Here is a 111,989-nt window from a genome sequence, read left to right as displayed (position 1 = left end):
GACGCGGGCTTCGTCTCCGGCCAGGTGCTGTACGTCGCCGGCGGCCCGCTCAACTGACCCGAAGGACGAGGGACACCATGACTGTGCAGGACAGCGGAAAGGTCGCGCTCATCACCGGCGCGAGCCGGGGCATCGGGTACGGCGTCGCCGAGGCGCTCGTCGCCCGCGGCGACCGGGTCTGCATCACGGGCCGCGGCGAGGAGGCGCTCAAGGCCGCCGTCGAACGGCTCGGCTCCGACCGGGTGATCGGCGTCGCCGGCAAGGCGCACGACGAGGCGCACCAGGCGCAGGCCGTCGAGCGCACCATGGAGGCTTTCGGCCGGGTCGACTACCTCGTCAACAACGCCGGAACGAACCCGGTGTTCGGGCCCATGGCCGAGCTCGACCTCAACGTCGCGCGCAAGGTCTTCGAGACCAACGTGATCTCGGCACTCGGGTTCGCCCAGCGGACCTGGAAGGCGTGGCAGGCGAAGAACGGCGGGGCGATCGTCAACATCGCCTCGGTGGCCGGGATTTCGGCGTCGCCCTTCATCGGCGCGTACGGCATGAGCAAGGCCGCCATGGTCAACCTGACGCTCCAGCTGGCCCACGAGTTCGCGCCGGTCGTCCGGGTCAACGCGATCGCCCCGGCCGTAGTCAAGACCAAGTTCGCCGAGGCGCTGTACGAGGGCCGCGAGGCCGAGGTGGTCGCCGCGTATCCCATGGCCCGACTGGGAGTTCCGGAGGACATCGGCGGGGCCGCCGCCTTCCTCACCTCGGAGCAGGCGGGCTGGATCACGGGGCAGACGCTCGTGATCGACGGGGGAATCTTCCTGAATGCCGGAGTGGGCTGAACAGGCTGCCACGGTTCGCCCCGATTGAAGCAAGTGCCCTGCCGGGCCTGGTGATTGGCTCGGTGGGGCACTGCGGTATGGTCTGCCGACCCATGGCTGATCGAGGAGCGTGCACGTGTTCTACCGGGCCAGTCTGCAGGCTGCTGCAGCCCTAGCATCCCTGTCACTCGTCGCCGGCTGCAGCGCCTTCTCCAGCGGCGGCTCGGACGTGGACCAGCACATCTCGGTCGGGACGACCAGCTCGCCCTCGACCCTGGACCCGGCCGGAGCCTGGGACAACTCCTGGGAGCTGATGCGCAACGTCTTCCAGACCCTGGTGTCCTTCCCCACCGGAAGCACCAAGCCCCAGCCCGACGCGGCGGAATGCGTCTTCACCGACTCCACGAGCATGGCGTACCGCTGCCAGCTCAAGAGCGGCCTGAAGTTCTCGGACGGCGAGACGCTCGACGCCGAGGCGGTCAAGTACTCCATCGACCGGATCGTGGCGATCAAGGCCAAGGGCGGCCCGCTCGGCCTGCTGGGCTCGCTCGACCGGGTGGAGACCAAGGGCGACGACCTCGTCATCTTCCACCTGAAGAAGTCCGACGCCACCTTCCCCTTCGTCCTGGCCACCCCGGCCATGTCGATCGTCGCTCCGAAGCAGTACCCCAAGGACAAGCTCCGTACCGGCAACGCGATCACCGGCTCGGGGCCGTACGTCCTCGACCACTACGAGCCCCACACGGTCGCGGAGCTGAAGAGGAACGACAGCTACAAGGGCTTCGCGGACCGCAAGAACGACTCCGTCACCATCCGGTACTACGCGAAGTCCGACGAGATGGTCGCGGCCCTGAGGGACGACAAGATCGACGCCACCTACCGCGGCCTCACCGCCGACGAGGTGATCGGCCTCCAGAGCGGCAAGGAGGAGAAGGACAAGGGCCTCCAGCTCGTCGAGTCCGTGGGCGCCGACATCCGCTTCCTCGTCTTCAACCCGAAGGACCCGGTCGCCGGCAAGCCGGCCGTGCGCGAGGCCATCGCCCGACTCGTGGACCGGGACGCCCTCGTCGCCAAGGTCTACCAGGGCACCGCCGAGCCCCTCTACTCCATCGTGCCGAAGGGCATCGCCGCCCACACCACCAGCTTCTTCGACGCCTTCGGGGACCCCGACGTGAAGAAGGCGCGGAAGGTGCTCACCGACGCCGGGATCACGGAGCCCGTCGAGATGACGTTCTGGTACACCACGGACCGCTACGGTTCCTCGACCGGACCCGAGTTCGAGGAGATCAAGCGGCAGCTGGAGAAGTCCGGCCTCTTCAGGATCACCCTGCGCAGCGCGCCGTGGACCGCCTTCCAGGAGGGCTTCAACAAGGGCGAGTACCCGGTCTTCGGACGCGGCTGGTTCCCCGACTTCCCGGACCCCGACAACTTCATCGCGCCCTTCGTCGGCAAGGAGAGCGCCACCGGCGGCATGTACGTCAACAAGAAGATCACCGACCAGATCCTGCCCTCCTCGCGCAAGGAGAGCGACCGCGGCGCGGTCAGCAAGCAGTTCGCCGAGGCCCAGCAGATCATGGTCGAGGACATCCCGCTGCTGCCGCTCTGGCAGGGCAAGCTCTACATCGCGGCCGGCGAGGACATAGGCGGCGGCGAGCGCGCACTCGACCCGCAGACCGTCATGCAGATGTGGGAGCTGTACCGCAAGGCCAGCTGGTAATCAGGCGAACGGGGCACCCCGGCCCGCTGTCAGAGGGGCCGGGTAGGTTCTTTTCCAAGAACCGATTGCTTTCCGGAGGTTGTGGACGTGACCGACACCGACCTGCTGCTGCCCGAATCCTGGCGCGGCGTCCTCGGCGACGAGATGCAGAAGCCGTACGTGAAGGAGCTTGCGGACTTCGTCGAGGAGGAGCGCGCCAAGGGACCGGTGTACCCGCCGCGCGACCAGGTCTTCGCCGCCCTGGAGGCCACGCCCTACGACCGGGTGAAGGTGCTCGTCCTCGGCCAGGACCCGTACCACGGCGAGGGCCAGGGCCACGGGCTCTGCTTCTCCGTGCGGCCCGGCGTCAGGACGCCGCCCTCACTGCGCAACATCTACAAGGAGATGCAGCAGGAGCTGGGCCTCCCCGTCCCGGACAACGGCTATCTGATGCCCTGGGCCGAACAGGGCGTCCTGCTGCTCAACGCCGTCCTGACCGTGCGGGCCGGCGAGGCCAACTCGCACAAGGGCAAGGGCTGGGAGAAGATCACCGACGCGGTGATCCGCGCGGTCGCCGAGCGCCCCGAGCCCGCCGTGTTCGTCCTCTGGGGCAACTACGCGCAGAAGAAGCTCCCGCTCATCGACGAGTCCCGCCACGTGGTCGTGAAGGGCGCGCACCCCTCGCCGCTCTCCGCGAAGAGGTTCTTCGGGTCCCGGCCCTTCAGCCAGATCAACGAGGCCGTCGCCGCCCAGGGCCACGACCCCATCGACTGGCGCATCCCCGACCTCGGCTGATCCCGCACCCGGGTCCGTCCCCCGTGTCCGTACCGGTGCGGGGACGCGGCAGACCCGGCGGACCGTACTGCCGCGCCTGAGCGTGATCGCGCACCGGTGCCGCTAGGGTGTGTCCGCCGGACACACCCCAGGGTCTGTCCCGTCACCGGAGCCCGGTCCGGCACGCCCCACCGGAAGGGTCCGCGCCCGCCCCGTCCCGTCCCGCACCCGCGCAGGGCCCGCTCCCGCACCGCGGCCCCCGTCGCCGCACACCCGCACCAGGGAGGCCGCCGTGGCCGAGCAGCAGCAGTCGTCGACGGACGCCGTCGGCACCCGGATCGGCCAGGCGGTCATGCTCCTGCACGGCGGGGACCGCGAAGAGGCCCGCAACCGCTTCGCCGCTCTCTGGTCCGAGCTGGGCGAGGACGGTGACGCGCTGCACCGCTGCACCCTCGCGCACTACATGGCCGACACCCAGGACGACCCCGCAGAGGAGCTCGCCTGGGACCTGCGCGCCATGAACGCGGCGGCCGAAGGGCTGACCGGCGAGCGGACCGCTCAGCGCCGGGACCTCCTCGCGCTGCACGCGTTCTCCCCGGCGCTGCACCTCGGCCTTGCCGCGGACTACCTCAAGCTGCGCCGCCCCGGGGTCGCCCGCCACCACCTGGACCGCGCCAGGAAGGCAGCGGACGCGCTCCCCGACGGGGGCCGGGGCAACGGCGTGCGGACCGCCATCGACCGGCTGGAGACACGGCTCGGCCGGGAACGCTGAGCCGGCCGGACCGGCCTCGGAGCGGGTGGGCGCGAGGGAGAGAGGCGGACCGGCCGCCTCAGTGCCCGTACGCCTGGTCACAGATACGGGACTGCGGGCTCCCGGCGGGCCATCCCCCGTAACCGCGCCCGAGCGCGCAGACGCCCTTGCCCGAGGCCGGTACGGGCAGGCCGGACACCGGCAGAGTGGGCAGCGTGACGGGCGGGCGCGGCGGGGGGTGGGCCGCCGGAGGGACTCCGCCCGGTGGTGGCACATGCGGCCGGGACACGGGAGCCGGCGCCGCGTCCGCCGGGGCGGGCGCGGACGGGGAGGCGTCGGGCACGGCGTCCAGCGCCTCGCGGGCGGGCGGCTGGCCGATCTGGGGCTCCACCCCCCGCGCGGAGCCGCTCGACGCGGGGGCCGGCGGCGGTGTCCCCGGACCGCCGGGGTTGACCGTCACACAGCCGGACACGGTGGCGACAGCCACGCCCACGAGAGCGGCCACGGTCATTCTGGTTCGTTGCACCCGGTAACTCTGCGGGTGGGCGGCGCGAAGCGGGAGTCCGTACGCGCCAAATGCCCCGCACGAGTGACCCGGTCAGCGCGGTGCGGACCGGCGCCCGTTCGCACGGCGGAACGATCACCGCCCCTCGGGGGTGGCGGCCGTGCGTTCCGCCCGCCCTCGCCGGAACGGCCGCCCCGGCCGCGCCCGTATGCTGCCGGGATCAAGGACGGGCGCACCGCACAGTGAGGGAGTTTTCGTGAAGGTCGGCTGCATCGGACTCGGCGACATCGCGCAGAAGGCGTATCTGCCCGTGCTCACCGCTCTGCCGGGGATCGAACTGCACCTCCAGACCCGGACTCCCGCCACGCTGGAGGACGTCGCCGCCGCGTACCGGATTCCCGCCGCGCGGTGCCACGCCACGCTGGACTCGCTGCTGGCGCAGGATCTCGACGCCGCGTTCGTCCACGCCCCGACGTCCGTCCACCCGGAGATCACCACCCGGCTGCTGGAGGCGGGCGTACCCACCTACGTCGACAAGCCCCTCGCGTACGAACTCGCCGACTCCACCCGGCTGGTGGAGCTCGCCGAGGAACGCGGTACCAGTCTCGCGGTGGGTTTCAACCGCCGCCTCGCCCCCGGGTACGCGCAGTGCGCCGACCACCCGCGTGAGCTGATCCTGCTGCAGAAGAACCGGGTGGGGCTGCCGGAGGACCCCCGGACGATGGTGCTCGACGACTTCATCCACGTCGTGGACACCCTGCGCTTTCTGGTGCCCGGCCCCGTCGACCGGGTCTCGGTACGGGCCAGGATCGCCGACGGGCTGATGCACCACGTCGTCCTCGAACTCTCCGGCGACGGCTTCACCGCCCTCGGCATGATGAACCGCCGGGGCGGCTCCACCGAGGAGATCCTCGAAGTCTCCGGCCAGGACAGCAAACGCCAGGTCCTCAACCTCGCGGACATCATCGACCACAAGGGCCAGCCCAGCCTCCGCCGGCGGGGCGACTGGGTGTCCGTCGCCCGCCAGCGCGGCATCGAGAGCTGCGTCACCTCGTTCCTCGACGCCGTGCGCGACGGCGTGACGCTCAGCGCGCGCGACGCGCTGGCCACCCACGAACTCTGCGAGCGCGTGGTGCTGGAGGCGCTGGAGCAGGCCTGAGGGCGGCCGCCGGCCGGGGCGCGGCCCGAAGGCTGCCGCACCCCGGCCGGACGGGACGTCAGCCCGTGGTGCGCAGCGGCGGGACGGCCGGGACCTCGATGGCGTTCTCGATGTCCGCGAGGGTCATCCGGAACTTCTCGGGGTAGGCGTCGCGCTGGGTTCGGCGGGCCGGTTCGATGGTGCGCCAGGTGTAGAGGCACTGACCGCACTGGAGCACGTCCCAGACGCCGGGCACGGGCGAGGTGGCGAGCTTGCCGACCTTCTCGAAGGCACAACGGGGGCAGATGACGGGGGAGTTCACGACAGGTCCTTCCGGGGGAGGGGAACGGTGGTCGGCGGGGACGCGCGGGTCAGCCGCGGGACGCGATCAGCTTCTGGAGCTTCGCCGCCCACTCCTTGGTCTCCGGCAGGTCCTTGGCCGGGGTGGAGAAGTTGCCGCGCACGTCGGGGGAGACCGGTGTCGTCGCGTCGATGATCATCTTGCTGGTGATGCCGGCCGGCTGGGCGGCGGGCGCCAGCTCCAGGACGGACAGGTTGGGGATGATGACCACGTCGTCCTTGGGATTGACCTTGGCCGACATCGACCACAGGACCTGCGGCAGGTTGAACGGGTCGACGTCCTCGTCCACCAGGATCACCTGGGCCACGTACCCCAGGCCGTGCGGTGTCGTCATCGCCCGCATGCCGACGGCCTTGGCGAAGCCGCCGTACCGCTTGGCCGTGGAGATGATGACCATCAGGCCGTGCGTGTACATGGCGTTGACGGCCTGCACCTCGGGGAACTCGGCGCGCAGCTGCTTCAGCAGCGGGACGCAGGTGTTGGGACCCACGAGGTAGTCGACCTCGGTCCACGGCATGCCCAGGTAGAGGGACTCGAAAATGGGGTCGGTGCGGTACGAGACCCGGTCCACGCGGATGACCGGCATGCGGCGCCCGCCCGAGTAGTGACCGGTGAACTCGCCGAACGGGCCCTCGATCTGGCGCGTGCGGGACTCGATGACGCCCTCGATGACGACCTCGCTGCCCCACGGCACGTCGAAACCGGTCAGCGGCGCGGTGGCGATGGGGGCCGGCGCGCCGCGCAGAGCGCCCGCCATCTCGTACTCGCTCTGGTCGTACGCCATCGGCATACCGGCCACCACGGTGATCACCGGGTCGTTGCCCAGGGTGATCGCGATCGGCAGGTCCTCGCCCTTCTCCTCCGCCTTGCGCAGGTGCTGGGCGATGTCGTGCATCGGGACCGGCTGGAAGGCCAGCCGGTTGGCGCCGATGACCTGGATGCGGTACGTACCGACGTTCTGCTTGCCGAAGTTGTCCGGGTCCTCCGGGTCACGGGAGACCACGGCGGCCTTGTCGAGGTAGAACCCGCCGTCGCCGTCGTTGAGGCGGAACAGCGGAAGCATGGAGAAGAGGTCGACGTCCGCGCCCTCCTGCGTGTTCTCGCGCCACGGCGCGTCCTCGCGGCGTTCCGGGGCGACCGGGAAGGCGTCCCAGCGGGCGGCGAACGTCTCCACCTGCTCCTTGACCGGGGTGTTCTTCGGCAGGCCCAGCGCGAGGGCGTGGTTGGCCCAGGAGCCGTGCACGTTCATCGCGATCCGGGCGTCGGTGAAGCCGGTGACGTTGTCGAAGTACAGGGCCGGGGCGTTCTCGCCGATGCGCCCCGTGGCGTTCGCCGCCGCCGCCAGGTCCGGCTCCGGCAGCACCTCCTCGGTGATGCGCAGGAGTTGTCCCTCCTTCTCCAGCGTGGCGAGGAAGCTGCGCAGATCGTCGTAGGCCATGGGGGCTCCAAAAAAAGGGGGGTGGGTGTCTTGATGCGTCGTGAGGGACCGGTGCGGGGGCCTCAGGGCGCGGTCTGCGTGGCGGCGGAGCGCGCGGCGCGCATGCCCTCCCAGCGGCGGGCGGCCGGGGCCGGCAGGTCGAACTGGTCGAGGACCCGGGCGGTGATGTGGTCGACGATGTCGTCCACCGACCGCGGGTGGTTGTAGAAGGCGGGCATCGGCGGCACGATCCGCGCGCCCATCCGGGCCAGCGCGAGCATGTTCTCCAGGTGGATCTCGCTCAGCGGAGTCTCGCGCGGCACCAGGACCAGCCTGCGCCGCTCCTTGAGGACCACATCGGCGGCGCGGGCCACCAGCCCTTCCGCGTAACCGGCCCGGATACCCGCCAGGGTCTTCATGGAGCAGGGCACGATCACCATGCCGTCGGTACGGAACGAGCCGGAGGAGATGGTCGCCCCCTGGTCGTCGGGGCTGTGCACCACGTCCGCGAGCGCGTTCACCTCGGCCACCGGCCGGCCGGTCTCCAGCTCGATCGTGGCACGCGCCCAACGGGACAGGACGAGATGGGTCTCCACGTCCGGCAGCTCCGCCAGATTCTCCAGCAGACGCACGCCGATCGCGGCCCCCGTCGCTCCGGTCATGCCCACGATCAGCCGCACCGCTCACTCCTCGCACCTCGGTGACCTGCACGAACGTCCGCGCGGTCGGTGACAACCACGCTAGGAGGCACTTCACGGAGGGCGGCGGTACCCTCGGGACTCACGATGGGAAAAAACGGACAACCTGAAGTCCGGGACCTCGACTACACGGCCGGGGTGGGTGCGCCGACCGGCGTCGAGGTGGTCGAGCTCGGCGGTCTGTACGACCGGTCCCGACGGCACGGCAACGACCCCTACGCCCCCCTGCGCCCGGCCTTCCACCAGCTGATCGCGGTCCGCGCCCGCCCCCTGCGGATGGCGGTGGACTTCGTGGAACACGACCTGCCGCCCGGCTCCTGGATCTGGATCCGCCCCGGCCAGGTGCAGCGGTTCGGCCCGGACCTGGTGACGGCGGACGGCGTGGTCGTCCTGTTCCAGCGAGGCTTCCTGCCCCCGGCGACCGTCGCCGCCGCACACATGGACCCCCCGTACCAGCAGGAACCCCTGCTGCCCACCGGTACGGACGCGGAGGCACTGGGCCGGGGGCTGGACCACCTCGCGTACGAGTACGGCGCGATGGCCACCCTGCCGCTCGACTCGCACGTCGAGGTGCTGCGCCACCTGGTGTCGGTGCTGGTCCTGCGGCTCGCGACGGTACGCGGCACGGCACCCCGCCCCGGCCCGGTGAGCGAGGTGTTCCGGCGGTTCTACGACGCGGTGGAGCGCGACCACGCGACGACCCGGCGGGTCGAGGACTACGCCGCCGCGCTCGGCTACAGCCCCCGCACCCTGACCCGGGCGACGCGCGCGGTGACGGGAGCCGGGGCGAAGCAGTTCGTGGACGACCGGGTCCTGCTGGAGGCCAAGCGCCTCCTCCAGCACAGCCGCCTCCCGGCGAAGGAGGTCGCCGGGAGGCTGGGCTTCGTGGACGCGAGCGACTTCACCAAGTTCTTCCGGCTGCGGACGGGGGCCACCCCGGCGGCCTTCCGCGCCCAGGCCCTCGGGCGCGCGGGCGTGCCCCCGGCCCCGGCTTGATCCACGCGGAGGGCGAACGCCTGGGCGGCCGCGCGAGGATGTCCGGGCACGCGCCGCACCGATGGGTCTTCCACGCCCTACGCGCGGCCCGGTTCCATCGACAGGCCCGCCGTGATGAGCCGCTCGTCCCCACCCGGGACGGTCAGCAGACAGAGTCCCACCGGCAGTCCCCGGACACGGGGCCCGGGGACGGCGAGGGCGGGCAGCCCGCCGAGCCCCGCCAGGCACGTCAGCGCGAGGAGGGCGTCCCGGTCCGCCGTGGACGAGGCGGCGTGGGCGGGGGCCGGGGTCGGGGTGGCGGGGATCGCGAGCACGGCACCGTCCAGGCGGCGGCCGAGCCACCGCGCGACGGCCAGGACACGCGCCCGTGCGGCCTTCTCCCGCGCGGCGTCCACACCGGCGGCGATGCGCAGCCGCTCGGTGACGTGGGGGCCGAAGTCCGGGCGGGCCCGCTCCACCCACGGGCCGTGGGCCCGCCACACCTCGGCGGCCTGCACCGTCTTGAAGGCGTCCCGGGCGTCGGCGTGCGGGACCGGGGCCAGGTCGTCGAAGAGAGCGGCGCGGTCGACCCGCAGGCCGAGCCCCCCGGCCAGCCGGCCGAGGGCGGGCGCCAGGGCCGCGCGGACCTCAGCGGTCGCCAGGGACCAGAGGTCGGCCGGTGCCAGTACCCGCAGCGGCGGGCTGTCGTCCGCCTCCGTGCCCGCCAGCAGGACCGCCGCGGCGTCGCGCAGCAGGGGCAGCGAGCGGGTGAGGATCCCCGGGGTGTCGAACGAGGGCGCCAACGGGCTGATGCCCGTGCGGTCGGCGCGGGCATGAGTGGGACGGAGTCCGTACAGGCCGCAGTAGGAGGCGGGTACCCGGATGGAACCGGCGGTGTCGGTGCCCAGTCCGATCTCGGCGAGTCCACCGGCGACGGCCGCGGCCGTCCCGCTGGAGGAGCCGCCGCACAGGTGCCCCGGCGCCGCGGGGTTGGCGGGCGCGCCGTAGTGGGCGTTGGTGCCGCCCAGACTGTAGGCCAGCTCGTCGGTGTGCGCCTTGCCCGCCGGTACGGCTCCCGCGTCGACCAGGCGGCCGAGGCAGTCGGCGTGACGCGTCGCGGGGACGGCACCGGCGAGCAGCAGGGGATGGCCGTTGCCGGTGGGCGCGCCCGCGAGGTCGATGACGTCCTTGACGGCGATCCGGGCACCGGACAGTCCGTGGGCCGTCGCGGGTTCGGGCAGGTCGGGGGCGGGCAGCCAGGGAACGTACGGCCCGATGAGCGGCAGCGGGGCGGGATCCGCGGCGGGCGAAGTGCGGACGGACGTCATCGGGTCGGCTCCGTGGACGGGGCGGTGCCGGTCTGCGGCTCCGCAGACGGGGTGGTGCCGGTCAGCAGGGGGCGGAGATCGGCCTTCGGCAGGCAGACGTGGACCCCCTTCACCCGGTCGACGACCTGCGATATGCGCAGGTCGACCGCCGCGCTGAGGTAGGCCAGTGCCACCGCACCCGGCAGCGAACAGCGCTCCGCAAGGTAGGCGAGGGCCGATCTGGTGGCCTTGCGGACGGCTTCGTCGAGGTCCTCGTCCAGGCCGGTGACCAGGTAGTGGTCGGCGGTTTCGGCGTACGGTCCCGCGAGCCTCGACGCGAGCCGCCGGGCAGGCGCGTCGCTGTGGAGGGTCAGCCGGAGCGTGGCGCGCAGCGGCGCCTCGAACGCGGTGAGCGCGACCTCCCCGTCGCCCTGGGAGAAGTGCGGGTCGCCCGCGTAGAACAGTGCTCCCGCCACCTGGACCGGCAGTAAGAGGCGCGCCCCCTCACCCAGGAGCCGAATGTCCAGGTTGCCGCCGTGGGCGCCGGGCGGTACGGAGTGGACGGGCGCGTCCGTCGCCGGAGCGACCCCCATGATGCCGAGGAAGGGGGCGAGCGGGAAGCGGACGTCCCGTCCGTCGCCGACCGGGAGCCGGCCGCGGCCGTCCGGGCCGACGTGGGCGACCAGGGAGACCGGCGGCACCGGCACGCCGTCCTCGTGGCCCGGGGCGGGAACCGGATACTCGCCGGGCAGCGCACCCCGCCCGTGCCGGTTGCTGATCACGCCGTAGTCGGTGCGGCGCCGCAGCCGGAGCACCTCGACCTCCAGCACGTCGCCCGGGCGGGCGCCGCGGACCGCGACCGGACCCGTGACCACGTGGGGCCCCTGAACCTCCGCGTCGAACGGCTCTCCGGACGCGGCGAGTTCGACGGCGTCACGGAGTATGTCCCGCTCGTGGATGCCCGCTTCGGCGAAGAACTTCACCGGATCGCGCCCCTGGTCCGGCAGGATGCCCTCGTGGCTCGTCGTGTCGAGGCACACGACGGTGCCGGACTCCACGGTGAGCACGGGACGGGAAGCCGCGTTGGGGAGCAACCCCCAGGCGGTCGTACCGAGTTCTGCGGCGAGGTAGAAAGAACCTTCGGTCGTGCCGTCGTGGGGCTGAAGTACGCTCATGGCGCTGACCTTTGCATACACCCGTTACAGGCCGGTTAACCTCTGTGCGCACCGGCCGGACCCCGAGAGGCGGAGCGATGGCCGAAGTCGGCGCGGTGCGGAGGCGGGACACGGGACAGGCGGTGTGCGACGCCCTCAGGAACGACGTGATCAACCGGGTGTTCACGCCCGGGGACCGTCTCACCGAGGAACGGCTCGCGACGCGTTACCGGGTCTCGCGCATCCCCGTACGCGAGGCCCTGCGCACCCTGGAATCCGAGGGGTTCGTGCACTCACGCCCCTACGGAGGCACGTTCGTCGCCGAGTTGAGCGACGAGGAGGCCGAGGACCTGCTGGGCATCCGGCTGCTCATCGAGCCGTTCGGCGCCGAGCGCGCGGCCGGGCGACGTACCGCGGTGCACCTCGCGACACTCGAGCTGCTCCTCGCCGAGGCCCGGCAGATCCTGGAGGCCGGTTCGTCGTCCGGGCTGGCGGCCCTCAACACCCGCTTCCATCAAGTCCTGGCCGAGGCGTCGGGCAGCCCGACCATGGCGGCCCTCGTCGCCCAACTCGGCTACAAGATCTCCTGGGTGTATTCAGTGGAACTCCCCAGGCGCGCACCGGACTCCTGGGCCGAGCACGAGGCCATCGTCGAGGCGCTGCGCCGGCAGGATCCTGTTGCCGCCCGGGAGCGGGTGGCCGACCACATCAGACGTGCTCAGGCCGCCTACCGTCTGCGCGGCCGACGTTGACGAACCGTCAAGTCCGGGGCCGGTCGAGCCGGGCGGGCGCGGAGGGGGCGCGGCGGCACGCGGCGAGGTGTCGGAAACGACCGCGTCACGCGACGCGTCGGAAGCCGTAACCTGCCCTCTGTATACACCTTCTGGACGTCGCCATGACGTCGGCTCCGCTCCGGACCTCCGGGCCGTCAGAAGGGGACAACCGTGTACGACCTCGTACTGCGCCGCGCACTGATCGCCGAAGGCCGCCCGCCGGTGGACATCGCCGTCGCGGGCGGCACGATCGCCCTGGTGGGCGAGGCCGCCCCGGGGGCAGCGGCCCGAGAGACCTTCGACTGCGACGGGCTCGTCGTGGTGCCCGGGTTCATCGAGCCGCATCTGCACCTGGACAAGGCTCTGTTGGACAGCGTGGCCCCCAACCCGGAGGGGACGCTGGCGGGCGCCATCGAGGTCACCGGCAGGCTCAAGCGCGAGTTCACCCACGCGTCGGTCCGGGCCCGCGCGCTGCGGGTGCTCCGGTGGGCCGTGGCCAACGGCACCACCCTGATCCGCGCACATCCGGACGTCGATCCGATCGGCGGTCTGACCGGCCTCGACGTCATGCTCGAACTGAGGGACTCGCAGAGGCACTTGGTGGACCTCCAGGTCGTCGCCTTCCCCCAGGAGGGCATCGAGCGGGCGCCGGGCACCTACGAGCTGCTGAGGGAGGCGCTCCGGCGGGGCGCGGACGTCGTCGGCGGATGTGCATACAACGAGGTGGACCTCGACGCCTCCCGCCGTCACATCGACACCGTGCTCGGCCTCGCCGTCGAGTTCGGGGTGCCGGCGGACCTGCACGCCGACTTCGCCGACGACACGTCCGACGGGCGTTTCGCCCTGGCCGGGGCGATCGCCGAGGCGACCCGCAGGCACGGCCTCGGCGGCCGGGTGACGCTCGGCCATGTCACCTCGCTCGCCGCCTGCCCGCCCGCCGAACGGGCCGAGGTCGTCGCCCTGCTCGCGGAGGCGGGGGTCGCGGTCGTCGCGCTGCCCGCGACCGACCTGCACATCGGGGGGCGCGGTGACGCCCGTGCCGTGCGCAGAGGAGTGACCCCGGTGCGCGAACTGCTGGACGGCGGGGTGGTCACCGCGTACTCCTCCAACAACGTCCGCAACGCCTTCACCCCCTTCGGCAATGCCGACATGCTCGACATCGGCCTGCTGCTCGCGCAGACCTGCCACATGGGAAGTCCGTCCGACACCGCGCGGATCCTCCGCATGGCGACCACGGAGGCCGCCCGCGTCACCGGGGTCCACGACGGCTACGGGATTCACCCTGGAGCCAGGGCCGACCTGGTGGTTCTCGGTACCCGCCGCCACGCGGACGTACTGACCGACCGTCCGGACCGGCGGCTGGTCGTCAAGCGCGGCCGCGTCGTCGCCCGTACCGTCCGCACGACCGAACTCCTCGACGCACCCGATGGACCCGACGCCGCCGGCGTCTTTGACGGGTCCTCCGTCTCCGGCGCCCCCGGCCGCACGGCCGCCGCCCGGCGGGTCCGGGTCGCCTGAGTCCTCGCCGCGGCCGAGCGCCCGCTCGCGCCCGGCCGTACGGCCCGTCACCGGCCCCGCCCCGGCGGCGCTGTCCGCCCACGGGCGCGTCCCGCGCGCCGCACCGCGCACCCCGCCTCCCTTCGTCGTGTCAGGAGCACGCCATGAGTGAACGCATTCCGCACGAGATCACCGCGTCCGTCCTCGCCGCGACCACCGCCTTCGTCGGCGGAACCGCGTTGAACCTGCCGCCCTGGGCGATCTTCATCTCCTGGGCGGGACTGCACCTCATGGGCGGTCCCAGCCTCGCCAACGCCACCCGCCTGTGGGCCGCCATGCCCGTCGGTTCCGCCTTCGCCCTGGCCATCGTCCTCGTCGACCAGCACCTCGCCCCGCACGTCGGCGGGGGGCGACTGGCCCAGAACGCCCTGCTCGGCGCGGTCATCCTGGTACTGAACACCGCGTTGATGTACGCGGGCCGCCTGAAGCCCGTCTCGCTCGTCCCGGGCATGTTCCTCGGGTTCGCCTCGTTCTTCGCCACCTACTTCGGCGGCTTCGGCTTCGACCACGGCAACGTCTGGGCGGCATGGGTGAGCGTCGTCGCGATGAACGCGCTCGGCCCCGTCTACGCGTTCGCGGCGAACTGGGCCACCCTCGCCCGCACGACCGCCCCGGCCCCCACCGCGCAGTCGGCCACCGCACCGGGCGCCCCCGCGCAGTCGGCCACCGCACCGGGCGCCCCCGTCGCGGAGGTCCGGTGACCGCATGACCGCGCGGCGGCCCCCGCGCCGCCCCGGCCCACCGCTCGCCCCGCCCCCGCCCCGTCCGTACCCCCGAAGGGACACCGCATGGCCACCGCTGCCGCGACCGACCGTGAACACCGCACCGCAGGCGAGGAGTACGAGCACACCGCCGTACCGGTCCACGCCAGAAAGAGCCTGCTCTCCGTGGCCGGGGTGTGGGCCGGCTTCCCCATGTGCCTGGGCAACGCCGTGTTCGGCGGCCTGATCGTCTACAACCTCGGCCTCCAGCAGGGCTTCTGGGCGATCCTCACCGGGAACCTCCTCCTCTTCGCCTACGTGGGCGCCCTGAGCCACCACGCGGGACGGACCGGGCGCAGCTTCGCCCAGCAGGCCGCCGCGGTCTTCGGTCCCCGCGGCCGGGCACTGGTCTCCGGCTTCCTCGCCACCGTCGTCATCGGCTGGTTCTCCTACCAGGTGGGTCTTACCGGAACGACCCTGCACCAAGTCCTCGGCTGGGCCCCGCTGTGGGGCGCGCTCCTCGGCGCCGCCGTCTACATCGGCCTCACCGCGGCCGGAATCCGTGCCCTGTCCGCCGTCGGCCTGCTAGGTGTGCCGCTCTTCCTCGTCACGGCGGCGCTCGCCTTTTGGTACGCGGCCGACGAAGGCGCGAGCGTCTCCCAGGCACTCGCCTTCGAGGGCCACGGCCACGGCATCACCTTCTGGTCCGCCGTGGGCATCGTCGTGGCCGGATTCGTCGACTCCGGGACCATGACCGCCGACTTCACCCGCTGGAGCAGGAACGGCCGCTCGGCCGTGTGGGCGACCGCGTCGGCCTTCCCCCTCACCAACACCGTCGCCTACCTGGTCGGCGGCGCCGTCGTCGCGACCGGGAGCGCCGCCGCGCCGGAGACCGACGGCGGCTCCTACCTCGGGCTGCTCGCCGGACACGGCGCGTGGATCACCGCACTCGCCGTGCTCTTCACCCTCACCAACCTCGGCTCGGTCGCGGCGCACTGCCTCTACAACGCCGCGCTGGGATGGTCCGGGACGACGCCTCTGCGGATGCGCCCGCTCGTGGTCGCCCTCGGCGTACTCGGTTCGGTCGTCGCGCTGACCGGCGTGTGGAGCTCGATCGTCAGCTGGCTCCAGCTCCTCGGCATTCTGGTACCGCCCATCGGCGCCGTCCTGATCGTGCGGCAGACGGCGGACCGGCTGCGGTCGCGGCGCGGCCACGGAGCCGACGGAGTCGGCGCACCCACCCCGGACGGCGCGCCCGCCGACGGAACCCGCCGGGCGGACGGGCCGGGATTCGCCCTTCCCGCGCTGACCGCCTGGGCGGCCGGAGCGATCGCCGCCTGGATCCTCCACCAGGTGTATCCGGGATCGGTGGACGCCGTGCTCGGCTTCGGGGTGGCGGCACTCGTGTACGGGGCCCGGATCCGGTGGGCCGGGCGCGCCACGGGAACCGTCGCCGGTGTTCCCGTGGCGGCCGTCGGCGCCGGGGACAGGGACGCCGTGACCGAGGCCGCCGACCCCGCCCGCGTCTGACCCGCCCGCGTCCGACCCGGCCCGTGTCCGACCCGGCACGCGTCCGACCAGGCCCGCGTCCGACCCCACCGCCGTCACTGCCGTCCACCCCTGCGCGGAAAGGCTCCCCATGACCCCCGAAGAGCGCGACGACCTCTGCTTCCTCCCGGCCACCGAGATCGTGGCGGACGTGTCCGCCCGCCGGCTCTCGCCCGTCGAGCTGGTCGATGCCGTGCTGGACCGCATGGAGGAGATCAACCCGCTGATCGGGGCGTTCTGCACCACCGCCCCCGAGCAGGCCCGCTCCCGGGCGGTCCTGCTGGCGGACAGCCTGGCCCGCGGCGGAACGCCCGGCCCGCTGGCGGGCGTACCCCTCGGGGTGAAGGACCTGATCGCGACCGCGGGGATGCTCACCACCTTCGGGTCACCCGCCTACCGCGACCACGTCCCCGACCAGGACGACATCGTCGTCGAACGCGGCACCGGAGCCGGAGCGGTCGTGCTGGGAAAGACCAACACCACCGAGTTCGGTTACAGCCCCGCGGGCCACAACCCGCTCTTCCCGCCCAGCCGCAACCCGTGGCGAACCGATCTCACACCCGGCGGGTCGAGCGCCGGGTCGGCGGCAGCGGTGGCCGCCGGTCTCGGACCGGTGGCGCTCGGCAGCGACGGCGGATGCTCCCTGAGGGTGCCCGCGGCCTTCTGCGAACTGGTCGGCTTCAAACCGTCGATGGGCCGCGTGCCCGTCTGGCCCGGCTGCCGCGACGAACGCATGCCGGGCGCCTCGGGCTGGGAGAGCATCGAGCATCTCGGCGTCCTGACCCGCACGGTCGCCGACACCGCGCTCATGCTCTCCGTGCTCGCCGGTCCCGATCCGCGCGACCGGCACTCCATTCCCTGCCAGGACGTGGACTGGACGGCTGCCGCCCGTCGCGGCCGTGAGGAAGGATGCGCCGGACTCCGCATCGCCTACAGCCCGGATCTCGGCTATCTCCCCGTAGACCCGGCGGTACGCGCGGTGGCCGACGAGGCGGTGTCCGTCTTCCGCGCGCTGGGCTGCACCGTGGAGGAGGTCGACCCCGGCTGGAGCGACCCCGCCGAGGCATTCCAGGCGATCATCACCGCCGAGACCGACCTGACCGGCATGCGGCGCCTCGTCGACCAGTACGGGCCCGCCATGTCCCCGCATCTCGTGGCCTGGATGACGCGCGACTGGACGGCGCGGGAACTCACCGACGCCAACATCGCGCGCAAGGCGCTCACCAACCGCATGGCCGCGCTGATGTCCGAGTACGACCTCCTGATCACCCCCACCGCGGCCGTGCCCCCCTTCCCCGTCGGCGTGCACGGCCCCGAGCGCATCGCCGGCCGCGCCGTCGGCGACACCGCCTGGATCGGCTTCAACTACCCGGCCTCCCTCACCGGCGCGCCCGCGACCAGCGTCCCGGCGGGCCGAACCTCCGACGACCTGCCCGTGGGACTCCAGCTGATCGGACGTCATCTGGCGGACGAGACCGTGCTCCGCGCGGCAGCCGCGTACGAGAGGGCGCGCCCCTGGGCACATCGGCGCCCGGAACTGCCGTCGTACGGAACCGGGGACGCTCCGAAGGTCGCGGTGGCCGCCCGCTGAACGGGCTCGGCCGCTCGGTCCGGCAGCCGCCGTCCGGCCCGTCGGTATCGGCGGCGACGACCCCCGCGCCGGTCAGGCCGCCTGCCGCGCGGGGTCGCTCTGCCAGGCCCGGCCGAGCACCGCGTAGCCCTGGTCGGCGAGCTCGTGCTCGGCGGGGGCGAGGTCGGCGAGGCGCGGATCGTCCGCGACCGCGCGCTCCAGGACGCTGAGGTGATGGATCAGTTCGTACTGGAGCTCCACACGGGCGCGGCGGCCCTCGGGAGCGAAGGACGCGCCCTCGGCGGTGGTGCGCCGGACCTCGGCGATGGCGGCGGCGGCGCGTGCGGACTGGGAGCGGACGAGGCGGCGGGGGAACGCCCAGCTGGTGCCCCAGGTGACCAGGACGGCGGTCGCGGCGCCGATGAAGGTGTCGGTGAAGCGGTCGGCGGTGATGGCCGCGACCCCGGCGCCGCCGCCCGGTCCGACGGCGAGCAGGGCCATGGGCGTGATGGCGACCAGGGCCAGGGCGTAGTTCAGGGGGAAGAGCAGGTACTGGCCGATCATGCAGACGACCACCGCCACGACCGTCCACCACGGGCCGGGGTGCAGGCTGAAGACGCCCCAGACGACCCCGACGCCGAGGAGAGTGCCGACGGTGCGGTGGGCGGCGCGCCGGGTGGCGGCGACCCGGTCCATCCACTGGTTGATCACGATGGTGGCGGTCAGGATGGCCCAGTAGGGGTGGCCGATGCCGACGGCCAGGCTGATGACGCCGGCGATGCCCGCGGCGAGTCCCATCCGCCAGGCGGTGAACCACTCGACCGAGTTGCCGCGCAGCGCGTGGCCGAGCAGGTAGCGCCATCCAGGCCTGCCGGGCGGGGCACCGATGGCGGGGTCGGAGGCGGCCGGGGCGTCGGCGCCGAGACGGCCGAGGACGGTCTCGGCGAGGGCCCGGTTGGTCTCCATCAGGTCGGAGGCGAGCGCCTGATGGCGCTGCCCACGCGCGGCCGGCCAGGCGGAGTGCAGGGTCAGCCGCGCCCCGTTGACCGCCTGGTAGGCGGCGTTGCGGCTCAGGCGTGCGGCCTGGCTGCCCGCCTCCGTCAGCCGGTACTCGGCCACCGCCCGGCGGGCGGCGGCCACGGCGCGCTCCTCGGGGCCGCGCGGGGCGAAGAGCAGGGGGACCAGCAGCAGGACCGAGGCGAGCAGGGCCGCGAAGGCGGTGACGCCGACCATCTGCCAGCCCACCGTCGGGTCGGCGCCGAAGTACGTCCCCAGGACGGCGGCGTAGAACATCATCACCGGGCTCGGGCCACGGGTCAGCATGAAGGCGTAGTAGAGGACGGCCACCACCACGATGATCACGACGCTCGCCGGGACGATCGCCCAGCGGTACGGAGCGACGAGCACCCCCGCCGACATGGCGCCGGTCAGCGCGGCGGCCACCAGGAGGCTGTTGCGGACCCGGGCCCACAGGGGGCGGCCGGTCTCCCAGAACGGTGTCATGGCGCCCATGAGCGAGATCATTCCGAGCTTCGGTCCGAACGCCAGGCAGGCGGTCAGGACGGTCACCGAGGAGATGGCGGCGGACACCAGGTTCGGGGCGATCGAACCGGGGGTGTGCCGAGGGGCGAAGAAATTCCAGGTCACCGCTACCGCCCGGCGCCACGGGGATGCCGAGGACACGGTGCTCCTTCGAGGGTGCGCGGCCGGGGCCGCGTATATGAATGGACTCTTCATATAGTAGTTTGCGGCGGAGGGTGGGTTCGACCGGGTGGAAGGTGAGACCGATGACAGCTCTTCCCGCCGGGCCGCGTCGGGGCCGCGGCAGAAGGCCGATGGCCGAGGTCCGTGCCGATGTGCTGGAGGCCGCGGCGCAGGTGCTGATGGCGCACGGGGTCGCCGGCTTCACCGTCGAGAAGGTCGTCGCCGCCTCCGGCGTCAGCCCGGCGACCGTCTACCGGCACTGGCCCTCACGCGGTGCGCTGGCCCTCGACGGATTCCGGCACGCCGTCGGGGACCAGGTCGCGCTCGACGACACCGGAGACGTCCGTGCGGACCTGACGCGGTTCATCACCGCGTTCATCCGGCTCGCCACCCAGCGGCCCGCCGGTCCCGTCTTCGCCCAGCTCATCGGCGCCGCCCAGACGGACGCGGAACTCGCCGGACAGTTCGAGCACCACTACTTCGGCCCGCGCCGGCGCGAGGCCTTCGCCCTGCTGGAGAAGGCGAAGGACCGCGGACAGATCCGTACGGACGCCGACCCCGGACTAATGGTGGACCTCATCTGGGGCGCCTGCTACATCCGGCTGCTCCTGCCCCACCTCACCGACCAGCTCACCGAGGACTTCGCCCCCGCCGTCGTCGACCAGGCCCTGGCCGGTCTCCTCGTCGCGGCAGCGGACGGGGGAGAGCCGGGCAGGTAGGGCGCCTTCCGGCCGGGTGCGGGCGCAGGGCGGCACCGGCGGGGAACCGGGCGGGCCGGGAGTCGCGTCGGGTCGGGGGCCGCGTCGGGCCGGGGGAGTGTCGGGTCGGGGGCCGCGTCGGGCCGCGAGCCACGCCGCCCCGGACGTCCGTTCCGGGCGGGACGGCTCAGATGGCGACGACCGCCCCTTCGCGCATCCAGCCCCGGCCGTCCGCGGCCGCGTCGGTGGTGACCAGGACGTAGCCGTACTCGTTGTACGACGCTCCCTCGCAGGTCGACGCGCCGACGATGTCACCGGCGTACTTGGTCTTCACGACGGCGCTGTTCGGGTTCGGGTTCTCGTACACCCCGGCGGTCGGCCACACGACCTTGTACTGGCAGCCGGACTGGGCGGCGGCACCGGGGGCGGTGGCGACCACTCCGGCGAAGCCGACCGCGGTGGCAAGGACGGTGGTGGCGATACGGGTCAGGCGCATGATCGGTGGCACTCCTCGGGTACGACTCGGGTACGACTCAGATATGACTCGGGTACGACGATGTGTCAGGCGCATGATCATAGGGGCGGGTCGGGCCGTGCCGCTCCCGCCCGTACCGACCCAGCGCGCCGGATGGGATGATGCCCGGTGACAGGGCGACGGCGGTCCGAGGAATCCGGTGCGAAACCGGAGCGGTCCCGCCACTGTGATCGGTGAGCGAATCCCGGCGTACCACTGCCTCCGGCGAGGGGCGGGAAGGGCGGGACGAGCGGCGACCCGAGAGCCAGGAGACTCACGCGGTCGCCTCCTCAACGAACGCCGGGGCGGATCTCCCCGGAGAGGGGTGGTTCGGCGTGCCCGCAAGGCCGGCCGAAGAGGCTCACGTACAGAAGAACAGCACCGGGACCGGGGTCGTGCCCGGCAGGGGCGCGACGGCCGGAGCGGTGCCCTGCCGGGTCGTCGTGTGCCGGGACTGCTGCTGCGGCAGCCGCAAGGTGACCGGAGTCGATCACGCGGCGCAGACGGACCGCCTTCGCGAGGAGGCCCCGGTGCGGATATCGGACTGTCTGGACGTCTGCGACCAGGCCAACGTCGTGGTCGTGCAGCCCTCCACCGAGGGCCGGGCCGCCGGAGCCCGGCCCGTCTGGCTGGGACTGGTCAACGACCCCGACGCGACCGAGGACATCGCCTCCTGGATACGTGCCGGAGGGCCGGGCGTGGCCCCGCGCCCGGAGATCCTCGACCTCTACACCTTCGAACCTCCCGGGCGCCGGGGCCTCCGGTAGGACCGGCCCCGGCGGAGGACGGCCGACCGGCGGGGGAGGACGCCCGCCCGCCCGCCCGGAAGCGGCCCGGGCGGCGGGAAACGGTCGGGATTCGCCCCGGCCCGCGCACGTCCGACGCGAGCCGGGCCGACGGGGCCGGGACGCCCGAGACGTCCCGGCCCCGCCGTTGCTCCCGGGCCCCGCCGTTGCTCCCCGGGTCAGGATCCGGACAGCTCGCCGCGGACCGTACGAGCGGCGGCGACCAGGTTCTCCAGGGACGACCGGGTCTCGGTCCAGCCGCGGGTCTTCAGGCCGCAGTCGGGGTTGACCCACAGCCGTTCGGCGGGAATCGCCTTCAGGCCCTCCCGCAGAAGTCCGGCGGCCTCCTCCGTGCTGGGAACACGCGGGGAGTGGATGTCGTAGACGCCCGGTCCCGCCTCGCGCGGGTAGCCGTGGGCCGCGAGTTCGCGGGCGACCTCCATGCGGGAGCGGGCCGCCTCCAGACTGATGACGTCGGCGTCGAGATCGTCGATGGCCTGGACGATGTCGCCGAACTCGGCGTAGCACATGTGCGTGTGGATCTGCGTACCCGGCCGTACGCCGCCGGTGGTGAGCCGGAAGGACTCGGTCGCCCACCCCAGGTACGCGGCCCGGTCTGCGGACCGCAGCGGAAGCGTCTCGCGCAGGGCGGGTTCGTCCACCTGGATCACCGAGGTACCGGCCGCCTCCAGATCGGCGACCTCGTCCCGCAGCGCGAGCGCGACCTGCCGGGCCGTCTCCCCGAGCGGCTGGTCGTCCCGGACGAAGGACCAGGCCAGCATCGTCACCGGCCCGGTCAGCATGCCCTTCACCGGACGGGCGGTGAGCGACTGCGCGTACGAGGTCCAGCGCACGGTCATCGGACCGGGCCGGGAGACGTCGCCCGCCAGAACCGGCGGCCGGACGCAGCGGGTGCCGTAGGACTGGACCCAGCCGTGCCGGGTCGCGAGGTAGCCGGTGAGCTGCTCGGCGAAGTACTGCACCATGTCGTTGCGTTCGGGTTCGCCGTGCACCAGCACGTCGAGCCCGGCTTTCTCCTGGAAGGAGACGACCGCGCCGATCTCGGCCCGGATCCGTTCCTCGTAACCGGCCGTGTCGACGCGGCCGGCCCGCAGGTCCGCGCGTGCCGTCCGTACCTCGTCGGTCTGCGGGAACGAGCCGATGGTCGTCGTCGGCAGCAACGGCAGCTTGAGGTGCGCGCGTTGGGCGGCGGCGCGTTCGGCGTACGGCTGGGAGCGCCGGCCGTCGGCGGCGGTGACGGCCGTGGTCCTGGCGCGTACGGCGGGGTCGCGGGTGACCGGGGAGGCGGAGCGGGAGGCGAGGTCGGCACGGTTGGCGGCGATCTCTCCGGCGATCGACGCGGTGCCCCGAACCAGGCCCTTGGCGAGGGTGACGACCTCGGCGGTCTTCTGCCGGGCGAAGGCCAGCCAGCGCAGGATCTGAGGGTCGATGTCCCGTTCGGGTGCCGTGTCGATCGGGACGTGGAGCAGGGAGCAGGACGCGGCGACGTCGACCCGGTCCGCGAGACCGAGCAGAGTGGCGAGGACGGAGAGCGACTTCTCGTAGTCGTTGATCCAGACGTTGCGGCCGTCGACGACCCCCGCGACCAGCCGTTTGCCCGGCAGCCCGCCGATGGCGGCGAGTCCGTCGAGATTGGCGGCGGCCACGCCCGTGAAGTCGAGTGCCAGCCCCTCGATCGGGGCCCTCGCCAGGACGGGAAGAGCCTCCCCGAGCCGGTCGAAGTAGGACGCCACGAGCAGCTCGGGCCGGTCGGCGAGACCGCCCAGCTCACCGTATGCGCGGGCCACGGCGTCCAGTTCGGCCGGGGTGCGGTCCTGGACGAGGGCGGGCTCGTCCAGCTGGACCCACCTGGCACCGGCGGCCCGCAGATCGGCGAGCACCTCCGCGTACACCGGAAGCAGCCGGTCCAGCAGGGTGAGCGGTTCGAAGTCCGCGGGTGCGCCGGGGGCCGGCTTGGCCAGCAGCAGGTACGTCACCGGGCCGACGAGCACCGGCCGGGCGGTGTGCCCGAGGGCGAGGGCTTCCGCCAGCTCGGAGACCTGCTTGCCGGAGTCGGCGGTGAACACGGTGTCGGGCCCGAGTTCGGGGACGAGGTAGTGGTAGTTGGTGTCGAACCACTTGGTCATCTCCAGCGGCGCGACGTCCTGGGTGCCCCGCGCCATGGCGAAGTACCCGTCGAGCGCGTCGGCGGCCACGGCCGCGCGGTGACGCCGCGGGACGGCGCCGACCATGACGCTGGTGTCCAGGACGTGGTCGTAGTACGAGAAGTCCCCGGTGGGCACCTCCTGGATACCGGCGGATGCCAGCTGCTGCCAGTTGGACCGGCGCAGCCCGGCCGCGGTCTCCCGGAGCTCGTGGGCGGTGATCCGGCCCTTCCAGTAGCCCTCGACGGCCTTCTTCAGTTCCCGGTGCGGGCCCTGGCGGGGGTAGCCGTACACGGTGGATCGTGCTGCCGCGGCTGCGGACTTCGTTGTCACGGAAATCTCCTTCGCGAGATGACTCCTGAACACCCCGGGAACGGGACGCGGACGCGAAGGAATGACGGAACCGGACGGATCCCGGTACGCCGCACGGGCGTGACGGTCCATCCGATGTGTACGCCGACCCGCCCACGAGGTCACCGGGATATCCGCACACAAATGGTCGTGTGCGGGCAACGGGCAGGTCTTCGGACTCGCGGGCGCGTCTGCTGTGCAGACTCCTACTGGCCGTCGCTTCCCAGGTCCCACCGGACCCAGTGCGTATGACGGCGGTCGTTCCCACTCACCGCTGCGGGGCAGTCCCGGATTCCCACCGGGTTCCCTCTTACGACGCGCCTGCCTGGCGGACAGGGCGAACCAGCTGCATCGCCAGGGTAGAGGGTGGAAGTCGACGCGGCGCACCTCCGTTCACATTCCGGAACGTGAGGCGGTCCGGAACGTGAGGCGGTCCGGAACGTGAGGCGGGGCCCCTGGCCGTGCGAGGGGCCGGAATGGTGCGGTTGACCGGGTGGACGGACCGCTCATATGTTTTCCGCGGAGTGATGGCACGAGGAAGCCGGTGGAATTCCAGCACGATCGCGCCACCGTGAGCTCGCCACCGGCAGATGGCGAGTCGGACACCCGAGCCCTCATCCCGCCCGCATTCGCGAGGGACGCGCCATCCCGAAGAGAGAGCCAACCGTGAGCATGCCGCCCGCGTTCCGACGGAATTCCCCACGGGACACCCCGGTCGCCGCACCGGTCCGCCGTTCCGCCACCGGGCCGGTATCCGCATGACGGATACGACGGATACGGCCACGGCGACGGCCCTGAGCGAGTCGGTCACCGTCCTGGGCCCGTTCTTCGCGCTCCGGATCCATCCGCTCGGTACCGAACCCGACGGCCCCTGGCAGCCGATGTCCCGCCCGCTGGTCGAAGCACGAGTCGCCGCGGTCGGAGACCGGCTGGCCGCGGCGGGCGGCCGGCCACCCGGCTCGGTGGAACAGCGCGTCGCGGCCTCCGTCGCGCATCTGGGGCTGGCCGCCCGGCTGATCTCCCCGGCCCTGGCCGCCGCGGTGCTGCACGACAGAGTCCTCGCCCCCGGCCTCACCGAGCTGCGATGGCAGCCCGTGATCGGCGGACCGATCCCCCTCTCGCTGCCCGACAGCGCCGTCGCCGACGGCCCGGCGGGATCCCCGGAGCACCTCGCCGACGAACTCAGCACCCGCCTGCTGGACGGCCCGCTGCGCGAACTCGCCGACATGGTGGGGGAGTTCTCCGTATCCCGGCACATCCTGTGGGGGAACACCGCCTCGGCCCTCAACGGGGCGGCGACCATGATCGCGGCCTCCCGCCCGGAACTCGCCGCCCGCACCCGCACCCTGACCTCGCTCCTCCTCGCACGCCCTCCGCTGCGCTCCACCGCGACCACGGCCGACGGCGGAGCCTTCAGGCGCCGTAGCTGCTGCCTCATCTACCGCGCCGCCCCCGACCGCAGGGGCCCCCTGTGCGGGGACTGCGCGCTGGCCCGCTGACGCCGACCCCGGCTGCTTCCCGGCCGCAGGCCGAACCGCGTGGTGCGGGGCGCGGGACGGAGCCCGTGCGGGGCGCAGGACGGAGCCCGTCCCCGTGCGGCCATGAGGCAGGGGACGGGCTCCGTCGGGCTGCCTACCGGCCGGTGCCGGTCAGCCGGATGTCGCGGGACGACGCACCGACGTAGATGTTCCTGCGGCCGGTGGTGCGGACCCAGTGGGAGCGGGCGGTGTCCCAGTACGAGAGCTGCCGCGCGGTCGCCTTGAGGGTGATACGCCGGGAGGCGCCGGGCGCGAGGTCGATCCGGTCGAAGGCGGCCAGAGCGCGTACGGGGAGTTCGACGGGTGCGCCCTGGGGCGAGCCCAGGTAGAGCTGAGGAACCTCGGCCCCCCTGGTCCGGCCCTTGTTGGTGAGGGTGAAGGAGACGCTCAGGCCGCCGTCCCGGGTGGATTCCACGGAGAGGTGGCTGTACCCGAAGCGGGTGTAGGACAGGCCGTGGCCGAAGGGCATGAGCGGGGTGACGCCGGCCTTGTCGAAGCCCCGGTAGCCGGTGAAGACGCCCTCGCTGTACCTGACAACGTTATCGACACCCTGGTAGCGCTCCGGGTGGGCGGGGTCGTGGACAGGGTGGTCGGTCAGTTTGTCCGGGTAGGTGACGATGACGCGTCCGCTGGGGTTGGCCCGGCCGAGGAGCAGGTCGGCGACGGCCCAGCCGCCTTCCTGGCCGGTGTATCCGGCGTGCAGGATCGCGGCGACCTTCTTGCGCCAGGGCAGTTCCACGGGGCCGCCCACGGTGAGGACGACGACGGTGCGGGGGTTGGCGTTCGCCACGGCCGTGATCAGGTCGTCCTGGTGGGAGGGGAGAGCGAGCGATCCGGTCTCGGCCGTGGAACCGACGGTTCCTCCCGTTCCGTTGAAGGCGAAGACGACGGGGGTGTGAACCCGGCGGGCGAGGGCGACGGCCGCCTTGACGTCGGCGGCGGCCTGCTCGGGGGTGACCCAGGCGAAGCGGACCTGCACCGGACCCCGGTCGGCGACAGTCTCGGCCCACGCCGTCGCGGTGATCTTCACCTGGTAGGAGCGGCCGCCGGTGAGGACGCCGGTGGTCTGGCCGTTGTCCAGGCCGTCGGTGGTGGGCACGATGCTGGACCACTTGCGGGTGAACGCGTCGCGGACCGAGGCGGCGGTGGCGATCTGGGTGCCGTCGAGCGAGAGCGACAGGGAGGCGCCCCAGCCCTGGATCTTGAGGGCGTACTCGCCGGTGGACGGGGGCACCAGGGTGCCGGTCCAGGTGGCGGTGGTACCCGCGTCGAAGGCGTGTGCGCCGGTGAAGTCGACGGTGTGGTCGGTGGAGGTGGCGCCGGAGGCGTCCGTACGGGTCAGGCCGGAGGGGAACGCCGAGGCGGGGACGGCCCTGCCGGTGAGGTCCAGACCGACCTCGTACCCGATCCGGGCGTTGCGGGCGGTACGGCGCAGGGCGTCCAGGGGGCCGACCATCCGGTCCTCGAAGCCGTAGGCGCGCTCGCCCGCGACGGTGACGGCGACCTGCCCGGCGGTCGGTCCGATGAGCGCCAGGTCCGCCAGCGCGGCCCCGCTCAGCGGGAGCCCGCCGTTGTTGGTGAGCAGGACGGCGCCCTGGGTGGCGACCTCACGGGCGACGCGGGCACCCTCCGCCACGTCGACGGCCTTCGGCGCCTTCTTGCGGCTGCCGTCCAGCAGCCCGAAGGCGTCGTAGCGGCCGAGCAGCCTGCCGACCGCCGTGTCGACCGCGGACTCGGGGATGCTGCCGTTCAGCACGGCCGCCTTGAGCGGGTCGCCGAAGTAACTGCCGTTGGGCATCTGCATGTCGAGGCCGGCCGCGATCGACGTGCTGTGGGTGGCGCCCCAGTCGGAGGTGACGAAGCCCTCGAAGCCCAGCTCGCCGCGGAGGATGTCGGTGAGGGTGGCGGCGCTGGAACCGTTCCACTCGCCGTTGATGTGGTTGTACGCGGCCATCACCGAGGCGACACCGGCCTGGATCACGGCCTCCCAGGCGGGCAGGTAGATCTCGTGCAGGGTGCGTTCGTCGATGACGAAGTCCGAGGTGTTCTGCCCGACGGACTGGTTGTTGGCGAGGAAGTGCTTCGCCTGGGCGAACATGCCCTGCGCCTGGATGCCCTGGACCTGTGCGGCGCCGATGACGCCGTTGAGGTACGGGTCCTCGCCGGACTGGTCCTTGTTGCGGCTCCACAGCGGCGAGCGGGACAGCTCGATCTGCGGGGCGAGCAGCACGTCCATGCCCAGCGCCCGCCCCTCACGGCCCATCACCGCGCCGTACTCCCGGGCGAGTTCGCGGTTGAAGGTCGCCCCGAGCGTGGAGACCGGGGGCAGCCCGGTCGCGGACCGCGCCACGTTGACCCCCGCGGGCCCGTCGGTGAGTCGCAGCTCGGGGATGCCCAGGCGGCTGATGCCCGGCAGATAACCGGCCTGTCCGAGGCGCTGGGGGTCCGTCGCGCCGTGGACGAGGGAGAGCTTCTCGTCCAGCGTGAGCTTGCGCAGCAGTGCCGCGACGCGGCTGTCGCGGGTGCGGGAAGCGCCGGTGGTGGGCGATGCCGCTGCGGCGGGGGAGGAGGAGAGCGGGCCCGCGGCGGCGATGAAGGCGAAGGCGGCGGCGGTACCGCCCAGCCTCTGCAGGATGGCGCGGCGGGTGTGCTCGGCGGTGGTGGACTGCGGCTCGGACGCGGTGAGGAGCGGGTCGCCTGACATGGCTGTGGCCCTTCCGGTGAGGGTGTGCCGCGCGCCTCGGGAGTGCGGGTCTCCCGGCGGACGCGGCGTGGAAAGCCGGGTCCCGCAACCCGGCTCTGGGCGTGACGCACCCAGCGGGGTCGCGACACCGGCCCTGACGTGCCGGTGTCGCTCTTCGCTTCGATGCGAGTACGGCGTGAGTCTCAGCCGGGGTTGCATATGCCGTCAAGACTTCGGTACGCAGGTCTTTTCGGGCGCCGATCGGGTTTATTTCTTGAAGGATCGCGTCTGCGGGTTCTTCTGTGAGCGGGCTGTGTACTGCCCCGTCGGGGCCCGATGCCCGCGCGGCAGGTGGGATTCCATGGTGGCGCGGAGGCCCGCTGGGCCGTTCATTCGGTGAAGGCGCGGAGCCGGGTACCGGGAGCCGGGTGCCGGGACTCCGGGTGCCCGTGCGGGTGACGCCCGGAGTCCCACCCGCGCTCCCGCGGTGTGCCGCAGCCTCCGCCGACCGGTAGGCGGCCGCGGCCTCGCGGACGCGTCCGAGGCGGCGGTCACAGAACTCCTCTTCGGTGACAAGCTGTCGGAAAACGCATGGTTCCGGGGCAAGTAGGCTCGTTCTCGAAAAGGCGACCAGGGCGACGAGCGAACCGGCCGACAGGCGAACAGTCGCGAAACCTGAGGGAGTTGACCCGCATGGGCGAAGTGGTACGGGTCGGCTCCAGGGCGAGCAAGCTGGCGAGAACGCAAGCCGGCGCATGGCTAGCGCCCCTGGCCCGGCAGTTCCCCCACGTCTCCTTCAAACGGGAGATCATCCTCGAAGGCGGCGATCAGGACCGGGTGACACCCACACTCGCCGAGGTCGCCAGGACCACGGGCGGCTCCTCGTTCTCCACCAACCAGGAAGCGGCGCTGGTCACCGGACAGATCGACGTGATCGTCCACTCCCTCAAGGACCTCCCCACGGGCGTCACCGGGGGAACGACGCTCCTCACCACCCCCGGCCCGCGTGAAGACGTACGGGACGTCCTGTGCGGTGCGACCCTCGCCGGACTTCCCGAGGGTGCGACCGTAGGTACGGGCGCGCCCCGGCGGGTGGCTCAACTCCTCGCCCTCCGGCCCGATCTGCGAGTGGTGCCGATCCGGGGGAACGTCCCCGGCCGTCTCGCCAGGACCACCAAAGGGACGCTGGACGCGGTGGTACTCGCCGCGGCCGGACTGAACCGGCTGGGGCTGTCGTCCGCGATCCACGAGGTCCTCGACCCGGTCCTCTTCCCTCCGTCCCCCGGGCAGGGCGCACTCGGAATCCAGGTCCGCACCGACTCGCCGGCCGCCCGGCTCCTCGCGGCCACCGGTGACCTCCAGGTCGACGCATGCGTACGAGCAGAGCGCGCCCTGCTGGCGGAGTTGCACGGCGGCTGCTCCGTACCGGTGGGGGCGTGGGGGAGGATCGCGGCGGACGGACTGCTCCACCTGTCGGCCGCCGTCACGTCCACGGACGGGACGACGCAGATCACCGCGGACGGTGCGGGCCCGGCGGGCGAACCGGAGGAACTGGGACTCCGCGTCGCCGCCGACCTGTTGAGCCAGGGAGCAGCCGCGATCCTGGAGGCGACCGTTCGGCTCTGAGCGCACGGGGTCTCTCCGCGGTCGTCCTACGACCCCTGGCTCGGCGGTACGCCCGGTACGTCCCGGTACGCACTCGGACGGCAGTGCGCGCACACGCCGAGAGGGGGCGGGCGCGTGGACGGGTCCGGACCGGCCGAGCTCGTTCCGCATGGAAAGCGATGACAGGTCGTCGGCGCAGGCAGGTTGGAGGGTGTGGCAACGGCTCGCTCGAAGGGCTCTCTCCGCGCGAGCGGAGGTGAACCGTTCGGGAAGGGAAGCACATGGGGAAACACGCGCGCTTGCCGCGCGACCGGAGGTGAACCACTTCCGGGGAGGAGAAGGCGTCGGCCATCTCCCGCGTCTTGGCCGCCGGTTCGCCCCGTCGCGGTCCTGGAATCGTGAGGTGACCATGGTGGGGCCGCGGTAGCACTGGTCCTCCGGGCTCGGCCGTCGGGGTCTCGGAGTTCCCCGGCGCGACGCCGTGATCAACAGCCCTGGTCCCCCTGGACCTTCGGGATCCATCATCAGTGGTCCGCTCCAGGGACAAAACTTCAGACGGTAGGTTCGACCTGCCGGTGCGGGGCCCTTGCGCACCGCCGCGCGTCCGATCGGGAGCCGTACCGGGGCCGACAGCATAGGAGGCTACCCACCTTGTCCGAGACCCCCGCCCTGCGGGCCGACTGCGCGAACTGCTTCGGTCTGTGCTGTGTCGCGCTGGCATTCTCCCGATCGACTGACTTCGCGATCGACAAGGAGGTCGGGGATCCTTGCCCCAACCTCCAGCAGGACTTCCGCTGCGGAGTCCACGACAGGCTGCGGCCCGCGGGTTTTCAGGGGTGCACGGTGTACGACTGCTTCGGCGCGGGACAGAAGGTCTCGCAGGTCACCTTCGCCGGGCAGAACTGGCGGGAGGACCCGGACGGTTCGCGGCAGATGTTCGCCGCCCTCCCCGTCATGCGGCAGTTCCACGAGCTGCTCCGGTACCTCTGCGAGGCGCTCGCCCGCCCGGCTGCCCGGCCGGTCCACCGCCAGGTCCGGGCGGAGCTGGAGAAGATCGAGCGTCTGACCCTCAGTGACGTGGACACCCTCCTCGGCCTGGACGTGGCGGCGTACCGGGCTGAGGCGAACGTACTGCTGCTGCGAACGAGCGAGCTGGTGCGAGCCGAGATACCGGGCAGGAAGAAGGATCGCCGGGGCGCGGACCTGTTCGGGGCCCGGCTCAGGGGTGCCGATCTGCGCGGGGCCGATCTGCGCGGCGCGTATCTCATCGCCGCCGACATGACGGGCGCGGACCTGCGGCTCGCCGATGTGATCGGCGCGGACTTCCGGGACACGGTCCTCGTGGGCGCCGACCTCACCGACTGCCTCTTCCTCACCCAGACGCAGGTCAACGCCGCGCAGGGTGACGCTGCCACCCTCCTCCCGGCCGGCCTCGAACGCCCGTCGCACTGGGACGCGAGCGTCACCGCTTCGGTCATGCCCGCCCGCCAGAACGCCTCGCCCCGGGCTGCACGCACCGGCGGTCCGCGCAAGGGCTCCTCGGCGCGGAAGCCCGGAGCCTCCGGCCGCAGGCGCCCGGGCTCAGGCGGTTCCCGGGACAAGTAGTCAGCACATTTCGGTGGTGCGGCCGAAGAAGGTGGCCGAGCGGCTGAGCCGGGGCCGCTGCGGACTGCTCCTGCAGCGCCACCGGCAGGGAGACACCCCCGCGGGGCCAGGCCGGTCAGTACCTCGGCCATCGTGCCGTAACTCTCGCGGACCGCCTCCGCGTTGGACAGCCGGTGACGCTCGAGGCGGATCGCACCCAGGTGCCGAGCCTCGTAGATCTTTGACCGCCATGCCGTGTTCGGGGAGCTCTCCGGAGCACCGTAGGAATCCCGGAACGCGGTTCGTTCGTCCTTCTTGGCCGTCGCCATGCGGATGGTCCAGTCCGCCGCGGGATCCCCGCCCCACGTGCGGTCGAAGTCGAGTACCCCGCTGATCACGGGCTCGGAGGCCGCCGGATCCATCAGGGCGTTGACGGTCCACAAGTCGCCGGTCAACAGGTGAGGTTCGGTGACCTCGTCGAGCACGGCACGGCGACGCGTGGCCGCTGCGGCAACCGACCGGAGGTCCGCCGCGTCCAGTCCGACGCTCTCCAGATCGGCGGCGATGTCCTCCAGGGATGCGATCACCGCCTCGCTCCACGATGCGTACGCCGGACCGCCGACCGGCCCGAAGCCCTGGCTGGCGCCCATCGCACCACTGATGCCGCAGGTGCTCGTCGCCGACTGGTCGCACGAGGTGATCGACCGCGACTGCGGGTTCGTACACCCACCGGCCAGGCCGTGTCCCGTAATTGATCTTGCGGTGGGTCGAGGAGTGGGAGAAGGACGGCAACTGGGCCGCGCTCCCGCGAGAGGTGGGCCGGCCCGAGGACGGATCGGATGATCCGGCAGCGGTTGCGCGCCGCTAGGCGCTCGGCCGGTCCCCGGGGCGGGCCGACCACCAAGATCCACCTGGTGGTCGACGGCCGGGGCCTGCCGCTGTCCATCGTCCTGAGCGGCGGGAACACGGCCGCCCGCACGATGCTGCCCGCCGTCCTCGATGCCATCCGCGCCCTCCGGGCTGGGAGCGGGCGACCGCGGACCGGACCCGACCGGGTCGTGGCCGACGTGCGTCAGGGGTTGTTCAGGTAGGCGAGGACGGCGAGGACGCGGCGGTTGCTGTTGTCGTCATCGGTGATGCCGAGTTTGCCGAACAGGGAGGTCGTGTACTTGCTGATGGCGCTTTCGCTGAGGAAGAGCCGTCGGCCGATGGCCTGGTTGGACAGTCCTTCGGCCATGAGGCCGAGCACGGAGTGTTCGCGTTCGGTGAGCCGTTCGAGTCGCCGGTTCGAGGACCCGCTGGACAGCAATTTGGCGATGACGGCCGGGTCCATGGCGGTCCCGCCGGCGGCGACACGTTCCAGGGCGTCGATGAACTGATCGGCGTCGAAGACGCTCTCTTTGAGGAAGTAGCCGACTCCGCCGGCGCCGTCGGCCAGGAGCTCGCGGGCGTACAGCTGCTCGACGTACTGGGAAAGGATGAGAACCGGCAGTCCGGGCAGTTCACTGCGGGCGGCAAGAGCAGCGCGCAGGCCCTCGTCCGACTGGGTCGGCGGCATGCGGACGTCGATGACGGCAACCTCCGGCCGCCACGTCAGCAGTGCCTCAAGCGTCTCGGGTCCGGTGGCTGCCGTCGCTACCACCTGGTGCCCGCACGCCTCGATGAGGCGGACCATTCCGTCACGCAGGAGGTAGAGGTCTTCGGCTACGACGATTCGCACGGCACCATCATCCTCATCCGGGTCGGGCCACCTGCCGGGCTGGTGATCTCCAGGGTGCCATCGAAGACCGCGAGCCGACGACGCAGCCCCGCAAGTCCGCCGTCGGCTCTCGGGTCGGCTCCGCCGCGGCCGTCGTCTTCGACATCGATGACGATGCCGGTGTCGTCCTGGGTGATGGAGATCCGGGCCAGAGTCGCACGGGCGTGCTTGACCGCGTTGGTCAGCAGTTCGGCGATGGCGAAGTACAGGGCAGACTCGATCGGCGGATCCAGGCGGAGCTGAAGGTCGGCGCTGACAGTCGTTTCGAGCGGACTGTCCAGGGCAAGCGCGCGAACGGCATCGATGAGCCCTCGGTCGTTCAGCACGGGCGGGTTGATTCCCTGAACCAGTTCGCGGAGCTCGGTCAGTGACGCCGTGGCACCGGCCCGCGCTGCCCGCATCAGCGTCCTGGCCTGGTCAGGGTCGGTTTCCATCAGCTTCTCCGCAATCGCCAAGGAGAGCCCGAGCCCGACCAGGCGGGCCTGCGCCCCGTCGTGCAGGTCCCGCTCGATCCGGCGGATCTCGGCGGCCTGAGCGACCGTCGCATCCGCGCGCTGGGCGGTCAGTTCGTCCACACGGTCCGCCAACGACATGGCGGGTGACGGGCGTAGGAAGCGGACGGCCACTGGCTCGATACACCGCCAGGCATACGGGGCACCAGCGACGGCCCCGACCAGGCCGAGCGCCCCGACGACGCGCGCGCTCGGCCCCGGCTGGCCGAGGCCGAGGACCGCTACGGCCACCCCGGCCGGCGGGAGGGAGGCGACCACGCCCGCGGTGAGCGGCGCGATCGCCGTGAACCGCAGGTCGCGCCAGTTGGCGGGGTCGCTCCACCGGACTCGCCACTTCTGGTCCAAGAGGGCATCGCGGCGGGTGCGTTCGTAGCTGAAGCCGTTCCACCAGTACCCGGTGGACATCCGCGTCACCGGCCCGGCCTGCCGGTATCCGGCGGGGATGACGGTGGCTGTCCACCTCGCGACGAGGAAGCGGACCATCCGGCAGACCGAGCGGGACAGGGTGAGCGTGCACCCGCACACCAACACGACCGGCGCGACCCACGACCACGGGTTTCCCGCCCCCCACCAGATCCCCAGCGCCACGGCGGCTGCCCACAAGGCCGGGACCAGCAAGCTGACGGCTGCCACGACGCACGCCCGTACGAACCCCACGCAAGCGTGCGCCGGCCACGAACCCAGCTGTCTCATGATTCTCTTCCCCCGCTTTCCGTTCGGTGCTCCCACTGTGCACCGCCCGGAGCCCGCTACCGCCCGGGTCGGCCAGGGAGTAGGGCTACCCCCACCTACCCGTGCGTCCAGACGGATATCGCGCCGACCGGGCGCTTCGTAGCGTCTGTGTGCATGGAATCCAACATGCACACCCCGCCCTCGGCCGCCCACCACGACGATCCCCGCACCCGGCGAGCCTTCGACACGGCGAAGAACGGGATCAAGGTGTACGGCGCGCTCAGCGCCGTCGCCCTGCTGGCGGTCGTCGTAGTGTCGAGCAGTGGTCATACGGTGAACACGTTCATGTGGGTCCGGGCGGTCCTGCTGCCTGCGGTCGCCGTGCTGGTCCACCGGATGACCGTCTCCGCCTCCCGGGGATCCCGACGGGCCTTCGAGCGCGTGAGCGCGCTCACCGTGATCATGCCGATCGCGATCATCGGTGTCGATCTGATCCCGGGTGTCTGCCCGCCGTGGTACACCGTGATGCAGACCGTCTGCATGCTGCCCGTCATCCGAGTCGCGTTCATCATCCGCGGCTCCGCGCTGCGCGCCGCCTTCTGCAGGTCACGCTGACCACTCGGCTCCTGCGTGCCTTTCTGACCAGGCAATGTCCTCAGTGCCGCATCAGGCGACGCTCGCGCTGTCGAGGTGCGGGTGAGGATCGTTGTGATGGCTTCTGCGGCGCCGTGCACCACTGCACGCCCGAGGAGGTGAGTCCGATCAACGCTGTGACCAGTCGGGGCTCCCTCCTTTGCATGGCCTGGGGAGCGCTCGCACAAGGCATCCCGAAAGGCTCGAAACGCTGATGCGCTTCACCTCCCCGACGTCGTTGGACGGCGTCACCGAACAGCCCTTCACCCTCGACGGGGTCCCCGGCGTGCTGTGGACGCCGGAAGACGCCCGCGGTACTCATCCCCTGATCCTGCTGGGCCACGGCGGCGGGCAGCACAAGACGGCCCCCGGCATCGTGTTCCGCGCGCGCCGCTACGCCGCCGCGGGTTTCGCGGTCGTCGCGATCGACGCACCCAACCACGGGGACAGGCCCAAGGACGAGGAGTTCGGCCGGATCGTGGCCGATATGCGGGCCGGCATGGCCGCCGGCGAGAATCCGGGCGCGCTGGTCGCCGGCATGCACAGCCATCTGGCTCCTCAGGCCGTCGCGGACTGGCAGGCGGTCCTGACCGCTGTCCAGCGCCTCGACCACGTGGGCGTGGGCCCCGTGGGCTACTGCGGCATGTCGATGGGCTGTGGGCTCGGTATCCCGCTCATCGCGGCTGAACCCCGGATCCGCGCGGCGGTGCTGGGCCTGCTCGGCGTGCGCGGGCTGGCCGAGGACGCCGGGCGGATCACCGCGCCGGTGCAGTTCCTGGTCCAGTGGGACGATCAGATGGTGCCGCGGGACCAGAGCCTGGCCTTGTTCGACGCCCTGGCCTCGGCCGAGAAGACGCTGCACGCCAACCCCGGCAAGCACGGGGATGCACCGTCGTTCGAAGTGGACGACTCGCTGGGGTTCTTCGTCCGGCATCTGAACTGACACGCACTCCCGTACTCGGCGCGCCGACCCGGAACTCGTTCCCGGCCGGCGCGTTCGGTACCGACGGTTCGGCATGTCCGAGCGGTCGCAGGTGCGGCACACCGATGACGACGAGGGCGGGCGGCCGCTGCGGATTGCCGGCAAGAGCACGGGGTCGGCGGTCGCCCCGCGCCGCGCCGCGCCCAGATGGTGCCGCCGTCAGCCCGAGGCATGAGCGTGGCCGTGGGGGCGGGCCTCGCCCGAGGACGGCAGAGGAAGATCACGCCTGTCCCGTGGGGCGTGATGGCCGATCCGGTCGCGGAGTTGGGTCCGGTCCGGCAGGCCCGAGGGATGCTGAGCTGCTCGACCGGCCGCGTCGGCGAGCGGTCGGAGCGGGTGCGAAGTACAAGCTGGTCTTCATCGACCGGCTGCCGGCTACACCCGTGCATCTCCAGGCACGGCGTCACCCACGACGTCCTGGCCTGCTGGTTCCAGGTGGACCGGTCGACCATCACCCGTACGGTCGGCGAGATCCGGCCCCTGCTCGCCGACCGGGGCTGTCTCGTCGAGGGCGGTCTGCGACTTCGCACGCCTGCCGATGTGATCGCCTGTCCCGGCGCCACCGGCCGGACCGCGCTGATGGACGCCACCGGGATCCGGGTCCGTCGCCCGGGCGCACACCGCGGCGGACGCAGCCGCTTCGACGCGGCGCTCGGCGGCATCCGTGAGATCGCCCGGGTTCCCTGGGCTCAGTGGCAGAAGGGTGACGGCCCCGAAGCGGGGTGAGCGGTCCGCGCACTGCGGTTGTCAGTGGTGGGTGCGATCCTGCCCGTATGGACGAGCTGATGCGGCGTCGGGTGTACGGCGCCGACCATGAGGACCCGGATCCCGGACCACGTCCCGGGCACACCTATCGTGAGCTGGTCGGCGGCCCCCTGGACGGGCTGCTCCTCGACGTGACCGGATGGTCGGAGACGGCACTGGCCGAGGGGGCGGCCCTGATCACGGAGATAGGGGCGTACGGCCCGGGCGGCCGCGCCGAGTACGGCCCCCGCCGGGGCGACCTCCACCGGTGGGACTGGCAGGGCGACACCCCGTGACCCGCACCCCGTAACCCGCACCCGTACCCGCGACCGGCACGGGCATCCCGCGGTCGGCACCCCGGGGCCCGTACGGGTCGGCCCGTAGGGTGGGCCGGTGACACTGAGCGCGGCATCCCTCCTCCCGGTCAACCTCACGCTCGGCATCCTGCTGGGCGTGCTGGCCCTGGTGGCGGCGGCCGTGGCGGGCCTGTGCCACCTGTCTCCGGGCGACCCGGCACACCGGGCCCGGGAGATCCTGATCGCGGGTGTGCGCGCGGCGGTACAGCTCGCGGCGGTGTCCCTCGTCATCACGTGGGCGGTCACCGAGGTGCTGGGACTGCTGGCGTTCCTGGCCGTGATGTTCTCGGTCGCGGTGCGCACGGCCGGGCGCCGGATCACCGGCAACCACACCTGGTGGCTGACGTGTCTGCCGATCGCCGCGGGGGTGGTGCCGGTGGTCGGCTCACTGCTGCTGACGGGACTCGTACCGCTGAAGGGCATCGCGCTGATCCCGGTCACCGGCATCCTCATCGGCGGGGCGCTCACCGTGACCGTCCAGGCCGGACGGCGGGCGCTGGACGAGCTGGAGCAGCGGCGGGGGGAGGTGGAGGCGGCCATGGCGCTGGGGTTCTCGGACCGGGACGCCAGGGTGGAGATCGCGAGACCCTCCGCGTCCGACGCGCTGCTGCCCGGCCTCGACCAGACCCGGACCGTCGGGCTGGTCACGCTGCCCGGCGCGTTCGTCGGGATGCTGCTGGGTGGTGCGAGCCCGTTGATGGCCGGTGCGGTGCAGCTCTTCGTGCTGGTCGCGCTGATGGCCGTGCAGTCGATCGCGGTGGCGATCACCGTCGAACTCGTGGCCCGCCACCGCCTCTTCCGCCCTGCGCGGGGGTGACGCGCGCGCAACGGGCGCTGTTCGATCACAGCTTGCTCACAGCTGACGAGAACCCTTGTCGGTCGCACATGCCTGACGAATGATCACTCCAGGCCCCGGTGGCAGGACGGACAGGTGTTCCCTGCCGGCTGCGCGACGCGACGACCGTGCGACGCGACGGCTGCGCGACGCGACGACTGTGCGAAGCGACTCTTCGACTCCGGTGGCCTTCACACCGGATCACCCGAGGAAAATCTGCCCATGAGCGCTGTCGTGCCCCCAGAAAGACCCGAGAACCCCGAAAGGCCCGAGAACAGGGACGGGAGCGGCTCCGACGAGAGCCGGCCCGGCGCGCCGGACGAGACGTGGGCGGCCTTCCTGAGCGCGAGCGGCTCGGACGCGCGGCCCGCCCGGAAGGAACTGTCGGCGAAAGAGCGCCGGGCCAAGGCCCGAGAGGTGGCCGCGGCTCTTCCGGAGGGCTGGCGTACGGGACCGGCTTGGCAGGAGATCAACGGGACCCGGCGCCGCCGTCTGCCGGCCGTCGCCGGGCTCGTGGCCTGCGTGCTGATCACCGTGGCCTGCGTACGGCCCGGGCTGGTCCTGGACCACCTCCCCGGTCACACGCCGGCCGAAGCCGAAGCCGGGGAGGCGGTCGCCCCGTTGCCCGCCGAGACGGCCCTGCCCACCGGCGCCCCGGCCGAGTCGGACGAGCTGCGGCTGCCCACTCTCGCCCAGCCCTTCCGTGGCTCTCCCGCGCTGGCCTGGGCCGACGGCGCCGCCGGTATCGAGCTGCCGCCCGCGACGGCGACCGGGGGCCTCAGCCGGAGCGACGTGGAGCAAGCCCTCCGGAGAACCAAGGAGTATCTGACGGGGACCAGCCTGGACCCCGCCGTTCTGCGCGGCGCCGAACCGACCGCGGCCCTGGCCCTCGTCGACCCGGCGCAGAAGGACTTCACGGACCGGATACGGAAGGGGCTGCGCAAGCCCGATCCGTCGGACGACCCACTGAACGTGATCAGCCGCTTCGACCCCGCCGAGCTGCGTCCGGCGGGCGACGTGGTGAAGGTGCGCGGCCACATGACGTTCGCCGCCGCCGATGAGCCGGGCCAGGTACGGATCCACGCGGACTACACCTTCGTCTACCCGCTGATTCGCGCCGAGGGCGGTGACAGGACCGTGGCGCGCACCATCGTCCGGCGCGACCTGGACGTCGTGGTCGTCGACCCGGCCAAGTGGGTCGCCACGGAGGGGAAGATCAGCATCGGGAAGTACCACGCTGAGTTCTTCAACACCGAGTGCGGGGTGACCGACGGATGGTTCCACCCCGCCTTCCCCGACGGCCCGTCCACCGGCGAACCCGCCACGGGCCCCGCGTCGGACCCCTACGACCGCCACGCCCCGATCGCGGAACCGAAGGCGGACGACCCCGAGTGCGGGACGACCACCCGGTCGTGACGCACCACGTACCGCTGTGACCACGGGTGGCACCGGTGCACGGCGGTGCGCGGCGGTGCTCGGGTCGGTGAGGGCGGCCCGATGGGGACCGGGGGCCCGTGCGGCCGGCAGCGGGACGATCCGTGTTCGTACGGCTCCGATCCGCGGGGCGGCCCGTCGCGGTGCGGCGTCACGCCGCTTCGTACCGGTGGGCCCGGCCGCCGCGCCACTCGACCCACATCGGGTTGTCGAGTATCCGGTCGGGGTCGTCCAGCCCGGCTTCGGCCAGGAAGACGATCACGTCCTGGTCCGAATGGGCGAGCCCCAGTATCTCGTCGCGGCCCTCGTAGTGAACGGTCACGCGACGGCCTCCGGAGGGGGTCGGCCGGTGTATGACGATCGGTGGAGTTGCCATGCGCCCAGCGTGCGACGGGATGCGCCCCGTCGCATCCGGCGCGGGGCTGCCGGTGACTCCCCGCGGTTCCGGCCCCCCGGGGACGACGAATGCCCCCAGGTCTCACCTGGGGGCATCCGGGCGCGACGGCCTCGCCTCAGCCCGCCGACTCGCCCGCGTGGGGGCTCAGGACACCCGCGCTGACCAGCACGAAGAGGACGATGCCGAGGGCGATCCGGTAGTAGACGAACGGCATGAAGCTCTTGGACGAGATGAACTTCATGAACCAGGCGATGACCACGTAGCCGACCACGAAAGCGACCAGGGTCGCGAAGATCGTCGGACCCCAGGAGACGTGGCCCTCACCCGCGTCCTTGAGCTCGAAGACACCGGAGGCCAGGACGGCGGGGATGGCCAGCAGGAAGGAGTAGCGGGCCGCGGCCTCACGGGTGTAGCCCATCAGCAGACCACCACTGATGGTGGCGCCCGAGCGGGAGACGCCCGGGATCAGCGCCATCGCCTGGCAGAGCCCATAGATCAGGCCGTCCCGCACGCCCAGGTCCTGGAGCGACTTGCGCTCCTTGGCGGCGCGGTGCCTGCCGCCGGCCTCGTCGCGGGCCGCGAGCCGGTCCGCGATGCCGAGGACGATGCCCATGACGATCAGGGTCGTCGCGATCAGGCGGAGATCGCGGAAGGGGCCCTCGATCTGGTCCTTGAAGGCCACCCCCAGGACACCGATCGGGATCGAGCCGACGATGACCAGCCAGCCCATCTGGGCGTCGTGGTTGCCGCGCATCTCGCGCTTGTAGAGCGACTGGAACCAGGACGAGATGATGCGGACGATGTCCTTGCGGAAGTAGATGATCACCGCCGCTTCCGTGCCGATCTGGGTGATGGCGGTGAACGCCGCACCAGGGTCGTGCCAGCCCGCGAAAGCGGCGGTCAGCCGCAGATGGGCGCTGGAGGAGATCGGCAGGAACTCGGTCAGTCCCTGAACGAGGCCCAGGACGAATGATTCGAACCAGCTCATGGGGCTTAGGCCATCCCGGAGGTGATCAGGCTACGGCCGCACGACATGAGGACGTCGGCAGCGTGCGAATACGGTCAGAAAAGGACAAGGCGAAAGCCTCGGAGATCTTTTGTCGTCGGGCGCAGGGTATCGCTTGTGGGTGAACGCCTTGACTCCTGCCCCCGCCCCGGAGCCTGCTCCACGTCCGGGCATGCCCTTCCCCCGCTCTGCCGCCGGAGCGGCCCCGCGGGCTCAGGTGGTGTCCGGCTGATCATGGCCGGGGTCGCGACGCCCGGAACGGCACCTAGGCGGCCTTGCCGAACCGATGGCGTTTGCGCCAGGCGACCAGCGCGCCTCCGACGGCCGACAGCACGATGAAGCCCGTCGCGACGAGGAACGCGGGGGACGTCGGCGAGGCGGCCTCGCTGCCCGCGACGACGTAGGCGGCCGTGTTGGGGATGGAACCGAGCCCGGTCGCCAGCAGGAACGGCGCGTAACGCATGCGGGAGGTGGCCGCGCAGTAGTTGGCGGCGGCGAACGGCACGCCCGGGAAGAGCCGGAGCGCCAGCATGGAACGGAAACCGTGCCGGCTCAGCAGACCGTCCGCCGCCTTCAGCCAGCGCCCGCGCACCAGGGTGCGCAGCGCGTCCTGCCCCAGCACCCGGCCGAGCAGGAAGGAGACACCGGCCCCGAGAACCGTGCCCGCGAGGGCCGCGGCCAGACCTGCCTGGGTGCCGAAGAGCGCTCCCGCCGCCAGGTTGAGGAGGGGGCGGGGCGCGAAGGCCACGGTGCAGACGCCGTACGCCAGCCCGAACAGGAGGACCGCCGTGCCGCCCGTCAGCTGGGACGGCCAGCCGGAGGAGAGCATCCGCTGTGGATCGAACAGCAGCATGCTCGACGCGGCGGCGGCCAGCACCACCACGAGCAGGGAGAACCGGGACCAGGGGGACAGCAGCGCCTTCGAACAGCGCAGGGCCGGACCGTTGCGGGGACGGGCCGCGGGGACGGGTTCGAACATTTGGGGAGAGTAACGGAAAGAGACATGTGATCGCCGTAATGCACGCGTGATGATCTGACGGTCCGACAGCAGGGGCCGGTCCCGCCCCGGAAAACCGGTCGACGCGCACCGTGCCGACCGGACATCATCCAGGACATGTCCCGGTACGCCTTCCTCGCAGCGCCGTCCGCAGTCGCGGACGCGCCGAAGGCTGCCGCGAACACCGCCGTGGCGTTCCCCGCCGCGGCATCCCCCGCGACCGCGTGCGCCGCGGCGGCATTCCTGGCGGCGGCTGTCTCCGCCTCCGCCGCACCGGCGCCGCTCGGCGGCGCCCGAAGCTGACCCTCCTCCGACTGTCCGGCGGACCCCGCGAGGGGAGGGTCGGACGGGCTCAGGGGTCCCCTCTCACGGCTTCGAAACCAAGGAACGAGCCATGCCCAAGACGGCATTCGTCCGCACCAAGCCCCACCTCAACATCGGGACCATGGGCCACGTCGACCACGGAAAGACGACGCTCACCGCCGCCATCACCAAGGTGCTCAGCGCGCGGCCGGGCGCCTCCACCCCGTACGTCGCGTTCGACCGTATCGACCGCGCCCCCGAGGAGAGCCGACGCGGCATCACCATCAACCTCGCGCACGTCGAGTACGAGACCGACACCCGGCACTACGCCCACGTCGACATGCCCGGCCACGCCGACTACATCAAAAATATGGTTACCGGAGCGGCTCAGCTCGACGGGGCGATCCTCGTCGTCTCCGCCCTGGACGGCGTCATGCCGCAGACCGCCGAGCACGTGCTGCTGGCCCGTCAGGTCGGTGTGGACCACATCGTCGTCGCCCTCAACAAGTCGGACATCGCCGACCCCGAGCTGGCCGAACTGGTCGAGCTGGAGGTGCGCGACCTGCTCTCCGCCCACGGGTACGGGGGCGACTCGGTCCCCGTCGTCCAGGTCTCCGGTCTCCGGGCGCTGGAGGGCGACCCGCGCTGGACGGCGGCGATCGAAGGGCTGCTCGACGCGGTGGACACGTACGTGCCGATGCCGGTGCGCTACACCGACGCGCCCTTCCTGCTCCCGGTGGAGAACGTCCTCACCATCACCGGACGCGGCACCGTCGTCACCGGTGCGGTCGAGCGCGGCACCGTACGCATCGGCGACCGGGTCCACGTGCTCGGCGCCGACACCGAGACGGTGGTCACCGGCCTGGAGACCTTCGGCAGGCCGATGGAGTCCGCGCAGGCCGGGGACAACGTCGCCCTCCTGCTGCGCGGAGTGGAGCGCGACCGGGTACGGCGGGGCCACGTCGTGGCCGCGCCGGGCAGCACCACCCCGACACGTCGTTTCACCGCCCAGGTCTACGTGCTGTCCGCCCGCGAGGGCGGCCGTACCACCCCGGTCGCCACCGGCTACCGGCCGCAGTTCTACATCCGTACCGCGGACGTGGTCGGTGACGTGGACCTGGGAACGGCCGGGGTCGCGCGCCCGGGGGAGACGGTCACCATGACCGTGGAGCTCGGCCGGGACGTCCCGCTGGAGGCCGGGCTCGGCTTCGCGATCCGCGAGGGCGGTCGCACCGTCGGCGCCGGTACCGTCACCGCGCTGCTCTGAGCCGCGACCGGCGCGAAGGCCGTGGCGGAGCGCGGGCCGCGGCGGCCGGGCGGCTTCCCCACCCGGGGCCCGCCTTCCCCGTCCGGGGCCCGTCTCCCCACCCGGGGAGGCGGGCCCGCCGGGATCCGCGTCCCGCCGCCTCCCGGCGGACGCCGCACCCCGCGGGACGCCTCACAATGGGGGAGTGAACGAGCCGATACCCGTCATCCGCGATGTCGACTGCGGCACCGCCCGCCTGCTGCCCGACGTGGACCGGGACCGCGCGTGGCTGCTCACGGTCGACGGGGCCCCGCAGTCCTACGTGGACCTGGACGACCCCGCGTACCTGGAGTTCGAGTACGTCCAGCGGCTCGCGCACGTGCTGGACACCGCCGCGGCCCCCGGCGAACCGCTCGACGTCCTGCACCTGGGCGGCGGGGCGCTGACCCTGCCGCGCTACACCGCCGCCACCCGGCCCGGCTCCCGGCAACGGGTCGCCGAGGCCGACCGGGGACTGCTGGAGCTGGTGAGCGAGCTGCTGCCGCTGCCGGACGACAGCGGGATCACCGTGCACGCGGAGGACGCCCGGGAGCTGCTGGAGCGGACCGCGCCGGGCTCGGTCGACGTGCTGATCGCGGACGTCTTCGGCGGGTCGCGCGTTCCGGCCCACCTCACGTCCGTCGAGTACGCGCGGGCCGCCGCCCGGGTGCTGCGTACGGACGGGATCTACGCCGCCAATCTCGCCGACAGCGCGCCCTTCGGCTTCCTCCGCTCCCAGCTCGCCGGCTTCGCCGCCGTCTTCCCCGAGCTCGCGGTCGTCGCCGAACCCGCCGTGCTGCGCGGACGGCGCTTCGGGAACGTCGTACTGCTGGCCGCGCACGCAGCGCTGGACACCGCCGCGCTCACCCGCCGCTGCGCCGGCGACGCGTTCCCGGCCCGGGTCGAACACGGACCGGCGCTCACCCGCCTGATCGGGCGGGCAAAACCGGTCGGCGACGCCGACGCGGTCGCCTCACCCGAGCCGCCCGAGGGCGCCTTCAGCATCGGCTGAGGAACCCGCCGTCACGGCGGCACCGGCGGCCGGGACCGCGAGGGAGCCCTCGGACTCGGAGCCGCCGGCCGCGACGGGCCCGGTGTGCTCGCGCCGGGTCATGTTCCGTACGTCCGGTACGAGCAGGACCAGCGCGGTCATGAGGACCACCAGCGCGGCGCACCCCCAGAGCGCCGTGCCCCGCCCCACGAGGCCCTCGACCGGACCGGCCACCGCGGTGGCGAGCGGCAGCATCGCCACCGAGCCGAACCAGTCGTAGGCGGAGACCCGCGAGAGCTTCTCCTCCGGGATCTCCTGGTGCATCGTCGTCATCCAGGACACCCCGAACACCTCTATGGCGACGCCGCTCACGAACATCACGGCACAGAGCCCCGCCACCGGCAGCGGTACGGCGAGCGCCGCCGACGGGAGGGCCAGCGGGAAGACGCCGAGCGTGCCCGCGAGCAGCAGCCGCCGGGGCTTCCACCGGGACATCAGCAGCGCCCCGCCGAGCGTGCCCACACCGAAGGTGGCGAGGGCGGTTCCCCAGGGACCCGGACCCCCGAACTCGTCGCGGGCGACCAGCGGGCCGTAGACCGACTCGGCGGCGCCGACGACCGCCACCACCACCGAGAACTGCGCCACGATCGACCAGAGCCAGGGGCGGCCGATGAACTCCTGCCACCCCTCGCGCATGTCGGAGAGGAGACCGCCGCCCGGTTCGCGGGCGGGGATGTGGCTCACGTCGAGGAAGGCGCGGAGCGCACCGGCGACCGCGAAGCCCACCGCGTCCACGGCCAGTACCCACCCGGGATTCATCGCGGAGGCCATCACGCCGCCGAGGGCGGCCCCGCCGATGCCCGCACCCTGGGTCGACATGCGGAAGAAGGAGAAGGCGCGGGCGGACTGCTCCGGAGTGACCGAGGACATCAGCATGCCCTCGGCGGCCGGGTTGAAGAAGGCCTGTCCGGTACCGCAGAGCGCGGTGAGCACCATCATCTGCCAGAGCTCGGCGGTGCCGGTCAGCACGAGCAGGGCGAAGGCGGCCTGGGAGACGCAGTTGAGCGCGTTGGCCGCGACCATCACCCGGTGGCGCGGCATCCGGTCCGCGACGGCCCCGCCGATCAGGATGAAGACCACCAGCGGCAGGGTCCGGGCGGCGGCCACGAGTCCGATGTCCCCACCGTCCCCGCCCTGCTGGAGCACCGCGAACGAGGTGGCGATGAGGGCGCTGCTGCTGCCCACGCCCGTGATGATGGCGGCGCTGGTCAGCAGGGTGTAATTGCGGCCGGCCCACTCGGGGCGGCGCCGCTTCGCGGGGGAAGGAGCGGGGGTTGTCACCCAGGGACTAAACACGCAGGTGCCCCGCGTTGCCAAATGGATATGTTCCCGGGCGGGGTCGGAGCGCCACTTCGTCCGGTTCGTTCCGGGCCTCCGCCGCCGGGCACCGAGGTGTCCGGCGGCGGAAACGTGCGTGTGGCGCTCTCCGGGATCAGGAGCTGACGTCCACCAGCCGGACGGTGCTCAGGATCTTGTCGATGGTGGTGTCGGGCAGCTCGTCGTCCACACCGGTGGCGCCGAAGAGGACCCAGCTCGCGTACGCCCCGTCGCTGTTCTTGAAGCTGAAGACGACCGACTTCCCGTCCGTGTCGCACTTGTGCTTGTTCGCCAGACCGAGCGCGGTGGCCCTGGCGACGCTCCCGGTCAGCCCGGACGTGGTGGTGTACGGCTCCGGGGTGCCGACCTTGATCTTGTCCACGGGGTCGGTCTGCGCGTAGCCCGCCCAGACCCACTGCTCCGCGGTCTTCGTCGCCGCCTCGTCGGTCGACTTGGCGCCCTGCGCGCCCTTGCTGCCGACACCGGCGAGGCTGGTGTCCTCCTTGTACCCGTCCTTGTCGGAGTCGTCCACGCACCACTTGGTCTTGAGGTACGCGGGCGCGGTGAAGACGGCGGCGGGCGTGCCCGTCGGGTCCTTGGCGTCCTCGAACCCGGCGCTCAAGCCGGCGGACGACACCTCCCAGTCACCCGGTACCTCGAACCGCGTCCCCCACTTGGGGTTGGTGACCACCTTCCACCCGGGCACGGTCGGCTTCGGATCGTCGTCGCCGCTCCGCGGATTGGCGGGCGTGGAGGTCTCGGCGGACGGCTTTACCGGGGCGGACGACGAAGGCTTGTCGTCGGCCACGTCCTTGCCGCCGTGCTGGTCGTCCTTCTTCATCACCACGACGCCGGTGACGACCGCCGTCACCACCACCGCGGCTGCCGCGACCACGGCGACCACGGCGGTCTTCCGCTTGTCGTCGGGCCGCTGAGGCCCGACGGGCGGCGGCTGCACGGTGTAGGCCGGGACGGTCGGCTGCTGGTACGGGTTCGGCTGCGGCGGACCGGCGTTCGGCCCGCCCTGCGGATAGCCGTAGCCGGGCTGCTGGCCCTGCGGGTAGCCGTAGCCGGGCTGCTGCCCCTGGTGCCCCGACTGTCCCTGTTGTCCCGGCTGACCACTCGGGTAGCCCGGCTGCTGATACGGATTCGGCTGCTGGTACCCCGGCTGCTGGTACGGATTCTGGTTCGGGTCCTGCGGGTTCTGCTCGCCCCCGGGCGGCTGCTGTCCTGGCCACATGGCCAGTAACCATAGAGGGACGCGGAGTCGGCGGCCATGGCCGCCCCCACGAGGGGATGGCCAAGCGCATCTACCCGTGAGTAACATCCTGGCCATGAGCGCTGCAGAAGAGAAGAACCTCGGCGACATGCTCGCCGCGACGGTGCCGATGGTCCGCACCCTCGACCTCGAATTCCTGGAGACCGGGGCGGAGCGCGCCGTGCTGCGCCTGCCCGACCAGGCCGACTACCACAACCACCTCGGCGGACCGCACGCCGGAGCGATGTTCACGCTCGCCGAGTCCGCCAGCGGCGCGATCGTGATGGCGGCCTTCGGCGACCAGCTCCACCGCGCCGTGCCGCTCGCCGTCCGGGCCGAGATCGGCTACCGCAAGCTGGCCATGGGTGAGGTCACCGCGACCGCCACCCTGGGCCGTCCCGCCGCCGAAGTAGTGGCCGAGCTGGACGAGGGCAAGCGGCCCGAGTTCCCCGTCACGATCGAGATCACCCGCGCCGACGGAGCGGTCACCGGTGAGATGACGGTGATCTGGACGCTCCGTCCGCACGGCTGATCCGCCCCGCCGTCCGCACGGCTGATCCGCTCCGCCGTCCGCGCGGCCCCGCGCGGGAGCTCCGCCGCCGGGAGCGGCCGTTCCCGAGGGGGCCGCGCCCGGTAGGCTGGTGCACTGTGCCTTGCCGCCGCACGGGCGGTCGGCTGGGGGAACACCTGCTCGGGAGGAACGGCGTTGCACGTCCAGGAGTGGCTCGAAACCATCCCCGCGCTCAGCATCTACCTTCTGGTGGCGGGCGTCATCGGTCTGGAGAGCCTGGGCATCCCGCTGCCCGGCGAGATCGTCCTCGTCAGCGCGGCCCTGCTCGCGTCCCAGCACGGCGACATCAACCCGTACGTCCTGGGCGCCTGCGCCACCGCGGGGGCGGTCGTCGGCGACTCGATCGGCTACGCGATCGGCAGGAAGGGCGGGCGCCCGCTGCTGGCCTGGCTGGAGGGGAAGTTCCCCAAGCACTTCGGCGCCGCCCAGGTGGGCATGGCGGAGCGCTCGTTCGAGAAGTGGGGCATGTGGGCGGTCTTCTTCGGCCGCTTCGTGGCCCTGCTGCGCATCTTCGCGGGACCGCTCGCCGGTGTGCTGCACATGCCGTACTGGAAGTTCCTGATCGCCAACGTGCTCGGCGGGATCGTCTGGGCGGGCGGCACCACCGCCGTCATCTACACGGTGGGCGTGGTGGCCGAGGCGTGGCTGAAGCGCTTCTCCTGGCTCGGGCTCCTGGTCGCGGTACTCATCGGCCTGACGTCGATGCTGGTGCTGAAGAACCGTGCGAAGAAGGCGGCCGCCCGGTCCGACGAAACCCCGGCCCCGGCCGCCGTGGCGGACTGAGGGCAGAAGGAGCCGGACCGGCCCGCCGGTTCGAGCCAGGGGTGTCCGGCCCCGGTTCAGCGGTGCCGGCTCAGCCCGCGTGGGCCTCGCGGTGGGCCTTGGCCAGCTCCACGTAACCGACCGCGTTGAACGTGATCCCCTCCAGCTCCTCCGCGGTGACCGGCCGCTTGACCCGCGCGGGTACGCCCGCCACGAGGGAGCCCGGCGGCACCCGCATGCCCTGGGGGACGAGGGCCTGCGCGGCGACCAGTGATCCGGCCCCGATGTGGGCGCCGTTGAGCACGGTCGCACCCATGCCGATCAGCACGTCGTCCTCGATCACACAGCCGTGCAGTACGGCGTTGTGCCCCACGGACACCCGGTCTCCGACCGTGAGCGGGAAGCCCGGGTCGGTGTGGACGCTGCAGTTGTCCTGGATGTTGCTGTCCGCCCCCAGCGAGATGGGGCCGCAGTCCGCCCGCAGCACCGCTTGGTACCAGACGCTCGAACCCGGTGCGAGGGTGACCTCGCCGATCACGACGGCGGTCGGCGCCACGAAGGCGTCCGCGTCGACCGACGGCTCCTTGCCGCCCACGCCCGTGATCAACGGCTGCTCCGCCATGGTCCGCTCCTTCGTCCGACGGTGATGTCCGGGGGAACCGTAGGCGACGCCGCCTCACCCGCCGAAGATCGACGCCGAACATTGGGGTGAACATCACAGAGCGGAGCGCCGGGGGCGGTGGGCCGGAGGGCTACCGTGAGCGGGTGCCGAAGAGCAAACGCATGTTCCCCTTCCTCTCCCGCTGGTGGCGCCACGCCGCCTCCCGCGCGGTCCACCGCGGCCGGGCCTGGGTGGGGGAGCACGGTGCGGTGACCGCCGAGCACCCCGGCCCGCTGCGCTTCGGCCGGATCGGTCCCGGGACACGGCTGGCGTTCCCTCAGGGCACGGTCTTCGGCGAGCCGTGGATCCGCCTCGGGGACCACTGCGTCATAGCCGAGCAGGTGACGCTCACCGCGGGGATGATGCCCGGTCTGGAGCTGGGCCCCGACCCCATCCTGACCCTGGGCGACGGGGTCGTGCTCGGCCGGGGCAGTCACGTCATCGCCGACACCACGGTGACCATCGGCTCGAACACGTACTGCGGTCCGTACGTCTACATCACCTCCACGAACCACAGCTACGACGACCCGGACCAGCCGGTCGGCAGACAGTGGCCGCGCATGGAACCGGTGGTGATAGGCCCCGGCTGCTGGATCGGTACGGGAGCCGTGGTGCTGCCCGGCGCCCGGCTCGGCCGCAACGTCGTGGTGGCGGCGGGCGCGATCGTACGGGGAGAGGTCCCGGACCACTCCGTCGTGGCGGGCGCCCCGGCCCGGGTGGTGCGGAGCTACGACCCGGAACGCGGCTGGCAGCCGCCGCTGCGTACCCCCGCTCCCGTGCCGATTCCCGAGGGCGTCACGCCCGCGCAGCTGCTGGACTTCGCCGCCGCGGAGGGCGGCGCGCCTCCGGCGTGAATCCCGCCCGGCCCACCCGTCGGGCCGGAGTCACCCCGAGGCCAGCAGTACCGTGCCCATCAGGGCGAGACCCGCGCCGGCCGCCTGGATGCCGCGGAGCCGTTCCTTGAGGACCCCGCGCGCGGCCAGAGCGGTCACCACCGGATAGAGCGAGGCCAGCACCGCCGCCACCGTCACCGACCCGTGCCGCGCGGCCGTGGCGTACGTACCGTTCGCCGCGACGTCCGCGAGCCCGACGAAGGCCAGCGCGGGCAGCGCCCCGAGGATCACCGCCCCGCCGCCCTCCTCGGGCAGGGCCCGGCCGCCACGGCGTACCGACACCCCCAGCGCCGCACCGCCGACCAGGACGTTGGTGACGCGCTGGACGAACAGGGCCAGGAACAGGCCCCTCGTGCTGGTCGAAGCCTCCGCGACCAGGGACATGACGGCCCCGAAACCGAAGGCGGCCACCAGCGTCAGGAGCACCGCCCGGCGGCGCACCGGCGCCCCGCGCAGTTCGGGCCCGCCCGCGAGGACGACGCCCGCCACGGCGATGACGACCCCGGCCAGCTGGGCCGGACCCGGCCGCTCACCGGCGAGCAGGCCGAGGGAGACCGGTACCGCGACGCCGAGCGATCCGAGCGGGGAGACCACGCTCATCGGGCCGAGAGCGAGCGCCTTGTAGAAGCAGAGCATCGCCACCGGGCCGACCGTGCCCGCCGCCACCGCGAACCAGAGCCGGCCGCCGGCCTCGCTCCACGCACCGGTCGCCACCACCGTGACGCCCAGCACCACCACGGCGATCGCCTGGGAGACGACGACCACCGTGAGTGCCGGGATTCTGCGGGTCAGCAGCCCGCCGCCGAAGTCGGCGAGCCCCCACAGCAGGCTGGTGGCCAGGGCGAAAAGTGCTGACAAGACAGGCCTCGCAGTACAGTGCGGCGAACGGTTGGGGCAGGGGTGCACCACACCGTAGTTCATTATTTTGTACTTCGCCATCAAGGATATTGGACTGAATGTGTCTGATCTCGATCAGTTGACCCAGTCGCTGGCACGGAACCTCAAGCACTGGCGGGGGGAGCGGGGCTTCACCCTGGACGCTCTCGCCGCCCGCGCCGGTGTCAGCCGAGGCATGATCATCCAGATCGAGCAGGCCCGGACCAATCCGAGCGTCGGCACCACCGTGAAGCTCGCCGACGCGCTCGGCGTCAGCATCACCACCCTCCTCGACTACGAACAGGGCCCGCAGGTCCGCCTGGTCGCCCCCGAGCAGGCGGTACGCCTCTGGTCGACCAAAGCGGGCAGTTCGACCACCCTGCTCGTCGGCGCCGAGGCGGGAGGGCCGTTCGAACTCTGGTCCTGGCACCTGGAACCGGGTGACGGCAGCGCCTCCGACCCGCACCCGGAGGGAACCGTCGAGCTCCTCCACGTCACGGCCGGTGAACTGACCCTGGTCGTCGGCGGCGAGCCCCACACCGTCCCCGCCGGCACCTCCGCGACCTTCCAGGCGCACGTCTCCCACGGCTACCGCAACGAGGGCACGGAGCCGGTCGAGCTGACCATGGCGGTCCGGATCCCGCCGGTCCGCTGAAACCGGCAACATCCCGCGTGTGGCCTGCTGTTAGCGTTGATCCATGCGCGCACCCATCGGAAACTTCGACGACGACGCCGCCGCTCCCGCGGCCGACCGCACCGACCTGCTCACCGAGCCGGTCGCCGCGGCGGTGACCCGGGGCTGGGGCGGCTTCGCCGCCGAGCAGATCCTGCACGTGGACACGGACCCGGACCTCGCCGACACCGCCGTCTTCGTCGAGCACTACGGCGCCGGTCTCCTCGACGAGTCCGCCAACTGCGTGGTCGTCGCGGGCAAGCGCGGCACCGACGTCACCCTGGCCGCCTGCGTCGTACTCTCCCGGACCCGCGTCGACGTCAACGGCGCGGTGCGCAAGCACCTCGGCGCGCGCAAGGCGTCCTTCGCCCCGATGGACGTCGCGGTCGGCGAGAGCGGCATGGAGTACGGCGGGATCACGCCCATCGGCCTTCCGGCCGCCTGGCCGCTGCTGATCGACCCGGCGGTGGTGGACGAGGAGTGGGTCCTCATCGGCAGCGGCAGCCGCCGCGGCAAGCTCATCGTTCCCGGCAAGTCCCTCGCGGCCCTCCCCGGCGCGGTGGTGGTGGAGGGGCTGGGCGTCTGAGGGACGGGGCACCGGCATCCCCGGCGCCCGGGTCCCCGGCATGGGCGCTGCCGGTCGGAGCGGCATCGGCCGGAGTGGCGTCGGTCGGAGTGGCGTCGGGCGGAGTGGCGTCGGGCGGAGCGCTGCCGGACGGAGCGGTGTCCCCGGCGCGTGTGCGGCGGGCGCCCGCGTACGTCCCGTCCGTGAACCGGCCCACCGCGAAGTCCACCGCCTCCCGCACCGGCACCAGGATGCAGGCGGCCTCGCCCACCCGGCCGGTGCGGACGGTCCCCGGGCCCACCGACCGCGCGAACTCCGCGCCCAGCGCGGCGAAGTCCGAGTCGTCGAGCGCCACGTCCTCGTACTCCCACCACCGCCTCCCGCCGGCGCCGCCCACCACGCAGCGGTAGCGGCGTACGGGTGGCTCGGGGACGCGGTACTCGGCGAGGTGGAAAGCGCTGAACGTGCCGAAACCCGTGCCGAGCAGCAAGGCCTGCGCGCCCGCGTCGTACAGACGGGCCAGCGGTGAGTCCTCGCCCAGATGGCAGTCGGCGCGGTGGCCCCGCGTCAGCCGCGCGGCGGCCGGACCGAGCGCGGCGAAGGAGGTCTGCGGGTGACCGCTGCGCCTCGCGCCGGGGGCCCGCCGGACCGCCTCGGCGAGCCGGCCCATCGCCGGGGCGGGCGTGGTGGCCGGATCGAAGGCCGGCATGTCCGCCCGGAACCGGGCGCGTTCCGGTTCCGTGAGCCCGGCCACCCGGGCCAGATGGGCGCGCGAGGTGTCGGAGTTCTCCTGCGTGAACGCGGGGACGACCAGCGTCCCCGCCGGTCCCAGCGCCCCCCGCACCCCCGCGACCACGGCCGCCGCGCCACGGTCCGGAGGGCGTACCGCGCGCAGCGAGGCGTGCACGATGAGCGTCGCGCCGGGACGTACGCCCAGGGTGAGCAGCTCGGCGGCCAGCCGCGCCGGGTACGACACCGTCTCCACAGCCGGTCATTCTCCGCCGCGCCCCCGGCCGACGGAAGGGCGCGACCACCAACGGCAGGTTCAGTCGCCAACTGATCGAACCGGGGCGAACCAGGTCAGTGCAGGGACGGAATTTCGATCGCGGGGCAACGGTCCATGACCATGTCGAGACCGGCCTCACGCGTCCGTGCGTACGCGTCCTCGTCGATCACGCCCAGCTGGAACCAGACGGCCTTCGCCCCGATCGCCACGGCCTCGTCCGCCACGGCGCCGGCCTGCGCGCCGTTGACGAAGACGTCCACCACGTCCACCGGGAACGGGATGTCCGCGAGCGAGGCGTACCCCTGCTCGCCGTGCACCGTCTCGGCCTTCGGGTGGACCGGGACGACGCGCTTGCCGAAGCGCTGGAGGACCCCGGCGACGCCGTAGGCCGCGCGCGAGGTGTTGGTGGAGAGGCCGACCACGGCCCAGGTGTCGCCGGAATCCCGGAGAATCCGCCGGATCGTCTCATCGTCTGCGTACATGTCACCGACAACCCGGGCGGCGGCCCCGCCATTCCCGTACGAAAATCGACCCGCCGGGCACCACCTAGGGTGGAGACATGCAGGAGCAGTACCGGACAGTTGCCCGAGCGGGCGTGCACGAGACCGAGATCAACCGGTCGCGTTTCCTCTGCGCGCTCGCCCCCGCCGCCACCGAACAGGAGGCGCAGGACTTCGTCGCACGCGTCCGCAAGGAGCACCCCACCGCCAGCCACAACTGCTACGCCTACGTGGTCGGCGCGGACGCCTCCGTCCAGAAGGCCAGCGACGACGGCGAACCCGGCGGGACCGCCGGGGTGCCGATGCTGCAGATGCTGATGCGCCGCGAGGTCCGGTACGCCGTGGCCGTGGTGACCCGGTACTACGGCGGGGTGAAGCTCGGCGCCGGTGGCCTGATCCGGGCGTACGGGGGAGTGGTCGGCGAGGCGCTGGACGAGCTCGGCACCCTCACCCGGCAGCGCTACCGGCTGGCCACCGTCACGGTCGACCACCAGCGGGCGGGCAAGCTGGAGAACGACATGAGGGCCACCGGAACCGCCGTGCGCGAGGTGCGGTACGCGGAGGCGGTCACCCTGGAGATCGGCCTGCCCGACGCGGACGTGGCCGGATTCCGGGCCTGGCTCGCCGACGCCACGGCGGGCTCCGCGACGCTCGAACTCGGCGGCGAGGCGTACGGGGACGTGTGACCGCACGGCCCGCGCCGCTGCGGGGCTTCCTGCCCACGGCGGAGGTCCGGCGAGGAACGGTGCGGTCCCGCCGGGAGGTCCGGCGAGGAACGGTGCGGTCCCGCCGGGAGGCCCGGCGAGGTTTTGGTGGGTCCCACCGGGAGGCCCGGCGAGTGTCCGGTGAGGATCGCCACCCCACGGCGATGCGGGAACCGGGGCCCGGCGGCATTAGCGTGGAGTCCGCACGGCCGCGCCGGGACCGCTGACGGCCCCGAGCCGCGGGTCCGCGCACGCAGCAGGAGACCGGGACGGCCCGGACAGGGCGCGAGGCCGTTGCCGGCCACGGGGCGGAGGACCAGGAACATGCGGATCACAGCGGGTGGAGCGACGTCTTGAGACTGCTGCACACCTCCGACTGGCACCTGGGCCGGTCCTTCCACCGCGTCGCCCTGCTCGACGCCCAGGCCGCCTACCTCGACCACCTCGTCGCCACCGTCCGCGACCGCGAGGTGGACGCCGTCCTCGTCGCCGGCGACGTCTACGACCGTGCCGTGCCGCCGCTCGCCGCCGTCGAACTCTTCGACACCGCCCTGCACCGGCTCGCCGCCCTCGGGGTGCCCACCGTCATGATCTCCGGCAACCACGACTCGGCCCGCCGGCTCGGGGTCGGCGCCGGACTCATCGACCGGGCCGGTATCCACCTGCGTACCGACCCCGCCGGGTGCGGCACCCCCGTGCTGCTCGCCGACGCCCACGGCGACGTCGCCTGCTACGGGCTCCCCTACCTCGAACCGGCCCTCGTGAAGGACTCCCTCGGGGCCGGGAAGGCGGCGCACGAGTCCGTACTCTCCGCCGCCATGGACCGGGTCCGCGCCGACCTCGCCGGACGAGCGCCGGGCACCCGTTCCGTGGTGCTCGCCCACGCCTTCGTCGCGGGCGGCGAGCCCAGCGACAGCGAGCGCGACATCACCGTCGGCGGAGTCGCCGCCGTCCCCGCGGGCGTCTTCGACGGCGTCGACTACGTGGCCCTCGGCCACCTGCACGGCAGCCAGCGGGTCAGCGAGCGGGTCCGGTACTCCGGCTCCCCGCTCGCGTACTCCTTCTCCGAGGCGGACCACCGCAAGACCATGTGGCTGATCGACCTGGACGCGGACGGAACGGTCACCGGCGAACGCGTCGACTGCCCCGTACCCCGGCCGCTCGCCCGGCTCCGCGGCCGTCTCGACGCACTCCTGGAGGACCCCGCCCTGGAGCGGCACCGGGACTCCTGGATCGAGGCAACCCTCACCGACCCCACCCGCCCCGCCGACCCCATGGCGCGGCTCGCGACACGTTTCCCGCACACCCTCAGCCTCGTCTTCGACCCCGAACGCGACCCCGAGGATCCGCTCGCCTCGTACGCGCAGCGCCTCAAGGGCCGCGACGACCACCAGATCGCGGAGGACTTCGTGGCGCACGTGCGCGGCGGCAGCGGCCCGGACGAGACGGAACGCACCGTGCTGCGCGCCGCCTTCGACGACGTGCGCGTGGACGACGTGGTCCGCGAGGTGTCCCGATGAGGCTCCACCGGCTCGTCCTCACCGCCTTCGGCCCCTTCGGCACCACCACCGAGGTCGACTTCGACGCACTCTCCTCGGCCGGCCTCTTCCTGCTGCACGGCCCCACCGGTGCGGGCAAGACCTCGGTGCTCGACGCGGTCTGCTACGCCCTGTACGGAGCCGTCCCCGGCGCACGCCAGAGCCCCGGCACCTCGCTCCGCAGCGACCACGCCGACCCCGCCACCCCCACCGAAGTCCTGCTGGAGCTGACCGCGGGCGGCCGGCGCCTGGAGATCACCCGCTCCCCGGCCCAGACCCGCCCCAAGAAGAAGGGCGACGGCTACACCACCGAGAAGGCCCAGAGCCGGCTGCGCGCCTACGACCCCGAGAAGGGCTGGGGGGCCCTCAGCAAGTCGCACCAGGAGATCGGCGAGGAGATCACCCAGCTCCTCGGCATGAGCCGCGACCAGTTCTGCCAGGTGGTGCTGCTCCCGCAGGGCGACTTCGCACGGTTCCTGCGGGCCGACGCCGAGGCTCGGGGCAAGCTGCTCGGCCGGCTCTTCGACACCCGGCGCTTCGCCGCCGTCGAGGAACGCCTCGCCGAACTGCGCCGCACGGCCGAGTCCCGCGTGAGGGCCGGGGACGAGCGCGTCCTCGCCACCGCCCAGCGGCTGGCACAGGCGGCGGGCCCCGCCGCAGAGACGCCCCTGCCGACCGCCCAGCCCGGCGAACCCGGCCTCGCCGAAGGTGTGTTGGGGTGGGCGGCGATCGCGCGCTCCGGTACGCGGGAGCGGCTGGAGATCGCCCGCCTCGCGGCGGACGCCGCGGAGGAGCGCCGGACGGCGGCCCGGGGCGCGCTGGACGAAGAACGCGAACTCGCCCGTCTCCAGCAGCGTTTCGCGGAGACCGGGCGGCGTGCGTCGGCCCTGGAGGACGGCCGCGCCGAGCGGGACCGTTGCGAGGAGCGCCTGGCACGGGCCCGTAAGGCGGAGTTGACCGTCCCCGCCCTCGAACTGCGGGACGCGGCCGAGCGCGAGGCCGCCGCGGCGAGTGCCGCCCGCGACCGTTTCCGTACGCGGCTGCCCGCCGAACTCGCCGACGCCGGAGCCGGGCAGCTCGCCGAGCTGGAACGCCGCTACCGCCAGGAGCTGGGCGGCCTCGACGCCGCCCGTCGCGCCGAGGCGCGCAGCGCCGCCATCGACGCCGAACGCGCCCTGCTCGACGGCGAGTCGGCACAGGACGACGAGACCATTCTCGAAGCGGACGCCTGGCTGGCCGGCTGGGAGGACACCCGGACGGCCCTGATCGCCGAGGTCGAGGCGGCGCAGGAGGCCGCGACCCGGACCGAACAGCTCGCCTCCCGGCTCGCCTCCGCCCGGGGCCGGCTGGACGCGGCCCGGCGTCGCGACGCGCTCGCCCGTGAAATCGAGGGCGCCCGGGTGGAGTCGACCGCCGTCCGGGAGGGCGCGCTCGCCGCCCACGAACGGTGGCTCGGCCTGCGGGAGCGCCGACTGCGCGACATCGCCGCCGAGTTGGCCGCCGGACTCGCCGCCGGGGAGCCGTGCGCGGTCTGCGGCTCGGCCGAGCACCCGGACCCCGCCCGAGCGGGCGACGGACACGTGGACCGCGCCACCGAGGAAGCCGCCCTCACCGCCCACCGCGCCGCCGAACAGGCCAAGGCCCGGGCCGACCGGGCGCTCGGACTCCTTTCGGAGCGCCACACCATCGCGCGGGCCGAGGCGGCCGGGGGTGCTGCGACGGGGGCCACGATTGATGACCCCTCGGTCGCCGAACTGGGCGCCCACGTCGACGAATTGACCCGCGAGCACGCCGATGCCCACCGGCTCGCCGCCGGTACGCACCGGGCGCGCGAGACCCTCGCCGCCGCCGAGCGGGAACACCAGGACCGGCTGGACCAGCGCCGCCACGCCGAACGGCGGGCGGCCGTGCGGGTCTCGCGGCGGGAGGACCTCGACCGGGAGCAGGCAGCCCTGGAAGCCGAACTCTCCGGCGTGCGCGAAGTGACCGGTACCATCGCGGACCACGCCGACCGGCTCGCCCGGCGCGCCGACCTGCTCGCCGAAGCCGCCGACGCCGTACGGACCGAGGAGGGCGCGGCCGAACGGCGGAAGGAAGCCGACGGGCGCCTGGCCGACGCTGCCTTCCGCGCCGGGTTCGACACCCCGCAGGCGGCCGTCGCCACCCTGCTCGACCGTTCCGCACAGCGGCAGTTGCAGAACCGGATCGACGTCTGGCAGGCCGAGGCGGCCACCGTCGCCGACCGGCTGGGGGAGCAGGACGCGCGCGATGCCGCGGCACGCCCCGCCGCGTCGCCGGACCGGGCGCGCGAGACGTACGACCGCGCCGAGGCCCTGCTCCGCGACGCCTCCGCGGCGCACTCCGCCGCCCAGGAGCGCCGCACCGAACTGGACCGCCTCTCCCGCGAGGTCACCCGGGAGGTGCGCGTCCTGGGCCCGCTCCGCGCGGAGTACGAACGGGTCGCCCGCCTTGCCGCGCTCACCGCCGGCACCTCCGCCGACAACGAACGCAAGATGCGGCTGGAGTCCTACGTACTCGCCGCCCGCCTGGAGCAGGTGGCGGCCGCCGCCACCGTCCGGCTCCAGCGGATGTCCGCCGGCCGCTACACCCTGGTCCACTCCGACGCCCGCACAGGAGGACGCCGGGCCGGACTGGGGCTGCACGTCGTCGACGCCTGGACGGGCCGGGAACGGGACACCGCGACCCTCTCCGGAGGCGAGACCTTCTTCGCCTCCCTCGCCCTCGCACTGGGCCTCGCCGACGTGGTGACCGACGAGGCGGGCGGAACACGGCTGGACACCCTGTTCATCGACGAGGGCTTCGGCAGCCTGGACGAGCAGACCCTCGACGAGGTGCTGGACGTCCTGGACGCGCTCCGCGAGCGGGACCGCAGCGTCGGCATCGTCAGCCACGTGGCCGACCTGCGACGCCGCGTCCCCGCCCAGCTGGAAGTCGTGAAGGGCCGGCAGGGATCGACGGTCCGGCACCGGCTCGGCTGACCTGGGACGTCCTCGGCCGCGCCGTCGCTCAACCGTCGTCGGCGGGCCGTCGACCTGGTCTAGGGGCACCGCGGACGCGGTCCCGACCTCCGCGAGTACGCCTGGTCGTCGCCCGCGGGAGAGGCCCGTCGGAGCGGCGCACCGGGCGGGCCCGCCCAGGGAAACGCCTCAGCGCTCGATCGGGCGACGGGGGAGCGGGGAGGAGTACACCACGCTCGTGGTCACCGAACCCAGGCCGCTGATGCGCCCCGTCACCTCCTCCAGATGACGCATCGAACGCGCGGTCACCTTCAGTACGAAGCAGTCGTCCCCGGTGGTGTGGTGCGCCTCGACGATCTCCGGCGTGGTGGCGAGGAGGTCGTGGAACGGCTTGTAGTTGCCGGTCGGGTAGCGCAGCCGTACGAAGGCGAGGATCGGCAGGCCGAGGCGCTCCGGCTCGACCACCGCGCTGTACCCACTGATCACACCGAGCTCTTCCAGCCGTCGCACCCGTTCGGTCACCGCGCTCGGCGACATGGCCACGGCCCGGGCGAGTTCGGCGAAGCTGGCCCGGCCGTCGCGCTGCAGGGCATCGAGAATGCGCCAGTCGGTGGCGTCCGGTGAATAGTTGGTCATGAGTCCAGACAACAGGGGAATCCCCGGCAGATCAAGGAGAGTGGCATGGATCATGCCTTCTGGTGGGCGTGCGGCCCGCCTAGATTTGGGCCCATGAACACGACCTCGCCCCGCACCGTACAGCCCGCCGCGGCCACTTCCGGCCACCCGGTTCTGCGGGTGCCGCCCGCCCCACCGGCCGCCGCCGCTGCCTACTTCGCCGCCTCGCTGGCCTTCCACGCCGATGTCTCCGACGTCGCCGCGGCCCTGGACCTCGACGCCGGCCCGGGCATCACCGTCCTGGACAGCCGCTCCACGGCCTCCTGGGACCAGGGGCACATCCCGGGCGCCGTGCACCTGCCCACCGCGCTGATACCGGAGCAGGCCGCCCGACTCCTCGACCCGGCCGTCCCCGTCGTCACCTACTGCTGGGGGCCGGGCTGCGACGGAGCGACGAGGGCGGCCCTCGCGCTCGCCCGACTCGGCTACCAGGTCAAGGAGATGCGGGGAGGATTCGAGTACTGGGTACGCGAGGGTTTCGCCTTCGAGACCGCACGCGGAACCGAACAGCACGCCCCCGACCCGCTCACCGCGCCGGTGGCGGACGAGGACTGCGGCTGCTGAATCCGCCTCCCGCCGGGCGTACGGGGCCCCGGCGGCGGGCGTACGGGGTCCCGGCGGCCTGCCTCACGCGGTGACGAGCGCCTCCAGCAAAGGCCTCGCGCCGACACCGGAAGGGAGTCCGCTCACCTGACCGTCGCCCACCTCGACCACCCGCCACACACCGTCCTCGCGCAACGCCAGGTCGGTGGTCACCAGCCGGCAGCCGAGGCGGCGCACCGCCTCCTCCACCGGGCCCAGCTCGGGGACGGGCCGGTCGCCCGGGGTGTCCGGATGGGCGGTCACCATGACGGGCGCTCCGTCGACCCACCACACCCGCGCCTCGCCGCCCGGGACGAACCGCTCGTAGGCGCGTACCACCACTCCACCCGCGAGGAAGTCGCCCTGGAGAGCGACCAGCCGTCCCACGACCGCGGAGAGCACCTCGGAGTCCCTCAACTCGGGCACGAAGCATGCCTCGTGCCATTCGTGCTTCCGGGACTTCACGAAGTCCTTGACGATCCCGGGGCCTTGGCCGAGCGGTCGCGCGAGGGCGGACCAGAACGCGCCGTCCTCCGGTACGGGAGCCGTGGCGGCGAACGGGTGCCAGACACTGCGCGGTGTCAGCCCGTCGAACACGGCGTACCAGCCCGGAAGTTCATGGGCCGTCCGGTACGCCGCCGCGTCCGTGAGCAGTGAGGCCCCCCGGTCCGCGAGAGCCCGCTCCAGCCCGGCGTACCGCCGTGCGGGGATCATCCAGCCCCGGTACCAGTACGGACCCGAGCCGCGTGGCACCCGGGCGACGGCTTCCGCCGCGTCGCCCGCGAGCAGGGCGTCGTGGTCGAGGAGCGCGGTGGCGGCGCCCATCTCCCGTACCGTTGCCGCCTCTTCGGCGAAAGCCGGGTCGGGGCGGCTGGGGCGCAGCGGGTCGGCGCAGAGGAGGAAGCCTGGCATCGATGGTGCCTTCGGTCGAGGTGCGGGGTCCGGGGTGGTACGAGGAGCTGCTCCGGTGGGGTCCTCCGGCACCTCTGGCGCGGAAGATCCTTTGAGGCGTCGGCCGGACGGCGTTGCCGCCGCCCGGCCGACGCCGGTGCACCGGTCGAGGCCCCGTGGCCGAGGTGCCGCGCCGACGGGGCCACCGGTCGGGGTCCCGCGGCTGACACGCCGCGCCGACGGGACCGTCCGGGATCAGAGCTTGGAGAGCTCCTCGACCAGGTCGTCCAGGCCCAGCGACCCCTGCGAAAGGGCAGCCATGTGCCAGGCCTTGAGATCGAAGGAGTCTCCGTGGGCCGCGCGGGCGTTCTCCCGGCCCAGCAGCCAGGCGCGCTCGCCGAGCTTGTAGCCGATCGCCTGACCCGGCATGGAGAGGTAGCGGGTCAGCTCGCTCTCCACGAAGTCCGCCGGGCGGCCACTGTGGGCGCCGAAGAACTCCTGCGCCAGTTCCGGGGTCCACCGCTCACCCGGGTGGAACGGCGAATCCGCCGGAATCTCCAGCTCCAGGTGCATGCCGATGTCCACGATGACCCGGCAGGCGCGCATCATCTGCGCGTCCAGGTAACCGAGCCGCCGTTCGGCGTCCGGCAGGAAGCCGAGCTCGTCCATGAGCCGCTCCGCGTACAGCGCCCAGCCCTCGGCATTGGCGCTGACCTGGCCGACCGACGCCTGGTAGCGGGAGAGTGAAGAGGCGACATGGGTCCACTGGGCGATCTGGAGGTGGTGACCGGGCACGCCCTCGTGGTACCAGGTGGACACCAGGTCGTAGACGGGGAAGCGGGTTTCGCCCATCGTCGGCAGCCAGGTGCGGCCCGGACGGGAGAAGTCCTCGGAGGGGCCGGTGTAGTAGGGGGCGGCGGCACCTCCGGGCGGGGCGATCCGCGACTCCACCTTCCGTACCCGCTCGGCGAGTTCGAAGTGCGTGCCGTCGAGAGCCTCGATGGCCTCGTCCATCAGGCCCTGGAGCCACTTCTGGACCTCGTCCACGCCCTCGATGTGCTTGCCGTGGACGTCGAGGTGGGCGAGCGCCTCCCAAGGACCCGCCCCGGGAAGGATCTTCGCCGCCTCGGTCTTCATCTCGGCCAGCAGCCGGTGGTATTCGGACCAGCCGTACGCGTACGCCTCGTCCAGGTCCAGATCGGTACCGTTGAAATAACGCGACCAGCGGGCGTACCGCTCGCGGCCCACGGTGTCGGGCGAGCCCTCGATCGCGGGGGCGTACACCTCGTTCATCCAGGCGCGCAGGGCCACCAGCGCCTCGGTGGCCACCTGGGCGGCACCGTCCAGTTCCTCACGGAGGCCGTCGGGGCCGGGGGCGACGAAGTCCGCGAAGAATCCTGCGCCCTCACCGTCACCGCCCACCCAGGCCGTCAGCTGCTCGATGAACGTGGCGGTGGGACGGGGGCCGCCGTGGAGCTTCCGTTCGAGGCCGAGGGCGAGTGAGGCACGGTATCCGGCGAGCGCGTCCGGAACGGCGCGCAGCCGGTCGGCGACCACGGCCCAGTCCTCGTCCGTCTCGGTCGGCGTGACGGTGAAGATTTCCCGGACACTGTGGGCCGGGGAGTGCAGGTTGGAGACGGCCCGCAGATGCTCGTCGGCGTCGTGGACGGCGATCTCGGCGGTGAGGCGTTCACGCAACAGCCTGCCGCAGCGTCGTTCGGCGTCGCTGTCGGCGCCCGGAAGAAGCTCCGCCGCGTCCAGCTTCACCAGCGTGGCACGGGCGAGGTCGGCGATGGCCTGCTGGCCTTCGGGCGAGAAGTCGGGCAGGCTGCGGTGGCTTGCCGGGACGCCCAGATACGTACCGAGGATCGGGTCGAGATCGATGATTGCGTCGACGTAGGCGTCGGCGACCTGACGGGGCAGCGCGCTGCTCGAAGTGTCTGACATGCGGACATCCTCGTACGGGAACCGACTTCCCGTCACCCTGTTCCGCGCGGGACCGGAAGCGGGCCCCGGGCGCCGTGCGCGGAGCCACCTCGGAACGCAGCGGCTCCCTGCGGTGCGGGGTCTCCCGCGCCGCAGGGAGCGTCCGGGAATCGACTGTGCGATTGGCCGGATCAGTGCGGTGGTCGCCCTTCGGGCCGACGTCCAGGGGTACTCGGGGTCTTCGGGATCTCAGGGGTGTTCAGCGGTACCCGGGGTGTTCAGCGGCGCTCAGGGGTGTTCAGCGGTACCCGGGGGTGTTCAGCGGTACTCGGGGGGCTCCGCGGGGACGATGCCGTCCACCGCCATGGACGGGGACGTGACCGTGGTTGTGCGGCGGGGAGCCAACCGCGCCGTGATCACCAGAGTGCCTTCCTCGATCTGGTAGTCGAGGGGCAGTCCGAGCCCGCGCATTGCCGCGACCATGCCGGTGTTGTCGGCCTGGGTGACGGCATAGACGGAGTCGCAACCGGCCTCGGTGGCCAGACCGACCAGGCGGCTCAGCAACTCGGAGCCGACTCCGCGCCGCTGCCATTCGTCCTCGACGATGAGAGCGACCTCGGTCTCGTCACCGTCCCAGAGGAGGTGGCCGAGTGCGACGATCCGACCCGAGTCGGTCTGTACGGAGAGGGTGCGGCCGAAGCGCGGGCTGAGCAGGTGGTCGAGGTAGCGGTCCGCGTCCGCGACGGGGCCGTGGTACCGGAGCCCCAGAGTGCGCGGCGAGCAGCGGTCGTGCATCTCGCGTGCTGCGGCGAGGTCGCTCTGGTCCGCGCGGCGCACGGTGATCTCGGGACCCTCGGCGAGCGTGAGGATGTCCTCGTTGCGCGGGACGCGGGGGCCGAGGCGTGCGTCGAGCTCGACGAGAGCGCGGGCCCGGGCGAACTCGGTGGGCGTGAACGGCAGGTACGGGCGCTCCACCGTGATCACGCCGCCCGAGGGGTCGCGCAGGCGCATGACCGTCTCTTCCAGCACCCCTTCCACGGGAGTGCCCTCGCTGCCGGTGATCCGGCCGGTCACGGAGACCGCCGGCAACGAGTGGATGGTGCAGCGGCCCAGCAGCTGGCGGAGGGCGAGCGGGAGTTCCGCCGCGTCCAGCGCGGTACGCGTGGCCAGCCCCAGAACCCGCGTCGGGGTGTCCACCAGATCGTGGGCGTCGGCCCGCTCGATCCAGGTCGACGTCCCGCCGGCGGCGGAGACCTCCCGGGTCAGCTCGGAGGCGCTCAACGACGCGGGCGCGCGCAGCAGGAACTCGTCGACGGTGCCGTCCGCCAGCGGGTGCGTCTGGAGGGTCAGGATGTCGATCCGGAGACGGGCGAGCGCAATGCACAGCGCCGCAAGGCTTCCGGGCGTGTCCTGGACCGTCGTCCGCATCCGCCACAGCACCGTCGCGTCGAGGGCGGGCGAGGCCTCGAAGGACAGGTTCAGGCCGAGCTCGGCACCGTATCCGACGGCTGTTCCGCCGGATACGGAGTCCCCGCCCTCGGGCGGTGGGGCGTGGCTGTGCCTCCGTGCCCACCAGGTGTGGAAGGTGGCGGTGGCGGTCAGCGCCACCGCGGAGGCGGCGAGCAGATAGGGACCGTCGGGCTGGTGCCCGATGAGATTGGCTACGACGTCGGCCACCGCCACGGCGGTGAACAGGGCGGCGAGCTCGATCAGGTCCCGCCGCCAGTGGTGGGGGCGGCGGGCGGTCTTGGCGGATGTCACATCAGTCATGACTTCACTGTGACCGAGTGGTGTTGCCTGACCACGAACGCATTGTGACCGATGGGTTAAGTGTGGATCTAGTCGCCTTTCATCACTTTTCGGGCACACGTTGACCGGAATTGTCGGGCATGGGGGAGCATGAGGGCGGAGTCCGGTCCGCGCTCGGAGCGGGTGCTCTCCGGCTGCGGCGTGATTTTCATCCGCGTCCGATACGAGTCCCATACGGGTTCGATACGAGTCCGGCCAGGACCAGCCGGGGCCCAGCCAGGACCAGCCGGGGCCCGGCCAGGACCAGCCGGGGCCCGGTCCGAGCCCGTCGGGCGGCGAGCGCCGCCGCCCGGGACGCGTCCGGACGTGTCCGGCCGGGTGAGCGTCGGACGACTGCCGGATGAGCGTCGGACGGCCGACGGACGGCCCCCCGGATGAGCGTCGGACGGCTGGCGGACGGCCCCCCGGATGGACCCCGGATGAGCGCGCCGGACGGCCGCCCGTGAAAGCTATGCGCCCTCCGCCCTCGCCCCGGGCTCCACCTCTCTCCCGTACGCGGCCAGCAGACGAGCTGCCTGCATCACGCGCTGCGAGATACCGCCCCGCTCAGCCAGGCGGCGGAGGCCCGGCGGAGGTGCCGCGCCCTCGGTGCCCGCCGTCTCCGCGCACTCCGCTGCCACCGCGAGTATCTCGTGCAGCCCGTGCGGTGCCCGCTCGTACGCGAGCAGTTGTGGCAGTACCGGCGTCAGGAGACGCAGCACCGTCCGGTGCGCACCCGCCGCGACGGTACTGCGGGCCGCGTCGGCCAGCCGGTTGACCTTCACCTGATCGCGGTCGATCAGCAGGGTCAGCTCCCTGCCGAGCAGCCCCGTGTCCAGGCGTCCCCGCGCCGCCCTTACGAGCAGCGCGTCGACCGCCGCGAGCCGGTCCTGCGGGTACGGCGAGCCCAGTCCGTGGGCGAGGGCGAGATGGACGGCGTCGGCGGACGGCCCCTCCGTCTCGGCCAGCTCCGGCAGGATCCAGGCGGCTCCCCGCCGACCCTCCTCGGGGCACAGGTCAGGGAGCAGCCAGGCGGCGAGGGTCTCGCCGTCCTGCGGCAGGGTCGCCAGGAAGTGCGCGGGAGGTTGCTCCGCCCAGTGGTAGCACTGGTTCCGGATCGCCCCGCGCGCCTCTCCGAGCGGGCGGAACGCAGGAGGGAACTCCTGCGAAATCCTCGGATTCCCGAGGGTGGCCAGCCCGATGCGACGGTTGTCCTTCATCGCGCGGCCCCACCAGTTGCGGGCCTCCGGCGCTCCGCCGCCCGCACCGTGGGGGACCACTTCCGCCACGGGCTCGTCCGCCCGTATCCAGGCGGCGAGCCGGTCGCCGTGAGGTGTACCGAGCGAAGCGGCCTCGTCGGCGGCTGCGCGCTCACCGGTCCTGCGCACCCGGAGCAGGGCCTGGGCGAAGTCCGCCGGGCCGGGTTCCACGCCCATGCGGTGGTACGTCCGCAGCCGCTCGACCAGTGTGCCCGCGTCCAGCCCACCCGAGTGCCAGGTGGGTGTGGCCAGAAGGAAGGGGACCGCCCCGGTCCGCACGAAAGAGACCGCCTCCCACAGACGTGCGGCGAGCACGTCGTCCAGGGCGGCATGCACGCACGGAGCCGTTGGCGATGCGGACAGCGATGCGTGCCTGGCCGCTGCCTTCGCCGCCACCAGGTCCGGCACATCTCCCAGCAGGGGATGGACGACGACGGCGAGGCCCCGGGGACTGTGCACGGCCGGCCAGAATCTCTGCTCGGAGTCGTCGCCCGGGAGGAACCACGAACCCGTCAGAGCCTCACGCAGCGCCCGGCTCAGCTCCTCCCGGTCCGTCCGCGCCAGTCGGACCAGCCCGTCCAGGGCCCGCTCGAACGCGGGACTCTCCCAGGACGTGGCCTTCACCACGGCCGCGACGTCGACGACCAGCTCCGCCACCGTCGCCGGAGCGGCACCGAGCGGACGCGCCACGGGTGCGGGCGGCAGCTGCTCCTCGTACGGCTGCGACGGCGGTACCGGTTCGAAGAGGCCGCCGAACACCTCGACGGCGGCGGGATGGTGCACGGCCGCCAGCCGATCCGCCGCTACCGCGAGCTCCTCGCGGAGTGGACCGTCCGCCGCCGGGAGGAAACGGGCTGTCAGTTTGAGCGCCCGCTCCTGGATGTCGAGGTCCTCGTGGCCGAACGCCTCCGCCACCACGGGAAGCAGCCGGCCGGCCGCCGTACGGTCATGGCGCAGCACCTTGCCCAGAAGCACGAGTTGTGCGCGGACCAGCCTCTTCTCGCTGCGCAGGAGTACGGAGCCGGAGACCTCCGAGAGCTCCCGCACGGTCAGCGTGCCCCGGGCCTGGAGCCGAGTGAGTACCCCCTGGGCGTGGCCGGCCACGATCGGGAGGCCGTCCGCCGCCAGAGCGATCCACTCGGAGGTCCGTTCGTCCTCCTCCTGATCGGTGAGGGCGAGCAGCCGCAGGAGTGAGAGGAAGAAGCGCTGGTCGCCGGTCTTTCCGCCGCGCAGGAGCCGCCTCACGCACCGGTCCACCCATACCGGGCGGTCCAGTATCCCTTCCGCCGCCAGCGCACCAAGGGCTCCCGGCCAGTCCCGGAGCGACGCGGGGTCGTCGTGGTGGTGCCAGGTGATGTGGGAGGGCAGTTCGGTGAGGTCGAAGAGACGCGGTGCGAGCACCCCGGTGTGGGAGTCCTCCGCGAGGACCTGGTGCAGGGACGCCCCGGAGGTGCTCCATCGGCCCGCTCCGATCCGCTCGGCCCAGCCGAGGACGAGCCCGTCCGTCGCCGGGACCGGGCAGCCCGCCCGCTCGGCCAGCTCGCGGACGAAGGAGTACTCGGCGTCCGAGAGAGCGGGCCGTCCGGCGAGCCGGGTGGCGAGATCGGCGAGCCACGCCGGATCACGGTCGGCGAGGGCTTCCAGCAACAGGGGATAGGGGTGCCGGTGCCAGCCGCTCAGCGAACGGGCGTTGAGCCAGGAGGCGCAGCCGGCCGCACCGGGCTGACAGCCCGCACCCGCGACCAGCAGCGCCTTGCGGATCTTCTCCCGCTTGCGCCAGTCCCAGTCCTTCGCCTCCTGGCGCAGGCTTTTGAGCTCTGCCAGAGCCGCCCTGCGCCCGGTCTTGTCGAGCCGGCGGACCAGAGCGGGCACCTCCTGCGCGCGGGCATCCCGTACCGCGGTGATCAGTTCGTTCATCGCACACCTCCGGCGACCGTCGTGCCGCCGCGGACCAGGAGTACGGCCAGCGCGTGTTTGCAGGGACCGCGGCGGCCCCGGTAATCGGCCCACCACTGGCAGGTGCAGCTCAATCTCCCGCCGTCCTGGCGCACCCGGTGGCGCCGCGTCTCCGAAAGGACGGTGGCCGCATCCTCGTCCAGAACCACCGCACCGGCACCGACCAGCTTCCGGGCCGCCACCAGCCGGGGATTATGCCGCTCCGCGCGATCGGCGTCGTACTGCAACTCGCGGTGGAAGTGGGCGGCGTCGGCGAGGTCGTACCCCACCCGGCCCGCGGTGCCCAGACGGGTCAGCGCCGCCCGCACCCGCTCCGCGGTGAGGCCCGACCGGTCCGCCAGGTCCGCCACGTCGATCCGGGGTTCCCAGGAGAGCAGCACCGACACCAGCTCGGCGTCGGCCGCGGCGTCCTCGGTGGCGAGCGCCTCCAGCACACCGCCCTCGCCCGAGAAACCGCGCGCGGGGTCCGGGGAGAGAGCCAGGGTGAGCCTCATCCCCGGCAGGACGACCTCCCAGGCGCTCGCCGCTGCCTCCCCGTCGCACACGGGTGCGTACACCCGCAGCGCCGTCGCGTCGCGCAACACCCGCTGAAGCGCGACCAGTCGCTCGGGCCCCGCCAGGCAGACGGCACCCGCCGCCGGACGCGACGTGGGCCGCAGACCACCGTCGGGGGTCGGTACCAGCCAACGCGCCCCGCGTGACGCCGTCCCGGACCGTGGCAACGACCGCAGGAACCGGACCGCCCGCGCGGCGGGGAGCTCGGCCCTCAGGTCGAAGCCGGCCGAGGACACTTGGGCCTCCGCGAAGCCGCGCAGCCACCGGTCGGGCAACGGCACCTTCTTCTCCACGACGCGGCCCTCCAGCGTGGTGACCGCCAACTCCTCGGAGCCCACGCACAGATGCAGAGGATCCCGTGAAGTCATCCGGGAGAGCGATTCCCGCAGCGGATGATTGACGTCCACGTTGGTGGTGCCCCGGCCCGTCCGTATCCCGCCGAGCCCTTCCTCCAGCACGTCGAGGCGCGCGTACACCCCGCAACAGCCGGAGAACGACTCGAACCTCAGCCGGTCGCCGTTCCCGGTGACGACGGGATCGAGGGACGATCCGGACTGCCGCTGGTGGTAACGGGCCGAGGCCACGTCGGCGACGGCCAGCAGCCCGCGCGCCGCAGCCCCCGGCGACGCCAGGAACCCGGAGAAGAACCGGGGATGCGGCTCGGCGCCGCGCGGGGTGAGACCACCGGCGGTCTCCAGCCCGAGCAGGCCGCCGGCCTGTGAGGAACGCAGCGCGGACGGACGTCGGTAGGCCAGGGCCTGTACGGAACGGGTCATGGGAAAACGGTAGATGCCACCACTGACATCGGCCGGGGGAGCGGACGCGGCATCCGAGTTCGCTCCCCGGCCCGATCACGCCGTGGACGGACCGCGGGTGCTCACTGGCCCGTGAGGCCGGGCTGCAGCACCTTGGTGAACAGGACCTGGCCGCCCTGCTGCCTCAGACGCACCGTCATCTCCCCGCTCCCTCCGTCGATGTCGACCTCTCCGTAGAGCGGAGGCATCTCCATGGGGGACTGGTTGGACAGGACCGGAGCCTTGACGAACACCCGGTCCGGGCCGAACGTGCCGTCCAGCGCGCTCGCCGGGAAAGCGCCCGCGGCCAGCGGGCCGGAGACGAACTCCCAGAACGGTGCGAAGTCCTTGAAGGCGGCGCGCTCGGGGACGTAGTGCTGCGCGGAGGTGTGGTGCACGTCCGTCGTCAGCCAGACGGTTCCCGTGATCCGCCGGTGCTTGATGTACCGCAGCAGCTCGGCGATCTGGAGTTCCCGCCCGAGCGGGGCACCGGGGTCGCCCTGGGCGACCGCTTCGAAGTCGGTGGCACCGTCGGGCACGACCAGCCCGAGCGGCATGTCGGCCGCGATCACCTTCCACACGGCGCGGGACCGGGAGAGCTCGCCCTTGAGCCACTGGAGCTGCTCGGCGCCGAGGATGCCCGTGGTGTCGTCGGCCTGCCGGTCGGGCGAGTTGGCGTTGCGGAAGGAGCGCATGTCGAGCACGAACACATCGAGCAGGGGGCCGTGGTGGATCACCCGTTGCATGCGGCCCTCGCCCGGGGCGGCGCGGAGGGTGGAGACGGGAAGGTACTCGCGGTAGGCGCGCACCGAGCGCGCCGCCAGCACGTCCACGTTCTTCTCCGTGTAGCGCACATCGTCGAGGATCTGCCCGGGGTACCAGTTGTTGCGCACCTCGTGGTCGTCCCACTGGACGATCGACGGCACCTGGGAGTTGAACCTCCTTACGTTCGCGTCCAGCAGGTTGTAGCGGAAGTTGCCCCGGTACTCGTCGAGGGTCTCGGCGACCTTCGCCTTCTCCTCCGTCGTGACGTTGCGCCAGATCCGGCCGTCGGGCAGGGTCACGCTGGGCTCGATGACCCCGTCCGCGTAGATGTTGTCGCCGCTGCAGAGGAAGAAGTCGGGGTCGAGCCTCCGCATCTCCTCGTAGACCGTGTAGCCCCCGATGTCGGGGTTGATGCCCCACCCCTGCCCGGCGATGTCGCCGGACCAGAGGAACCGCGCACCGTCGCGCCGCTTCGCCGGAGCGGTGCGGAAGGTCCCGTACACCGGGCGGCCCGTGCGCCGTGGATCGTCCGGGTCGGCCAGCGTCACCCGGTAGTGGATCTGCTCGCCGGCCGGGAGCCCGTGCAGCGGAGTCGTCCCGGTGAAGTCCGTGCCGGCGCCGATCAGCGGACCGTGCCAGAGGCGGGACGTACGGAACGACTCCGTGGCCGACGTCTCGACGAGCATCCGTGCCGCACGGTCCGAACGCACCCAGACCAGCGCGGTGGAAGCCGTCACGTCACCGACCTGGACACCCCAGTCGGCGGACGGGCGGCCCGCCCGCGCGAACGCGGGCGCACCGGTGAGCGCCGGCAGCCCGATGGCCGCCGACGCGAGGAGCGAACCGCGCAGAACGGTCCGGCGGCCGGGGGAGAGAAGGATGTGCGGACGGTTCGTCATCGATGCGCCTCCGGGAGGGTGCGGGGTGTACGACGTGCGCGTCCGATCAGCACCGGCGCGCGCAGGACCATGCCTAACGCGCGGCAGAGGCATCCACCCCAACCCGAGGTGAACAACGGTTCTGTGGCGCGACCGTCTTCCCCCGGCCGGCTCCCTCAGCGGCTGGTGTCGAGGATCACCCGGGACACGAGCGCGGGGTCGTCGTTCATCGGCACGTGACCGCATCCGGGCAGCCGCACCAGCCGGGCACCGGGCATGGCGCGCTTGGCCCGGACACCCTGCCGACGGGGCAGCAGCACATCACGACTGCCCCAGGCGACGGTGACGGGGATGCCCGGCACGTCGGAGGTGAAGGAGGTGTTCCGGCCGGCGGCCAGTGTCCCGTCGAATCCGGTCGCGTTCCGGAGCGCGAGAGTCTCTGCGACGACTGCCTCCGGTGAACGGCGCGCGGGCCTGGCGCAGATGGTGCTGGTGAGAGCGGCACGCCCGGCCGCGCTCCGCGAGAGGCGTTCGATCAGCGGAACCGGCAGTGCCCGGGCGCCCCGGCGCATCGTCCGGAGCGTTCCGAACGCGTACCGGCGCTCCGGACCGCTCCAGAAACCGGCGGGGGAGAGGGCCGTGACGGATCGGGCACGGCCGGTGCGTCCGAGTTCCAGCGCGAGCAGACCACCGAGCGAGTTGCCCGCCACGTGGGGGCGTGGGACGCCGAGTTCGGAGCAGAAGGCCGTCAACGCTCCGGCCACCGTCCGCACGTCGTACGCGACACCCTCCGGGAGTGCCGCCGACTCACCGAAACCAGGCAGGTCCACGCTGATCACATCGCGCTCGCCCGACAGGATCCGCACCACCGGATCCCACGCCTGCCGGTGATGGCCCACGCCGTGAAGCAACAACAGCGGCTGTCCCGCGCCGGTCCGTTCGTACGTCAGTGAGAGCGGCCTCGAGCCCGCGGAGGTGTCGAAACTGAACGATGCCGTGCCGGTCATGGCGCTCCCTGGAATGGATGAAGGAGTGGACGAGCAGCCTTCCGGACCAATAACTACCGCTCGGTAGCTACCAGTTCAAGGGGGAGCGTCTCCCGGCCGGCAGGCGGGAGGCGGTTCGCCGTCAGTGACGTCGCGGCACGCCCCCGAGACGACCCGGTGCCGTCCTCCGCCCGTTCGCCGGCCCTCGTCCCACGAACGTCCTGTGAACGCTCTGTGCCGGAAGCCCGTTTTGCTGCACGCCGGGGCAAGGATTGGTCTTGACCAAGTCGGTGCGCCGTCCTATGGTCCTTACGTTAAGAAAAGAACCTTTAATAAATGTTGTCGCGGAAAAGGCCGCTGGGCGATTGCGGAGGACAGGGTGGGGACCACGCAGCTGGAAACGGTGCAGGAGCCGAAGTACTGGCACCTGAGGACCGTGCTCAGTGAGGCACTCGACTCGGACTTCGCGGTGGGTGAGATCCTGCCGAACGAGCGGGACCTCGCCGCCCGGTTCGGGGTCGCACGTGCCACGCTCCGGCAGGCTCTGGAGCAGCTCGAACTCGAAGGCAGGCTCCAGCGTCGGCGGGGTGTGGGCACCACCGTCGCCCCGCCCAGGGTGGGCGTCGCGGTCTCCACGGCCCAGCAGGAGTGGACGGGCGCCGTGGCCGACGAGGCGTGGCAGCCCGTCGAGTGCACCCGCGGCACCGCCCCCGCGGCCGTCGCCGCGGCGCTGGACGTGGCGGCCGACGAGATGGTCCATGTGATCCGCCGGATCAGGGTCACCCACGGTCAGCCGGTGGCGGCGGAACTGCTGTACGTGCCGTCCGCGTCCGTCCCCGACCTGTCCGCGATCGAGGCGTCCACGGGCCCGGCCCGCGCCCGCGGTGTGCTGCGGGAGCTGCACCGCCTCGGCCTTGAAGGGCAGGACCGGTCGGTCGAACTCGGCTCGGCCAGCGCGGACGACTCGAAGGAACTCGACCGGCTGCCCGGTGCCCCCGTCCTGGTGGTCACCACGCGCTACTTCGCCGCGGGCGGCACCGCCGCGGTCTCCGTCGCCACCTACCGTGCCGACACCTGCCGGCTCACCTTCGGGGACTCCGGAGCCCTGGAGATCAGCCACGACCAGGAGCGTCAGGCTTCCTGACCATCCTCGCCCCGCGACATCGGGGCGATCCGCGGACCCGACGGCCCGCCGCTGTCAGCGGCGGGCCGTCACTGTTCCCTCCACCGCGAACAATTGCTCCTCCACGTGGTCCAGCGCCAGCCGCAGCGCCCCGGTCGCGACTGCGGCCTCCCCGAGCAGGGACAAGGCGACGCGGGGCGGTCGCAGGCAGTAGCGCGCGAGTTCGTTCCGCAGCGGGTCCAGCACTCCGTCGAGCCCGGCGGCCCAGCCGCCGACCACCACGATCTCGGGGTCGAGCGCCAGCACGAGCGCCGCGACGTCGTGCACCAACCGCTGGATGAACCGTTCGACCGCCTCCTGGGCGCGGCTGTCGCCCTGCCGTGCCTTCGTGAACACCGCCGCGACCGCAGGCTCGTCCAGCGGGTCCAGAGGGGTGTCGGTCGTGGACAGCAGATGCTCTGGCGTGACCTCTCTGCCGAGCAGGTGGAGCGCGCCGATCTCGCCGGCAGCTCCGCCGTAACCCCGGTGCAGCCGTCCCCCTATCAACGAGCCCGCTCCGGGGCTCAAGCCGGCCAGGACGAAGACGACGTCGTCCGACTCCGTCGCGGCGCCCTTCCAATGCTCCGCCACGGCTGCCGTATTGGCATCGTTCTCCACCAGAACCGGGCAGCGGAACGAGCGCCGGAGCCGCTCCCCGAGGGGGAGCCCGGTCCAGCCGGGAAGCGCCGTGCCCAGCCGGACCGTACCGTCGGCCTCCACGATCCCCGGGCTGCCCACCCCCACGGCCCGCAGGCTGCTCCTGGCCACGCCCGTGCGGCGGAGCAGGTCGGCGATCATGGCTCGGACCTGATCGAGCCGGTCGTCCGCGGCGGCGGTCTCGGAGACCTGCCGCTGCCCCGCCCCGATGATCCTGCCGTCGAGCCCCGACATCAGGGCGGAGACCCGGTGCGGACCGATCTCGATGCCCAGCAGGTGACCCGCCTCGGCACGGAAGCGGAACCGCCGCGCGGGGCGGCCCTGGCGCCGCGCTTCCCCCTCGTCGGGCAGCGCCTCCACGACGAGGCCGGCCTCGAACAGTCCCTCGACCACGCCTTCGACCGTTGGCCGGGAAAGGCCGGTTATCCGGGTCAGGTCCGAGAGCGTCGGAAGCTCGGCTCCACGCAGGGCGTGCAGTACCACCGCGGAATTGATCCGCCGCAACAACGACGGGTCTCCACCGGTCAGCCGCCCCACGTGTGTCCTCCTCACGCCCCCTGTGTCTGCCGGATGGTACTCGGTGGGATGAGGCTCCGCGAACGCCGCCGGGGGCCGAGCGGTTTCTGATGACCGCCGGTCGCCGGGTGTCCCGCGTGGATGGTCCTTACGTGGCCGGATTTCATCGCTCACCTCGAACACGGGTGGTGCCTCCGTGACGCTCGGCAAGCGGGACGCGGGGGGACGGCCTCATGCACCGGGGGTGCCGTCCCGCGACCGGACCATGTACCGGGGGTGCCGTCTCGCGACCGGATTATGCACCGGGGGTGCTGTCCCGCGACCGGATCCTCCTTCCTCAGCCGGGTACTACGAAGCCTGACTCGTACGCCGTGATCACGGCCTGAGTCCGGTCCCTGGCCCCGAGCTTGGTCAGCAACGCACTGACATGGGTCTTGACCGTTTCGGTGCCCACCATCAGCTTGGCCGCGATCTCCGCGTTCGACAGACCCCGGCACATCAACCGGAGCACTCCTTCCTCCCGATCAGTGAGGGACGCCCGCTCCACCACCGCACGGGCCTTGTTCGTCCCGTACTCGGAGGCCAGTCGGCGTACGGCCGCGGGGAAGAGCAGCGACTCGCCTTCCGCCACCAGCCGGACGGCATTCACGATCTCCATCGGCCGGGCACGCTTGAGGAGGAAGCCGTCCGCACCGGCGCGCAGCGCCTCGTACACGTACTCGTCGTTCTCGAACGTGGTGACCACAAGGATCTTCGGAGGTTCGGCCAGGGAACGGAGCAGCAGTCGGGTCGCCTCTATGCCGTCCATCAAGGGCATCCGGACGTCCATGGCGACCACGTCCGGACGCAGCTGCCTCACGAGAGGAAGCACGGACGCACCGTCCGCCGCCTCCCCGGCCACCACGATGTCCGGCTGCGATTCCAGCACTGCCCGCAAGCCCGTGCGTACGAGTGGCTCGTCGTCGACGAGGAGGACCTTCACCGCCATGGGATCACCCTATGTGCCGGAGAGGGAGGGCGACGTGGACCCTCCATTCGCCTTCGCGCGGTCCGGCTTTCGCACTGCCGCCCAGCAGCTTCGCCCGTTCCCGCATCCCCTGCAGTCCATGGCCCCCGGCCGAACGACGGACAGGCCCCGCCAGAGGATTCCGTACATCGAGTTCCAGGCAGTCCTTCTCGACGCCGACACGTACGCGGACGGGGACCTGGCCGGCGTGACGCAACGCGTTGGTGAGCGACTCCTGAAGAATGCGATACCCCTCCCTGGACAGGGAGTCGGGCAGGCGGTCGATACGCCCGACCACCTCGGCGTCCACGGCGACCCCAGATCCTCGTGCGGAGTCGAGCAGTTGCTCGACAGCGATCAGCGTCGGCCGTCGGTCGGCGGAGGCTCCGGGCTCGCGCAGCACCCGGAGCACCCGTTCCAGATCGTCGAGCGCCGCGCGACCCGTTTCCTCGATCGCCACGAGCGCGCGCCGCGTGAACTCCGGGTCGTCAGCCGTGCGTGCGGCACCCGCCTGCACCACGGAGACCGTGAGTGCGTGGCCGATTGAGTCGTGGAGTTCGCGCGCGATGCGGTTGCGCTCCAGGAGCTGCTCCGTGAGTTCCTCCAGTGCTGCCATGCGTTCGCTTTTCGACGGCCCCAGCAGACGGCGGGCAGCTGCCGTGGTGAAGCGTCCGCAGAGATCAACGAGGGCCAGCAGGAGGAGCAGAGGAAGTGGCGCGAGCACCGCGTACCAGGGGCGGGGTTCGATGAGTTGGAATATGCCGTCGCCCATGTCGCCCCCCGTCGCGGCACGGACCAAGTCGATCGCCGTCAAGGGCAGCCAGACCGTGGCCGAACCCACCACGATGGAGAGAAGGAGGCGTAGTTCGAGCCAGGCCACGGTCCGCCATTTCTCACCCCAGGTCGCAGCGGGCGCGAGGGAAATGGTCGCGTCGGTCCGACCACGCTCGCCGGGGGTGAGCAGGAGCTGCGCCTGTACGCCTTCCCCCACACGCATCACGGGGAGGAGCCCCACTGGCACCGCGAGCAGGGCGAGCTGCCACGGGACGCCCGGCTCGATGAACAGCCACACGCTTATGAGAGCCATGGGGACGACGAGGTGGATCCAACGGCTGTAGGTCACCGGCTCGGCCAGTGGGGCAAGGAAACGGTGCATGTGGGCCATGGTGGCAGCGCCCGTCCGGCTGTACCTCCCCCGTACGGGGGAGAGGATTCCCACGGTCGGGGGAGGACGCCGCTGCATCGCTCCAGCCAGGCTGAGTGCATGACCAGCATCGATGTGCATCAGCTCACGAAGGAGTACGGAACCACCCGCGCGGTGGACCGGCTCACCTTCCGTGCGGAGGCCGGCCGCGTCACCGGCTTCCTCGGACCCAACGGCGCCGGGAAGTCCACCACGATGCGGCTGATTCTCGGCCTCGACCGCCCGTCGGGTGGCACGGCGACCGTGGGCGGACGGGCCTACGCCACGCTCGACAACCCGCTGCGCGTGGTCGGTTCACTGCTCGACGCCGGAGCCGCGCACGGATCGCGCACCGCACGCGACCATGTGCTCGCCCTCGCGGTGAGCAACGGCATCCCGCGGCGAAGAGTGGACGCGGTGCTGGAGGAGGCGGGCCTCGCCACGGTCGCCGCGCGACGGATCAAGACGTTCTCACTCGGTATGCGCCAACGGCTGGGCATAGCCGCCGCACTGCTGGGGGATCCTGCCGTGGTGCTACTGGACGAGCCGTCCAACGGACTCGACCCCGAAGGGATCGTCTGGATCCGCGAGCTGATGAGACGGCTTGCCCGGGAAGGCCGCACGGTTCTGGTGTCCAGTCACCTGATGGGCGAGACCGCCGCCTTCGCCGACCATCTCGTCATTCTCGGCGGTGGCAGGCTCCTCGCCGACATGCCGACGGACGGGTTCCTCGCCTCGCGCAGCCGCCCCAGGGTACGGCTGCGCGAGGCCGAGGGACGACGACTCAGCGACCTCCTGATCCGCAGGGGATACGCCGCCAGGGATGCCGGTGACGGGGCGTTCTGGATCGAGGGGGCGCGTGCCGGTGAAGTCGGGGCGCTGGCGGCGGACCAACAGATTCCCCTCCTGGAGCTCGTGGAAGAGCGAGCCACTCTGGAAGAGGCGTACCTCGATCTCACCGCGGACGTCGCCGAGTTCGCCGCCATACCCACCGTCTCGAACAAGGAGGCATGATGATGCCGCAGGCAGCGGTCGCGATTCTTCGCTCGGAATGGATCAAGACCAGGTCCGTACGTGCCGTCCACGGCTCGCTGACGGCTGTGTTCGCGGTCACGGTGGCCATCTCAGTGCTCTTCTCCGCCACCATCGGACAGAGCGAGGCGAATGATCTCGACGCCGAACCGCTGTTCAATGCCTTCTACGCGCTGAACTTCGGTCAGATTGCGGCCATCGCCTTCGGTGCGACCGCGCTCTCCTCCGAGTTCGCCGGTGGGGCCTTGCGGGTGTCCCTGTCGGCGGTGCCGCGCCGTGGCCTCTTCTACGCATCGAAGATGGCCGTCGTCGGTGTGGCAGCACTGGTCGTGGGGGAGGCGACCGGCTTCGTGAGCTTTCTGCTGGGGCAGCTGTTCATGGGGGAGTACGCCATCGGCCTGGGGGATCCCGGGGTGCTGCGAGCCGTGCTGGGCAGCGGCGTCTACCTCGCGCTCATGGCCCTTTTCGCGGCAGGCCTCACGGCGCTGCTCCGAAGCGCGGTCGCCGTGATGAGCATCCTCATACCGTTCATCCTGATCGTCTCGTTCGTCGTGGGGGACGTCTCCTCCGGAGTCGCGGACTTCCTTCCCGACCGGGCGGGCCAGGTGATCCTGCACGAGACTCCGACGGGCAGCCTCGGCCCCTGGAGCGGGCTGGCGGTGACCGCTGCTTGGACAGCTGCCGCGCTGCTTGCCGGCTGGTGGGCGATACGCACCCGGGACGTCTGACCCGATCAGGACCCCGCGTCCACGGGCGGCGTGCCCACCCGATCCGCCACGAAGCTCCTTGGTGGACGGCAGCCATGCACGACGGCGACGCCTCAGTCGCAGCGCCGCACGGTAGCTTCATCCACGACAGTTACTTGCCCGGCAGCTTCATCCGTGGCGGCTTCTTCCACGGCCGCGCGGAGACGGGCGTACTCCTCGGCCATCGAGCCGACAGTCCAATGGGCGTTGAGCCCACTGGGGTTGGGAAGAGCCCAGACGCGGGCACCACCGATGGTCCGTTCCTGCGGACCGATTTGGGCGCGGCGCTCCCCGAAAGCCGTTCGGTAGGCCGTCACGCCGACGACCGCCAGCCACTGGGGCCGTAGCCGGTCGGCCTTCTCCGCCAGGATCCGTCCACCCGCGCGGTATTCCTCGGCGGTCAGCTCGTCAGCCCGTGCGGTGGCCCGCGCGACGACATTGGTGATGCCGAGGCCGTAGGAAGGGAGCTCCGCCTGTTCCGACGGGGCCAGCCTGCGAGGAGTGAAGCCGGAGAGATGGAGCACCGGCCAGAAGCGATTGCCGGGGTGCGCGAAGTGGTGGCCCGTGGCTGCGGTCATGAGGCTGGGATTGATGCCGCAGAACAGCACACGCAAACCGCCCGCGACCACATCGGGGACGATGCGGTCGCGGGCGGCAGCCAACTCTTCGGGCGTCACGGGAGAAGAAAGGAGCAGCCGGTCAGAGAATCGACCCGGGGGTGTACCCGGCGGCTGCGGGGTGCTCCTTGACGATGGCCTCGATCCGGTTGACCACGGTGGCGACCTGGTCACCGGCGGCCCCCGTGAACGAGAGCTTGTCCGCCATCAGGGCGTCCAGCTGCCCGCGGTCCAGCGGGATGCGCTCGTCCGCGGCCAGCTTGTCCAGGAGCTCGTTGCGCTCCGCGCCCTGCTCCCGCATAGCGAGGGCCGAGGCCACCGCGTTCTCCTTGATCGCCTCGTGCGCGACCTCGCGGCCGACGCCGGCCCGAACCGCACCCATCAGGACCTTCGTGGTCGCCAGGAAAGGCAGGTACCGGTCGAGCTCACGCGCCACGACGGCGGGGAAGGCGCCGAACTCGTCCAGGACCGTCAGGAAGGTTTCGAGCAGACCGTCGAAGGCGAAGAAGGCGTCCGGCAGTGCCACGCGGCGCACCACGGAGCAGGAGACGTCACCTTCGTTCCACTGGTCGCCGGCCAGCTCACCGGTCATCGAGGCGTAGCCGCGCAGGATGACCATGAGGCCGTTGACCCGCTCGCAGGACCGGGTGTTCATCTTGTGCGGCATCGCGGAGGAGCCGACCTGGCCCGGCTTGAAGCCCTCCGTCACCAGCTCGTGCCCGGCCATGAGCCGGATCGTCTTGGAGACGGACGAAGGAGCGGCAGCCAGCTGGACGAGGGCGGTCACCACGTCGTAGTCGAGCGAGCGCGGGTAGACCTGGCCGACCGACGTGAAGGCGTTGGCGAAGCCCAGGTGGCCCGCGATGCGCTGCTCCAGCTCAGCGAGCTTGGCGGTGTCGCCGCCCAGCAGGTCCAGCATGTCCTGTGCGGTACCCACCGGGCCCTTGATGCCACGGAGCGGGTAGCGGGCGAGCAGCTCCTCCAGACGCCCGTAGGCGACGAGCAGTTCGTCGGCGCCGGTCGCGAAGCGCTTGCCGAGCGTGGTGGCCTGCGCGGCCACGTTGTGGGACCGGCCCGCCATGACGAGCTCGCGGTACTCACCGGCAAGCTTGCCGAGCCGCGCCAGCACCGCCACGGTGCGGTCGCGCATGAGCTCCAGCGAGAGGCGGATCTGGAGCTGCTCCACGTTCTCGGTGAGGTCACGGGAGGTCATGCCCTTGTGGACCTGCTCGTGCCCGGCGAGGGCGTTGAACTCCTCGATGCGGGCCTTCACGTCGTGGCGGGTGACCTTCTCCCGCTCGGCGATGGAGGCGAGGTCGACCTGATCGAGAACACGCTCGTAGTCGGCGAGCGCCGCGTCGGGTACCTCGATCCCGAGGTCCTTCTGAGCACGCAGCACCGCCAGCCACAGCTGACGCTCCAGCTTCACCTTCTGCTCGGGGGACCAGAGAACGGCCAGCTCCGTGGAGGCGTAGCGGCCGGCAAGGACATTGGGGATGCGAGGCTTCGCAGACACAGCAGTCACGTAGAGAGATTCTACTGGCGGTTTGTGCAGGCCAGCGCCCGGGATCGCTTTGTGGCTTGCTACGAGACCGGGGTCACCACCCGCGTCCGTGCGTGAGGGCGGGCGCGGTCTTCCGGACGGTGCCACGCGGGGCCGGACCCGCGGCCCTGCGCCGGGTCCCGGGGTCGGCCCCACGCAGAATCATGCCCTATGCGTCCCCTATGCGTCCTGCGGTTCGTCGTCCCGGAGCCAGGAGGTCACCGGACCAGGGTCGGCGGGATTCGCCGGGGTGATCCAGAAGGCCCGCCCAGAGGCTGCGTCGAACTGGGCGCCGTGGCGGCCGTCGCCCGAGGACCGGCCGGTGAGCCGGCGCCCGATCCACGGGGCCAGATGCTGCTTGGCGAAGCGGACGTCCTCGACCCGGCGGGTGCTCCAGCGAATGGGCGCGGCCGCGCCCATGGGGGTCCGCCAGTCGCTCTCGGCGGGCAGCCCCAGCGTCTGCCAGACCGCCTCGGCGACTCGCCGATGCCCCTCGGCGGTCAGGTGGAGCCGGTCGATGTCCCACAGTCGGGGGTCGCCCAGCGACGGAGCCCCGTACAGGTCGGCGACCACCGCGCCGTGCTGGCCGGCCAGATCGTCCACCAGCGCGAACAGCTCTTCCATGCGCGGGCGGAAGCGGTCCATCACCGGACCGTTCCGTCCCGGGCTCCGCATCAGCACGAGCGTCTTGCACGACGGCGCGAGACGCTCCACCGCCTCTTCGAGGCGTCCCCGCACCATGCCCATGTCGCACTTGGGGCGGAGGGTGTCGTTGAGGCCGCCGACGAGGGTCACCACGTCCGCCTGCAGCGCGGCGGCCGAGTCCACCTGCTCGTCGACGATCTGGCTGATGAGCTTGCCCCGGACGGCCAGGTTGGCGTAGCGGAACCCGGGGGAGCGAGCGGCGAGCCGGGAGGCGAGGACATCGGCCCAGCCCCGGTACGTGCCGTCCGGCAGGAGGTCCGACATGCCCTCGGTGAACGAGTCACCGACCGCGACGAAACTGGTGTACGAGGCATTCATATCCATGGCGTCGAGATCGTATCGCGGAGACGGGTCGAGCAGAGCGGCTCTCCCCGCCGTCCGGTCGCTTCGGCAGCCCCGCGTCTCGGCAACCCCCTGCCTCCGCAACCCTCGCCTCGGCAGCCGCCGCTTCCGCAGCCCGCGTCTCGGCAGCCCCCTGCCTCCGCAACCCCCGGCCCGACAGCCCCGCCGTCCCCGTCGCCCCTCCTCCTCCGATGCCCCGCACCCCGCCTCTGAGGCCCCCGCACCTTCCGCGGGTCCGACGACGCATCCCCGCCGCTGCCCCGCTGCTTCCGCCGACGCCTCCCGCCAGCCGGACTGTGGCCTCAGCCGGACCGTGGCCTCAGCCGGACTGTGGCCTCAGCCGGACTGCGGCCGTCCGACGAGCTCGCGCAGCACGTCCTCCATGGTGACCGTGCCGACCAGTCGATCGTCCTCGTCCAGCACTGCCGCCAGGTGCGTACGGCTGCGCCGCAGTGCGGTCAGTACGTCGTCGAGCGGGGCTGCCGCCCGTACCCGGGCGATGGGACGCATCGCCGAGACCGGGAACGGCACGTCGCGCGGGGCGGCGTCGAGGGCGTCCTTGACGTGGAGGTAGCCGAGTATCCGCTGCTCGCCGTTCATCACGGGGAATCGTGAGTATCCGGATTCGGCCGAGAGTCGCTCCAGCTCCTCGGGGGTCGTGCCCACTCGCGTACAGACCATCTGGGCGATCGGCATGGCCACGTCCCGCACGGGACGGCTGCCCAGCTCCAGGGCGTGCCGCAGCCGCTCGGCCGACCGGTCGTCCACCAGCCCCGCGTCCCCGGAGTCCCTCACCAGCAACGCCAGCTGGTCGTCCGAGAAGGTCGCGGAGACCTCGTTCCTCGTCTCCACCCGCAGCAGCTTCAGCAACAGGTTGGCGAACGCGTTGATCGCGAAGATCACCGGGCGCAGCCCCCTGGCCAGCGCCACCAGCGGCGGGCCGAGCAGCAGCGCCCCCTTCGCCGGGTCGGCCAGCGCGACGTTCTTGGGGACCATCTCACCGAGCAGCATGTGGAGGTAGGTCGCCACCGTCAGCGCGATGACGAACGACAGCGGATGCACCAGACCGTGCGGCACCCCGACCGCGTCGAACACGGGTTCCAGCAGATGGGCGATGGCCGGTTCGGCGACGATGCCCAGCACCAGGGTGCAGAGGGTGATGCCGAGCTGGGCCGCCGCCAGCAGTGCCGAGACGTGCTCCAGGCCCCACAGCACGCTGCGGGCCTTTCGGTCGCCGGTTTCGGCCGCGGGTTCGATCTGGCTCCGGCGCACCGAGATGAGGGCGAACTCCGCCCCCACGAAGAACGCGTTCACGACCAGGGTCAGCAGGCCGATGAAGAGCTGGAGAACGGTCATCGGGCATCCTCCGTCAGGGGGTCCTCACCGGGGAGCGGTGCGTGCAGCAGGGCGCGTGCGGCGCGGCGCCCGGAGGCGTCCACGACGTCGATCCGCCACCCGGCCAGTTCCACGCTGTCCCCTTCCCGGGGGATGCGCCCGACCTCGTTGGCGACGAGTCCGGCGAGGGTTTCGTACGGGCCGTCCGGAGCGCGCAGACCGATGGTGCGGAGCTGGTCGGTGCGCGCGGCGCCGTCGGCCGACCAGAGGGTGCGGCCGTCGGCATCCTCCCCGGCGGGGGCCAGATCGGGTGTCTCGTGCGGGTCGTGCTCGTCGCGCACCTCGCCGACGACCTCTTCGACGATGTCCTCCAGGGTCACCACACCGGCCGTGCCGCCGTACTCGTCGATGACGACGGCCATGGCGAGCTTGCGCCCGGAGAGCCGGTCGAGCAGCTTGTCGACGCTGAGGGTCTCGGGTACGAGAAGGGGCTCGCGCAGCAGGTCGGAGACGCTTTTGCGGGGCCGCTGGTCCGCCGGAACCGCGAGGACGTCCTTGATGTGTGCGACGCCCACCACGCTGTCCAGGCTGCCGCGGTAGACGGGGAAACGGGACAACCCGGTCGCCCGGGTCGCGTTCGCCACGTCCTCGGCGGTCGCCTGCATGTCCAGCGCGGTGACCTGCACGCGGGGCGTCATGACGTTCTCCGCGGTGAGCTCGGCCAGATTGAGGGTGCGGACGAACAGTTCGGCCGTGTCCGCCTCCAGCGCCCCCTCCTTCGCGGAGTGGCGTGCCAGGGCCGCCAGTTCCTGCGGGCTCCGGGCGGAGGCCAGCTCCTCGGCCGGTTCGAGGCCGAAGCGGCGCAGGATGCGGTTGGCGGTGTTGTTCAGGTGGCTGATGAAGGGGCGGAAGACGGCGGTGAAGACCCGTTGCGGCGTCGCGACGGCCTTGGCGACCTTCAGCGGCGAGGAGATCGCCCAGTTCTTCGGGACGAGTTCACCCACCACCATCAGCACCACCGTGGACAGCGCGGTACCGATCACCAACGCCACCGAGCGCGACAGGCTGGGAGAGAGCCCGATGGCGACCAGCGGTCCCCGGATGAGTTTGGCGATGGACGACTCGGAGAGCATGCCGACCACCAGGTTGGTGACGGTGATGCCGAGCTGCGCCCCGGAGAGCTGGAAGGTGAGACTGCGGACGGCCTTGAGGGCGCCGGCGGCGCCTCGCTCGCCCCGCTCGACGGCTCGCTCGAGGTCGCCGCGCTCCACGGTGGTCAGGGAGAACTCGGCGGCGACGAAGGCGCCGCAGGCGATCGAGAGCAGCACGGCCACGAGCAGCAGAAGCACTTCGGTCATCGGTTCACCTCCGTCCCATGATCGGGCAGCGGGTGGAGGATCGCGCGATGTCCGCGAATCCGGCGGGTTCGGCTACTGGGAGGCTCGCCCATGGGCGGACGCTCACACCTTTCTCGGCAGGGGCAGGACGTACCGATCGGCGCACCGATCACCGTACTGAAGTACCGGCACGGCACTGGGCCCTGCGCCGGTCTCCGTACGAGTGACTGTGCCCGTCGGACAGAGATACATCGTAAAGGATCGGCAAAGTGATCGGCCGGGCCTGCCCACGCGCCCGCCTCTGCCTCTACCTAGGCCTCACTCCGGCCCCGGGCCCCTGCCCCGCCCTGCCTTGGGCGGGGCAGGGCGAGGCCGTCAGCGGGACAGGTGCTTGACCCAGCGGCTCCAGCGGGACTCGCGCTCATATCCCGCCGCGTGCCAGGCGTGGTGGGCGCGCTCGTTGGAGTCGAGGACCATCGCGTCCCCGCGCCGCCCGCCGAGGCGTACGAACCGATCCTCCGCGGCCGACAGCAGGGCGGTGGCCACACCGCGTCGACGCTGTTCCGGGTGGACGGCGAGCCGGTAGAGGTGGCACCGCCATCCGTCGAACCCGGCGATCACCGTCCCCGCGAGTCGGCCGTCCCGCTCCGCCAGGATGAGGCACTCGGGGTCCCGCGCCACCAGCCGTTCGATCCCGTCCCGGTCATCGCTGATGCTCGTCCCCTCGGCCGCCTCCTTCCAGAAGGCGAGGATCTCGTCCAGATCCTCGGGGCCGGCAGTGCGTATCGAAAGGTTGCTCATCGAAAGATCGCTCATGCCGGCATCCCACCACCGGGGAACGGCGGGAGGCGAGCAGATTTTCACTGCCCATCCGCCCTCGGGCCCAGCCCCCGGGCCGGGAGCCGACCGGTCCCCTTGCCCGGGCGGTCCGGACGGCGCTAGCTTGGGAAAATGCCCAGAACCCAGCTGAACGTCCGAGCGAACCCGGCCGCCGTCGCAGCCGAGGCCGCCCGGCGGAGGAGGGCGACGATGACCCGCTCCTTGGACGAAAGCCCGGAATCCGACGCGCAGGACGCGGGCCGCGCCTTCGTCGAAGCGGCCGCCGACTTCATGCAGCGGTACGAATCGGTCTTCGCCGAGGAGTTCGGTACGGAGCGCGTCGCGCGCTGAGCGAGCTGAGTGCGTCGAATGTGCTGAGCGCGCCTAGTGCTGCGTGCGCCGGGCGCTGACCACGGCCTCCCCGTGCGCACCATGCCCCCGCGGCCCCGGCACCGGACAGGATCCGGGTGCCGTCAGATCTTGTTGCCCGCGCGGAGCCAGGCGATGTAGTCGGCCGTGGCCCGCTCGGTGTCGTACTCGGGCTGGTAGCCGGTGTCCTCTTTCAGGCGGCCGATGTCGAGGACCAGCTGCTGCATGCCGCTTCCCGTGGGGAGGTCGAACCGGGCTTCGGGAACCACCTTCCCGATCGCCTCGATGACCTGGGCATTTGTTGTGGCCCGGCCCGATCCGACGTTGTACGTGCGGTGGTTCAGCCGGTCGGCGAGCTGGAGGAGGGCGATCGCCCGGCCGGTGTCCTTGACGTAGGTGACGTCGAGCCCGTCGTCCGCGAAGGGCGGCCGCATCTGGCCGGAGAAGTCCGGGGCGGTACCGCGGGCAGCGGCATGGACGAGGGCGGGCGCGGCGAAGAACGGATCGGCGTGGCCGAGCGGGCCCCAGGTTCCGGAGACGCGGTAGTTGACGATGTCGATGCCGGTGGTGTCGGCGAGGTATCCGCCCAGCAGTTCGCCGATCTTCTTGAAGGTCGGGATCGAGACGGACGCGCTCAACGACAGTGGTGTTTCCTCGTGGAGCGGTCCGTGGTTGTCCGCCCCGAAGTAGACGCCGATGGTGCTGGCGATCCCGAGTCGTCGTACGCCCCATTCCTGTGCGGCCTGGACCACGTTCAGCAGTCCGCCGAGCACCTGCCGGGTCGTTTCGACCGGTGTATCGGGGACGCCCGGCCAGGGGTAGGAGCCGGCCAGGTGCACGATGCCGGAGATGCCGTGGCGCCGGCCGACCGCGAGGAGGGCGTCGAGGTCGGTGACGTCGGCCTGTTCGACCGCGATCCGCTCCCCGTCGAGTACGGCCGGGAGCTCGCGGGTGCCGCGCTGGACGACCACGCATTCCTCGCCCTGGTCGATCAGGGCCCGTACGGTGTGCGATCCGATGAAGCCGAAGCCTCCGGTGACGAGGATCATGGAATGTCCTTTCCGCGGCGGAAGTTCTGGTTGCCGGAAGTTGCCGAAAGTTGCCGGAAGTTGCCGGAAGTTGCCGGAAGTTGCCGGACGTTCACGGGCGCCGACGGCCGCGCTCCCCTCCGCCCGAGAGTGCTTCCCGGAGCGTGTCCGAAGCCGGGTCCGGAAGGGAGAAACCAGGGGCGAGCGAGGGAGCGAGCAGGGAACAAGCCGGGAGCAAGCGCGAGGGCGGCCTGGCCGACCACATTCCGGTCTGTCATCATGAGCGAAACGGAACATCGCTCCGCAACAATACGGAACATGGTTCCGCTTCGCAAGGCGGGCATGGAAGGAGTGTCGCGGTGGGTGACCGCAGTCGGGACACGGCGACCGTGGCCGGATCCAAGCGCAAGGACGTCCGGCGTAACCAGCAGGCCCTGCTGGACGCCGCGGCGGCGGCCTTCGTCGCCGCGGGCGTGGACGCGCCGGTGCGGGACATCGCGGCCAGGGCCGGTGTCGGGGTGGGCACGGTCTACCGCCACTTCCCCACCCGGGCCGACCTGGTCATAGCCGTCTACCGGCACCAGGTCGACGCCTGTGCGGCGGCCGGCCCGGAACTCTTGGCGGCCGGCCCGACACCTCATGCCGCGCTGGAGCGGTGGGTCGACCTCTTCGTCGACTTCCTGGTCACCAAGCACGGCCTGGCTGCCGCGATGCAGGGAGATGGGGCCGGTCACGAGACGCTGCACGGCTACTTCCTGGAACGCCTCCTGCCGGTGTGCACCGAACTCCTCGATGCCGCGGCCGCATCCGGAGAGATCCGCGCCGACCTCGACGCGTACCACCTCATGCGCGGCATCGGGAACCTCTGCATCGGCTCCGACAGCGACCCCCGCTACGACGCGCGCCGGCTGGTCGCCCTCCTCGTCGCGGGGCTGCGGCAAGCGTCCTGACCCGGAGTTCGCGGGCAGGGGAGGGGGGCGAGGGCGACCGCCCCGCAGGGGGTTCGCTCCGCACCCGGGGCTGAGGAATACTGGCTGCTCCGGAACCGACGGGTTCCCCGCGCGCCGACCGAGCGCCTCCCTTCCCGAGACGCCGAGCGCCTTCCCCTTCCCGAGACGGTCTCCCTGCATGGAACACGACGAGTCACCCGAATCACCGTCACCCGGCCCCGAGAGCCTGCGCATTGATCTCTCCTGGCTGCTCATGGTGGCCGAGCATCGGACGCCGGGCGATCCGCATGTCGCCGACTGGGGCGCCCTCGTCGCTGCCGTCAGCCGGCACGAGGCGGAGATCTTCGGCAGCCCGGTCTATGCCAGCCCCCACGCCCGGGCGGCATCGCTGCTCCAACTTCTCCTGCACGTACCGGCTTTGGAGCATTCCAACGCGATGTTCGCCTCGGCCGTGGCGTACGGCTACCTGGTCGCCTCCGGGCTCCGTGTCCAGACGTCCCCCGACCGCGTGCGCGACCTTGCCCGACTGGTGAAGGAGGGCAAGGCCGGGGTGCGCGACATCGCCGAGGAGCTGCACGACTGGTGCGACTGAGCCCCCACCCCGGCCCCGGGCCGCCCGCGTCCACCAGGCACCCGCATGCACCGCCCGCGTGCACCGAGCACCCCACCGCACACCTCCACCGCACGCCCCAACGGGCGCCCACCCCGCGAAACGGGCCCGGACTCACCGCACCCCGCGCACCCCGCCCAGCTCCGGCGCGAGCCAACTCGTCGCCCGGGCGCGGAAGTCGGCGGGAAGCAGCGAACCCGCGCCGGCCGGCAGCACGCCCAGGAGCGGGGCGCCCGCCGCGACCGGGAGGTCCTCCACATTGCACCGGGTGGCGAGATCCGGTTCGGCGGGCATGCTGCCGATCACCACACCGGGGCAGACGAGGCCCCGGGCCCGCAGTGCTTCGGCCGTCAGCGCGGTGGAGTTGAGCGTGCCGAGCCCGGCCGCCGCCACCAGCAGCACCGGTGCTTCGAGCAGCCGGGCCGCGTCCGCCAGCGTGGCTCCCGCGTCGTCGTACCGTACGAGCAGCCCGCCCGCCCCCTCGACCAGCACCAGATCGTGCTCCGTCGCGAGCTTCTGCGCGGCGTCGGCGATTTCGTACGGGCGTACGGGGGCGAGTCCGCAGCGCCGGGCGGCGGTCGCGGGCGCCAACGGTTCGGGGTAGCGGGCCAGTTCGACCGCCGTCACCTCGCCGCCGGCCAGCCGCGCCACCTCGGCCGCGTCACCGTGCTCTCCCGGGGCGACCCCCGTCTGCGCGGGTTTGAGCACCGCGACCCGGCCGCCCGTAGCCGCCGCCACGGCCGCTGTCACGATCGTCTTGCCGATCTCGGTGCCCGTACCGGACACCACCAGAATGGTCATGGTCATCCTTCCCGCGCCGCAGCGCACACGGCACGGCAGATCCGCGCCACGTCCTCGTCGTCCGTCACGTACGGCGGCATCGTGTACACGAGGTCCCGGAACGGCCGCAGCCATACGCCCTCACGCACCGCCGCGCGGGTCGCGGCCTCCATGTCCACCTCGTGGTCGAGCTGTACGACCCCGATCGCGCCCAGCACCCGCACGTCCGCGACCCCCGGCAGCCGGGCGGCCCCGGCCAGACCGGTCCGCAGCCCCGCGCCGATCCGCGCGACCTCGCCCTGCCAGTCCTGGCCGAGCAGCAGGTCCACGGAGGCGCAGGCGACCGCCGCGGCGAGCGGGTTGCCCATGAAGGTCGGGCCGTGCGCCAGTACGGGAACCTCGCCGCGCGAGATGCCCTCGGCCACCCCGGTCGTGCACAGGGTCGCCGCCATCGTGAGGTAGCCACCGGTCAGGGCCTTGCCGACGCACATCACGTCCGGGGAGATCCCGGCGTGCTCCGCGGCGAACAGCCGTCCCGTACGGCCGAATCCGGTCGCGATCTCGTCGAGGACGAGCAGCACGTCGTGCGCGTCGCACGCCTCCCTGAGCACCCGCAGATAGCCGGGCGAGTGGAACCGCATCCCCCCGGCCCCCTGGACGACGGGCTCCACGATCACCGCGGCCAGCTCGTGGGCGTGACGGGCGATCAGCTCACGCAGATGCTCCGCGTAGTCCGCGTCCACCTCCGCGTCGAAGCCGTCCGGCGGGGCGTCCGCGAAGATCTGCCGGGGGAGCACCCCCGACCAGAGCTCGTGCATCCCGCCCTCGGGGTCGCACACCGACATCGGCTGCCAGGTGTCGCCGTGATAGCCGCCGCGCCAGGTCAGGAGCCTCTGCTTGGCGGGCCGGCCGGCCGAACGCCAGTACTGGAGGCACATCTTCACCGCCACTTCGACGGAGACCGAGCCCGAGTCGGCGAGGAAGACGTGCTGGAGGGGGTCCGGGGTGATCTCCACCAGCCGGGCTGCCAGCCGGACGGCGGGCTCATGGGTGAGACCGCCGAACATCACGTGGCTCATCCGCTCCAGCTGTCCACGCGCCGCCTCGTTGAGGACCGGGTGGTTGTAGCCGTGCACCGCCGACCACCAGGAGGACATCCCGTCCACCAACTCCCGCTGACCGTCGACCGGTTCCGCCAGCCGCAGCCGGACACCGGAAGCCGACTCCACGATCAGCGGCTCCTGCCGGCCCGGCATGGGCCCGTACGGATGCCAGACGTGAGCCCGGTCGAGCGACCGCAGCCGGTCGGGCGTCAGGGCGGGGGCGGGCAGGGACGCCGGTACCGGGGGCGGGACAGTGGCGGAAGCGGCCCGGCCGCCGGGGGCCGGCCGGACGGAGTGGGCCGGCCCCGCAACGTACGCCTCAGGCATTGGGAGCGAGATCCGTACCCGCACCCCGCCGGCGCACGGCCACCAGGTCCGTACGCGCCCCCTGATCCCCGCGCGCCGCCAGGTCCGTACGCGAGGCGGCGGCGGAGTCGGAGGAGCCCGCGTCCACGGCCTCCGCAGGGGCGTCGGAGGACGCATCCCCGGTCGCGGCCGGTCCGCCGCACGGGGCGCAACCGCCGCCCGTCGCCCCGCCGCCGCAGCCGTCGGAGTCCGCGTGCCCCCCGCAGCCCGCGCCGGCCGTGGCCCGGTGGCCGGGCAGCGTCGTGGTGTCCGCGCCCTCCACCTCGAACCCCGCGTCGGCGATCATGTCGAGATCCGCCTGACCGGCCTGCCCCTCGCTGGTCAGATAGTCGCCCAGGAAGATCGAGTTGACCAGATGCAGCGCGAGCGGCTGCATCGACCGCAGGTGCACCTCACGGCCACCGGCGAGCCGCACCTCCACGTCCGGGCAGACGAACCGCACCATCGCGAGGATCCGCAGACACCGCTGGGGCGTCAGGTTCCACTCCTTGGCGAGCGGCGTGCCCTCGAACGGGATCAGGAAGTTCACCGGCACGGAATCGGGATCGAGCCGGCGCAGTGCGAAGACCACGTCGATCAGGTCCTCGTCGCTCTCGCCCATGCCCGCGATCAGCCCCGAGCAGGCGGAGAGCCCGGCCCCCTGGGCGTGCCGCACGGTCTCCACCCGGTCCGCGTAGGTGTGGGTGGTGGTGATGTCGCCGTAGGTGGCCTCGGAGGTGTTGAGGTTGTGGTTGTACGCGTCCGCACCCGCCGAACGCAGCTTCTCCGCCTGCCCGTCGGAGAGCAGACCGAGACAGGCACACACCTCGACGCCCTCGTTCTCGTCCTTGATCGCCTCGATGGTCCGGGAGACCCGCTCCACGTCCCGGTCGGTCGGGCCACGGCCGCTCGCCACCAGGCAGACCCGCTTGGCGCCCCCGGCCACCCCGGCGGCCGCGGCCCGTGACGCCTCGTCGGGCTTCAGCCAGGAGTACTTGAGGATGCCCGCCTCGGAGCCGAGCCGCTGAGAGCAGTACGAGCAGTCCTCCGGGCACAGGCCCGACTTGAGGTTGACCAGGTAGTTGAGTTTCACCCGGCGCCCGAACCACTGACGGCGCACTCTGCCCGCGGCGGCCACCACGTCGAGCAGTTCCTCGTCGGAGGTCGCCAGTACGGCGAGCGCCTCTTCACGGGTCGGCAGTTCGCGCCGCAACCCCTTGTCCATCAGCGTGCTCAACAGGTCCATGGCGTCGATCCTGACGCACACCACGGCCATCGGCCAAGGAGGAACCCGACAGGAGAGAGAGGGAGCATGTGTGTGTATTGCCACACCCTGACCGGCTGCGCCCCCGGCTACCCTCTGTGAGCTGCCTACAAAAGGGACCCCCGATGGCCTTCGCCCCGTTCGACTGGACCGAGGAGGAGTCAGGCCGCCGCGCCGCCGCCGGACTCGTCCGCACGCTGCGCCCGCGACCTGCCGAAACCGAGGTGCTGGACCTCGCGAGCAACGACTACCTGGGGCTCACCCGGCACCCCGAGGTGACCGGGGCGGCGGCCGGAGCGGCACGGAAGTGGGGCGCGGGTGCCACGGGCTCACGCCTGGTCACCGGCTCCACCGCCCTCCACGCGGAACTCGAACGCGAACTCGCCGACTTCTGCGGCTTCGAGGCCGCCCTGGTGTTCTCCTCCGGCTACGCGGCCAACCTCGCCGCGCTCACCGCCCTCTCCCGGGCCGACGGCCTCATCGTGTCCGACGCGGCCAACCACGCCTCGATCGTGGACGGTTGCCGACTGGCGCGCGCGAGGACCGAGGTGGTGGCGCACGCCGACCCCGAGGCGGTCCGCAAGGCCCTGGAGTCCCACGCCGGACCGGCCCTGGTGGTCTCCGACTCGGTCTTCTCCGTCGACGGGGACGCCGCCCCGCTCACCGCCCTCGCCGCCGTCTGCCGGAGCGCGGGCGCCGGGCTGGTCGTCGACGACGCTCACGGTCTCGGGGTGCTCGGAGCGAGCGGCCGCGGCGCCCCGGCCGCCTGCGGGCTGTCGGGGGACGAGGGGCTGGTGGCCACGCTCACCCTCTCCAAATCCCTGGGCAGCCAGGGCGGCGCGATCCTGGGACCCGCACCGGTGATCCGTCATCTCGTCAACACGGCCCGCACCTTCATCTTCGACACGGGGCTCGCACCCGCCTCCGCCGGTGCCGCGCTCGCGAGCCTCGCGGTACTGCGGAGGGAGCCGGAGCGCGCCGCCCGGGTGCGCGAGGTCGCCACCCGGATGTACGAACGGCTGACCGCGGCGGGGCTGAGCGCGGCCCGCCCGGACGCCGCCGTGGTGTCCGTGCGGGCGCCCTCCCCCGAGTCGGCGGTCCGCTGGGCGGCGGACTGCCGGGAAGCCGGCATCGCGGTGGGGTGCTTCCGCCCGCCGTCGGTCCCGGACGGCGTCTCGCGCCTGCGGCTCACCGCCCGGGCCGACCTGACGGACGACCAGGTCGACACCGCCCTGGACACGATCATCCGTACGGCTCCGAGGGGCACCGCCTGACCGGAGAGCGGAAGCCCGCCCACGTCACCGCAGCCGGTACGCCCCCGGGCCCGCGCGCTCGCTCCCGGTTCCGGTGCGCTCAGCCCCGGATCCCGCCCGCGCCGGGTTCCTGGAGGCCGCACACGAACGCCCTCCAGGCAGGCGCGGAGAAGGACAGATGGGCCCGGCCCACGTCCTTGGAGTCGCGTACGGAGAGCAGGGCCGGTCCATGCACCGCCGTCTCCACGCAGTTGTTCATACCGGTACTGCGGCTGCTGCGGCGCCACGGGGAAGCGGGCGGTGCCAGGTGGTCGGGCATGGTGCTCCTTCGGATCGGTGGACGCTGCCGGGGCCGTCCGGCGGTCCGGCCGGGTTTGGGGTGTTGGTCACGGCCGCCTCCAGGCCGTGTGCCGAAAGTCCCGCCCGCCCCCGGGCGGACGGCGCTACTTTCGCCCCGTGCCCTGGCGGCCGATCGCCGCGATGAGGTCCCTCGACCGCTCGGGCGAGAGAGCGCGTCTTCGCATGGCGCGGAAAGCGGAACCGTACGCCTCCAGATCCTCTTTCCGCTCCAGATAGTGACTACGCGTCAAGTGGTCGAGAACGACCACATCCAGAGCCGAAGTTGTCGGAAAAGAGAAGATGACGAACGGGCCGGTCAGCCCGACGTACCCCCCGACACTGAACGGGACCAACTGGATCTCCACGTGAGGGAGTTCCGACATGCTGACGAGATGGTCGAGCTGCTCGCGCATCACGCGCCGCCCGCCCACCTCGCGCCGCAGCACCGCCTCGTCGAGAACGGCGGTGAGCCGCAGCGGGGCGTCGCACCGCAGCACCGACTGGCGGGCGAGCCGGACCTCGACCAGGGCGTCCAGATGGGCTCCCGGTATGCCGTCCAGCGCGGACTCGGTGACCGACCGCGCGTAGTCGGCGGTCTGGAGCAGTCCGGGGACCACCGAGGTCTCCAGTGTTCTCGCGGTCTCGGCCTGCGCCTCCAGGGCGATGAAGTCGCGGTACTGCGGCGGAATGATGCCCCGGTAGGCGTGCCACCAGCCCGTGTCGCGGCCGTCCGCCGACCCGGCCAGCGCCGAGAGCAGGGTGCGCAGTTCGGGATCGACGACGGCGTACGCGTCGAGCAGGCGGCCGACATCGGCCGGGGACACGCCGCTCGCGCCCGTCTCGATCCTGCTCACCTTCGACTGGTGCCAGCCCAGCAGCGATGCCGCCTGTTGGCTCGTGAGTCCCGACGAGTGGCGCAGACTCCGCAGCTCTTCCCCGAGTTTGCGACGGCGCACGACGGGGCCGTTGCCCATTCCGGTCTCCTTCCGCCGGGCGGCACGGTCGACCGCTCCGTCGGCCGACCTGGAAGCAAGTGTGCCGAATGTTCGAGCTCCGGTGAGCCGGAGTTCACCGCATTGAGCGATAGATATATGCATATCTCGGCAGATCGTGCCTGCATGGGGTCCGGCGGTGGCACTCTGGCGCCAGGCACAATCCGGGCCGATAGGGGTCGGCCGGGCGGAAAGGGACGGCGTCGCCATGGCGGATCATCAGGAAGCACATGTCACCCTGCCGAGCGATCCGGTGTCGGTGTCAGCGGCCCGCAGACACGTGACCCGCGTCCTCGCGGAGTGGGGCATGCACGACGACACGGAGGACGCCGGGACGATCCTGCTGATCGTCTCGGAGCTCGCGACCAACGCGGTCCTGCACACACTGGGCCAGTCGCCCACGTTCACGGTGCGGCTGGTGCTCGACCGCGACGAGGAACTCCGGCTGGAAGTGACGGACAGCCACCCCCGGTGGCCCAGACGGCTGCCCCCGGCCGTGCAGCGGGACAACGGGCGGGGCCTGGCGATCATCCGGATCCTCGCCGGGGAGTGCGGCGGACGCTTCGGCGTCACCCCGACCGAGGACGGCGGCAAGACCGTGTGGGTCGTGCTGCCCTGGTCCGTACCGGTGCGGAGCTGACGTCGCGCCCGGCCCGTACGGGCGACCGTGCGACCCGGCGGGGTCGTCGCACGTTGCCGCGTCCGGGCCGGGCGCCGCACGCCGGCGGCACGGGGCCCGGTGTGCGTCAGCGCACCCGTCCGTACCAGACCCGCTTCGTCCAGATCCGCTCCAGGCGCACCACGGCACCGGTCTTCGGGGAGTGCCAGATCTTGCCGTTTCCGGCGTAGATGCCCACGTGGTAGACGCTGCGACCGCTGTGGAAGAAGACCAGGTCGCCCCTCCTGCGCTGCGAGGAAGTGATGTGGCGCGTCTTGTTGTACTGCTGCTGCGCCGTGCGGGGCAGCTTCTTGCCGACCCGCTTGAACGAGTAGAGCGTCAGCCCGGAGCAGTCGAACCGCCGGGGACCGGTGGCGCCCCACTGGTAAGGGGCGCCCTTCTTGGACGCGGCGACCCGGAGCGCCTTCGTCGACTGGACGGCGGCCTCGGCGTCGGACACCAGGCCGGGGGCCAGCATGGTCGAGCTGAGGGCCAGAGTGAGGACCGAGGCCGTACCGGCCCGGGTGAGCAGAGACGGGACATGAACCTGCGCAGTCATGCGCAACCCTTCGTCAGCCGCCTGTGAAAGATGACCTGTCGGGTTCGGGCTGGCGAAGTCGCCCGGCCGCGCATTGCGGCTTCACCCCGAGGGGCGGCCGGTTGCCCGGTCGACCCGTTGTGCTCGGGTCCTCCACTCCTGCCGATCCACTCCTGTCGACCCGTCATCCGCGCGGCGGCAGGACTCGGCGTCCGCGCGGACCGCCCCGTCAGGGTGGCGGGGGCTTGTCGTCCCACGGATCTTGACCCAGGCCGTGCGGGATTTTCGAGGTGGCAGAGGAAGTCAGTACGGTCGGCCGACGTTGCGCCGGGAGAGTGGGGGAGCGTCCCGCGCGGCCGGGGGCGCGCACCCCGGGATCCTCCACCGAGGCTGCGGGGTGCGGTACTTGGGGGATGGGGAGAACGCGGGGGAGCGCACATCGGGAGGGCGGTGCGGCGGACCGAACCTCTGCGCCGAATGGGCGGAAAATCGGATATTCCTCACGGGCGTGTCGCCGGAATCGGGGAACGGCTCCGGTCCGGCCCGGATCCCGCCCGGGTCGCGCCGCCAGGACCTGTCAGGACCTATGAGGAACTCCAGCGGATCGGGTGGCCGTCCGGGCCGTTGGTGAGCCAGGACCCGTCCCCGAGGGGCTGGATGTCGTAGGCGTTCTCGCCGTGCGTGTCGAACGCGGCGCCGACCCGGCCGGTGCGCGCGTCGACGGGGTAGTGGCGAAACCACTCCTGCCCGTCCTCCGTCTCGCCGCCGAGCGTGACGACGACGGTGTTCCGGTCCAGGTATCCGCCGCTCCACTCCACGTAGATCTCTTCCATGTCGTGCTCGAAGGCGTCGACGGAGAGGGCGAACCTCACTTCGCCGTCCGGGTACGTGTGGACGGCCATGTCGCCCTGACCATGATCGACCGTCATGAAGTGACGCCCGTCGGGCGAAAGGCCGATGAGGCACCTGTCGTCCCAGGGGTAGCGGAACAGGTCCATCCGCCCATTCGACACCGACGCCCGGTAAATGACCGAGCCGTCCTGCCCCTCGCCCACGTCGAGGAGGATCTCGCCGCCCGCCCGGTGCGCGAGCTGGATGCCACCGTGCCCGACCGTGTCCAGATCCGTCTGCGCGAGAACCGCTCCGGTTCCGGCGTCCAGGGCGACCCACTGGTCCGGGCGGCCCCGGCCGGCCACGGGCCGGTAGATCCAGGCCACGAGCCCGTCGGACGAGAGGGCGCAGCCGGGCCTGTGCCCGAACCGTTCGTCCGACTCCGGTTCGAACTCCGACCGCCAGACCTCGGCCCCGTCGGCCGCCACGCAGACGGCCGCGTTCAGGGTCGTGTAGAAGACGTGGTGCAGGCCTGGGGGAGCGGTGTGGTCGACGACGTCGTCCCCGGCCGACGGCCGGAAGGCATTGGCGGGCGGCAGAGCACCCCAGGTGTCGGCGGCCGGTTCGTAGGCGCATATGTCACCGCCGACGAGCCGGGTGAGGGGCTGGAGGTGGTCGGTGGAGCGATTCATGTTCAGGAGCGTACGGAACATGATCGTCCGAGATCACCGTGGCCAGGGCCGAGGCAGGGGCGGCCGGTCGCCTTCCGTCGCTCCGGCGCAGGCCGAGCCCGTCAACTCCCGTTCTCGGGCGGCACGGTGACCCGCCCTGCCCGCCGTTCCCCGTCCAGCGCACGCAGCGCCCGGGCCAGCGTGGCCGCATGGATCCGGTCCTCGCCGCGCTCGTGCATCAGCGCCAGGGCGTCCCGCAGCGTCGCCGCGTGCGAGGCCAGCGCCTGGGCCGCCCGCAGTGCCGCGTAGGTGTCGCTGCCCCGGGCGGGGTTGATCCGGCCCACCTGGTCGAGGACGGCGAGATAGCGGTCGATGAACTCCGCCTCCGCGTGGGTCAGCGCGGGAAGCGGTGGCAACTCCGGGGGCAGCATGGGGTTCACCTCGTGGGGGCACGGTGGCGGGTACGCGGTGCGGTGTTCCGACGCGGTCGGAGCGGCCGTGAGTGGTGGGCTCCGGCGCGGAGGACGAGGGTCACGGCCGATGTCACCGTCGATGCCGTCGGCGACGGGCCCGACTTCCGACGGTCGCCCCCGCACGGGTTCGGGCAGGGAGGGCTGCTGGATTACTACCCGGGTGACCGGCCGGCCATGTCGGCGCCCGGACGCGCCCGGGACGGCACGGGGTGCGCGCCCCGGTCCGGTGCGCGCCGTATACGAGGCGAGGGCGTGAGGGCGGCTCAGCGGTACCGGTCCGGGGGGCGGTCCGGCCCGCCGGGGCCGTGCCTCCGTACCGGACGGCGTCCCCATGTGACCGGCCCAGTTAACGCGACGGAAAAACTTCCGCCCTAACGTGCGGTGTCTGACCGGTGTGCCCGCCCCGGCGATCGACGAGCTGTCGTCGTCCGACGGGTGTACCGCGTCCAGGGTTACGACCGGGCGCGAGACGATGAGGTGGAAGCGTGCAACTCACCCCGCACGAGCAGGAACGCCTGCTCATCCATGTGGCCGCCGACGTCGCCGACAGGCGCCGGGCGCGCGGGCTTCGGCTCAACCACCCGGAGGCGGTCGCGCTGATCACGTCACACATCCTGGAGGGCGCGCGCGACGGGCGGACCGTCGCCGAACTCATGGCGTCCGGACGGAAGGTGCTCACCCGCGCCGACGTCATGGACGGCATCCCGGAGATGATCCACGACGTCCAGGTGGAGGCCACCTTCCCGGACGGCACCAAGCTCGTCACCGTCCACGATCCGATCGTCTGAGGGGCGCCGTGATTCCCGGAGAGATCCTGTACGCGGACGGGGCCGTGCCGATCAACGAGGGCCGCCCCGTCACCCGTCTCACCGTCCTCAACGCGGCCGACCGGCCCGTACAAGTCGGCTCGCACTACCACTTCGCCGAGGCCAATCCCGGCCTCGACTTCGACCGGGGGGCCGCGCACGGCCTGCGGCTGAACATCGCCGCCGGGACGGCCGTGCGCTTCGAGCCCGGCATCCCCGTGGACGTCGAACTCGTGCCGCTCGCAGGCGCCCGCGTCGTGCCCGGCCTGCGCGGCGAAACCGGAGGTGCCCTCGATGGCTGAACTCGACCGTGCCGTCTACGCCGACCTGTTCGGCCCCACCACCGGCGACCGCATCCGGCTCGCCGACACCTCCCTGCTCGTGGAGATCGAGGAGGACCGCTCGGGCGGCCCCGGGCGGGCCGGTGACGAGGCGGTGTTCGGCGGCGGCAAGGTGATCCGGGAGTCCATGGGACAGGCCCGCACCAGCCGGGCCGAGGGCGCCCCCGACACGGTCATCACCGGTGTGGTCGTCATCGACCACTGGGGGATCGTCAAGGCGGACGTCGGCATCCGCGACGGGCGCATCACCGGGATCGGCAAGGCCGGAAACCCGGACACCATGGACGGGGTCCACCCCGATCTCGTCATCGGGCCCGAGACCGAGATCATCGCGGGGAACGGCAAGATCCTCACGGCGGGCGCGATCGACGCGCACGTGCACTTCATCTCGCCGACCCTGGTGGACCAGGCGCTGTCCTCCGGGATCACCACCCTCGTCGGCGGCGGAACCGGACCGGCCGAGGGCACCAAGGCCACCACCGTCACCCCCGGCTCCTGGCACCTCGCCCGGATGTTCGAGGCGCTGGAGGGGTACCCCGTCAACATCGGGCTCCTCGGCAAGGGCAACACCATGTCCCACGAGGCCATGCGGGCCCAACTGCGCGGCGGGGCACTCGGGTTCAAGATCCACGAGGATTGGGGGGCGACGCCCGCCGTCATCGACGCCTGCCTGCGGGTCTGCGAGGAGAGCGGCGCCCAGCTCGCCATCCACACGGACACCCTCAACGAGGCCGGCTTCGTGGCGGACACCCTCGCCGCCATCGCGGGCCGCACGATCCACGCGTACCACACCGAGGGGGCCGGCGGCGGGCACGCGCCCGACATCATCACCGTCGTCTCCGAGCCGTACGTCCTGCCCAGCTCCACCAATCCGACGCGCCCGCACACCGTCAACACCATCGAGGAACACCTCGACATGCTGATGGTCTGCCACCACCTCAACCCGGCCGTCCCCGAGGACCTCGCGTTCGCCGAGTCCCGCATCCGGCCGTCCACCATCGCCGCCGAGGACATCCTGCACGACCTCGGGGCCATCTCGATCATCTCCTCCGACTCCCAGGCCATGGGGCGGATCGGCGAGGTCGTCCTGCGCACCTGGCAGACCGCGCACGTCATGAAGGCGCGCCGGGGTGCGCTTCCCGGCGACGGCGCGGCCGACAATCACCGGGTGCGTCGCTATGTCGCCAAATACACGATCAACCCGGCGGTGGCGCAGGGGCTCGACCGTGAGATCGGCTCGGTCGAGACCGGCAAGCTCGCCGACCTCGTCCTCTGGGACCCCGCCTTCTTCGGGGTGAAGCCCCAGCTGGTCATCAAGGGCGGCCAGATCGCGTACGCGCAGATGGGCGACGCGAACGCGTCCATCCCGACGCCCCAACCGGTCCTGCCGAGACCGATGTTCGGCGCCATCGGCCGGGCTCCCGCCTCGAACTCCTTCAACTTCGTCTCGGCGGCGGCTATCGAGGACGGGCTGCCCGAACGCCTCGGCCTCGGCAAGCGGTTCGTGCCGATCACCAGCACCCGCGGCGTCACCAAGGCCGACATGCGGGAGAACGACGCACTGCCCCGCGTCCAGGTCGACCCGGACAGCTTCGCCGTGACGATCGACGGGGACCTCGTCGAACCCGCACCGGCCAGGGAACTTCCCATGGCCCAGCGCTACTTCCTCTTCTGATCGGGCGGGACCCATGTCACGCGCAGCCCTGCTCGTTCTCGCCGACGGCCGGTTCCCGGCCGGAGGCCACGCCCACTCCGGCGGGGCCGAACCGGCCGTCACGGCGGGACGCGTCCGCGACGCGGGCGACCTCGCAGACTTCTGCCGGGGCCGTCTGCACACCACCGGCCTCACCGCCGCCGCGCTCGCCGCGGCGGCGGCCCTGGGCCACGACCCGCTCGCGCTCGACGAGGCGGCGGACGCCCGTACGCCCTCACCCGCCCTGCGGGCCACCGCCCGCAAGCTCGGCCGCCAGTTGATGAGGGCAGCCAGGTCCACCTGGCCGAGCCCTGCCCTGGACGCGCTCGCGGCCGCCCGGCCCCGTGGCGCCCACCAGCCCGTCGTCCTCGGGCTCACCGCGGCCTCGGCCGGGCTGACCCCCGAGGACGCCGCGCACTGCGCCGCGTACGAAGCGGTCGGCGGGCCCGCCACCGCCGTCGTCCGGCTGCTCTCGCTCGACCCCTTCGAGGCCACCGCCGTCCTCGCCCGGCTCGCCCCCGAACTCGACCGCGTCGCCGAACAGGCCACCGCGGCCGCCCGGCAGGGCATCGACGCCCTGCCCGCCGCCTCGGCCCCGCTGCTCGACATCGCCGCCGAGACCCACGCCACGTGGCCGGTCCGCCTCTTCGCGTCGTGACGCGAAGGGAACACGCGTGCCGGCAGCACACGCACCCGCAACCCACAGCCCCCAGGAGCCGCACCATGCATCTCGACCACTCGCACGACGGACCCGCCGCGGTCGGCGCGGACGCCGCACGGCCTGACGGCACACGCCGCGCCCTGCGCATCGGACTGGGCGGACCGGTCGGTTCCGGCAAGACCGCCACCGTCGCGGCCCTCTGCCGGACCCTGCGCGACCAGTTCTCCATCGCCGTGGTCACCAACGACATCTACACCCGCGAGGACGCGGAGTTCCTGCTCCGCAACGCGGTCCTCCCGCCCGAGCGCATCCAGGCCGTCGAAACCGGCGCCTGCCCCCACACCGCCATCCGCGACGACATCTCCGCCAACCTCGAAGCGGTCGAGGATCTGGAGGACAGCGTCGGCCCGCTCGACCTCATCCTGGTCGAGTCGGGCGGCGACAATCTCACCGCCACCTTCTCCAAGGGGCTCGTCGACGCCCAGGTGTTCGTCATCGACGTGGCCGGCGGCGACGACATCCCGCGCAAGGGCGGCCCCGGCGTGACCACCGCCGACCTGCTCGTCGTCAACAAGACCGACCTCGCCCCGTACGTCGGTTCCGACCTGGACCGGATGGCCGAGGACGCCGCCAAGCAGCGCGGTGAACTGCCCGTCGTCTTCACCTCGTTGACCTCCGCCGACGGAGTCGCCCCGGTGGCCGGCTGGGTGCGGTCCCAGCTCGCCGCCTGGTCCTCGTGAGCGTCACCGCCACCGCCCGCATCCGCGCCGTCGCGGACGGGCGGCGTGCCACCGTGCTGCCGGTGCTGGAGAGCGACGGCCCCCTCGCGCTCCGCCGGACCCGGGCCGGCGCACCGTACGCGGGGGTCACGGTCGTCGGCGCGATGAGCGCACCCCTCGGCGGCGACCGCCTCGCCGTCGAGGTGGACGCCGGGGACGGGACCCGGCTCACCGTCGGCGCCGCCGCCGCCACCGTCGCGCTCCCCGGCCCGGCCCCCGCCCACTACGACGTCCGGCTGACCGTGGGCGAGGACGCCGAGCTGCACTGGCTCCCGGAGCAGCTGATCTCCGCCCGGGGCAGCGAACTGCGGATGGCCACCACCGTCCACCTCGCCCCCACCGCGCGGCTGGTACTCCGCGAGGAACAGGTGCTCGGCCGCCACGGCGAACCCACCGGCGCCCTGACCACCCGCCTCACCGTGCGGCGTGGCGGGCGCCCGCTGCTCGACCAGGAGCTCTCCTACGGTCCCGGCGCGGCCGGGGGATGGGACGGTCCCGCCGTACTGGGCGGCCATCGGGCGGTCGGGCAACTCCTCATCGTGAAACCGGAGTTCGAGGAGAAGCCGGTGGAAACCCGCCTCCTCGGCCCCACCGCCGTCCTGACCCCGCTGGCAGGTCCCGCCGCACTGGTCACGGCCGTCGCCGCCGACGCGCGCCTGCTGCGTGCGGTCCTGGACAGGGCCCTGGCGCTCGTAACCGACGACTCAACAGCCCCCGCAATGAGCTGATTCAACGGCAGAACGAGCCAAGTTCGCTGAGCAGTACAGCAGTTACCGGTTATCGGTTCGGCAAAGAAAGGGCGCTCCGCCCTGTTCTCAGGAACCTCACAGGGGAAATGATCCACGGGAAACCGTAGATCCGCGCCGCTCCACGCGGCGCGACACCCATGGGGGAGGTTCCACTTGAGACGCACTGCAGTGCTCGGCGCGGCCGGCACTCTGATCGCGGGGACGCTCATAGCGGGCATGACGGCCGCACCGGCCGCCGGAGCGGACAACCGGCACACCGGCGCGGCCGAGGCGCGTGGTGCCGCGATCGCCGCGGACCGCGCCGGGCGCACGGGCATCGACTGGGCGGACTGTCCCGCCGACTACGCGCTTCCCAAGCCCATCCAGTGCGGCTGGGTGACCGTCCCGCTCGACTACGCGAAGCCGTACGGAAAGCAGATCAAGCTCTCCGTCGACCGCCACGTGAGCACCGGGACGGCCGCCGAGCGCCAGGGCGCCCTCGTCTACAACCCCGGCGGCCCCGGCGGCTCCGGCCTGCGCTTCCCGACCCGGATCACCAACAAGAACCCGATCTGGACCAAGGTCGCCGCCGCGTACGACTTCGTCGGCTTCGACCCGCGCGGCGTGGGCCACTCCGCCCCCATCTCCTGCGCCGACCCGCAGGAGTACGTCAAGGTCCCCAAGGCCGACCCGGTCCCGGACACCGAGGCCGACAAGCTGGCCCAGCGCAAGCTCGCCGCCGAGTACGCGGCCGGCTGCGCCGAGCGCAGCGGCGATCTGCTGCCGCAGATGACCACCCTCAACACCGCGCGCGACCTGGACGTGATCCGGGCGGCACTCGGCGAGAAGAAGCTGAACTACCTGGGCGTCTCCTACGGCACCTACCTGGGGGCGGTCTACGGCACGCTCTTCCCGGGACACCTGCGCCGCATGGTCGTGGACAGCGTCGTCAACCCGGAGCAGAGCAACATCTGGTACGAGGCCAACCTCGGCCAGGACGTCGCCTTCGAGAACCGCTGGCAGGACTGGCAGGCCTGGGTCGCCCTCCACGACGACGTCTACCACATCGGCGACACCCCGCAGAAGGTCGAGCAGGCATGGCTCACCCTGCGCGCCGCCGCGAAGAAGAAGCCGATCGGCGGCGTCGTCGGCCCCGCGGAGCTCATCGGCTTCTTCCAGAGCGCCCCGTACTACGACTCCACCTGGGCACCCGTGGCCCAGACCTGGAGCGACTACCTGGCCGGCGACACCCAGGCGCTCGTCGACGCCATCGCCCCCGACCTGAGCGACACCGCGGGCAACATCGCCACCGAGAACAGCAACGCCGTCTACACGGCGGTCGAGTGCGCGGACGCGCAGTGGCCGACCAGCTGGCGCACCTGGAACCGGGACAACACCCGGCTGCACCGCGACTACCCGTTCCTGACCTGGGCCAACGCGTGGATGAACCTCCCCTGCGCCACCTGGCCGACCAAACGGCAGACCCCGCTGGAGGTGAAGACGGGCAAGGGCCTCCCGCCCGTCCTGATCGTGCAGTCCACGCGTGACGCCGCCACCCCGTACGAGGGAGCGGTCGAGCTGCACCAGCGGTTCAAGGGCTCCCGGCTGATCACCGAGAAGGACGCCGGATCGCACGGGGTCACCGGCCTCGTGAACACCTGCATCAACCAGCGGGTGGACACCTACCTGCTCACCGGCCGCACCGACCGGCACGACGTGACGTGCACCCCGCACGCCACGCCCGTGCCGTAACCACAGGTCCCGCCTCGAAAGGGGTGCGGGTGGCCGGACACGTCCTCGGCCACCCGCCCCCCCCGGTCCGGACGGAGCCCGGGGGCCTCAGCGTTCCGGGCCGGACCTTTTCGCGGCGGCCGCGCCGGCGGCCTTCACCTTCGCCGCGTACTCGTCGACGTACTCCTGCCCGGACAGATTCAGAATCGCGTACATGATCTCGTCCGTGACGGCCCGGATCGCCGCCTTCTGGCCGTCCAGCCCCGCGTACCGGGAGAAGTCCAGCGGCTCCCCGAAACGGATCGTGACCCGCCGGATGCTGGGGACCTTCTGCCCGGGCGGCTGGATCTCGAAGGTGCCGACCATCGCGCAGGGGATCACCGGAACCCCCGCCCTGATGGCCATCACCGCGACCCCCACCTTGCCCTTGTAGAGGCGCCCGTCGTGCGAGCGGGTGCCCTCCGGGTAGATGCCGAGAAGCTCGCCCTTGGCGAGGACCCCGAGCCCCTCACGGATGGCCGCCGCACCCGCCTCCTTGCCCGACCGGTCCACCGGGATCTGGCCGATGCTGTGGAAGAACGCCGCCGTCAGCTTCCCCTTGATCCCGGGGCCGGTGAAGTACTCGGCCTTCGCCAGGAAGGTGATGCGGCGCTTCAGCATGGCCGGCATCAGGAAGTGGTCCGAGAAGGAAAGGTGATTGCCCGCGACGATCGCGGCTCCTTCCGCGGGGATGTGGTCGAGCCCCTCGATGCGGGGCCGGAAGAGCAGCCGCAGCAGCGGGCCGAGCACGGCGTACTTCAGTACGTAGTAGAACACGGAGGGTGAACCTCGTTCTGCCGGATCGGCCTCGGGCTGCTTCGTACCGGACACCCGTCCAGGGGGTGCGGGCCCGTCAGTCTAAGCCGTGCGACGCCGTGGGCCCCTGGTGCGCGGGCGGGACACCCGGGGCGGGCGGACCCGGGAACCCGGTCCGCCCGCCCCCGTCAGGCGTCCCGGACGGCGAGCATGCCGAGCGTGCACAGCCCCAGCACCACCCAGCCGAACCAGAGCCAGCCGTTGCTCCCCAGCGCCACCGTGTACGCCGTCACCGCCACCAGGGCCGTGACGGTGATGACTCCCATGGACTTCGTCGATCCGGACATGCGCGCACGCTCCTCGTCGGCCGCGCGGCCGTTGGGTCCATGGTCGCCCCGCAGGCGGGTGCCGCGCTACCGTCCGCGCGTCTGCAAAGAGGCGAGATACGCGTTGTACGCCGCCAGCTCCTGATCGCCGTCCCGGTCCGCCGCCCGGTCCTCGCGCTTCGCGAGCCGCTGGTCGGAGCGGTACCACTGGAAGACCAGCGCGATCAGCACCAGCACGGACGGCACCTCGCTGAAGGCCCAGGCGATACCGCCCGCCCAGCTCTGGTCGCTCAGCGCGTCGACGCCCAGCGAGGCCGGAGGGTGCTTGTACGACTCCACCATCGGCTGGGACGCCATCATCAGGGCGATGCCGAAGAACGCGTGGAACGGCATCCCCGCGAACAGCTCCAGCATCCGCATCACGTACCCGGGCCGGTGCGGCCCGGGGTCGATCCCCATGATCGGCCAGAAGAAGACCAGCCCGACCGCGAGGAAGTGCACCATCATCGCCAGATGCCCCGGCTTCGATCCCATGAGGAAGTCGAAGAGCGGGGTGAAGTACAGGGCATAGAGGCTCGCGATGAACAGCGGGATCGTGAAGACCGGATGCGTGATGATCTTCATGTAGCGGCTGTGCAGCAGCATCAGCAGCAGCTCGCGCGGGCCCTTGCCGCCGCGCCGCCGCGCCACCGGCAGCGCCCGCAGCGCGAGGGTCACCGGCGCGCCGAGCAGCAGCAGGATCGGCGAGAGCATGCTGATCACCATGTGCTGGATCATGTGCACGCTGAACATGACCATGCCGTAGTCGTTCAGCCGGGTGCACATCACCAGGGCGATGCTGAGCACCCCGACGACGAAGAAGGCGATCCGGTTGACCGGCCACTCGTCCCCGCGCCGCCGCAGCCGCACCACGGCCCAGCCGTACAGGGCCAAGGCCGCGAGGCAGCCGACCAGGAAGAACGGGTCCGCCGAGAACGCGAGCCCGCGGCCCAGTGTGAACGGCGGCAGATCCATGTTCATGCCGTGCCCGCCGTGATCCATCTGTTCACTCCTGCTGGGGGACGATTCGTGCCGGTTGTCCGGTCCAGACTAGGACTGCCCCCGACCGCACTCGCGGCCGGGGGCAGTCCCGGGGTGTCGTGGCAGCTCCTCGCCGAAAGCCGGAGCGGGGCGGGGCGGGGAGAGCGTCAGAGGACGCACTCCACCTCGGCGTACCGCTCCGCGGGAACGGTCTTGAGGGTCTCCACCGCGGAGGTCAGCGGAACCATCCTGATGTCCGTGCCCTGCAGCGCCGTCATCATGCCGAACTCGCCGCGGTGCGCGGCCTCCACCGCGTGCCAGCCGAACCGGGTGGCCAGCACACGGTCGTACGCCGTCGGGGTACCACCGCGCTGCACGTGGCCGAGAATGACCGGGCGGGCCTCCTTGCCGAGGCGCTGCTCCAGCTCGACCGAGAGCTGGGACGCTATCCCCGCGAAACGCTCGTGGCCGTAGATGTCCTGGGAACCGGTGGCGAAGTCCATCGTGCCGTCCTGCGGCTTGGCGCCCTCGGCGACGACCACGATGGCGAACTTCTTGCCGGCCGAGAAGCGCTCCCCGACGACCCTGGTCAGCTCGTCGATGTGGAACGGGCGCTCCGGCACCACGATGGCGTGCGCACCGGCCGCCATGCCCGAGTGCAGGGCGATCCAGCCGGTGTGACGGCCCATGACCTCGACGATCAGCACCCGCTGGTGCGATTCGGCGGTCGTCTTCAGCCGGTCCAGCGCGTCGGTGGCCACACCCACCGCGGTGTCGAAGCCGAAGGTGACGTCGGTGGAGGCGATGTCGTTGTCGATGGTCTTCGGTACGCCGACGATCGGCAGCCCCGCCTCGGAGAGGAGGTTGGCCGCCTTCAGCGTGCCCTCGCCGCCGATCGGGATGATCGCGTCCAGGCCCAGGTCGGCGACGTGCCCCTTGGCGCGCTCCACGCCACCGCGCAGGTGCGCGGGCTGGACCCGGGACGAGCCGAGGATGGTGCCGCCGAGGGCCAGGATGCCGCCGACCGCGTCGAGGTCGAGCTTGCGGTAGTCGCACTCCAGCAGGCCGCGCCAGCCGTCGTGGAAGCCGATGACCTCGTCGCCGTGGTCGACAACCGCCCGGTGCACGACGGAGCGGATGACTGCGTTGAGGCCGGGGCAGTCGCCGCCGGACGTGAGGACACCAATGCGCATTGCCCGAGGAACCTTTGCAACGTGGGCCGACGACCGGACCGCGTCGTCCGGCTGAATACCCGCCACCCTACCGGCGCAGGGTGGCGGGACCGAACCCACTGTCCGCCTGCTGGACTCCGCTCAGTTGAGCCGGAATCGCCTCAGGCGAAACAAGGTGCGTACCTCAGCTGAAACAGGGCCGATACATCAGGCGGGCTGGGTCGTCGCGGCGATCCGCTCGGACCTCAGCGCCTCGTACCAGTGGTCGTTCACCGGCGGCAGCGCGTTGACGTCGAGGGCCAGCTTCAGCAGCAGATCGGCGATCTGCGGATTGCGCGCCAGCACCGGACCGTGCATGTACGTCCCGAACACGGTGTCGCTGTACGCGCCTTCGGTGCCGTCCCCGGTGCCGTTGCCGCGCCCCACCCGGACCCGGGCGAACGGACGTGCCGTCGGTCCGAGATGGGTGACGCCCTGGTGGTTCTCGAAACCGGTGAGCGGCGGCAGACCGAGGTTCGGGTCGATGTCGCCCAGGACGTCACCGACGCACCGCGCGCCCTCGCCGCGGGTCGTCACCACGTCGAGCAGACCGAGCCCGGGCTCCCGCTCCCCGAGGTCGTTGATGAACTCGTGGCCCAGGATCTGGTAACCCGCGCAGACCGAGAAGATGATCGCGCCGTTCGACGCGGCCCGGCTCAGCCCGCCGTCGCGGCGCAGCCGCTCCGCCGCCAGCCGCTGCGGCCGGTCCTCACCGCCGCCGATGAGGTAGATGTCACCGGACGTGGGGATCGGCTGGTCGCTGCGTACGTCGACCCGCTGGACGTCGAGACCGCGCTGCCGTGCCCGCCGCTCGACGACGAGGGCGTTGCCCTGGTCGCCGTAGGTGCTGAGGAGGTCGGGATAGACCCAGACCAGACGCAGACCGTTGTTGCTCATGCTTCGTCCTCTCCGGAGGCCCTGGCGGGGATCAGTTGCCGACACGACGGCGCAGATCCTGGAAGGCGGTGTAGTTGGCGATGACCTCGATACGGCCGGGCGGGGCCAGCTGGACGGCCTCGTCCAGGGTCTCGCAGACACGGAAGTCCAGACCGGCCACTTCGAGCCGGACGGCGAGGTCCATCTTGCGGTCCCCGAGCACGAAGATCGGGTGACCGGACAGCTGCGTGTAGTCGACGTCCCACAGCCACGAGGTGTCCGTGCCGTCCGCGCCGCGCGCGTTCACGGAGAGGATCACCGGCGTCGGCGGCGGGTCGATCAGCGAGAACGTCTCCAGCCAGCCGGCCGGGTTCTTCGCCAGCAGCAGCCGCAGGTCGCGGTCGTGGAACGAGACCACGTCGTAGCGGCCCGCCACGGCCTGCACCTGGTACATCCGCTCCAGGGCCACCTGCGGGGGCACGCCGAAGACGGCGGCCACGGCGGCCGACGAGGTCGCGTTCGCCTTGTTCGCGCGACCGGGCAGCTGGAGGTGGATCGGCCACGCGGAGCCGTGCGGGTCGAGTACGTAGTCGCCGTTGAGCGCCCAGCTCGGCGCCGGACGGCGGAAACCGCACTGACCGCAGAACCAGTCGTCCCCGGGGCGCTGCATCACACCGCCGCAGGAGGGGCAGGACCAGGCGTCGTCCTTCCAGGCCTGGCCGGCCGCCACCCACACGACGTTCTGGGAGGACGAGGCCGCCCAGACGATCAGCGGGTCGTCCGCGTTGGCGATGATGACGGCCTTCGAGCCCGCCAGTCCCTCGCGCCAGTGCTCCGCCAGCATGCGGGTCTCCGCGGCGCGGTCGAGCTGGTCGCGGGAGAGGTTGAGCAGCGCGATCGCCTTGGGCGTCGTGTCGCGCGCCACTCCGGCGAGGTACTTCTCGTCGACCTCGATCACGCCGAACCGGGCGTCCGATCCGCCGGCCAGCGCCGAGGTGATGCCCGCGGGCATGTTCGCGCCCAGCGCGTTCGAGACGACGGGCCCGGCGGCCCGCAGCGCCTCGGCGATCAGCCGGGTGGTGGTCGTCTTGCCGTTCGTCGCCGACACGAGGATCACGTCCAGGTGCTGCGCCAGCCGCCCCAGCAGGTCGGGGTCGAGCTTGAGCGCCACCCGGCCGCCGATCACCGATCCGCTGCCACGCCCCGCCGCGCGCGACACCGCCGCCGCGGCCTTGCCCGCCGTCACGGCCAGCTTGGCCCGCGGCGACAACGGCTCCGTGTTGCCTGCCATCGTCCTAGATCCTCCTTGCATCGGTCCACGCCCAGCCTATCGATGTCCGGAGCGACGGCCGCACCGCGGCACCACGGAACGGGGCGGTCAAGCCGGACCGTACCCTTACGGCCATGCGAAACCGCCCGATCCCCGGCAGTTCCGGAATCATTCGTACCGTGAGCACCCTCGGCGACCCCGTCCTCCACCGTGCCTGCGAGGACGTCACCGATTTCGGTCCCTCCCTCGCCCGGCTGGTGGAGGACATGTTCGCCACCATGTACGCGGCCCGGGGGGTCGGCCTCGCGGCCAACCAGATCGGTGTGCCGCTCCGGGTGTTCGTATACGACTGCCCGGACGACGATGACGTCCGCCACCTCGGCCACGTGGTCAACCCCCGGCTGGTGGAGGCGGACGGCATCACCGTACGCGGCCCGGAGGGGTGCCTGTCGCTGCCGGGCATCGAGGCGGGCACCCCGCGCTTCGACCGGGCGGTGGTGCGCGGGCGCACCGTCACCGGCGACGAGGTGGAGATCACCGGTACGGGTTGGTTCGCGCGCTGTCTCCAGCACGAATGCGACCACCTGGACGGCACGGTCTACACCGACCGGCTGACCGGACTGCGCCGGGCGCGGGCGCTGCGCAAGGCCCGCCGGGCCCCCTGGGCCACCCAGGACCGAACCACGTCCTGAACCGCCGCAGCGGCCGCGGGGGCCCTCAGAAGCCGGGTGCGCCCGGCCGGTCGCCGACCTCGGCCAGCCGGCCCCAGAGCAGGTCGGCGAGGCTGCGTACCAGTCGTTCGCGGGGTACGGGCCGGTCGCCGAGCCACCAGTCGCCCGCCGCGTGCATCATCCCGACGATGCCGTGTCCCCAGATCCGGGCCGTCTCCTCGCCGTCGGCGCCTAGGTCCACCCGTTCCGCGATGACCTGGCCGAGCTCCTCGCCCAGGCGACGCAGCAGGGGCACGGAGTGCCGGCCCGTGTCGAACCCCTGCTCGGGCGCCGGGGTGTCGTCCGACGGGTGCATGAGGAAGCGGTAGACCTGCGGACGGGCCTCGATGGCCGCGAGGTAGGTGTCGAGCGTGTTCTCCACCCGCCGGCGGCGTTCGGCCGGGGCGTCGAGAGCCGCGCGCAGGTTGCTGAGCAGGGCGTCGGTGTGGCGCTGCGCGAGGGCGCGGTAGAGGCCGCCCTTGTCGCCGAAGTGGCGGTAGAGGATCGGCTTGGTGATGCCCGCCTCGGCGGCGATGGCGTTCATGGAAGCCCTGGGGCCGTCCCTGAGCACCACCCGGTCGGCTGCCTCCAGCAGTTCCCGGCGTCGCTGCTCGGCCGCCGTCCGCTGCCGATCGACCTGTCGTGCGGTCTCCATCTGTCGCCCTTTCCCCACCCCTGACACCTCTGGCCTGGCGCTTTGCGCGCGCCCGGGCAACGTAACACCCCGCTCCGACGGGGCGCCGACCGGTCCAGGGGCGGTTGACAGCGGCTACTTGCCGGTAACAGACTGCTGTTACCGTAAGTAACGCGATGTCGGGCAGTACATGGAGGGGAACATGGCAGAGTTCACGCTTGAGCTCAACGACGACCAGAAGCAGGTACGCGACTGGCTCCACGGTTTCGCCGCCGATGTGATCCGGCCGGCGGCGTCGGAGTGGGACGAGCGTGAGGAGACCCCCTGGCCCGTCATCCAGGAGGCGGCCAAGGTCGGCATCTACTCGCTCGACTTCTACGCCCAGCAGTTCTTCGACCCCACCGGCCTCGGCATCCCGGTGGCGATGGAGGAGCTCTTCTGGGGCGACGCGGGCATCGCCCTGTCGATCGTCGGTACGGGCCTGGCGGCCGTCGGCGTGCTGGCCAACGGCACCGAGGAGCAGATCGGCACCTGGATCCCGCAGATGTACGGCGACGCCGACGACGTCAAACTCGCCGCCTTCTGCTCGTCCGAACCCGACGCAGGCTCCGACGTCGCCTCGATGCGCACCCGGGCCGTCTACGACGCGGCCAAGGACGAGTGGGTGCTCAACGGCACCAAGACCTGGGCGACCAACGGCGGCATCGCCAACGTCCACGTCGTGGTGGCCGTCGTCGACGCCGAACTCGGCTCGAAGGGCCACGCCTCCTTCATCGTGCCGCCGAACACCCCGGGCCTCTCCCAGGGGCAGAAGTTCAAGAAGCACGGCATCCGGGCCTCCCACACCGCCGAGGTGGTCCTGGAGGACGTCCGCGTCCCCGGCCACTGCCTCCTCGGCGGCAAGGAGAAGCTCGACGAGCGCCTCGCCCGCGCCCGCGAGCGGGCGAAGTCGGGCGGCGAGCGGGTGAAGAACGCCGCGATGGCCACCTTCGAGGCCTCCCGCCCGGCCGTCGGCGCCATGGCGGTCGGCACCGCCCGCGCCGCGTACGAGGTCGCCCTCGACTACGCCAAGACGCGCACCCAGTTCGGCCGCCCGATCATCGACAACCAGGGCATCGCCTTCCAGCTCGCCGACATGCGCACCCGGATCGACGCGGCCCGGCTGCTGGTCTGGCGCGCCTCCTGGATGGCCACCACCAACAAGCCCTTCACCTCGGCCGAGGGCTCGATGTCGAAGCTCTACGCCAGCGAGACCGCGAAGCAGGTCACCGCCCAGGCCGTCCAGATCCTCGGCGGCAACGGCTTCACCCGCGAGTACCCGGTGGAGCGGATGCACCGGGACGCGGCGATCTACACCATCTTCGAGGGCACCAGCGAGATCCAGCGCCTGGTGATCGCCCGCACCCTCTCCGGAATGCCGATCCGCTGACCCACCGCGACGGCCGGGGCGCCGGGGGTACGTACCCCCGGCGCCCCCGCCGCGGACCCCCGCCGCGGCCCGCAGGCGGGCACCGGGG

General features: G+C 72.1%; 106 protein-coding genes, 1 pseudogene and 2 riboswitches (1 of these 109 running past the window's edge). Of the genes and pseudogenes, 53 read left to right on the top strand and 54 right to left on the bottom strand.

All coding sequences use genetic code 11. From position 1 onward, the window contains the following. The 5 genes from fabG to ACWCWD_RS24685 form a co-directional block, all read left to right on the top strand. On the top strand, positions 1-57 hold the end of the coding sequence (gene fabG / locus ACWCWD_RS24705) for a 3-oxoacyl-ACP reductase FabG (protein ID WP_450775682.1). Its footprint begins 705 nt before the window's first position; 57 of the gene's 762 nt are visible here — the last part of the coding sequence; the start codon falls outside the window, past its left edge; it ends in the stop codon at positions 55-57. Between the two features lie 20 nt (positions 58-77). Then, complete coding sequence (locus ACWCWD_RS24700) at positions 78-833, top strand: SDR family oxidoreductase (protein ID WP_450775681.1); 756 nt, start codon at positions 78-80, stop codon at positions 831-833. Positions 834-948: 115 nt separating this feature from the next. Next, entirely contained in the window at positions 949-2,529 is a 1,581-nt protein-coding gene (locus tag ACWCWD_RS24695) for an ABC transporter substrate-binding protein (RefSeq protein ID WP_450775680.1), read from the top strand. 87 nt (positions 2,530-2,616) lie between these two features. Further along, positions 2,617-3,303, top strand: a complete 687-nt coding sequence (locus ACWCWD_RS24690) for a uracil-DNA glycosylase (protein ID WP_390964811.1) — start codon at positions 2,617-2,619, stop codon at positions 3,301-3,303. Between the two features lie 271 nt (positions 3,304-3,574). Continuing rightward, positions 3,575-4,054, top strand: coding sequence for a hypothetical protein (locus tag ACWCWD_RS24685; protein WP_450775678.1), 480 nt, complete (start codon positions 3,575-3,577; stop codon positions 4,052-4,054). 58 nt (positions 4,055-4,112) lie between these two features. Here the strand turns inward: ACWCWD_RS24685 and ACWCWD_RS24680 are convergent, their stop codons facing one another. Continuing rightward, complete coding sequence (locus tag ACWCWD_RS24680) at positions 4,113-4,559, bottom strand: hypothetical protein (RefSeq protein WP_450775676.1); 447 nt, start codon at positions 4,557-4,559, stop codon at positions 4,113-4,115. A 235-nt stretch (positions 4,560-4,794) separates the two neighbouring features. Between ACWCWD_RS24680 and ACWCWD_RS24675 the strand changes: the two genes are divergently transcribed. Then, positions 4,795-5,697 carry a Gfo/Idh/MocA family protein gene (locus tag ACWCWD_RS24675; RefSeq protein WP_450775674.1) on the top strand — a complete coding sequence of 301 codons (903 nt, stop codon included), beginning with the start codon at positions 4,795-4,797 and terminating at the stop codon, positions 5,695-5,697. A gap of 58 nt (positions 5,698-5,755) precedes the next feature. Here ACWCWD_RS24675 and ACWCWD_RS24670 read toward each other — a convergent pair whose 3' ends face one another. The 3 genes from ACWCWD_RS24670 to ACWCWD_RS24660 form a co-directional block, all read right to left on the bottom strand. Next, complete coding sequence (locus tag ACWCWD_RS24670) at positions 5,756-5,998, bottom strand: non-oxidative hydroxyarylic acid decarboxylases subunit D (RefSeq protein ID WP_450775672.1); 243 nt, start codon at positions 5,996-5,998, stop codon at positions 5,756-5,758. Positions 5,999-6,047: 49 nt separating this feature from the next. After that, positions 6,048-7,475 (bottom strand): non-oxidative hydroxyarylic acid decarboxylases subunit C, encoded by a 1,428-nt coding sequence (locus tag ACWCWD_RS24665; protein ID WP_450775670.1) that lies wholly within the window; start codon positions 7,473-7,475, stop codon positions 6,048-6,050. 62 nt (positions 7,476-7,537) lie between these two features. After that, on the bottom strand, positions 7,538-8,134 hold the full coding sequence (locus ACWCWD_RS24660; protein ID WP_450775668.1) for a non-oxidative hydroxyarylic acid decarboxylases subunit B: 597 nt from the start codon (positions 8,132-8,134) through the stop codon (positions 7,538-7,540). Between the two features lie 105 nt (positions 8,135-8,239). On the opposite strand from ACWCWD_RS24660, the gene ACWCWD_RS24655 reads away from it, so the two are divergent. Then, positions 8,240-9,148, top strand: a complete 909-nt coding sequence (locus tag ACWCWD_RS24655) for a helix-turn-helix domain-containing protein (RefSeq protein ID WP_450775666.1) — start codon at positions 8,240-8,242, stop codon at positions 9,146-9,148. 77 nt (positions 9,149-9,225) lie between these two features. On the opposite strand, the gene ACWCWD_RS24650 is transcribed toward ACWCWD_RS24655, so the two are convergent. After that, complete coding sequence (locus ACWCWD_RS24650; RefSeq protein WP_450775664.1) at positions 9,226-10,455, bottom strand: amidase family protein; 1,230 nt, start codon at positions 10,453-10,455, stop codon at positions 9,226-9,228. Further along, positions 10,452-11,609, bottom strand: a complete 1,158-nt coding sequence (locus tag ACWCWD_RS24645; RefSeq protein WP_450775662.1) for an acetamidase/formamidase family protein — start codon at positions 11,607-11,609, stop codon at positions 10,452-10,454. Before ACWCWD_RS24645 ends, ACWCWD_RS24650 begins: the two co-directional genes overlap by 4 nt. A gap of 77 nt (positions 11,610-11,686) precedes the next feature. Between ACWCWD_RS24645 and ACWCWD_RS24640 the strand changes: the two genes are divergently transcribed. The 5 genes from ACWCWD_RS24640 to ACWCWD_RS24620 all read left to right on the top strand — a co-directional run bounded on the left by ACWCWD_RS24640 (position 11,687) and on the right by ACWCWD_RS24620 (position 17,758). Continuing rightward, complete coding sequence (locus ACWCWD_RS24640) at positions 11,687-12,340, top strand: GntR family transcriptional regulator (protein WP_390964801.1); 654 nt, start codon at positions 11,687-11,689, stop codon at positions 12,338-12,340. A 192-nt stretch (positions 12,341-12,532) separates the two neighbouring features. Continuing rightward, positions 12,533-13,879: an amidohydrolase family protein gene (locus tag ACWCWD_RS24635; protein WP_450775660.1), complete on the top strand. Its 1,347-nt coding sequence runs from the start codon at positions 12,533-12,535 to the stop codon at positions 13,877-13,879. A 143-nt stretch (positions 13,880-14,022) separates the two neighbouring features. Beyond that, positions 14,023-14,619, top strand: coding sequence for a DUF1097 domain-containing protein (locus tag ACWCWD_RS24630; RefSeq protein WP_450775658.1), 597 nt, complete (start codon positions 14,023-14,025; stop codon positions 14,617-14,619). 87 nt (positions 14,620-14,706) lie between these two features. Then, positions 14,707-16,149: a purine-cytosine permease family protein gene (locus ACWCWD_RS24625; protein ID WP_450775656.1), complete on the top strand. Its 1,443-nt coding sequence runs from the start codon at positions 14,707-14,709 to the stop codon at positions 16,147-16,149. Between the two features lie 109 nt (positions 16,150-16,258). Further along, the gene (locus ACWCWD_RS24620; RefSeq protein WP_450775654.1) at positions 16,259-17,758 is read left to right on the top strand and encodes an amidase; all 1,500 of its coding nucleotides are present in this window, start codon (positions 16,259-16,261) and stop codon (positions 17,756-17,758) included. 72 nt (positions 17,759-17,830) lie between these two features. Here ACWCWD_RS24620 and ACWCWD_RS24615 read toward each other — a convergent pair whose 3' ends face one another. Next, the gene (locus tag ACWCWD_RS24615) at positions 17,831-19,420 is read right to left on the bottom strand and encodes an FUSC family protein (protein ID WP_450775652.1); all 1,590 of its coding nucleotides are present in this window, start codon (positions 19,418-19,420) and stop codon (positions 17,831-17,833) included. A gap of 104 nt (positions 19,421-19,524) precedes the next feature. Between ACWCWD_RS24615 and ACWCWD_RS24610 the strand changes: the two genes are divergently transcribed. Further along, entirely contained in the window at positions 19,525-20,160 is a 636-nt protein-coding gene (locus ACWCWD_RS24610; protein ID WP_450775650.1) for a TetR/AcrR family transcriptional regulator, read from the top strand. Between the two features lie 166 nt (positions 20,161-20,326). Here the strand turns inward: ACWCWD_RS24610 and ACWCWD_RS24605 are convergent, their stop codons facing one another. Then, a complete protein-coding gene (locus ACWCWD_RS24605) occupies positions 20,327-20,635 on the bottom strand; it encodes a glycosyltransferase (protein WP_450775648.1) in 309 nt (102 codons plus the stop codon). Positions 20,636-20,803: 168 nt separating this feature from the next. After that, positions 20,804-20,929: riboswitch (cobalamin riboswitch) on the top strand. 119 nt (positions 20,930-21,048) lie between these two features. Between ACWCWD_RS24605 and ACWCWD_RS24600 the strand changes: the two genes are divergently transcribed. Next, on the top strand, positions 21,049-21,420 hold the full coding sequence (locus tag ACWCWD_RS24600) for a (2Fe-2S) ferredoxin domain-containing protein (RefSeq protein ID WP_450775794.1): 372 nt from the start codon (positions 21,049-21,051) through the stop codon (positions 21,418-21,420). A 197-nt stretch (positions 21,421-21,617) separates the two neighbouring features. Here the strand turns inward: ACWCWD_RS24600 and metE are convergent, their stop codons facing one another. After that, positions 21,618-23,936, bottom strand: a complete 2,319-nt coding sequence (gene metE, locus ACWCWD_RS24595) for a 5-methyltetrahydropteroyltriglutamate--homocysteine S-methyltransferase (RefSeq protein WP_450775646.1) — start codon at positions 23,934-23,936, stop codon at positions 21,618-21,620. A gap of 165 nt (positions 23,937-24,101) precedes the next feature. Beyond that, positions 24,102-24,316: riboswitch (cobalamin riboswitch) on the bottom strand. A 396-nt stretch (positions 24,317-24,712) separates the two neighbouring features. Here metE and ACWCWD_RS24590 point away from each other — a divergent pair. Beyond that, positions 24,713-25,453 (top strand): (2Fe-2S)-binding protein, encoded by a 741-nt coding sequence (locus tag ACWCWD_RS24590; protein WP_450775645.1) that lies wholly within the window; start codon positions 24,713-24,715, stop codon positions 25,451-25,453. Positions 25,454-25,586: 133 nt separating this feature from the next. Here the strand turns inward: ACWCWD_RS24590 and ACWCWD_RS24585 are convergent, their stop codons facing one another. Further along, entirely contained in the window at positions 25,587-28,196 is a 2,610-nt protein-coding gene (locus ACWCWD_RS24585) for a beta-glucosidase (protein ID WP_450775643.1), read from the bottom strand. 672 nt (positions 28,197-28,868) lie between these two features. On the opposite strand from ACWCWD_RS24585, the gene hemC reads away from it, so the two are divergent. From hemC to ACWCWD_RS24570, 3 genes and pseudogenes are all read left to right on the top strand, one after another. After that, on the top strand, positions 28,869-29,801 hold the full coding sequence (gene hemC / locus ACWCWD_RS24580) for a hydroxymethylbilane synthase (RefSeq protein ID WP_450775641.1): 933 nt from the start codon (positions 28,869-28,871) through the stop codon (positions 29,799-29,801). 630 nt (positions 29,802-30,431) lie between these two features. Beyond that, a pseudogene (locus ACWCWD_RS24575) lies at positions 30,432-31,232 on the top strand (pentapeptide repeat-containing protein); the annotation flags it as partial. Positions 31,233-32,203: 971 nt separating this feature from the next. Beyond that, a complete protein-coding gene (locus ACWCWD_RS24570; RefSeq protein WP_450775639.1) occupies positions 32,204-32,455 on the top strand; it encodes a transposase in 252 nt (83 codons plus the stop codon). Here the strand turns inward: ACWCWD_RS24570 and ACWCWD_RS24565 are convergent. Both ACWCWD_RS24565 and ACWCWD_RS24560 read right to left on the bottom strand, forming a co-directional pair. Next, positions 32,437-33,084, bottom strand: coding sequence for a response regulator transcription factor (locus tag ACWCWD_RS24565; protein ID WP_450775637.1), 648 nt, complete (start codon positions 33,082-33,084; stop codon positions 32,437-32,439). The two genes, ACWCWD_RS24570 and ACWCWD_RS24565, sit on opposite strands and share 19 nt — an antisense overlap. Further along, positions 33,069-34,328 (bottom strand): sensor histidine kinase, encoded by a 1,260-nt coding sequence (locus ACWCWD_RS24560; RefSeq protein ID WP_450775635.1) that lies wholly within the window; start codon positions 34,326-34,328, stop codon positions 33,069-33,071. The genes ACWCWD_RS24565 and ACWCWD_RS24560 overlap by 16 nt, the downstream gene beginning before the upstream one ends. A gap of 153 nt (positions 34,329-34,481) precedes the next feature. Here ACWCWD_RS24560 and ACWCWD_RS24555 point away from each other — a divergent pair, with 153 nt between their 5' ends. The 6 genes from ACWCWD_RS24555 (at position 34,482) to ACWCWD_RS24530 (ending at position 39,273) form a co-directional block, all read left to right on the top strand. Further along, a complete protein-coding gene (locus ACWCWD_RS24555) occupies positions 34,482-34,922 on the top strand; it encodes a hypothetical protein (RefSeq protein ID WP_450775633.1) in 441 nt (146 codons plus the stop codon). Positions 34,923-35,154: 232 nt separating this feature from the next. Then, a complete protein-coding gene (locus tag ACWCWD_RS24550) occupies positions 35,155-35,883 on the top strand; it encodes a dienelactone hydrolase family protein (protein ID WP_450775632.1) in 729 nt (242 codons plus the stop codon). Between the two features lie 210 nt (positions 35,884-36,093). Continuing rightward, on the top strand, positions 36,094-36,648 hold the full coding sequence (locus ACWCWD_RS24545; RefSeq protein ID WP_450775630.1) for a helix-turn-helix domain-containing protein: 555 nt from the start codon (positions 36,094-36,096) through the stop codon (positions 36,646-36,648). Between the two features lie 47 nt (positions 36,649-36,695). Further along, positions 36,696-36,962 carry an MDR/zinc-dependent alcohol dehydrogenase-like family protein gene (locus ACWCWD_RS24540; RefSeq protein WP_266701666.1) on the top strand — a complete coding sequence of 89 codons (267 nt, stop codon included), beginning with the start codon at positions 36,696-36,698 and terminating at the stop codon, positions 36,960-36,962. A gap of 97 nt (positions 36,963-37,059) precedes the next feature. Beyond that, positions 37,060-37,839, top strand: a complete 780-nt coding sequence (locus ACWCWD_RS24535; protein ID WP_450775628.1) for an ABC transporter permease — start codon at positions 37,060-37,062, stop codon at positions 37,837-37,839. A 240-nt stretch (positions 37,840-38,079) separates the two neighbouring features. Further along, positions 38,080-39,273, top strand: coding sequence for a hypothetical protein (locus ACWCWD_RS24530; protein WP_450775626.1), 1,194 nt, complete (start codon positions 38,080-38,082; stop codon positions 39,271-39,273). 169 nt (positions 39,274-39,442) lie between these two features. Here the strand turns inward: ACWCWD_RS24530 and ACWCWD_RS24525 are convergent, their stop codons facing one another. The 3 genes from ACWCWD_RS24525 to ACWCWD_RS24515 form a co-directional block, all read right to left on the bottom strand. Next, on the bottom strand, positions 39,443-39,667 hold the full coding sequence (locus ACWCWD_RS24525; protein ID WP_327174476.1) for a hypothetical protein: 225 nt from the start codon (positions 39,665-39,667) through the stop codon (positions 39,443-39,445). Between the two features lie 136 nt (positions 39,668-39,803). Further along, on the bottom strand, positions 39,804-40,676 hold the full coding sequence (locus ACWCWD_RS24520) for an undecaprenyl-diphosphate phosphatase (RefSeq protein ID WP_450775623.1): 873 nt from the start codon (positions 40,674-40,676) through the stop codon (positions 39,804-39,806). Between the two features lie 283 nt (positions 40,677-40,959). Then, a complete protein-coding gene (locus tag ACWCWD_RS24515) occupies positions 40,960-41,673 on the bottom strand; it encodes a TVP38/TMEM64 family protein (protein WP_450775621.1) in 714 nt (237 codons plus the stop codon). A 135-nt stretch (positions 41,674-41,808) separates the two neighbouring features. Here ACWCWD_RS24515 and ACWCWD_RS24510 point away from each other — a divergent pair, with 135 nt between their 5' ends. The 3 genes from ACWCWD_RS24510 to ACWCWD_RS24500 all read left to right on the top strand — a co-directional run bounded on the left by ACWCWD_RS24510 (position 41,809) and on the right by ACWCWD_RS24500 (position 44,291). After that, a complete protein-coding gene (locus ACWCWD_RS24510; RefSeq protein ID WP_450775619.1) occupies positions 41,809-41,994 on the top strand; it encodes a hypothetical protein in 186 nt (61 codons plus the stop codon). 91 nt (positions 41,995-42,085) lie between these two features. Further along, positions 42,086-43,261 (top strand): elongation factor Tu, encoded by a 1,176-nt coding sequence (gene tuf, locus ACWCWD_RS24505; RefSeq protein ID WP_450775617.1) that lies wholly within the window; start codon positions 42,086-42,088, stop codon positions 43,259-43,261. Between the two features lie 184 nt (positions 43,262-43,445). Next, complete coding sequence (locus ACWCWD_RS24500; RefSeq protein ID WP_450775615.1) at positions 43,446-44,291, top strand: spermidine synthase; 846 nt, start codon at positions 43,446-43,448, stop codon at positions 44,289-44,291. On the opposite strand, the gene ACWCWD_RS24495 is transcribed toward ACWCWD_RS24500, so the two are convergent. Next, complete coding sequence (locus tag ACWCWD_RS24495) at positions 44,253-45,611, bottom strand: MFS transporter (protein ID WP_450775613.1); 1,359 nt, start codon at positions 45,609-45,611, stop codon at positions 44,253-44,255. The genes ACWCWD_RS24500 and ACWCWD_RS24495 overlap by 39 nt on opposite strands. Before the next feature lie 151 nt (positions 45,612-45,762). Next, positions 45,763-46,887, bottom strand: coding sequence for a hypothetical protein (locus ACWCWD_RS24490; protein ID WP_450775611.1), 1,125 nt, complete (start codon positions 46,885-46,887; stop codon positions 45,763-45,765). Between the two features lie 94 nt (positions 46,888-46,981). Here ACWCWD_RS24490 and ACWCWD_RS24485 point away from each other — a divergent pair, with 94 nt between their 5' ends. Both ACWCWD_RS24485 and ACWCWD_RS24480 read left to right on the top strand, forming a co-directional pair. Further along, complete coding sequence (locus ACWCWD_RS24485; RefSeq protein WP_450775609.1) at positions 46,982-47,437, top strand: DUF4442 domain-containing protein; 456 nt, start codon at positions 46,982-46,984, stop codon at positions 47,435-47,437. A 174-nt stretch (positions 47,438-47,611) separates the two neighbouring features. Next, entirely contained in the window at positions 47,612-48,259 is a 648-nt protein-coding gene (locus ACWCWD_RS24480) for a DedA family protein (protein WP_450775607.1), read from the top strand. Between the two features lie 70 nt (positions 48,260-48,329). On the opposite strand, the gene ACWCWD_RS24475 is transcribed toward ACWCWD_RS24480, so the two are convergent. Next, entirely contained in the window at positions 48,330-48,860 is a 531-nt protein-coding gene (locus tag ACWCWD_RS24475) for a gamma carbonic anhydrase family protein (protein ID WP_450775605.1), read from the bottom strand. 161 nt (positions 48,861-49,021) lie between these two features. On the opposite strand from ACWCWD_RS24475, the gene ACWCWD_RS24470 reads away from it, so the two are divergent. Continuing rightward, positions 49,022-49,753, top strand: coding sequence for an acyltransferase (locus tag ACWCWD_RS24470; RefSeq protein WP_450775792.1), 732 nt, complete (start codon positions 49,022-49,024; stop codon positions 49,751-49,753). 30 nt (positions 49,754-49,783) lie between these two features. Here the strand turns inward: ACWCWD_RS24470 and ACWCWD_RS24465 are convergent, their stop codons facing one another. Next, positions 49,784-50,650 carry an EamA family transporter gene (locus tag ACWCWD_RS24465; protein ID WP_450775603.1) on the bottom strand — a complete coding sequence of 289 codons (867 nt, stop codon included), beginning with the start codon at positions 50,648-50,650 and terminating at the stop codon, positions 49,784-49,786. A 100-nt stretch (positions 50,651-50,750) separates the two neighbouring features. Between ACWCWD_RS24465 and ACWCWD_RS24460 the strand changes: the two genes are divergently transcribed. Both ACWCWD_RS24460 and ACWCWD_RS24455 read left to right on the top strand, forming a co-directional pair. Next, positions 50,751-51,323 carry a helix-turn-helix domain-containing protein gene (locus ACWCWD_RS24460; protein WP_450775601.1) on the top strand — a complete coding sequence of 191 codons (573 nt, stop codon included), beginning with the start codon at positions 50,751-50,753 and terminating at the stop codon, positions 51,321-51,323. Positions 51,324-51,366: 43 nt separating this feature from the next. Next, the gene (locus ACWCWD_RS24455) at positions 51,367-51,927 is read left to right on the top strand and encodes a YbaK/EbsC family protein (RefSeq protein WP_450775599.1); all 561 of its coding nucleotides are present in this window, start codon (positions 51,367-51,369) and stop codon (positions 51,925-51,927) included. Here ACWCWD_RS24455 and ACWCWD_RS24450 read toward each other — a convergent pair. Then, positions 51,860-52,891, bottom strand: coding sequence for an aminoglycoside N(3)-acetyltransferase (locus ACWCWD_RS24450; RefSeq protein ID WP_450775597.1), 1,032 nt, complete (start codon positions 52,889-52,891; stop codon positions 51,860-51,862). The two genes, ACWCWD_RS24455 and ACWCWD_RS24450, sit on opposite strands and share 68 nt — an antisense overlap. 95 nt (positions 52,892-52,986) lie before the next feature. Further along, positions 52,987-53,394 (bottom strand): CoA-binding protein, encoded by a 408-nt coding sequence (locus ACWCWD_RS24445; RefSeq protein ID WP_450775595.1) that lies wholly within the window; start codon positions 53,392-53,394, stop codon positions 52,987-52,989. Positions 53,395-53,471: 77 nt separating this feature from the next. Between ACWCWD_RS24445 and ACWCWD_RS24440 the strand changes: the two genes are divergently transcribed. From ACWCWD_RS24440 to ACWCWD_RS24430, 3 genes are all read left to right on the top strand, one after another. Continuing rightward, complete coding sequence (locus ACWCWD_RS24440; protein WP_450775593.1) at positions 53,472-54,098, top strand: YigZ family protein; 627 nt, start codon at positions 53,472-53,474, stop codon at positions 54,096-54,098. Positions 54,099-54,469: 371 nt separating this feature from the next. Next, complete coding sequence (locus tag ACWCWD_RS24435; protein WP_450775591.1) at positions 54,470-55,636, top strand: exonuclease SbcCD subunit D; 1,167 nt, start codon at positions 54,470-54,472, stop codon at positions 55,634-55,636. Beyond that, entirely contained in the window at positions 55,633-58,653 is a 3,021-nt protein-coding gene (locus ACWCWD_RS24430; RefSeq protein WP_450775589.1) for an AAA family ATPase, read from the top strand. The genes ACWCWD_RS24435 and ACWCWD_RS24430 overlap by 4 nt, the downstream gene beginning before the upstream one ends. Before the next feature lie 168 nt (positions 58,654-58,821). Here the strand turns inward: ACWCWD_RS24430 and ACWCWD_RS24425 are convergent, their stop codons facing one another. Further along, a complete protein-coding gene (locus ACWCWD_RS24425) occupies positions 58,822-59,268 on the bottom strand; it encodes an Lrp/AsnC family transcriptional regulator (protein WP_450775587.1) in 447 nt (148 codons plus the stop codon). A gap of 93 nt (positions 59,269-59,361) precedes the next feature. Between ACWCWD_RS24425 and ACWCWD_RS24420 the strand changes: the two genes are divergently transcribed. Next, positions 59,362-59,871 carry a rhodanese-like domain-containing protein gene (locus tag ACWCWD_RS24420; RefSeq protein WP_450775585.1) on the top strand — a complete coding sequence of 170 codons (510 nt, stop codon included), beginning with the start codon at positions 59,362-59,364 and terminating at the stop codon, positions 59,869-59,871. Positions 59,872-59,934: 63 nt separating this feature from the next. Here the strand turns inward: ACWCWD_RS24420 and ACWCWD_RS24415 are convergent, their stop codons facing one another. From ACWCWD_RS24415 to ACWCWD_RS24385, 7 genes are all read right to left on the bottom strand, one after another. Then, entirely contained in the window at positions 59,935-60,801 is an 867-nt protein-coding gene (locus ACWCWD_RS24415) for an ATP-grasp domain-containing protein (RefSeq protein WP_450775583.1), read from the bottom strand. A 234-nt stretch (positions 60,802-61,035) separates the two neighbouring features. Continuing rightward, positions 61,036-62,727 carry a DUF885 domain-containing protein gene (locus tag ACWCWD_RS24410; RefSeq protein WP_450775581.1) on the bottom strand — a complete coding sequence of 564 codons (1,692 nt, stop codon included), beginning with the start codon at positions 62,725-62,727 and terminating at the stop codon, positions 61,036-61,038. A 297-nt stretch (positions 62,728-63,024) separates the two neighbouring features. Further along, a complete protein-coding gene (locus tag ACWCWD_RS24405; protein WP_450775790.1) occupies positions 63,025-64,467 on the bottom strand; it encodes a GNAT family N-acetyltransferase in 1,443 nt (480 codons plus the stop codon). Between the two features lie 497 nt (positions 64,468-64,964). Further along, positions 64,965-67,670, bottom strand: coding sequence for a DUF6493 family protein (locus tag ACWCWD_RS24400; protein ID WP_450775580.1), 2,706 nt, complete (start codon positions 67,668-67,670; stop codon positions 64,965-64,967). Next, positions 67,667-69,040 (bottom strand): SWIM zinc finger family protein, encoded by a 1,374-nt coding sequence (locus ACWCWD_RS24395; protein WP_450775578.1) that lies wholly within the window; start codon positions 69,038-69,040, stop codon positions 67,667-67,669. The genes ACWCWD_RS24400 and ACWCWD_RS24395 overlap by 4 nt, the downstream gene beginning before the upstream one ends. A 101-nt stretch (positions 69,041-69,141) precedes the next feature. Next, the gene (locus ACWCWD_RS24390; RefSeq protein WP_450775576.1) at positions 69,142-70,722 is read right to left on the bottom strand and encodes an alkaline phosphatase D family protein; all 1,581 of its coding nucleotides are present in this window, start codon (positions 70,720-70,722) and stop codon (positions 69,142-69,144) included. Between the two features lie 155 nt (positions 70,723-70,877). Further along, entirely contained in the window at positions 70,878-71,708 is an 831-nt protein-coding gene (locus tag ACWCWD_RS24385; RefSeq protein ID WP_450775574.1) for an alpha/beta fold hydrolase, read from the bottom strand. 358 nt (positions 71,709-72,066) lie between these two features. On the opposite strand from ACWCWD_RS24385, the gene ACWCWD_RS24380 reads away from it, so the two are divergent. Beyond that, complete coding sequence (locus ACWCWD_RS24380; RefSeq protein WP_450775572.1) at positions 72,067-72,831, top strand: GntR family transcriptional regulator; 765 nt, start codon at positions 72,067-72,069, stop codon at positions 72,829-72,831. Between the two features lie 54 nt (positions 72,832-72,885). Here the strand turns inward: ACWCWD_RS24380 and ACWCWD_RS24375 are convergent, their stop codons facing one another. The 3 genes from ACWCWD_RS24375 to ACWCWD_RS24365 form a co-directional block, all read right to left on the bottom strand. Next, the gene (locus tag ACWCWD_RS24375; RefSeq protein ID WP_450775788.1) at positions 72,886-74,043 is read right to left on the bottom strand and encodes an ROK family transcriptional regulator; all 1,158 of its coding nucleotides are present in this window, start codon (positions 74,041-74,043) and stop codon (positions 72,886-72,888) included. Between the two features lie 316 nt (positions 74,044-74,359). After that, positions 74,360-75,010 carry a response regulator transcription factor gene (locus tag ACWCWD_RS24370; RefSeq protein ID WP_450775570.1) on the bottom strand — a complete coding sequence of 217 codons (651 nt, stop codon included), beginning with the start codon at positions 75,008-75,010 and terminating at the stop codon, positions 74,360-74,362. Positions 75,011-75,014: 4 nt separating this feature from the next. Continuing rightward, positions 75,015-76,184: a sensor histidine kinase gene (locus ACWCWD_RS24365; RefSeq protein WP_450775568.1), complete on the bottom strand. Its 1,170-nt coding sequence runs from the start codon at positions 76,182-76,184 to the stop codon at positions 75,015-75,017. A gap of 108 nt (positions 76,185-76,292) precedes the next feature. Here ACWCWD_RS24365 and ACWCWD_RS24360 point away from each other — a divergent pair, with 108 nt between their 5' ends. Together ACWCWD_RS24360 and ACWCWD_RS24355 are read left to right on the top strand one after the other, a co-directional pair. Next, positions 76,293-77,225 (top strand): ATP-binding cassette domain-containing protein, encoded by a 933-nt coding sequence (locus ACWCWD_RS24360; RefSeq protein ID WP_450775567.1) that lies wholly within the window; start codon positions 76,293-76,295, stop codon positions 77,223-77,225. A gap of 2 nt (positions 77,226-77,227) precedes the next feature. Beyond that, positions 77,228-77,971: an ABC transporter permease gene (locus ACWCWD_RS24355; protein ID WP_450775786.1), complete on the top strand. Its 744-nt coding sequence runs from the start codon at positions 77,228-77,230 to the stop codon at positions 77,969-77,971. Positions 77,972-78,063: 92 nt separating this feature from the next. Here ACWCWD_RS24355 and mug read toward each other — a convergent pair whose 3' ends face one another. The 6 genes from mug to ACWCWD_RS24325 all read right to left on the bottom strand — a co-directional run bounded on the left by mug (position 78,064) and on the right by ACWCWD_RS24325 (position 84,669). Next, the gene (mug, locus tag ACWCWD_RS24350; RefSeq protein WP_450775565.1) at positions 78,064-78,666 is read right to left on the bottom strand and encodes a G/U mismatch-specific DNA glycosylase; all 603 of its coding nucleotides are present in this window, start codon (positions 78,664-78,666) and stop codon (positions 78,064-78,066) included. Positions 78,667-78,688: 22 nt separating this feature from the next. After that, positions 78,689-80,131: an adenylosuccinate lyase gene (gene purB / locus ACWCWD_RS24345; RefSeq protein WP_450775563.1), complete on the bottom strand. Its 1,443-nt coding sequence runs from the start codon at positions 80,129-80,131 to the stop codon at positions 78,689-78,691. A gap of 198 nt (positions 80,132-80,329) precedes the next feature. Next, positions 80,330-81,178 (bottom strand): SGNH/GDSL hydrolase family protein, encoded by an 849-nt coding sequence (locus tag ACWCWD_RS24340; protein ID WP_450775561.1) that lies wholly within the window; start codon positions 81,176-81,178, stop codon positions 80,330-80,332. Between the two features lie 354 nt (positions 81,179-81,532). Further along, a complete protein-coding gene (locus tag ACWCWD_RS24335; protein ID WP_450775559.1) occupies positions 81,533-82,552 on the bottom strand; it encodes a hemolysin family protein in 1,020 nt (339 codons plus the stop codon). Beyond that, the gene (locus ACWCWD_RS24330) at positions 82,549-83,889 is read right to left on the bottom strand and encodes a hemolysin family protein (RefSeq protein WP_450775557.1); all 1,341 of its coding nucleotides are present in this window, start codon (positions 83,887-83,889) and stop codon (positions 82,549-82,551) included. The genes ACWCWD_RS24335 and ACWCWD_RS24330 overlap by 4 nt, the downstream gene beginning before the upstream one ends. Positions 83,890-84,243: 354 nt before the next feature. Then, on the bottom strand, positions 84,244-84,669 hold the full coding sequence (locus ACWCWD_RS24325) for a GNAT family N-acetyltransferase (RefSeq protein WP_450775784.1): 426 nt from the start codon (positions 84,667-84,669) through the stop codon (positions 84,244-84,246). Positions 84,670-84,819: 150 nt separating this feature from the next. On the opposite strand from ACWCWD_RS24325, the gene ACWCWD_RS24320 reads away from it, so the two are divergent. Next, entirely contained in the window at positions 84,820-85,038 is a 219-nt protein-coding gene (locus ACWCWD_RS24320) for an antitoxin (RefSeq protein ID WP_450775555.1), read from the top strand. A 122-nt stretch (positions 85,039-85,160) separates the two neighbouring features. On the opposite strand, the gene ACWCWD_RS24315 is transcribed toward ACWCWD_RS24320, so the two are convergent. Continuing rightward, positions 85,161-86,105 carry an NAD-dependent epimerase/dehydratase family protein gene (locus ACWCWD_RS24315; protein WP_450775553.1) on the bottom strand — a complete coding sequence of 315 codons (945 nt, stop codon included), beginning with the start codon at positions 86,103-86,105 and terminating at the stop codon, positions 85,161-85,163. 338 nt (positions 86,106-86,443) lie between these two features. Here ACWCWD_RS24315 and ACWCWD_RS24310 point away from each other — a divergent pair, with 338 nt between their 5' ends. Next, positions 86,444-87,034, top strand: a complete 591-nt coding sequence (locus tag ACWCWD_RS24310) for a TetR/AcrR family transcriptional regulator (RefSeq protein ID WP_450775551.1) — start codon at positions 86,444-86,446, stop codon at positions 87,032-87,034. Between the two features lie 178 nt (positions 87,035-87,212). Further along, a complete protein-coding gene (locus ACWCWD_RS24305) occupies positions 87,213-87,626 on the top strand; it encodes a fic family toxin-antitoxin system, toxin component (RefSeq protein WP_450775550.1) in 414 nt (137 codons plus the stop codon). A gap of 132 nt (positions 87,627-87,758) precedes the next feature. Here the strand turns inward: ACWCWD_RS24305 and bioD are convergent, their stop codons facing one another. The 3 genes from bioD to bioB all read right to left on the bottom strand — a co-directional run bounded on the left by bioD (position 87,759) and on the right by bioB (position 91,118). After that, positions 87,759-88,445: a dethiobiotin synthase gene (gene bioD / locus ACWCWD_RS24300; RefSeq protein WP_450775548.1), complete on the bottom strand. Its 687-nt coding sequence runs from the start codon at positions 88,443-88,445 to the stop codon at positions 87,759-87,761. A gap of 2 nt (positions 88,446-88,447) precedes the next feature. After that, complete coding sequence (locus tag ACWCWD_RS24295) at positions 88,448-89,755, bottom strand: adenosylmethionine--8-amino-7-oxononanoate transaminase (protein WP_450775782.1); 1,308 nt, start codon at positions 89,753-89,755, stop codon at positions 88,448-88,450. 91 nt (positions 89,756-89,846) lie between these two features. Next, complete coding sequence (gene bioB / locus ACWCWD_RS24290) at positions 89,847-91,118, bottom strand: biotin synthase BioB (protein WP_450775546.1); 1,272 nt, start codon at positions 91,116-91,118, stop codon at positions 89,847-89,849. Positions 91,119-91,261: 143 nt separating this feature from the next. On the opposite strand from bioB, the gene ACWCWD_RS24285 reads away from it, so the two are divergent. Further along, entirely contained in the window at positions 91,262-92,410 is a 1,149-nt protein-coding gene (locus tag ACWCWD_RS24285) for an 8-amino-7-oxononanoate synthase (RefSeq protein WP_450775544.1), read from the top strand. Positions 92,411-92,489: 79 nt separating this feature from the next. On the opposite strand, the gene ACWCWD_RS24280 is transcribed toward ACWCWD_RS24285, so the two are convergent. Beyond that, a complete protein-coding gene (locus tag ACWCWD_RS24280) occupies positions 92,490-92,708 on the bottom strand; it encodes a DUF397 domain-containing protein (RefSeq protein ID WP_450775542.1) in 219 nt (72 codons plus the stop codon). Between the two features lie 124 nt (positions 92,709-92,832). Next, positions 92,833-93,702: a helix-turn-helix domain-containing protein gene (locus ACWCWD_RS24275; protein ID WP_450775540.1), complete on the bottom strand. Its 870-nt coding sequence runs from the start codon at positions 93,700-93,702 to the stop codon at positions 92,833-92,835. Positions 93,703-93,928: 226 nt separating this feature from the next. Between ACWCWD_RS24275 and ACWCWD_RS24270 the strand changes: the two genes are divergently transcribed. Further along, positions 93,929-94,360 carry an ATP-binding protein gene (locus ACWCWD_RS24270; RefSeq protein WP_450775538.1) on the top strand — a complete coding sequence of 144 codons (432 nt, stop codon included), beginning with the start codon at positions 93,929-93,931 and terminating at the stop codon, positions 94,358-94,360. Positions 94,361-94,466: 106 nt separating this feature from the next. Here ACWCWD_RS24270 and ACWCWD_RS24265 read toward each other — a convergent pair whose 3' ends face one another. From ACWCWD_RS24265 to ACWCWD_RS24255, 3 genes are all read right to left on the bottom strand, one after another. Further along, on the bottom strand, positions 94,467-94,937 hold the full coding sequence (locus ACWCWD_RS24265) for a C40 family peptidase (protein ID WP_450775536.1): 471 nt from the start codon (positions 94,935-94,937) through the stop codon (positions 94,467-94,469). A 563-nt stretch (positions 94,938-95,500) separates the two neighbouring features. Further along, positions 95,501-96,439, bottom strand: coding sequence for a hypothetical protein (locus ACWCWD_RS24260; RefSeq protein WP_450775534.1), 939 nt, complete (start codon positions 96,437-96,439; stop codon positions 95,501-95,503). Between the two features lie 101 nt (positions 96,440-96,540). Next, positions 96,541-96,849: a hypothetical protein gene (locus ACWCWD_RS24255; protein ID WP_450775532.1), complete on the bottom strand. Its 309-nt coding sequence runs from the start codon at positions 96,847-96,849 to the stop codon at positions 96,541-96,543. Between the two features lie 527 nt (positions 96,850-97,376). Here ACWCWD_RS24255 and ACWCWD_RS24250 point away from each other — a divergent pair. From ACWCWD_RS24250 to ACWCWD_RS24220, 7 genes are all read left to right on the top strand, one after another. Continuing rightward, positions 97,377-97,679, top strand: a complete 303-nt coding sequence (locus tag ACWCWD_RS24250; protein WP_450775530.1) for an urease subunit gamma — start codon at positions 97,377-97,379, stop codon at positions 97,677-97,679. Positions 97,680-97,687: 8 nt separating this feature from the next. After that, positions 97,688-97,999, top strand: coding sequence for an urease subunit beta (locus ACWCWD_RS24245; protein ID WP_450775528.1), 312 nt, complete (start codon positions 97,688-97,690; stop codon positions 97,997-97,999). Further along, positions 97,992-99,713 carry an urease subunit alpha gene (locus tag ACWCWD_RS24240; RefSeq protein WP_450775526.1) on the top strand — a complete coding sequence of 574 codons (1,722 nt, stop codon included), beginning with the start codon at positions 97,992-97,994 and terminating at the stop codon, positions 99,711-99,713. Before ACWCWD_RS24245 ends, ACWCWD_RS24240 begins: the two co-directional genes overlap by 8 nt. 13 nt (positions 99,714-99,726) lie before the next feature. Next, positions 99,727-100,389: an urease accessory protein UreF gene (locus ACWCWD_RS24235; protein ID WP_450775524.1), complete on the top strand. Its 663-nt coding sequence runs from the start codon at positions 99,727-99,729 to the stop codon at positions 100,387-100,389. Between the two features lie 65 nt (positions 100,390-100,454). After that, positions 100,455-101,132 carry an urease accessory protein UreG gene (ureG, locus tag ACWCWD_RS24230; RefSeq protein WP_450775522.1) on the top strand — a complete coding sequence of 226 codons (678 nt, stop codon included), beginning with the start codon at positions 100,455-100,457 and terminating at the stop codon, positions 101,130-101,132. Then, complete coding sequence (locus ACWCWD_RS24225; protein WP_450775520.1) at positions 101,129-101,899, top strand: urease accessory protein UreD; 771 nt, start codon at positions 101,129-101,131, stop codon at positions 101,897-101,899. Before ureG ends, ACWCWD_RS24225 begins: the two co-directional genes overlap by 4 nt. Before the next feature lie 174 nt (positions 101,900-102,073). Further along, positions 102,074-103,651, top strand: a complete 1,578-nt coding sequence (locus ACWCWD_RS24220; RefSeq protein WP_450775518.1) for an alpha/beta hydrolase — start codon at positions 102,074-102,076, stop codon at positions 103,649-103,651. 87 nt (positions 103,652-103,738) lie between these two features. Here ACWCWD_RS24220 and ACWCWD_RS24215 read toward each other — a convergent pair whose 3' ends face one another. The 6 genes from ACWCWD_RS24215 to ACWCWD_RS24190 all read right to left on the bottom strand — a co-directional run bounded on the left by ACWCWD_RS24215 (position 103,739) and on the right by ACWCWD_RS24190 (position 109,149). Continuing rightward, complete coding sequence (locus ACWCWD_RS24215; RefSeq protein WP_450775517.1) at positions 103,739-104,446, bottom strand: lysophospholipid acyltransferase family protein; 708 nt, start codon at positions 104,444-104,446, stop codon at positions 103,739-103,741. 167 nt (positions 104,447-104,613) lie between these two features. Then, the gene (locus ACWCWD_RS24210; protein ID WP_450775515.1) at positions 104,614-104,772 is read right to left on the bottom strand and encodes a hypothetical protein; all 159 of its coding nucleotides are present in this window, start codon (positions 104,770-104,772) and stop codon (positions 104,614-104,616) included. Between the two features lie 66 nt (positions 104,773-104,838). Further along, on the bottom strand, positions 104,839-105,792 hold the full coding sequence (locus tag ACWCWD_RS24205) for a cytochrome c oxidase assembly protein (RefSeq protein ID WP_450775513.1): 954 nt from the start codon (positions 105,790-105,792) through the stop codon (positions 104,839-104,841). A 146-nt stretch (positions 105,793-105,938) separates the two neighbouring features. Further along, complete coding sequence (locus ACWCWD_RS24200; RefSeq protein WP_450775511.1) at positions 105,939-106,964, bottom strand: 6-phosphofructokinase; 1,026 nt, start codon at positions 106,962-106,964, stop codon at positions 105,939-105,941. Between the two features lie 186 nt (positions 106,965-107,150). After that, positions 107,151-107,879, bottom strand: a complete 729-nt coding sequence (locus ACWCWD_RS24195) for a type 1 glutamine amidotransferase (RefSeq protein ID WP_386893780.1) — start codon at positions 107,877-107,879, stop codon at positions 107,151-107,153. A gap of 31 nt (positions 107,880-107,910) precedes the next feature. Further along, positions 107,911-109,149, bottom strand: coding sequence for a MurT ligase domain-containing protein (locus ACWCWD_RS24190; protein ID WP_450775509.1), 1,239 nt, complete (start codon positions 109,147-109,149; stop codon positions 107,911-107,913). Positions 109,150-109,262: 113 nt separating this feature from the next. Here ACWCWD_RS24190 and def point away from each other — a divergent pair, with 113 nt between their 5' ends. Beyond that, positions 109,263-109,820: a peptide deformylase gene (gene def / locus ACWCWD_RS24185; protein ID WP_450775507.1), complete on the top strand. Its 558-nt coding sequence runs from the start codon at positions 109,263-109,265 to the stop codon at positions 109,818-109,820. A 25-nt stretch (positions 109,821-109,845) separates the two neighbouring features. Here def and ACWCWD_RS24180 read toward each other — a convergent pair whose 3' ends face one another. Continuing rightward, on the bottom strand, positions 109,846-110,493 hold the full coding sequence (locus ACWCWD_RS24180) for a TetR family transcriptional regulator (protein WP_450775505.1): 648 nt from the start codon (positions 110,491-110,493) through the stop codon (positions 109,846-109,848). Between the two features lie 181 nt (positions 110,494-110,674). Here ACWCWD_RS24180 and ACWCWD_RS24175 point away from each other — a divergent pair, with 181 nt between their 5' ends. Further along, on the top strand, positions 110,675-111,901 hold the full coding sequence (locus ACWCWD_RS24175) for an acyl-CoA dehydrogenase family protein (protein WP_327174410.1): 1,227 nt from the start codon (positions 110,675-110,677) through the stop codon (positions 111,899-111,901). The last annotated feature ends 88 nt before the right edge of the window (positions 111,902-111,989 follow it).

Source organism: Streptomyces sp. NPDC001493, assembly GCF_053597235.1.
The sequence above is the reverse complement of the archived record's forward strand: the minus strand, read 5'-3'. Positions and strand labels throughout refer to the sequence as shown.

What these genes read in the sequence shown, in the direction of transcription:
- ACWCWD_RS24700 (WP_450775681.1), top strand. Translation starts at nt 78, where the DNA reads ATGACTGTGCAGGACAGCGGAAAGGTCGCGCTCATCACCGGCGCGAGC.
- ACWCWD_RS24665 (WP_450775670.1), bottom strand. Translation starts at nt 7,475, where the DNA reads ATGGCCTACGACGATCTGCGCAGCTTCCTCGCCACGCTGGAGAAGGAG.
- ACWCWD_RS24655 (WP_450775666.1), top strand. Translation starts at nt 8,240, where the DNA reads ATGGGAAAAAACGGACAACCTGAAGTCCGGGACCTCGACTACACGGCC.
- ACWCWD_RS24650 (WP_450775664.1), bottom strand. Translation starts at nt 10,455, where the DNA reads ATGACGTCCGTCCGCACTTCGCCCGCCGCGGATCCCGCCCCGCTGCCG.
- ACWCWD_RS24645 (WP_450775662.1), bottom strand. Translation starts at nt 11,609, where the DNA reads ATGAGCGTACTTCAGCCCCACGACGGCACGACCGAAGGTTCTTTCTAC.
- ACWCWD_RS24640 (WP_390964801.1), top strand. Translation starts at nt 11,687, where the DNA reads ATGGCCGAAGTCGGCGCGGTGCGGAGGCGGGACACGGGACAGGCGGTG.
- ACWCWD_RS24630 (WP_450775658.1), top strand. Translation starts at nt 14,023, where the DNA reads ATGAGTGAACGCATTCCGCACGAGATCACCGCGTCCGTCCTCGCCGCG.
- ACWCWD_RS24625 (WP_450775656.1), top strand. Translation starts at nt 14,707, where the DNA reads ATGGCCACCGCTGCCGCGACCGACCGTGAACACCGCACCGCAGGCGAG.
- ACWCWD_RS24620 (WP_450775654.1), top strand. Translation starts at nt 16,259, where the DNA reads ATGACCCCCGAAGAGCGCGACGACCTCTGCTTCCTCCCGGCCACCGAG.
- ACWCWD_RS24610 (WP_450775650.1), top strand. Translation starts at nt 19,525, where the DNA reads ATGACAGCTCTTCCCGCCGGGCCGCGTCGGGGCCGCGGCAGAAGGCCG.
- ACWCWD_RS24605 (WP_450775648.1), bottom strand. Translation starts at nt 20,635, where the DNA reads ATGCGCCTGACCCGTATCGCCACCACCGTCCTTGCCACCGCGGTCGGC.
- ACWCWD_RS24590 (WP_450775645.1), top strand. Translation starts at nt 24,713, where the DNA reads ATGACGGATACGACGGATACGGCCACGGCGACGGCCCTGAGCGAGTCG.
- ACWCWD_RS24585 (WP_450775643.1), bottom strand. Translation starts at nt 28,196, where the DNA reads ATGTCAGGCGACCCGCTCCTCACCGCGTCCGAGCCGCAGTCCACCACC.
- hemC (WP_450775641.1), top strand. Translation starts at nt 28,869, where the DNA reads ATGGGCGAAGTGGTACGGGTCGGCTCCAGGGCGAGCAAGCTGGCGAGA.
- ACWCWD_RS24570 (WP_450775639.1), top strand. Translation starts at nt 32,204, where the DNA reads ATGATCCGGCAGCGGTTGCGCGCCGCTAGGCGCTCGGCCGGTCCCCGG.
- ACWCWD_RS24560 (WP_450775635.1), bottom strand. Translation starts at nt 34,328, where the DNA reads ATGAGACAGCTGGGTTCGTGGCCGGCGCACGCTTGCGTGGGGTTCGTA.
- ACWCWD_RS24555 (WP_450775633.1), top strand. Translation starts at nt 34,482, where the DNA reads ATGGAATCCAACATGCACACCCCGCCCTCGGCCGCCCACCACGACGAT.
- ACWCWD_RS24550 (WP_450775632.1), top strand. Translation starts at nt 35,155, where the DNA reads ATGCGCTTCACCTCCCCGACGTCGTTGGACGGCGTCACCGAACAGCCC.
- ACWCWD_RS24545 (WP_450775630.1), top strand. Translation starts at nt 36,094, where the DNA reads ATGAGCGTGGCCGTGGGGGCGGGCCTCGCCCGAGGACGGCAGAGGAAG.
- ACWCWD_RS24540 (WP_266701666.1), top strand. Translation starts at nt 36,696, where the DNA reads ATGGACGAGCTGATGCGGCGTCGGGTGTACGGCGCCGACCATGAGGAC.
- ACWCWD_RS24530 (WP_450775626.1), top strand. Translation starts at nt 38,080, where the DNA reads ATGAGCGCTGTCGTGCCCCCAGAAAGACCCGAGAACCCCGAAAGGCCC.
- ACWCWD_RS24525 (WP_327174476.1), bottom strand. Translation starts at nt 39,667, where the DNA reads ATGGCAACTCCACCGATCGTCATACACCGGCCGACCCCCTCCGGAGGC.
- ACWCWD_RS24520 (WP_450775623.1), bottom strand. Translation starts at nt 40,676, where the DNA reads ATGAGCTGGTTCGAATCATTCGTCCTGGGCCTCGTTCAGGGACTGACC.
- ACWCWD_RS24515 (WP_450775621.1), bottom strand. Translation starts at nt 41,673, where the DNA reads ATGTTCGAACCCGTCCCCGCGGCCCGTCCCCGCAACGGTCCGGCCCTG.
- ACWCWD_RS24510 (WP_450775619.1), top strand. Translation starts at nt 41,809, where the DNA reads ATGTCCCGGTACGCCTTCCTCGCAGCGCCGTCCGCAGTCGCGGACGCG.
- tuf (WP_450775617.1), top strand. Translation starts at nt 42,086, where the DNA reads ATGCCCAAGACGGCATTCGTCCGCACCAAGCCCCACCTCAACATCGGG.
- ACWCWD_RS24490 (WP_450775611.1), bottom strand. Translation starts at nt 46,887, where the DNA reads ATGTGGCCAGGACAGCAGCCGCCCGGGGGCGAGCAGAACCCGCAGGAC.
- ACWCWD_RS24485 (WP_450775609.1), top strand. Translation starts at nt 46,982, where the DNA reads ATGAGCGCTGCAGAAGAGAAGAACCTCGGCGACATGCTCGCCGCGACG.
- ACWCWD_RS24475 (WP_450775605.1), bottom strand. Translation starts at nt 48,860, where the DNA reads ATGGCGGAGCAGCCGTTGATCACGGGCGTGGGCGGCAAGGAGCCGTCG.
- ACWCWD_RS24470 (WP_450775792.1), top strand. Translation starts at nt 49,022, where the DNA reads ATGTTCCCCTTCCTCTCCCGCTGGTGGCGCCACGCCGCCTCCCGCGCG.
- ACWCWD_RS24455 (WP_450775599.1), top strand. Translation starts at nt 51,367, where the DNA reads ATGCGCGCACCCATCGGAAACTTCGACGACGACGCCGCCGCTCCCGCG.
- ACWCWD_RS24445 (WP_450775595.1), bottom strand. Translation starts at nt 53,394, where the DNA reads ATGTACGCAGACGATGAGACGATCCGGCGGATTCTCCGGGATTCCGGC.
- ACWCWD_RS24440 (WP_450775593.1), top strand. Translation starts at nt 53,472, where the DNA reads ATGCAGGAGCAGTACCGGACAGTTGCCCGAGCGGGCGTGCACGAGACC.
- ACWCWD_RS24430 (WP_450775589.1), top strand. Translation starts at nt 55,633, where the DNA reads ATGAGGCTCCACCGGCTCGTCCTCACCGCCTTCGGCCCCTTCGGCACC.
- ACWCWD_RS24425 (WP_450775587.1), bottom strand. Translation starts at nt 59,268, where the DNA reads ATGACCAACTATTCACCGGACGCCACCGACTGGCGCATTCTCGATGCC.
- ACWCWD_RS24420 (WP_450775585.1), top strand. Translation starts at nt 59,362, where the DNA reads ATGAACACGACCTCGCCCCGCACCGTACAGCCCGCCGCGGCCACTTCC.
- ACWCWD_RS24415 (WP_450775583.1), bottom strand. Translation starts at nt 60,801, where the DNA reads ATGCCAGGCTTCCTCCTCTGCGCCGACCCGCTGCGCCCCAGCCGCCCC.
- ACWCWD_RS24410 (WP_450775581.1), bottom strand. Translation starts at nt 62,727, where the DNA reads ATGTCAGACACTTCGAGCAGCGCGCTGCCCCGTCAGGTCGCCGACGCC.
- ACWCWD_RS24400 (WP_450775580.1), bottom strand. Translation starts at nt 67,670, where the DNA reads ATGAACGAACTGATCACCGCGGTACGGGATGCCCGCGCGCAGGAGGTG.
- ACWCWD_RS24395 (WP_450775578.1), bottom strand. Translation starts at nt 69,040, where the DNA reads ATGACCCGTTCCGTACAGGCCCTGGCCTACCGACGTCCGTCCGCGCTG.
- ACWCWD_RS24390 (WP_450775576.1), bottom strand. Translation starts at nt 70,722, where the DNA reads ATGACGAACCGTCCGCACATCCTTCTCTCCCCCGGCCGCCGGACCGTT.
- ACWCWD_RS24385 (WP_450775574.1), bottom strand. Translation starts at nt 71,708, where the DNA reads ATGACCGGCACGGCATCGTTCAGTTTCGACACCTCCGCGGGCTCGAGG.
- ACWCWD_RS24370 (WP_450775570.1), bottom strand. Translation starts at nt 75,010, where the DNA reads ATGGCGGTGAAGGTCCTCCTCGTCGACGACGAGCCACTCGTACGCACG.
- ACWCWD_RS24365 (WP_450775568.1), bottom strand. Translation starts at nt 76,184, where the DNA reads ATGCACCGTTTCCTTGCCCCACTGGCCGAGCCGGTGACCTACAGCCGT.
- ACWCWD_RS24360 (WP_450775567.1), top strand. Translation starts at nt 76,293, where the DNA reads ATGACCAGCATCGATGTGCATCAGCTCACGAAGGAGTACGGAACCACC.
- ACWCWD_RS24355 (WP_450775786.1), top strand. Translation starts at nt 77,228, where the DNA reads ATGCCGCAGGCAGCGGTCGCGATTCTTCGCTCGGAATGGATCAAGACC.
- ACWCWD_RS24340 (WP_450775561.1), bottom strand. Translation starts at nt 81,178, where the DNA reads ATGGATATGAATGCCTCGTACACCAGTTTCGTCGCGGTCGGTGACTCG.
- ACWCWD_RS24335 (WP_450775559.1), bottom strand. Translation starts at nt 82,552, where the DNA reads ATGACCGTTCTCCAGCTCTTCATCGGCCTGCTGACCCTGGTCGTGAAC.
- ACWCWD_RS24330 (WP_450775557.1), bottom strand. Translation starts at nt 83,889, where the DNA reads ATGACCGAAGTGCTTCTGCTGCTCGTGGCCGTGCTGCTCTCGATCGCC.
- ACWCWD_RS24325 (WP_450775784.1), bottom strand. Translation starts at nt 84,669, where the DNA reads ATGAGCAACCTTTCGATACGCACTGCCGGCCCCGAGGATCTGGACGAG.
- ACWCWD_RS24320 (WP_450775555.1), top strand. Translation starts at nt 84,820, where the DNA reads ATGCCCAGAACCCAGCTGAACGTCCGAGCGAACCCGGCCGCCGTCGCA.
- ACWCWD_RS24315 (WP_450775553.1), bottom strand. Translation starts at nt 86,105, where the DNA reads ATGATCCTCGTCACCGGAGGCTTCGGCTTCATCGGATCGCACACCGTA.
- ACWCWD_RS24305 (WP_450775550.1), top strand. Translation starts at nt 87,213, where the DNA reads ATGGAACACGACGAGTCACCCGAATCACCGTCACCCGGCCCCGAGAGC.
- bioD (WP_450775548.1), bottom strand. Translation starts at nt 88,445, where the DNA reads ATGACCATTCTGGTGGTGTCCGGTACGGGCACCGAGATCGGCAAGACG.
- bioB (WP_450775546.1), bottom strand. Translation starts at nt 91,118, where the DNA reads ATGGACCTGTTGAGCACGCTGATGGACAAGGGGTTGCGGCGCGAACTG.
- ACWCWD_RS24285 (WP_450775544.1), top strand. Translation starts at nt 91,262, where the DNA reads ATGGCCTTCGCCCCGTTCGACTGGACCGAGGAGGAGTCAGGCCGCCGC.
- ACWCWD_RS24280 (WP_450775542.1), bottom strand. Translation starts at nt 92,708, where the DNA reads ATGCCCGACCACCTGGCACCGCCCGCTTCCCCGTGGCGCCGCAGCAGC.
- ACWCWD_RS24275 (WP_450775540.1), bottom strand. Translation starts at nt 93,702, where the DNA reads ATGGGCAACGGCCCCGTCGTGCGCCGTCGCAAACTCGGGGAAGAGCTG.
- ACWCWD_RS24270 (WP_450775538.1), top strand. Translation starts at nt 93,929, where the DNA reads ATGGCGGATCATCAGGAAGCACATGTCACCCTGCCGAGCGATCCGGTG.
- ACWCWD_RS24265 (WP_450775536.1), bottom strand. Translation starts at nt 94,937, where the DNA reads ATGACTGCGCAGGTTCATGTCCCGTCTCTGCTCACCCGGGCCGGTACG.
- ACWCWD_RS24260 (WP_450775534.1), bottom strand. Translation starts at nt 96,439, where the DNA reads ATGAATCGCTCCACCGACCACCTCCAGCCCCTCACCCGGCTCGTCGGC.
- ACWCWD_RS24255 (WP_450775532.1), bottom strand. Translation starts at nt 96,849, where the DNA reads ATGCTGCCCCCGGAGTTGCCACCGCTTCCCGCGCTGACCCACGCGGAG.
- ACWCWD_RS24240 (WP_450775526.1), top strand. Translation starts at nt 97,992, where the DNA reads ATGGCTGAACTCGACCGTGCCGTCTACGCCGACCTGTTCGGCCCCACC.
- ACWCWD_RS24235 (WP_450775524.1), top strand. Translation starts at nt 99,727, where the DNA reads ATGTCACGCGCAGCCCTGCTCGTTCTCGCCGACGGCCGGTTCCCGGCC.
- ureG (WP_450775522.1), top strand. Translation starts at nt 100,455, where the DNA reads ATGCATCTCGACCACTCGCACGACGGACCCGCCGCGGTCGGCGCGGAC.
- ACWCWD_RS24210 (WP_450775515.1), bottom strand. Translation starts at nt 104,772, where the DNA reads ATGTCCGGATCGACGAAGTCCATGGGAGTCATCACCGTCACGGCCCTG.
- ACWCWD_RS24205 (WP_450775513.1), bottom strand. Translation starts at nt 105,792, where the DNA reads ATGGATCACGGCGGGCACGGCATGAACATGGATCTGCCGCCGTTCACA.
- ACWCWD_RS24200 (WP_450775511.1), bottom strand. Translation starts at nt 106,964, where the DNA reads ATGCGCATTGGTGTCCTCACGTCCGGCGGCGACTGCCCCGGCCTCAAC.
- ACWCWD_RS24195 (WP_386893780.1), bottom strand. Translation starts at nt 107,879, where the DNA reads ATGAGCAACAACGGTCTGCGTCTGGTCTGGGTCTATCCCGACCTCCTC.
- ACWCWD_RS24190 (WP_450775509.1), bottom strand. Translation starts at nt 109,149, where the DNA reads ATGGCAGGCAACACGGAGCCGTTGTCGCCGCGGGCCAAGCTGGCCGTG.
- def (WP_450775507.1), top strand. Translation starts at nt 109,263, where the DNA reads ATGCGAAACCGCCCGATCCCCGGCAGTTCCGGAATCATTCGTACCGTG.
- ACWCWD_RS24180 (WP_450775505.1), bottom strand. Translation starts at nt 110,493, where the DNA reads ATGGAGACCGCACGACAGGTCGATCGGCAGCGGACGGCGGCCGAGCAG.
- ACWCWD_RS24175 (WP_327174410.1), top strand. Translation starts at nt 110,675, where the DNA reads ATGGCAGAGTTCACGCTTGAGCTCAACGACGACCAGAAGCAGGTACGC.